Annotated in this window: 101 protein-coding genes, 4 tRNA genes, 1 other RNA gene and 2 pseudogenes (1 of these 108 running past the window's edge); 44 read left to right on the top strand and 64 right to left on the bottom strand. The window is 67.5% G+C overall.

The genetic code is table 11. The features are described 5' to 3' along the window. Positions 1-176: 176 nt before the first annotated feature. Positions 177-1,386, bottom strand: a pseudogene (locus EII42_RS13820) (IS3 family transposase). 130 nt (positions 1,387-1,516) lie between these two features. On the opposite strand from EII42_RS13820, the gene EII42_RS03565 reads away from it, so the two are divergent. Then, positions 1,517-2,422 (top strand): DUF2268 domain-containing protein, encoded by a 906-nt coding sequence (locus tag EII42_RS03565; RefSeq protein WP_125170754.1) that lies wholly within the window; start codon positions 1,517-1,519, stop codon positions 2,420-2,422. A 9-nt stretch (positions 2,423-2,431) separates the two neighbouring features. After that, entirely contained in the window at positions 2,432-3,211 is a 780-nt protein-coding gene (locus tag EII42_RS03570; protein ID WP_125170755.1) for a MerR family transcriptional regulator, read from the top strand. Positions 3,212-3,712: 501 nt separating this feature from the next. Here the strand turns inward: EII42_RS03570 and EII42_RS03575 are convergent. The 5 genes from EII42_RS03575 to dacB form a co-directional block, all read right to left on the bottom strand. Continuing rightward, on the bottom strand, positions 3,713-3,943 hold the full coding sequence (locus tag EII42_RS03575) for a hypothetical protein (RefSeq protein WP_125170756.1): 231 nt from the start codon (positions 3,941-3,943) through the stop codon (positions 3,713-3,715). A 71-nt stretch (positions 3,944-4,014) separates the two neighbouring features. Next, positions 4,015-4,566, bottom strand: coding sequence for a hypoxanthine phosphoribosyltransferase (hpt, locus tag EII42_RS03580; protein ID WP_125170757.1), 552 nt, complete (start codon positions 4,564-4,566; stop codon positions 4,015-4,017). 4 nt (positions 4,567-4,570) lie between these two features. Next, positions 4,571-5,485, bottom strand: a complete 915-nt coding sequence (gene tilS, locus EII42_RS03585) for a tRNA lysidine(34) synthetase TilS (RefSeq protein ID WP_125170758.1) — start codon at positions 5,483-5,485, stop codon at positions 4,571-4,573. Further along, positions 5,478-6,335, bottom strand: coding sequence for a zinc-dependent metalloprotease (locus EII42_RS03590; RefSeq protein ID WP_125170759.1), 858 nt, complete (start codon positions 6,333-6,335; stop codon positions 5,478-5,480). The genes tilS and EII42_RS03590 overlap by 8 nt, the downstream gene beginning before the upstream one ends. Beyond that, a complete protein-coding gene (gene dacB / locus EII42_RS03595; RefSeq protein WP_158676387.1) occupies positions 6,335-7,753 on the bottom strand; it encodes a D-alanyl-D-alanine carboxypeptidase/D-alanyl-D-alanine-endopeptidase in 1,419 nt (472 codons plus the stop codon). Before dacB ends, EII42_RS03590 begins: the two co-directional genes overlap by 1 nt. A gap of 59 nt (positions 7,754-7,812) precedes the next feature. On the opposite strand from dacB, the gene EII42_RS03600 reads away from it, so the two are divergent. Beyond that, positions 7,813-8,361, top strand: a complete 549-nt coding sequence (locus EII42_RS03600) for an inorganic diphosphatase (protein ID WP_370318092.1) — start codon at positions 7,813-7,815, stop codon at positions 8,359-8,361. 194 nt (positions 8,362-8,555) lie between these two features. Here the strand turns inward: EII42_RS03600 and EII42_RS03605 are convergent, their stop codons facing one another. Both EII42_RS03605 and EII42_RS03610 read right to left on the bottom strand, forming a co-directional pair. Then, on the bottom strand, positions 8,556-8,957 hold the full coding sequence (locus EII42_RS03605) for an HsmA family protein (RefSeq protein ID WP_125170762.1): 402 nt from the start codon (positions 8,955-8,957) through the stop codon (positions 8,556-8,558). 1 nt (position 8,958) lies between these two features. Further along, on the bottom strand, positions 8,959-9,381 hold the full coding sequence (locus EII42_RS03610) for a DUF2871 domain-containing protein (protein WP_125170763.1): 423 nt from the start codon (positions 9,379-9,381) through the stop codon (positions 8,959-8,961). A gap of 147 nt (positions 9,382-9,528) precedes the next feature. On the opposite strand from EII42_RS03610, the gene EII42_RS03615 reads away from it, so the two are divergent. The 6 genes from EII42_RS03615 (at position 9,529) to EII42_RS03640 (ending at position 16,694) form a co-directional block, all read left to right on the top strand. Beyond that, positions 9,529-10,719, top strand: a complete 1,191-nt coding sequence (locus EII42_RS03615; protein ID WP_125170764.1) for a sensor histidine kinase — start codon at positions 9,529-9,531, stop codon at positions 10,717-10,719. Next, positions 10,716-11,339, top strand: a complete 624-nt coding sequence (locus tag EII42_RS03620; protein ID WP_125170765.1) for a response regulator transcription factor — start codon at positions 10,716-10,718, stop codon at positions 11,337-11,339. The genes EII42_RS03615 and EII42_RS03620 overlap by 4 nt, the downstream gene beginning before the upstream one ends. 103 nt (positions 11,340-11,442) lie before the next feature. Next, entirely contained in the window at positions 11,443-12,603 is a 1,161-nt protein-coding gene (locus tag EII42_RS03625; RefSeq protein WP_125170766.1) for a sensor histidine kinase, read from the top strand. Continuing rightward, positions 12,600-13,262: a response regulator transcription factor gene (locus EII42_RS03630; protein WP_125170767.1), complete on the top strand. Its 663-nt coding sequence runs from the start codon at positions 12,600-12,602 to the stop codon at positions 13,260-13,262. The genes EII42_RS03625 and EII42_RS03630 overlap by 4 nt, the downstream gene beginning before the upstream one ends. Before the next feature lie 112 nt (positions 13,263-13,374). Then, entirely contained in the window at positions 13,375-14,133 is a 759-nt protein-coding gene (locus EII42_RS03635; protein ID WP_125170768.1) for an ABC transporter ATP-binding protein, read from the top strand. After that, a complete protein-coding gene (locus tag EII42_RS03640; RefSeq protein ID WP_125170769.1) occupies positions 14,133-16,694 on the top strand; it encodes an ABC transporter permease in 2,562 nt (853 codons plus the stop codon). Before EII42_RS03635 ends, EII42_RS03640 begins: the two co-directional genes overlap by 1 nt. A gap of 416 nt (positions 16,695-17,110) precedes the next feature. Here the strand turns inward: EII42_RS03640 and EII42_RS03645 are convergent, their stop codons facing one another. Both EII42_RS03645 and EII42_RS03655 read right to left on the bottom strand, forming a co-directional pair. Continuing rightward, positions 17,111-21,751, bottom strand: coding sequence for a beta-galactosidase (locus EII42_RS03645; protein ID WP_233558264.1), 4,641 nt, complete (start codon positions 21,749-21,751; stop codon positions 17,111-17,113). Positions 21,752-21,879: 128 nt separating this feature from the next. Further along, positions 21,880-22,818 carry an NAD(P)-dependent oxidoreductase gene (locus EII42_RS03655; protein WP_125170771.1) on the bottom strand — a complete coding sequence of 313 codons (939 nt, stop codon included), beginning with the start codon at positions 22,816-22,818 and terminating at the stop codon, positions 21,880-21,882. A gap of 31 nt (positions 22,819-22,849) precedes the next feature. Here EII42_RS03655 and EII42_RS03660 point away from each other — a divergent pair, with 31 nt between their 5' ends. Together EII42_RS03660 and EII42_RS03665 are read left to right on the top strand one after the other, a co-directional pair. Next, positions 22,850-23,809 carry a TRM11 family methyltransferase gene (locus tag EII42_RS03660; protein ID WP_125170772.1) on the top strand — a complete coding sequence of 320 codons (960 nt, stop codon included), beginning with the start codon at positions 22,850-22,852 and terminating at the stop codon, positions 23,807-23,809. Positions 23,810-23,832: 23 nt separating this feature from the next. Then, on the top strand, positions 23,833-24,321 hold the full coding sequence (locus EII42_RS03665) for a histidine phosphatase family protein (RefSeq protein ID WP_125170773.1): 489 nt from the start codon (positions 23,833-23,835) through the stop codon (positions 24,319-24,321). A 43-nt stretch (positions 24,322-24,364) separates the two neighbouring features. Here EII42_RS03665 and EII42_RS03670 read toward each other — a convergent pair whose 3' ends face one another. Both EII42_RS03670 and EII42_RS03675 read right to left on the bottom strand, forming a co-directional pair. Next, positions 24,365-25,435, bottom strand: coding sequence for a winged helix DNA-binding domain-containing protein (locus EII42_RS03670; RefSeq protein WP_158676388.1), 1,071 nt, complete (start codon positions 25,433-25,435; stop codon positions 24,365-24,367). Then, complete coding sequence (locus EII42_RS03675) at positions 25,428-26,774, bottom strand: NAD(P)/FAD-dependent oxidoreductase (RefSeq protein ID WP_125170775.1); 1,347 nt, start codon at positions 26,772-26,774, stop codon at positions 25,428-25,430. The genes EII42_RS03670 and EII42_RS03675 overlap by 8 nt, the downstream gene beginning before the upstream one ends. Before the next feature lie 623 nt (positions 26,775-27,397). On the opposite strand from EII42_RS03675, the pseudogene EII42_RS03680 reads away from it, so the two are divergent. Then, a pseudogene (locus tag EII42_RS03680) lies at positions 27,398-28,113 on the top strand (IS481 family transposase). Here the strand turns inward: EII42_RS03680 and EII42_RS13690 are convergent. The 18 genes from EII42_RS13690 to EII42_RS03765 form a co-directional block, all read right to left on the bottom strand. Continuing rightward, positions 28,110-28,241, bottom strand: a complete 132-nt coding sequence (locus EII42_RS13690) for a hypothetical protein (protein ID WP_255416235.1) — start codon at positions 28,239-28,241, stop codon at positions 28,110-28,112. The pseudogene EII42_RS03680 and the gene EII42_RS13690 sit on opposite strands and share 4 nt — an antisense overlap. Before the next feature lie 191 nt (positions 28,242-28,432). Beyond that, on the bottom strand, positions 28,433-28,813 hold the full coding sequence (locus tag EII42_RS03685; RefSeq protein ID WP_125170776.1) for a DUF3800 domain-containing protein: 381 nt from the start codon (positions 28,811-28,813) through the stop codon (positions 28,433-28,435). Positions 28,814-28,951: 138 nt separating this feature from the next. Further along, positions 28,952-29,024 (bottom strand) — tRNA-Thr (locus EII42_RS03690). Positions 29,025-29,073: 49 nt separating this feature from the next. Beyond that, positions 29,074-30,747 carry an alpha/beta hydrolase gene (locus tag EII42_RS03695; RefSeq protein WP_158676389.1) on the bottom strand — a complete coding sequence of 558 codons (1,674 nt, stop codon included), beginning with the start codon at positions 30,745-30,747 and terminating at the stop codon, positions 29,074-29,076. Between the two features lie 26 nt (positions 30,748-30,773). Further along, positions 30,774-32,633 (bottom strand): DoxX family protein, encoded by a 1,860-nt coding sequence (locus EII42_RS03700; RefSeq protein ID WP_125170778.1) that lies wholly within the window; start codon positions 32,631-32,633, stop codon positions 30,774-30,776. 92 nt (positions 32,634-32,725) lie between these two features. Beyond that, positions 32,726-33,865: a DNA polymerase III subunit delta' gene (locus EII42_RS03705; protein WP_125170779.1), complete on the bottom strand. Its 1,140-nt coding sequence runs from the start codon at positions 33,863-33,865 to the stop codon at positions 32,726-32,728. A 31-nt stretch (positions 33,866-33,896) separates the two neighbouring features. Further along, on the bottom strand, positions 33,897-34,568 hold the full coding sequence (gene tmk / locus EII42_RS03710) for a dTMP kinase (RefSeq protein ID WP_125170780.1): 672 nt from the start codon (positions 34,566-34,568) through the stop codon (positions 33,897-33,899). Beyond that, positions 34,505-35,839 carry a hypothetical protein gene (locus EII42_RS03715; RefSeq protein ID WP_125170781.1) on the bottom strand — a complete coding sequence of 445 codons (1,335 nt, stop codon included), beginning with the start codon at positions 35,837-35,839 and terminating at the stop codon, positions 34,505-34,507. Before EII42_RS03715 ends, tmk begins: the two co-directional genes overlap by 64 nt. Continuing rightward, the gene (topA, locus tag EII42_RS03720; protein WP_125170782.1) at positions 35,839-38,436 is read right to left on the bottom strand and encodes a type I DNA topoisomerase; all 2,598 of its coding nucleotides are present in this window, start codon (positions 38,434-38,436) and stop codon (positions 35,839-35,841) included. Before topA ends, EII42_RS03715 begins: the two co-directional genes overlap by 1 nt. Positions 38,437-38,511: 75 nt before the next feature. Beyond that, a complete protein-coding gene (locus tag EII42_RS03725) occupies positions 38,512-39,951 on the bottom strand; it encodes a methyltransferase (RefSeq protein ID WP_125170783.1) in 1,440 nt (479 codons plus the stop codon). A gap of 45 nt (positions 39,952-39,996) precedes the next feature. Continuing rightward, the gene (locus EII42_RS03730; protein ID WP_125170784.1) at positions 39,997-40,356 is read right to left on the bottom strand and encodes an Rv3654c family TadE-like protein; all 360 of its coding nucleotides are present in this window, start codon (positions 40,354-40,356) and stop codon (positions 39,997-39,999) included. Next, a complete protein-coding gene (locus tag EII42_RS03735; RefSeq protein ID WP_125170785.1) occupies positions 40,349-40,711 on the bottom strand; it encodes a TadE family type IV pilus minor pilin in 363 nt (120 codons plus the stop codon). Before EII42_RS03735 ends, EII42_RS03730 begins: the two co-directional genes overlap by 8 nt. Continuing rightward, positions 40,711-40,920, bottom strand: a complete 210-nt coding sequence (locus EII42_RS03740; RefSeq protein WP_125170786.1) for a DUF4244 domain-containing protein — start codon at positions 40,918-40,920, stop codon at positions 40,711-40,713. Before EII42_RS03740 ends, EII42_RS03735 begins: the two co-directional genes overlap by 1 nt. A gap of 135 nt (positions 40,921-41,055) precedes the next feature. Beyond that, positions 41,056-43,296, bottom strand: a complete 2,241-nt coding sequence (locus EII42_RS03745; protein ID WP_125170787.1) for a DEAD/DEAH box helicase — start codon at positions 43,294-43,296, stop codon at positions 41,056-41,058. Between the two features lie 16 nt (positions 43,297-43,312). Continuing rightward, complete coding sequence (locus EII42_RS03750; protein ID WP_125170788.1) at positions 43,313-44,011, bottom strand: type II secretion system F family protein; 699 nt, start codon at positions 44,009-44,011, stop codon at positions 43,313-43,315. Then, complete coding sequence (locus tag EII42_RS03755) at positions 44,008-44,784, bottom strand: type II secretion system F family protein (protein WP_158676390.1); 777 nt, start codon at positions 44,782-44,784, stop codon at positions 44,008-44,010. Before EII42_RS03755 ends, EII42_RS03750 begins: the two co-directional genes overlap by 4 nt. After that, entirely contained in the window at positions 44,778-45,908 is a 1,131-nt protein-coding gene (locus EII42_RS03760) for a TadA family conjugal transfer-associated ATPase (RefSeq protein WP_125170790.1), read from the bottom strand. The genes EII42_RS03755 and EII42_RS03760 overlap by 7 nt, the downstream gene beginning before the upstream one ends. Then, positions 45,901-46,908, bottom strand: a complete 1,008-nt coding sequence (locus tag EII42_RS03765; protein ID WP_125170791.1) for a hypothetical protein — start codon at positions 46,906-46,908, stop codon at positions 45,901-45,903. Before EII42_RS03765 ends, EII42_RS03760 begins: the two co-directional genes overlap by 8 nt. A gap of 104 nt (positions 46,909-47,012) precedes the next feature. On the opposite strand from EII42_RS03765, the gene EII42_RS03770 reads away from it, so the two are divergent. Both EII42_RS03770 and EII42_RS03775 read left to right on the top strand, forming a co-directional pair. After that, on the top strand, positions 47,013-47,744 hold the full coding sequence (locus EII42_RS03770) for a class I SAM-dependent methyltransferase (protein WP_158676391.1): 732 nt from the start codon (positions 47,013-47,015) through the stop codon (positions 47,742-47,744). Between the two features lie 49 nt (positions 47,745-47,793). Next, the gene (locus EII42_RS03775) at positions 47,794-48,243 is read left to right on the top strand and encodes a phage holin family protein (RefSeq protein ID WP_125170793.1); all 450 of its coding nucleotides are present in this window, start codon (positions 47,794-47,796) and stop codon (positions 48,241-48,243) included. Positions 48,244-48,326: 83 nt separating this feature from the next. On the opposite strand, the gene EII42_RS03780 is transcribed toward EII42_RS03775, so the two are convergent. The 5 genes from EII42_RS03780 to EII42_RS03795 are packed head-to-tail and all read right to left on the bottom strand — an operon-like array spanning position 48,327 to position 50,616. Next, on the bottom strand, positions 48,327-48,917 hold the full coding sequence (locus EII42_RS03780; protein WP_370318093.1) for a CoA pyrophosphatase: 591 nt from the start codon (positions 48,915-48,917) through the stop codon (positions 48,327-48,329). 23 nt (positions 48,918-48,940) lie between these two features. Then, positions 48,941-49,504 carry a TlpA disulfide reductase family protein gene (locus tag EII42_RS03785; protein WP_125170795.1) on the bottom strand — a complete coding sequence of 188 codons (564 nt, stop codon included), beginning with the start codon at positions 49,502-49,504 and terminating at the stop codon, positions 48,941-48,943. After that, entirely contained in the window at positions 49,501-50,154 is a 654-nt protein-coding gene (gene nth / locus EII42_RS03790; protein WP_199729793.1) for an endonuclease III, read from the bottom strand. The genes EII42_RS03785 and nth overlap by 4 nt, the downstream gene beginning before the upstream one ends. A 21-nt stretch (positions 50,155-50,175) precedes the next feature. Further along, a complete protein-coding gene (locus EII42_RS13265; RefSeq protein ID WP_199729788.1) occupies positions 50,176-50,334 on the bottom strand; it encodes a hypothetical protein in 159 nt (52 codons plus the stop codon). Between the two features lie 21 nt (positions 50,335-50,355). Continuing rightward, on the bottom strand, positions 50,356-50,616 hold the full coding sequence (locus EII42_RS03795; protein WP_125170797.1) for a WhiB family transcriptional regulator: 261 nt from the start codon (positions 50,614-50,616) through the stop codon (positions 50,356-50,358). A 122-nt stretch (positions 50,617-50,738) separates the two neighbouring features. Here EII42_RS03795 and EII42_RS03800 point away from each other — a divergent pair, with 122 nt between their 5' ends. The 3 genes from EII42_RS03800 (at position 50,739) to EII42_RS03810 (ending at position 54,141) form a co-directional block, all read left to right on the top strand. After that, complete coding sequence (locus EII42_RS03800; RefSeq protein ID WP_158676392.1) at positions 50,739-53,108, top strand: transglycosylase domain-containing protein; 2,370 nt, start codon at positions 50,739-50,741, stop codon at positions 53,106-53,108. Further along, a complete protein-coding gene (locus EII42_RS03805; protein WP_125170799.1) occupies positions 53,108-54,007 on the top strand; it encodes a metallophosphoesterase in 900 nt (299 codons plus the stop codon). Before EII42_RS03800 ends, EII42_RS03805 begins: the two co-directional genes overlap by 1 nt. A gap of 57 nt (positions 54,008-54,064) precedes the next feature. Next, positions 54,065-54,141: transfer RNA gene (locus tag EII42_RS03810), tRNA-Pro, on the top strand. A 120-nt stretch (positions 54,142-54,261) separates the two neighbouring features. On the opposite strand, the gene EII42_RS13825 is transcribed toward EII42_RS03810, so the two are convergent. The 4 genes from EII42_RS13825 to EII42_RS03825 form a co-directional block, all read right to left on the bottom strand. Next, a complete protein-coding gene (locus EII42_RS13825) occupies positions 54,262-54,483 on the bottom strand; it encodes an integrase core domain-containing protein (RefSeq protein WP_125170893.1) in 222 nt (73 codons plus the stop codon). Positions 54,484-54,501: 18 nt separating this feature from the next. Further along, entirely contained in the window at positions 54,502-54,714 is a 213-nt protein-coding gene (locus EII42_RS12865) for a hypothetical protein (RefSeq protein WP_158676393.1), read from the bottom strand. A gap of 746 nt (positions 54,715-55,460) precedes the next feature. Further along, positions 55,461-59,438 carry a helix-turn-helix domain-containing protein gene (locus EII42_RS03820; protein ID WP_158676394.1) on the bottom strand — a complete coding sequence of 1,326 codons (3,978 nt, stop codon included), beginning with the start codon at positions 59,436-59,438 and terminating at the stop codon, positions 55,461-55,463. Between the two features lie 154 nt (positions 59,439-59,592). Continuing rightward, on the bottom strand, positions 59,593-60,501 hold the full coding sequence (locus EII42_RS03825; protein ID WP_125170801.1) for an aminoglycoside phosphotransferase family protein: 909 nt from the start codon (positions 60,499-60,501) through the stop codon (positions 59,593-59,595). Positions 60,502-61,081: 580 nt separating this feature from the next. On the opposite strand from EII42_RS03825, the gene EII42_RS03830 reads away from it, so the two are divergent. Then, positions 61,082-61,954, top strand: coding sequence for an aminotransferase class IV (locus EII42_RS03830; protein ID WP_125170802.1), 873 nt, complete (start codon positions 61,082-61,084; stop codon positions 61,952-61,954). A gap of 5 nt (positions 61,955-61,959) precedes the next feature. Here the strand turns inward: EII42_RS03830 and EII42_RS03835 are convergent, their stop codons facing one another. The 3 genes from EII42_RS03835 to EII42_RS03845 are packed head-to-tail and all read right to left on the bottom strand — an operon-like array spanning position 61,960 to position 65,231. Continuing rightward, a complete protein-coding gene (locus EII42_RS03835) occupies positions 61,960-62,553 on the bottom strand; it encodes a hypothetical protein (RefSeq protein WP_125170803.1) in 594 nt (197 codons plus the stop codon). Next, positions 62,553-63,830 (bottom strand): thymidine phosphorylase, encoded by a 1,278-nt coding sequence (locus EII42_RS03840; RefSeq protein WP_125170804.1) that lies wholly within the window; start codon positions 63,828-63,830, stop codon positions 62,553-62,555. Before EII42_RS03840 ends, EII42_RS03835 begins: the two co-directional genes overlap by 1 nt. 9 nt (positions 63,831-63,839) lie before the next feature. Further along, positions 63,840-65,231, bottom strand: coding sequence for an amidase (locus EII42_RS03845; RefSeq protein ID WP_125170805.1), 1,392 nt, complete (start codon positions 65,229-65,231; stop codon positions 63,840-63,842). Positions 65,232-65,503: 272 nt separating this feature from the next. Here EII42_RS03845 and EII42_RS03850 point away from each other — a divergent pair, with 272 nt between their 5' ends. Next, entirely contained in the window at positions 65,504-66,676 is a 1,173-nt protein-coding gene (locus tag EII42_RS03850) for an MFS transporter (protein WP_125170806.1), read from the top strand. A 19-nt stretch (positions 66,677-66,695) separates the two neighbouring features. On the opposite strand, the gene EII42_RS03855 is transcribed toward EII42_RS03850, so the two are convergent. Further along, on the bottom strand, positions 66,696-68,282 hold the full coding sequence (locus EII42_RS03855) for a xylulokinase (protein ID WP_125170807.1): 1,587 nt from the start codon (positions 68,280-68,282) through the stop codon (positions 66,696-66,698). 274 nt (positions 68,283-68,556) lie between these two features. On the opposite strand from EII42_RS03855, the gene EII42_RS03860 reads away from it, so the two are divergent. Continuing rightward, positions 68,557-68,844 carry a DUF1540 domain-containing protein gene (locus EII42_RS03860; RefSeq protein ID WP_199729789.1) on the top strand — a complete coding sequence of 96 codons (288 nt, stop codon included), beginning with the start codon at positions 68,557-68,559 and terminating at the stop codon, positions 68,842-68,844. 122 nt (positions 68,845-68,966) lie between these two features. Here the strand turns inward: EII42_RS03860 and EII42_RS03865 are convergent, their stop codons facing one another. The 4 genes from EII42_RS03865 to EII42_RS03880 form a co-directional block, all read right to left on the bottom strand. Further along, complete coding sequence (locus EII42_RS03865) at positions 68,967-69,737, bottom strand: hypothetical protein (RefSeq protein WP_125170809.1); 771 nt, start codon at positions 69,735-69,737, stop codon at positions 68,967-68,969. Positions 69,738-69,838: 101 nt separating this feature from the next. Further along, the gene (locus EII42_RS03870) at positions 69,839-70,624 is read right to left on the bottom strand and encodes an ABC transporter permease (RefSeq protein ID WP_233558265.1); all 786 of its coding nucleotides are present in this window, start codon (positions 70,622-70,624) and stop codon (positions 69,839-69,841) included. Further along, positions 70,621-71,421 (bottom strand): ABC transporter permease, encoded by an 801-nt coding sequence (locus EII42_RS03875; protein ID WP_125170810.1) that lies wholly within the window; start codon positions 71,419-71,421, stop codon positions 70,621-70,623. Before EII42_RS03875 ends, EII42_RS03870 begins: the two co-directional genes overlap by 4 nt. Next, on the bottom strand, positions 71,418-72,338 hold the full coding sequence (locus tag EII42_RS03880; protein ID WP_370318091.1) for an ABC transporter ATP-binding protein: 921 nt from the start codon (positions 72,336-72,338) through the stop codon (positions 71,418-71,420). Before EII42_RS03880 ends, EII42_RS03875 begins: the two co-directional genes overlap by 4 nt. Positions 72,339-72,390: 52 nt before the next feature. Here EII42_RS03880 and EII42_RS03885 point away from each other — a divergent pair, with 52 nt between their 5' ends. Further along, positions 72,391-72,933: a DUF1707 domain-containing protein gene (locus EII42_RS03885; protein WP_125170812.1), complete on the top strand. Its 543-nt coding sequence runs from the start codon at positions 72,391-72,393 to the stop codon at positions 72,931-72,933. Between the two features lie 19 nt (positions 72,934-72,952). On the opposite strand, the gene recR is transcribed toward EII42_RS03885, so the two are convergent. The 5 genes from recR to EII42_RS12870 all read right to left on the bottom strand — a co-directional run bounded on the left by recR (position 72,953) and on the right by EII42_RS12870 (position 76,596). Then, positions 72,953-73,558, bottom strand: coding sequence for a recombination mediator RecR (recR, locus tag EII42_RS03890; protein WP_125170813.1), 606 nt, complete (start codon positions 73,556-73,558; stop codon positions 72,953-72,955). Next, positions 73,559-73,861: a YbaB/EbfC family nucleoid-associated protein gene (locus EII42_RS03895; protein WP_125170814.1), complete on the bottom strand. Its 303-nt coding sequence runs from the start codon at positions 73,859-73,861 to the stop codon at positions 73,559-73,561. A 45-nt stretch (positions 73,862-73,906) separates the two neighbouring features. After that, the gene (locus EII42_RS03900) at positions 73,907-76,258 is read right to left on the bottom strand and encodes a DNA polymerase III subunit gamma and tau (protein WP_370318094.1); all 2,352 of its coding nucleotides are present in this window, start codon (positions 76,256-76,258) and stop codon (positions 73,907-73,909) included. A 51-nt stretch (positions 76,259-76,309) separates the two neighbouring features. After that, positions 76,310-76,406, bottom strand: an RNA gene (gene ffs, locus EII42_RS03905) — signal recognition particle sRNA small type. A gap of 25 nt (positions 76,407-76,431) precedes the next feature. Beyond that, on the bottom strand, positions 76,432-76,596 hold the full coding sequence (locus EII42_RS12870) for a hypothetical protein (protein ID WP_158676395.1): 165 nt from the start codon (positions 76,594-76,596) through the stop codon (positions 76,432-76,434). Positions 76,597-76,656: 60 nt separating this feature from the next. On the opposite strand from EII42_RS12870, the gene EII42_RS03910 reads away from it, so the two are divergent. After that, positions 76,657-76,741: transfer RNA gene (locus EII42_RS03910), tRNA-Ser, on the top strand. 276 nt (positions 76,742-77,017) lie between these two features. Here the strand turns inward: EII42_RS03910 and EII42_RS03915 are convergent. After that, the gene (locus EII42_RS03915) at positions 77,018-77,818 is read right to left on the bottom strand and encodes a bifunctional 2-polyprenyl-6-hydroxyphenol methylase/3-demethylubiquinol 3-O-methyltransferase UbiG (RefSeq protein ID WP_125170815.1); all 801 of its coding nucleotides are present in this window, start codon (positions 77,816-77,818) and stop codon (positions 77,018-77,020) included. A 927-nt stretch (positions 77,819-78,745) separates the two neighbouring features. Here EII42_RS03915 and EII42_RS03920 point away from each other — a divergent pair. From EII42_RS03920 to EII42_RS03940, 5 genes are all read left to right on the top strand, one after another. Beyond that, positions 78,746-79,555, top strand: coding sequence for an alpha/beta fold hydrolase (locus tag EII42_RS03920; protein ID WP_158676396.1), 810 nt, complete (start codon positions 78,746-78,748; stop codon positions 79,553-79,555). Then, the gene (locus EII42_RS03925) at positions 79,539-80,237 is read left to right on the top strand and encodes a triacylglycerol lipase (protein ID WP_125170817.1); all 699 of its coding nucleotides are present in this window, start codon (positions 79,539-79,541) and stop codon (positions 80,235-80,237) included. Before EII42_RS03920 ends, EII42_RS03925 begins: the two co-directional genes overlap by 17 nt. A 62-nt stretch (positions 80,238-80,299) precedes the next feature. Then, positions 80,300-81,976 (top strand): sodium-dependent transporter, encoded by a 1,677-nt coding sequence (locus EII42_RS03930; RefSeq protein ID WP_125170818.1) that lies wholly within the window; start codon positions 80,300-80,302, stop codon positions 81,974-81,976. Position 81,977: 1 nt separating this feature from the next. After that, positions 81,978-82,127 carry a methionine/alanine import family NSS transporter small subunit gene (locus EII42_RS03935; protein ID WP_125170819.1) on the top strand — a complete coding sequence of 50 codons (150 nt, stop codon included), beginning with the start codon at positions 81,978-81,980 and terminating at the stop codon, positions 82,125-82,127. A 231-nt stretch (positions 82,128-82,358) separates the two neighbouring features. After that, on the top strand, positions 82,359-84,257 hold the full coding sequence (locus EII42_RS03940) for an RES family NAD+ phosphorylase (RefSeq protein ID WP_125170820.1): 1,899 nt from the start codon (positions 82,359-82,361) through the stop codon (positions 84,255-84,257). Positions 84,258-84,291: 34 nt separating this feature from the next. Here EII42_RS03940 and EII42_RS03945 read toward each other — a convergent pair whose 3' ends face one another. The 5 genes from EII42_RS03945 to EII42_RS03965 form a co-directional block, all read right to left on the bottom strand. Then, on the bottom strand, positions 84,292-86,376 hold the full coding sequence (locus EII42_RS03945; protein ID WP_125170821.1) for a hypothetical protein: 2,085 nt from the start codon (positions 86,374-86,376) through the stop codon (positions 84,292-84,294). Between the two features lie 237 nt (positions 86,377-86,613). Beyond that, positions 86,614-88,137, bottom strand: coding sequence for a histidine ammonia-lyase (hutH, locus tag EII42_RS03950; protein ID WP_125170822.1), 1,524 nt, complete (start codon positions 88,135-88,137; stop codon positions 86,614-86,616). A 7-nt stretch (positions 88,138-88,144) separates the two neighbouring features. Further along, complete coding sequence (gene hutI, locus EII42_RS03955; RefSeq protein ID WP_125170823.1) at positions 88,145-89,287, bottom strand: imidazolonepropionase; 1,143 nt, start codon at positions 89,285-89,287, stop codon at positions 88,145-88,147. Continuing rightward, positions 89,287-90,957, bottom strand: coding sequence for a urocanate hydratase (gene hutU, locus EII42_RS03960; protein WP_125170824.1), 1,671 nt, complete (start codon positions 90,955-90,957; stop codon positions 89,287-89,289). Before hutU ends, hutI begins: the two co-directional genes overlap by 1 nt. 206 nt (positions 90,958-91,163) lie before the next feature. Next, positions 91,164-91,907: an IclR family transcriptional regulator gene (locus EII42_RS03965; RefSeq protein ID WP_125170825.1), complete on the bottom strand. Its 744-nt coding sequence runs from the start codon at positions 91,905-91,907 to the stop codon at positions 91,164-91,166. A gap of 206 nt (positions 91,908-92,113) precedes the next feature. On the opposite strand from EII42_RS03965, the gene hutG reads away from it, so the two are divergent. Then, positions 92,114-93,040: a formimidoylglutamase gene (gene hutG / locus EII42_RS03970; RefSeq protein ID WP_125170826.1), complete on the top strand. Its 927-nt coding sequence runs from the start codon at positions 92,114-92,116 to the stop codon at positions 93,038-93,040. A 1-nt stretch (position 93,041) separates the two neighbouring features. On the opposite strand, the gene EII42_RS03975 is transcribed toward hutG, so the two are convergent. Both EII42_RS03975 and EII42_RS03980 read right to left on the bottom strand, forming a co-directional pair. Next, entirely contained in the window at positions 93,042-94,364 is a 1,323-nt protein-coding gene (locus EII42_RS03975) for a TPM domain-containing protein (protein ID WP_125170827.1), read from the bottom strand. Further along, positions 94,361-95,392 carry an ATP-binding protein gene (locus EII42_RS03980; protein WP_125170828.1) on the bottom strand — a complete coding sequence of 344 codons (1,032 nt, stop codon included), beginning with the start codon at positions 95,390-95,392 and terminating at the stop codon, positions 94,361-94,363. The genes EII42_RS03975 and EII42_RS03980 overlap by 4 nt, the downstream gene beginning before the upstream one ends. 292 nt (positions 95,393-95,684) lie before the next feature. Here EII42_RS03980 and EII42_RS03985 point away from each other — a divergent pair, with 292 nt between their 5' ends. The 11 genes from EII42_RS03985 to EII42_RS04035 all read left to right on the top strand — a co-directional run bounded on the left by EII42_RS03985 (position 95,685) and on the right by EII42_RS04035 (position 106,259). Beyond that, positions 95,685-96,989: an SPFH domain-containing protein gene (locus EII42_RS03985; RefSeq protein WP_125170829.1), complete on the top strand. Its 1,305-nt coding sequence runs from the start codon at positions 95,685-95,687 to the stop codon at positions 96,987-96,989. 269 nt (positions 96,990-97,258) lie between these two features. After that, positions 97,259-98,236, top strand: a complete 978-nt coding sequence (locus EII42_RS03990; protein ID WP_125170830.1) for a class I SAM-dependent methyltransferase — start codon at positions 97,259-97,261, stop codon at positions 98,234-98,236. A gap of 91 nt (positions 98,237-98,327) precedes the next feature. Then, positions 98,328-99,749 (top strand): S1C family serine protease, encoded by a 1,422-nt coding sequence (locus EII42_RS03995; RefSeq protein WP_125170831.1) that lies wholly within the window; start codon positions 98,328-98,330, stop codon positions 99,747-99,749. Positions 99,750-99,775: 26 nt separating this feature from the next. Beyond that, positions 99,776-100,642 carry a phosphoserine phosphatase SerB gene (gene serB / locus EII42_RS04000; RefSeq protein WP_125170832.1) on the top strand — a complete coding sequence of 289 codons (867 nt, stop codon included), beginning with the start codon at positions 99,776-99,778 and terminating at the stop codon, positions 100,640-100,642. A 44-nt stretch (positions 100,643-100,686) separates the two neighbouring features. After that, positions 100,687-101,853, top strand: coding sequence for a M20 family metallopeptidase (locus tag EII42_RS04005; RefSeq protein WP_125170833.1), 1,167 nt, complete (start codon positions 100,687-100,689; stop codon positions 101,851-101,853). Continuing rightward, positions 101,850-102,413 carry a hypothetical protein gene (locus EII42_RS04010; protein ID WP_125170834.1) on the top strand — a complete coding sequence of 188 codons (564 nt, stop codon included), beginning with the start codon at positions 101,850-101,852 and terminating at the stop codon, positions 102,411-102,413. Before EII42_RS04005 ends, EII42_RS04010 begins: the two co-directional genes overlap by 4 nt. Positions 102,414-102,419: 6 nt before the next feature. After that, a complete protein-coding gene (locus tag EII42_RS04015) occupies positions 102,420-102,953 on the top strand; it encodes a type II toxin-antitoxin system PemK/MazF family toxin (protein WP_125170835.1) in 534 nt (177 codons plus the stop codon). An 86-nt stretch (positions 102,954-103,039) separates the two neighbouring features. Next, positions 103,040-104,041: a methionine ABC transporter ATP-binding protein gene (locus EII42_RS04020; RefSeq protein WP_125170836.1), complete on the top strand. Its 1,002-nt coding sequence runs from the start codon at positions 103,040-103,042 to the stop codon at positions 104,039-104,041. Beyond that, on the top strand, positions 104,034-104,693 hold the full coding sequence (locus EII42_RS04025; RefSeq protein ID WP_233558266.1) for a methionine ABC transporter permease: 660 nt from the start codon (positions 104,034-104,036) through the stop codon (positions 104,691-104,693). The genes EII42_RS04020 and EII42_RS04025 overlap by 8 nt, the downstream gene beginning before the upstream one ends. A gap of 96 nt (positions 104,694-104,789) precedes the next feature. Then, positions 104,790-105,605: a MetQ/NlpA family ABC transporter substrate-binding protein gene (locus EII42_RS04030; RefSeq protein ID WP_125170837.1), complete on the top strand. Its 816-nt coding sequence runs from the start codon at positions 104,790-104,792 to the stop codon at positions 105,603-105,605. A 99-nt stretch (positions 105,606-105,704) separates the two neighbouring features. Further along, positions 105,705-106,259, top strand: coding sequence for a GNAT family N-acetyltransferase (locus EII42_RS04035; RefSeq protein WP_158676398.1), 555 nt, complete (start codon positions 105,705-105,707; stop codon positions 106,257-106,259). Between the two features lie 37 nt (positions 106,260-106,296). On the opposite strand, the gene EII42_RS04040 is transcribed toward EII42_RS04035, so the two are convergent. Then, positions 106,297-106,653 carry an HIT domain-containing protein gene (locus EII42_RS04040; protein WP_125170839.1) on the bottom strand — a complete coding sequence of 119 codons (357 nt, stop codon included), beginning with the start codon at positions 106,651-106,653 and terminating at the stop codon, positions 106,297-106,299. A gap of 177 nt (positions 106,654-106,830) precedes the next feature. Between EII42_RS04040 and EII42_RS04045 the strand changes: the two genes are divergently transcribed. Further along, positions 106,831-107,217, top strand: a complete 387-nt coding sequence (locus EII42_RS04045) for a hypothetical protein (protein ID WP_125170840.1) — start codon at positions 106,831-106,833, stop codon at positions 107,215-107,217. Positions 107,218-107,326: 109 nt separating this feature from the next. Here EII42_RS04045 and EII42_RS04050 read toward each other — a convergent pair whose 3' ends face one another. The 3 genes from EII42_RS04050 to EII42_RS04060 form a co-directional block, all read right to left on the bottom strand. Then, positions 107,327-108,304: a hypothetical protein gene (locus tag EII42_RS04050; protein WP_125170841.1), complete on the bottom strand. Its 978-nt coding sequence runs from the start codon at positions 108,302-108,304 to the stop codon at positions 107,327-107,329. Next, a complete protein-coding gene (locus tag EII42_RS04055; protein WP_125170842.1) occupies positions 108,301-109,293 on the bottom strand; it encodes a hypothetical protein in 993 nt (330 codons plus the stop codon). Before EII42_RS04055 ends, EII42_RS04050 begins: the two co-directional genes overlap by 4 nt. A gap of 131 nt (positions 109,294-109,424) precedes the next feature. Then, a tRNA-Gly gene (locus EII42_RS04060) sits at positions 109,425-109,496 on the bottom strand. Positions 109,497-109,583: 87 nt separating this feature from the next. Here EII42_RS04060 and EII42_RS04065 point away from each other — a divergent pair. The 4 genes in view from EII42_RS04065 to ppgK are tightly spaced (at most 11 nt apart) and all read left to right on the top strand, a layout consistent with a single transcriptional unit that may run on beyond the window. After that, entirely contained in the window at positions 109,584-112,337 is a 2,754-nt protein-coding gene (locus tag EII42_RS04065) for an FAD-binding and (Fe-S)-binding domain-containing protein (RefSeq protein ID WP_125170843.1), read from the top strand. A gap of 11 nt (positions 112,338-112,348) precedes the next feature. Next, positions 112,349-112,849 carry a PH domain-containing protein gene (locus tag EII42_RS04070; protein WP_125170844.1) on the top strand — a complete coding sequence of 167 codons (501 nt, stop codon included), beginning with the start codon at positions 112,349-112,351 and terminating at the stop codon, positions 112,847-112,849. Continuing rightward, positions 112,849-114,240, top strand: coding sequence for a PH domain-containing protein (locus EII42_RS04075; protein ID WP_125170845.1), 1,392 nt, complete (start codon positions 112,849-112,851; stop codon positions 114,238-114,240). The genes EII42_RS04070 and EII42_RS04075 overlap by 1 nt, the downstream gene beginning before the upstream one ends. After that, positions 114,237-114,389 carry the 5' portion of a polyphosphate--glucose phosphotransferase gene (gene ppgK / locus EII42_RS04080; protein WP_125170846.1) on the top strand. The gene runs 594 nt beyond the window's last position, so the window shows 153 of its 747 coding nt (coding positions 1-153); its start codon is at positions 114,237-114,239; the stop codon falls past the right edge of the window. Before EII42_RS04075 ends, ppgK begins: the two co-directional genes overlap by 4 nt.

The raw sequence follows: 114,389 nt of genomic DNA on the forward strand, positions 1-114,389 counted from the left end.
CGTCATCAGCGATGACGTCAGTCGTGTCAGACACGGCCATCTCCTCTCGGATCAGGCCAGACCCTCACACACCGTTTTCCTTACAGTCTCGGGTCGCGAGTCATGGCCTACTACCCGGCCTCGAACCCCTTCGCGGTTTCCCCGTATGATGAAGCGTCCTGAGTTTCGTTCTGTGGTTAGGGCGCAGCGGGTGTTGGGTTCTGGTTGTGGGTGTGGGCGGCTTCGGCTTCTGTGGGGGTGTGGTAGTCCAGGGCTTGGTGCGGGCGGGTCGTGTTCCACCGGTGGACCCAGCCCATCGTGGCCAGTTCGACGGCCTTGATGGACTCCCACACACGTTTGGAGCCGATGAGTTCGGTCTTGTAGAGCCCGTTCACCGGCTGGGGTCAAGGCGTTATGGGAGGCGCCCACGGTGCCCACTGAAGCTGTCACCCCTCGTGGTGATGAGTGCCTGCGAGTAGGCCAGGCTGACGTGCTGGGAGCCTTTGTCGCTGTGGTGGATCAGGCTTGCATGGCCGCGGCTGGCGCCCGTGCACTGTAGGGCGTGTTTGAGAGCCAGCAGCGGTAGTCTGGTGGTGTGCGGGCTTGCTGAGACGGCCCAGCCCACGATGCTGCGGGTGGTAGACGTCGGTGATGAACGCGACGTAACACAATCCCGTCAGGACACGCACGTAGGTGATGTCAGCAACCCACAGCTGGTTCGGGCGTTCAGCAGTGAACCGGCGTTCGACGAGATCGAGGCGGGTATCGGGTTGCCCGGTAGGGCGTGTGGTGCGTGGGTTGCGGCCACGGCGCACGCCCTGGAGGCCGGCGATCCTCATTAGGTGGGCGACCTGGTCACGACCGATCTGCCAGCCGGCACGCAGCATGGCGTGGTACGTCTTCCGTACCCCTGTAGACGCTGTAGTTCTCCTGGTGGATCCGTTCGATCTCAGGCAGCAGGACCTCATCTCGCACCGCCCGTGGCGAAGTGGGGCGGGTCTTGGCGGCGAGGTCACCGCGGGAGGTGATGAACCCACACGTAGTCGCACGCAGAGTACGGCAGGTTGGCTCGACCCCGAAACGGTCACGGTGTTCGTTGATGAACCGGATCATCTCGTCGTGGGGCGGTCGAGTTCCCTGGCGAAAAAAGCCGAAGCGGCCTTGAGGATCTCATTGGCCCGGCGGGCTTCGGCAAGCTCACGCTTGAGGCGCTTGTTTTGCTCCTCCAAGGACTCGGCCACAGGCGTTGGGGCCACCTCGGGGACGTATCGGTCGCACCACAACCGCAAGGCCTCCTCACCCACACCGACGCCGATCTGCGCGGCGATAAGCCCGGATCGCGCGCGAACGAGGACCTCCCTGGGCCGCTTGACGTTCAAGAACCAATCGGACCGCGCGCCCACGCAGCTCCGGGGGTGTACTTCTTGGGCATGTTCCAATTCTCCTTCAGCTGGATCAGAACCAAACCCAGGACGGTTCGCATTAATCCACGGCCGGTGTTGACTTTGACGTAACGTCAAGGTTTACCTTCGAGGGCATGACAGTTACGATGACCGATAGTGCGGCCGGAATGAGGGAGATGCTCGACGCATCTCCTGAGCAATGGCACGAGGCGGCCAGCAGGATGTGGGAGCCGGTGGCGGGGATGTACTTCTTCATCCCAGGCGGCCCGGACCTGGCGGCGGTCCATAGGCAGAACTTCGGCTTCAGTCCTGGCACACCGAAGGACGAGGTACGCAACGCCATCAAGGTACTGGAGCAGGCAGATGCGTGGGGCCGGGTCGAACGAGCCCTGACCGCCGGCCTAGATGATCTCGCCTCGGCGAATCCAGAACTGACCATGCCGGACCTCACGGTGCTGCTCGTGCTCGGGGACCCCTCGAACACGCACTTCATGGACGAGATCCGTGGCCTGTCAGCCCTTGGCGGCATCAGCGGCTACATCGCCATCACGATCTGGCCGACCGACGAGGTTCTGGATCGGCTGGAGGGAATTGCTCTGCACGAGCTGCATCACAACGTGCGCTACTCCCCAGGCGGCATCGTGTGGAACCCGCAGACCGTCGAGGTCGGTGAACACGTAGTCGCCGAAGGTCTCGCAGACCTCTTCGCCGTCGACTCAGTCGGGAGACGAGGATTCACCCACTTCGTCAGCGACCAGACCAGACTGAGCGACGAGGTCTTACGACGTGTCACCGACGGTCTAGACGTGACCGGTATGCAGAACTTCGCAGCTTGGGTGCTCGGCGACGCGAGCGCCCGGCTCTTCGGTTCGACCCCGGTCGGACTTCCTACCGGGGCTGGGTACGCGGCAGGAACACGTCTCGCCAAGGTCTATCTGGAGACCACCGGCCAGACGGCAGCCACGGCGGTGACGACACCTGCCGCTGAGATACTGGCAGTGGCACTGCCACAACTGGGACTAGCATCACCAACGCATTGACAGGAGGTCATGATCGTAGAGTGGACCGTCCAGGAACTCGCTGACCGCGCCGGCATCAGCGCCAGGACGCTGCGCCACTATCACCAGCTCGGCCTGCTGACCCCGGACCGAATCGGCGCGAATGGCTATCGCTACTACGGCCCCACCGCTGTCGCACGCCTGCAACGAGTCCTGCTGCTTCGTGAAGCGGGTCTCAGCCTGGCCGCCATCGGCGACGTGCTGGCGACAGATGCGGATCCAAACGACGAGATCGCCGCGTTAGAAGCGCACCTGACGCGTCTTGAGAATGAGCAGGAAACGCTGGGGCGGCGCATCGCCTCCGTCGAACACACCCTGGCGATGCTCCGCGAGGGACGCCAGCCGCGCATGGACATGATGCTCGAAGGGTTCAACGACCGCTACGAAGCCGAGGTCGTTGAACGGTGGGGGCGCGAGGTCTTCGAGAAGTCCAATCAGTGGTGGCACGCCAAGAGCCTCGGCCAGCAGCGCCAGTTTCAAGCGGATGCCGATCGGCTCCTGGCTCGCTGGGGGGAGCTTCACCGATCTGGCGTCACCCCGTTCAGCGACGCGGCCCAACGGCATGCAGCGGCCCACGCCGCATGGTTCGCCCAGATCCCCGGAACTCCCGGGGACGCCGGCGACACGGACAAGACTCGCGCCATGATCACCGGCATGGCCAACCTTTATGCCACCAACCCCGACTTCCACCCAGGCTTTGGCGGGGCCGAGGCCGCCGACTTTGCGGCCCAAGCGCTGCGCCACTACGCCCAGCACAACCCCCTCGCGTGAGAGCCCTTTCGGGGAAAGTGGCGCACTTCCCGGAAGGGTCATATGACCCACGCCGTTGCCACTTGGTAAGCCGTCACCGTCAGATCGTCGCGGGACTCTTCGTTGGCGAAGGCTCGCGGATCAGCGAGGTCGCGGCGCCATGCTTGGTCTCCTAGCCGGCTGCGAAGCGCTGGGCCGACGGTTACCACGCAGGCACACCCAGGCAGGACGATTTCTACCGGCCGAAGTGGTCATCACAGAAGGTCAACGCTGGCACGACGAAGCGTTGCACCTACCTTCTGCCTGCTTCGCCGAGAAGAATCAATCTAGCTGGCCTGCAAGCTCGGCATCGTCCGGTGGTCGGTCCACCTCGTCTTGACCGACGCCTTTCTCAACCGCCTCTCCACTGTCGACCACGCCACCGGAGAGCACTCAGCCGCTACGAGCAGGACAAGGCTGGCGCCATAGTTTGATAGGCAGGGCCCACGTCCGCACGTCCATTGATGGCCACCCCACCGCTACTCAGAGACCCGCGACGGCGACACCGTCCAGACAGCCTCTGCCGTGACTATCAGGGCTGCAGGATGGTCCGACGCTCGCGACGTGACCTCCGGAGCGGATTCTCACACCGGCAGCGCCGCCCACACCCTGCTCCCTCGCCAGCATGAGCAAACGGTCAGCGAGTTCCTTCTGATCAAGAATCTCCCCAGTCGCGGGGCCAATCGCCTCGTCGTCAACGACGACATCGGTCATCCCCTCACAGATCAGGCCGCGCTCTCAGCCGCCGCTATTCGGAAAACCCCGAGCTGCGGCAATGACACGCCTCAGCTGTACACCGACTGTTTGAGCGTGCCCACGTCGCGCAGGTTGCGGTACTTGTCCGCGTAGTCCAGGCCGTAGCCCACGACGAATTCGTTCGGGATATCGAAGCCCACGTACTTGACCGGCACCTCGATCTTGGCGGCGTCGGGCTTGCGGAACATCGTCATGATCTCCACGCTGGCGGGCCCGCGCGACGCGAGATAGTTCACCAGGTAGCTCAGGGTGAGGCCGGTGTCGATGATGTCCTCGACAACGATGACGTGCCGGTCTTTCAAGTCTTGGGAGAGGTCCTTCAGGATGCGCACCACGCCGCTGGACTGTGTGCCCGCGCCATAGGAGGACACCGCCATCCAATCCATCTGGACGTGACTCTTCATCGCCCGCTGCAGGTCGGCCATCACCATGACCGCACCGTTCAACACCCCCACCAGCAGAATGTCTTTGCCTGCGTAGTCGGCATCGATCTGGGCCGCCACCTCGGCCACCCGTCGCCCGATCTCGTCGGAAGTGAATAGCACTCGCTCCAGGTCTTCAGAAATGTCCCTTGCATCCACGCAATCAGCCTAGCAATTCAAGCCCGGCCCCGCTTCGGCGAACGCGCCCGCCGGGCACATCAATCGGGCCCTGGCCGCGCCACGCGCTCACCAGCCGCGCCACCTCGCTGACGTGCACCTGCGTCGGCCGGCAGCCGTTCGCGCTCAGCCAGGCCTTGATCCGGCGCTCACGCAGGGCGGGATGGCAATCGAGCCGGCTCAACGGCAGGGGCTCGCCCACCGGCGGCGGGCCCGCCAACTCGTCGAGCAGGTCGGCGTCGGCGCGGGCCAGCTGGGCGGTCCGCGCCAGGTTGGCGCGCACGTCGCGGCCGAGGGCGCGCTCGAAGTCGGCCAGCCAGCCACGCACCTGCACGCGCCGGAAGCGCTCGTCGGAGTTCATCGGGTCCTCCCACGCCTGCAACCCCCACTGCGCGACGGCAGCCAGCGTGGTGGCGCGCCGAATGCCGAGCAGCGGACGCAGGAAAACGCCCCGGCGCTCCGGGATGCCCGCCAGCGAACGCAGGCCGGACCCCCGCAACAGCCCGAGGAAAACCTGCTCGGCCTGATCGTCGAGGGTGTGGCCGAGCAGCACCGGCGAGCCGAAACTCTCCAGCGCGGCCAGCCTGGCCCGACGGGCGGCGGCCTCGACGCCGCCCGCACCCGCCACCCGCACGGGCCGCACCGTCGTCGGGATCCCGCGATCCAGCAACTGCTGCGCGACGCGGGCGGACACCTCGTCGGAGCCCGGTTGCAGGCCGTGGTCGACGATCACCGCCAACACCTCGCCGCCCTGGCGGCGCGCGCACCACTCGGCGCCGGCGGCCAGCGCCAGCGAGTCCGCTCCGCCGGAAACCCCGACGACGACCCGCCCGCCCGGCCACATCCGAGCCACGGCGCGCGACACCTGAAGCGCCGCGGCCCCCAGCTCTCGCCTAGCCATTGACCCGCCCCCACCACGCGAGCGGGTCCGCCAGCTCACTGCGGCGCGGCAGATGCCACGGGCTCGCCAGCGCGCGCAGCGGTGCTCGTTCCCCGCCGACGCCGGCCACCGCCTCGCAGAACGCCAGCCCCTGCCGGTACTGCCCGGACTTGCCGATCAGCCCGGCACGGCGGTGGCCGCGCGCGAAGGCCGCCCGCATCCGCGCGACGTCGGGGATCGGGCAGCGGTCCGCCACGAAGTCGGCGTGCCCCTCCAGGAAGGACATGGCCCCCACCAGCCGGTCGACGGTGCCCGGCTCGTCGGCTCGGACGAGGCCCGTGATGTGCCCAGCCAGCCAGTCGGCGTGCGCGAACTGCAGGGCGTGCGTGTGCTCGTGTGCCGCCACCCAGCGGCGGAAATGCTGTGGTTCGAAGCCGTGCGCCCGCTCCAGGCCCACCAGGTTCGGCGCAATCAGATAGAGCGCACGCGAACCCGTGTAGGCGTCGTACTGGCCCAGCAGCCACCGCCCGGCCACCGCCAGGCCACCGCCCAGTAGGCCGCCGAGCAACACCCGGGAGGTGCGCCGCACCGGGCCGTCGGGCCGCTGCGGCCAGCCGAGTCCGGCGAACACGCTCTCCGCGATCCCCGCCGCCGCCCGAGCCCACGTTGCGCGGTCCACGACGCGCACCGTGACCCTGGTCATCGGCAGGCCCACGGCCTCGGCCGCCAGCTCCGCGGCCTCCCGTGCCGCCAGTTTGATGCCCGCCACCGCTTCGGCGGCCTCGCGCCTCGACACCGCCGGCAGCCGCCCCCCACCCAGGTCGGCCACCCTGCCGGCCAGGCCCCAGTCGATGTCGAACGCGTAACGCATCAGCACCCGCAGCCGGTGATGACGCCCACCAGCTGGTCGGCCCACACCTTCGCGCGGTAGCCGTCCACCTGCCCGTTGGCGATGATGCCGAAGGCGACGACGGCGCCGTCGGCGGTGGTGGTGACGCCGCCCAGCGAGGTGACCTGGCTGAGCGTGCCGGTCTTGGCTCGCGCAATCCCCCTGGCCTGCACAGCGGGGCCGTCGCGGAAACGATCGTGCAGCGTGCCGGTGACTCCGGCCACCGGCAGCCCATCAAATACGTTGTTCAGCCGCGCGACGTTCACCAGCCGCGCGTTGGCGGTGGCGAGCATCCGCGCCGAGAAGCGGTTGCTCCTGGAAAGCCCCGACGCGTCGTCCAGGCGGGCCCCTTCCTCCCAGATCCCTTGGGCCACGAGGGACTCGCGGATCGCCTCCGTGGCCCCCGCGAAGGTGGTGGGTTTGCCCAGCTTTCCCGCCAGCTGGCGGCCCAGCACCTCGGTGAACGAGTTGTTGGAGCGCTGCATCGCCTGCTCGGCCAGGACGTGCACCGTCGGTGATTCGACGCGCGCCAGCTCCTGCCCGGTGGCGCGGGCCGCCGCGATCCCCTCCACCGTGACGCCCAGCTCGCCCAGCTGGGCGGCAAACACCTGGGCTGCGGCAAGCGCCGGGTCGGCCTGCCGGACTCCCCCGACCTTGCCCTCGTCGGCCCACAGCGCGCTGATCGGGCTCACCTGGTCGCGGTAGTTGCCCGGCCAGGCGTCGTTCCACGGATCGTCGGCGAAGTGGCTGGTGTCGTAGCCAAGCCGAACCGTCGTCAGGCTCCGCGCGCTCAGCTTCGCCGCCGTCGCCTCCGCCAACGCCCTCAGCGAGGCGGGCGCCGGGTAGCCGGCCACCGGCTCCGCTGTGAGCAGCGGATCACCGCCGCCAACCAGCACCACCGTGCCGTCGGGCTCGACGACGGTGCGGGTCGCGAAACGCTCCGTGCCGTCGAACGCGGTGAACAGCGCCACAATGGTGAGCGTCTTCGTGTTGGAGGCCGGGATCAGGGCCGACGTGGGGTTGCGCGACGCGAGGACCTCGCCCGAGGCAACATCCACCACCTCCCAGGCCAGCACAGCCGGGGCGCCCGCCGGGTCGGCAAGCCCGGAGGCGTCCACGGCCGCCAGCTGGCTGGCCAGGGCGTCAGGGTCCACGGCCTTCGACGGTTTCGGGGGCTGCGCCGACTGGAGGAGGTTCTTCGGCTGCTCCGACGGTGTGGGCGACGGGAAAGCGGTGGGGGCCACCGTCGAGGCGGCGGCGGGGAGATCCAGCCCCGTCGCGGCAAGCAGCGGAGCGCGAAACGCCACCCCGAGCGCAGCGACGGCGCCGAATAGGAGAGTCAGCACTCCGGCGGTCACCAATTGAGCAATTCGCGACTTCAGCGCGCTCACCTCCAACACGGTATTCTTCCTAGGAAAGACCACCGAACATCATAGGAGTCCCGGCCGTGAGCCAAGACATTCACGCCTCCCTGGAGCCCATCGAACCCGGTAAGCAGGTCCTCTTCGACGTTACCGTTGAGATCCCTAAGGGTACCAAGCACAAGTATGAGATGGACCACAACACGGGCCGCATCCGCCTGGACCGCACGCTGTTCACCTCCACGCAGTATCCCTACGACTACGGTTTCGTCGAGTGCACCCTCGGTCAGGACGGCGACCCGCTGGACGCGATGGTCATCGGCGGCGACCCGACCTTCCCCGGTTGCCTCATCGAATGCCGGGCCATCGCGATGTTCCGCATGACCGACGAGATGGGCGGCGACGACAAGGTGCTGTGCGTGCCGACGGCGGACACCCGGCGCCAGCACCTCGTCGACCTGGACTCGGTGCCCGAATACATGCTGCTGGAGATCGAGCACTTCTTCTCGGTCTACAAGGACCTGGAGCCGGGCAAGTCGGTCGAGGGCGCCACCTGGACCGGCCGGGAGGCGGCCGAGGCGGAGATCCTCGCCTCGCTGGAGCGGGCCAAAGGCACCCCGTTCGAGCACCAGCACGGCGCGCACTGAGCAACCGGCCGGGAGGGCGCGCAGCGCGGCGAGCCCTCCCGAGCATCGGCGCGGTCCCGGGCGGTGTTCGCGCGGGGCGTGCGCCGGGCCGGTGCGAGGAGCACGCCTTCTCGTCCGGCGTGTCCAGTGCAGGCGACAGCCACTCGGGGCCGAGTTCGTTGAGGACGGAGGCCCGTACCCCGCCGGTCCCTCTCCTAGTTGATCACGGCGGCGCTCATCCCGGTGAAGTACGGCACCAGCCAGACGAGCCACACGCCCAGCGAGAACCTGTGGAAGACTGCCTTCTCCCGCTCCCTCCCCCGCCACAGCACCGTCAGCGCCCAGGCGAGGTGCAGGGCCATCAGTAGCAGAGCGGCCGCACCGGTGATCGCCATCACCTCCGACAGACCCTGCGCCACCGCTGAGGTGCCGAGCGTCTCCGCCCCAGACCGGGCGATGTCGCTCATGATCCAGGTGCCGGTGGCGTCAAAGAGGAGACCCACGGCGAAGGCCGCAGCATGCCACCACCGCAGCACACGGCCGCGATGCTCCGCCAACACCCCGACGGTGTAGCTCGCCAACGCGAGCGAGATCAGCACGATGGACAGCGCCAGCATCTCACGCCTCCTGCCGGGCCAGCCGAAGCTTGATCGGCGCGGACAGACTGACCATCAGCGCCGCGATCGCCACGGTGAGCAGGATGTGCCCAATGCCCGCGAGACCCGCGATCATCGCGTTTCCGGTGCCGCCCCGAAGTTGGATGATCCCGTGCCAGATCATCACGCCTGCGGTGATGACCAGGCCCGAGCTGTAGGTCCAGAAGAACACCCGAAACGAGCGCGACCCGCTCACCCCGAGCGCGGCGTCGAGCACCAGCACCACCAGCATCACGATCATGCCCAGCGTCAGGAGGTGAGTATGGGTAGTGGACAGCTGGTTTCGCCCGACGTCCGCCATGCCGTGGGTCAAGGCGCGATAGAACAGGCCCGAGGTCAGGCCCAGCGCGGCGTAGGCAATTGCCGCGTACCAGAGTCGTTTCATGGGTTCTCCTTCTGCGTTGCGTCAACTCTCCCGCGTCAGGCCGTTTCGGTCATCGGGCTCCCGGGCGAATCCGGGCCGCCGTTGAGTCGGTTTCTCGATCATCCTTTTGGCTGATGTGCACCCCCAACCGAGACCTAGACTGGGGGCATGCGAGGCTTGGCTGGCGCGACAAGGTGGCTGCTGCTCGGCCTCGACATGCTGTTCCTGCTGCTCATCGCCGTGACCGCGATCACCAGCGCAGCGGCAAGCCACGGCGCGTGGCCGGTGGCCCTGTGCGGCGGCGGCTTCCTCGCGCTGTACGCCGTCGGCCGGTTCCAGCTGGCCCCTCAGCCCCGCCCCCTGGATTCCGGCCGTGCGCGGCTGTGGCCCGACGGGGTGTGGCTGGGCGCGCTCACCGCCTGCTGGGTGTGGCTCCTGACCCTCACCGGCCAGGCGTTGTGGCTCGCTTTTCCGCTGATGCTGCTCGCGCTGCACACGCTGGGCCCCCGGTGGGGGGTGACTGCGGTAGCTGCGCTCAGCATGCTGGCCGTCGCGCCGCAGCTTTCGCGCATCGGAAGTTGGGCGGACCTGGCACCCGTGCTAGGGCCGCTGATCGGGGCGGCAGTGGCGGTCGGCGTCGTGCTCGGCCTAGAGGCGCTGGCACGGGAAGCCCACGAGAAACAGCAGCTGATAAACGAGTTGAGTGCGGCCCACGACTACCTGGCCGAGGCCGAGCGGGAGCGCGCGGTGCTGGGCGAGCGGGAGCGGCTCGCCCGCGAGATTCACGACACGCTCGCCCAAGGCTTCTCCGGGATCGAGCTGCTGCTGCGCGCGGCCCGCGCCCAGCTGCCCGACAGCCCAGCAGCCCAGCTGATCGACACCGCGGCCGAAACCGCGCGCGACAACCTCACCGAGGCTCGCCGCTTCGTGCGGGCGCTGGCGCCGGCGGAGCTTGACGGCGACACGCTCGTCGCGGCGCTTCGCCGGGAGGCTGAGCGGGTGCGGCTACGCGCGCCCCAGCTCGACGTTTCCTTCGAGGTGCTGGGCGAGCCGACAGCGCTGCCGATGCCGGTCGAAGCAGCGCTGCTGCGCATCGCGCAGTCCGCGCTGGGCAACGTGGTGCAGCACGCCGCAGCCACGTCGGCCCGGTTGGTCCTGGACTTTGCCGAGGCCGAGATCCGCCTCAGCATCGCCGACGACGGCGCGGGTTTCGTCGAAGGGGCGCGCTCCCCAGGTGGCGGTTTCGGCATCCCGGGAATGCGCTCCCGGGTGCGGGAACTCTGCGGCACCCTCACCGTAGTCTCCGTTCCCGGTGAGGGCACCACCGTGCAGGTGACGATCCCCAAGGAGCAAGAATGATCGAAGTGGTGATAGCCGACGACCACCCGGTGGTCCGCGCAGGGCTGCGGGCGCTCGTCGAGGCGCAGCCCGACATGACGGTGGTTCGCGACTTTGACCGGGCCGAGGCGCTCGTCGACTTCGTGATTTCCGGCGGGCAGGCGTCGGTGCTGCTGCTCGATCTCCGCTTCGGGGCCGGGCTCTCGGGAGCCGAGGCTACGCGAGCCATCGTCGCGGGCGGCGGGCCACCGGTGCTGATCCTCACCACCTACGACACCGACGGGGACATCTTGTCGGCCATCGAGGCTGGCGCCACCGGCTACCTGCTGAAGGACTCCCCCACCGAGGAGCTGACCGCTGCGATCCGCGCGGCGGCCGCGGGCGAGGTGACGCTCGGGCCGAGCGTGCAACGTCGGCTACTCGGCCGGATGCGCGCCCCGATGCTGGCACTCAGCGCACGCGAGTTGGAGGTGCTGCAGCTGGTGGCGGACGGAGCATCCAACGACGCCATCGCGGCCCGGCTCGTGCTGAGCCGCGCCACCGTGAAGACCCACCTGACGCACATCTACGAGAAGTTGGGCGTGGGTTCACGAACCGAGGCGGTCGCAGTGGCCAGAAGGCGAGGCGTGCTCGCGCCCTGACCCTCGACCGCGCACTCCGGGGCTTGCCCTACGACGCAGGTGGGATGGCGAATCAGCCCGGGGAAGGACGTCGGCACCTGCCCGGGACGCCTAGGCTGATGCCATGCTCGGTAAGTACAGACCGGTAGACGCCTTGCTGGCTATCGTGGCGAGTGCGTTGTTTCCCCTGCTCCTCCTGTTGACCGGAGACAGCGGGGCGTCGTACTCCCCGTTGGCCGTGGCGTTTACGCTGCTGATCCCCCTGCCGCTGGCGGCGCGGCGAACCCACCCGGGGCTGTCAATGTTTGCCATGTTCAGCCTGTTCGCGCTGCAAGCGTTGCTGTACTCCCGTCCACTGCTGGTTGATGTGTTGGCCCTGCCGTCGATCTACAGCGCGGCCGCCCACGGCTCTCGCCAGGTGCGTTTTCTCGCCGGGCTGGCGGGATTCGTCGGCTGCATCGGATTCACGGCACTACTCAGGCCAAACGACACGCGCCAGCTGCTGGGCATCATGGCGGTCGCCCTGCCCGTGGTGCTGCTGGCGTGGGCGCTCGGCTGGGCCAAAGCCAGCTGGCTGAACGCGCAGCGCGCCACCCAGCACAGGCAGCAGGCGGAGGAGCTGGCCCGCGCGCAGGACGCTGAACTTGCGGTCGCCGCCGAGCGTTCCCGGATCGCCCGGGAGATGCACGACATCGTCGCCCACTCGCTGGCGGTCATCATCGCCCAGGCAGACGGCGGGCGCTACGCCGCGCAGGCGGACCCGGCCAAGGCCGCCGCCACGTTGGAGACGATCTCGGATCTGGGCCGGGGAGCGCTCGCGGACATCCGCCGGATCTTGGGCGTGCTGCGCTCCGACGACGTGTCCGCCCCGCTGGTGCAACCACAACCCACGGGCGAGGATCTGGCGGAGATCATCAACCGGGTCAGGGCCACGGGTGTGGAGGTGGCGTTTACGACGATGGGAGCCCCGCGCGCGCTCCTACCCGGGATGGGGCTTACTCTGCAGCGGGTATGTCAGGAGGCGCTGACCAACTCCTTGAAGCACGCTGGCGTCGGCGCGCGGATGGCCGTGATGCTCAAGTGGGAACCCGAGCGGGTGGTGCTGCAGGTTGATGACGACGGTCGCGGCGCCGCCGCGCTCAGCGACGGCCGGGGAGGCGGTATCGTCGGTATGCGCGAGCGCGCGCAGCTGTTCGGCGGCACCCTGTCGGCCGCGCCTCGGCCCACGGGCGGCTACCGGGTCTCGCTGACGCTGCCGCTCACCGCAGACCAACCGGAGGAATGATGATTCGAGTCGCCCTCGTCGACGACCAACAACTGGTTCGTGCTGGCTTCGCGATGGTGATCGACTCCCAGCCCGACCTTCGGGTGGTGGTGCAGGCCGGAGACGGGGAGGAAGCCGTTGATCGAGTAGCTACAGCCGACGTTGACGTCGTCCTGATGGATGTGCGCATGCCGAAGCTGGACGGCATCTCCGCCACCAGCGCGATCACCGCCCGCGAACACCCGCCCAAGGTCATCATCCTCACCACCTTCGACCTCGACGAATACGTGCTGCGCGCGATCAAGGCCGGGGCCTCGGGCTTCCTCTTAAAGGATGCCCCACCCGAGTCGATGCTTCAGGCCATCCGCACGGTGCACTCCGGTGAGGCCGTCATCGCGCCTTCCGCCACCAAGCGGCTCTTCGACCACCTGATGACCACGCTGCCCGACACGCAACGCGCCCGCCCGGAGCAGTTGAACTGCCTCACCGACCGGGAGCGGGAGGTGCTGCAGCTCATCGCGCGCGGCCTGAGCAACACCGAGATCGCGCAGTCCCTCGTCGTGGCCGAAGCGACGGTGAAGACCCACGTCGGACGCATCCTGATGAAACTTGGCGCGCGCGACCGGGTGCAGGCGGTCGTCATCGCCTACGAGACCGGGCTCGTGGCCCCTGGGCAGTAGTCGCGCGTACTACCCGGGGATGAGGCGGGAACCATCCCACAGCCAGACGCCTCGGGCGGTGCTGCGGCACTAGCGTCGGTGTCATGTTCACCCCCACCGAAAGGCAACTGGCATGACCACCCCACCCGACATGAGTTCCTACGCCGCAGCCGCCGTCGATTTGACGAAGGTGTACGGCAGCGGTGCCGCCACCGTGCATGCCCTGGCCGGAGTCGATGTTCGCCTGGCCAAGGGCGAGTTCACGGCCATCATGGGACCATCCGGCTCGGGCAAGTCCACGCTCATGCACCTGCTGGCCGGCCTGGATCGTCCGACGGCGGGCGACGTCTACCTGGCCGGGTCCTGGCTGGGCAAGCTCAGTGATAAGCAGGCCACCTTGCTGCGCCGCGAGCGCGTCGGCTTCATCTTCCAGAACTTCAACCTGCTGCCCATGTACACCGCGAAGCAGAACATTCTGCTGCCGCTCGACCTAGCGGGCCGGAAGCCCGACCCGGAGTGGTTCGACCAGCTAATCCAGCTGCTCGGCCTCGACGATCGGCTCACCCACCTGCCATCCGAGCTCTCCGGCGGCCAGCAGCAGCGGGTGGCGATCGCCCGCGCGCTCATCACCCGCCCCGACGTGATCTTCGCCGACGAGCCCACGGGCAACCTGGACTCGCGCTCGGGCGGTCAGGTGCTGTCCTTTCTGCGCACCTGCGTGCGCGAGCTGAGCCAGACGGTGATCATGGTGACCCACGACGCCGTCGCCGCCTCGCACGCGAGCCGGGTGCTGCTCATCGCCGACGGCCTGCTGGCCGGCGAGATCACCGATCCGACGCCTGAGGCCGTCAACCGCAGCCTCGACCTGCTGCGCACGGAGGAGGTGGCCTGATGCGGCGGTTCGCTTTCGCGCAGTTGCGCTCCTCCTGGTCACGCTACGTCGCTGCGGGCATCGCGATCATCCTGGGGACGGCCTTCCTTGCCGCCGCTCTGCTGACGAGCGATGTGTTCCGCGCAACGGCCTACACCACCGCCTCCAGCGACCTGAAGGGCGCTGGGGTACTGGTCGGGCCGGCGGATCACGAGCGCCACAAGGCGTACGCGGAGGAGGCCGAGAAGATCGGCCAGATTCCCGGGGTCCGGGCGGTGGAGCCTCAGGGCGCCGCTGACCTTCGGATCAATCGCTCGGGCAGCAACTTCTTTCTCACGGTTTCCCCCCTGACTGATGCCGGCACCCGCCCCAAGCTGGATTCGGGGGAATACCCCAGCGGCCCCGGGCAGGTGGCCCTGGAACGGAACATGGCCGAGGCGCTGGGCGCCAAGCCGGGTGATTCGGTATCGGCCAGGATCTTCGACTATTCACCACAGAATGATTCGGCTCCCGATGAAGAAGGCTACACGCTGAAAGAACACTCGATCGACTTCCTCGTCACCGGCGTTTACTTCGAGCCGAAACTTGTGTTCACTGGTACATCGGCCTACGCCACTGCAGCGCAGACTGACCTATGGGCCAAACTCAGCTCCAACGAGGATGAGGCCGAGGACCTGCTCGTCTTCCTGAACGATGGCGCAAACGCCGACGAGGTGGCCGCAGAGATCGGGAAAGTCACGCGGGGCCTCGCCGAGGCACGAACCTCCGACGAGGTTGTGGCAGACCGCGTGGAGGAGTTGCTGGACAGCTCCAGCTTCTTCACGCTGTTCGGGCTGAGTTTCGCGGCGGTGGCCATCATCGTCGCGGGAATGGTGATCGCCAACACCTTCGAGGTGCTGGTGGCTCAGCGTACGAAGCTGCTGGCGCAGCTGCGCTGCAGCGGCGCCACCCGGGGGCAGATCGGCGGCTCGGTCCTGCTGGAAGCGGCCGTGTTCGGGCTGCTCAGCGCGGGCCTCGGCACTCTGGGCGGCATCGGTTTCGGGCTGGGCGCATCCTGGGTGGTGAGCAGGCTGGATCTGGGCTTCGAAGCCGTGGGCATCGCCGACGTGGCCTGGCCGGTGTTCGTGGTTCCGGTGATCGTCGGCGCGGTGGTCACGGTGCTGGCCGCGCTGCGACCGGCCCTGTCCGCCACCGGGGTGAGCCCGGTGGAGGCGCTACGCCCGTCCACCGTCGGCCTCGGCCGCGGCGGCAGCAAGGGCCGTGCTGTTGTCGGCTCCCTGACGTTGCTGCTGGGTGCAGTGCTGCTGCTGGCGCCAGCGGTGACAGTGCTGGTCCTCGCGTCCTCCAACAAGGACGATCTCGACATGATGGTCGGCCTGGCTCTGACAGCGTCCGTGCTGGGTGGGCTCATTCTGGTGGGCGGCTTCCTCGTCTCGGCGGTGTTTCTGGTCCCCCCGACGGTTCGCGCGCTGGGCGGATTCGCGGCTCGGCTGCTGCCCAAGAATCGGGCCGCCACGGTGCGTCTGGCCACGGCGAACGCCGCCCGCAACCCGCGGCGCACCTCTGCGACGGCTTCCGCAGTCGTGCTGGGTGTCGGGCTGGTGACGATGATGGCGACGGGGGCCGCCACGGCTCAGGCCACCGCCGCCAAGTCGCTGGACTCCCTGATCCCCGCCGATGTGTTCGTGAGTTCTCCCGACGGGCCGCTCACCAAATCGCAGCTGGACGCACTGCACAAGGTGGAGGGAGTCGAGGCTTTCGCCCACGCGTGGTTCGCTCAGTCAACCGGCCACGATCTGCGAATATTGATCGCCGACTTCGACCAGTTGCGCACGGCGGTCAATCCGCCGATCACGGCCCCTAAGCCCGACCATATCCGGTTGCTTGACGGTTCCCTGTCAAACAGCCTGCGCACGGGAAAGATGGAGATTCGGTTCTCCGACGGCACTCTGGCGTCCTACTCGACCGAGATTCGACCCGATTCCGAGTTCAAGTCGTTCCTCGACAAGTCGAGCGTGCCGAAGGATACGGATCTCGGCTCCCCGCACCTGTTCGTCGCGAAAGTGCAGGACGTGAAGACGGTGCGGAAGATCCAGGAGGCGGTGTCGAAAGCCGACGGAGGCGCCTTCGCCGAGATCCAGGCCCCGATCGAGCAGCGCGCGATGCTCGATCAGGTCATCAACGCGCTGTTGTCCATCCTGCTGGGCCTGCTCGGGGTGGCTGTGGTGATCGCGCTGGTCGGCGTGGCCAACACGCTGTCTCTGTCGGTGATCGAGCGACGTCGTGAGCTGGGCACGCTACGGGCCGTGGGTGTCACCCGGGGACAGGTGCGCAGCTTGCTCACCGTGGAGGGGGTCCTCATCTCCCTCACTGGCGCGGTGATCGGCATCGCGCTGGGGCTGTTGTGCGGCTTCGCGGGAACGGCGGTACTGCTGGGCATGGCCAACTACGCGTTCGCCGTACATTGGTCGGTGACGCTGGGCGCGATCGGGGTTGCCCTGCTGGCGGGCTTCGTCGCGTCTGTGTTCCCGGCCAGGAGTGCGTTGAGGGTGCCGGTGGTGGCTGCGCTCGCCACGGAGTGAGCCAGGAAGTTGCGGGGAGGGGCGCCAGAGTCGCGTCCCTCCCCTTTTCCTTCTTCTTCCGGTCCCCCGCGGCGGCCTCGCCGCGGGGGCGTCTTCGCCGGGTGGCGTCTAACCGGGCCCTGATCCGGGCGTGCCCGGCTGGCGCTATTGGAGGACGGCCGCCCCGGGATCGGCAAGATGCGCCCGGGGCGATCACCTTCACGTACTGGGCCTACTGGTTGATGGGGTTCGAGGCGCGTTCTCACCCGTTCTGGTGTGCCGTTCGGCGGTGTTTCAGGGCAGGTCCCGGCCAGAGCATGACCCTTCGCCCGGCGGAGTCGTGTCCCCGTCATCCACTGGTCTTCGTCCGCCCCCACACAGCACTCAGGCGGTGGGCTTGATCACAAAGCCCACCGCCTGAACAGCCTTTCGCCGGCTCAGCGGCCCGTCTTGGGCAACCCCGGCCGCTTCGGCGTCGGCTTCACCGACGGAACTGGCGCGGGCTTCGGCTCGCTGGGCCTGGGCTCACTTGGCCTGGGCTCACTTGGCCTGGGCTCACTGGGCTTCGGCTCACTTGGCCTGGGCTCACTCGGCTTCGGCTCACTCGGCTTCGGCTCACTCGGCTTCGGCTCACTGGGCCTGGGCTCGCTCGGCTTCGGCTCACTGGGCCTGGGCTCGCTCGGGTCGGCGGCCACGACGGTCAGCTCACCCAGATCGGCCTCCGCCACCAGCTGACCACGCACGAGAGCGCTGGCCCGCACCCGGTAGCGGCCCGCGACGGCGTAGGTGTGGCTCAGCTCCTCGGAATCGATCGCCTGCGGGGTTCGGCCCAGGGCCGCCGAGTCGCCCCAATCGACCCGGAACCGCACGTCGGCCTCGTCAGCGTCAACGCCCCGCAGCGTGAGCCGAACGCTCACCTTCTCCCCCACCTTCACGCTCCGGCCCTTCAGTTCGGGGGAGGCGCTCAGCGTGGGCGTCGGAGCGGGCGAACCCTCGCCCACCTCGACGGTGCCCAGCTGCGTCGAAGCCAGCAGCTGGCCGGAGACTGCGTCGCGCGCCTCCGCCACCACGTCGAAACGACCCTTACCCGGGTAGATGTGCTTCAGATCGGCCACCGCCGCGCCAGCCTCGCCCCAGTTGACGGTGAGCTTCACCCGCTCGCCCGCCGCCAAGTTCAGCTCGGCGAGCGAGACGTCAGCCGAAACCTCCGCGCCGGGCTGCACCTTCGTCGCGGACAGGCTGCCGGTCAGCTTCCGCTCCGGGTAGGCCGGGGCGTCGAGTTGCTTCGCGATCACCGAGCCCGTGGTGGCAGCGGTCGGCACGACACGCACAGCTTCCGGGCCCATCCCCGGTTCCTTGGCCGCCACCGCCAGGGTCAGGCGGTTCTTGCCGCGCAAATTCAAGAACTGCGTCGGGATGGTGAAGTTCGTCTGCGGGCCGATGTCGCCGATGTAGACGCCCGTATTCCATCCGTTGACAAAGATCGTCACCTGCGAGCCGTCGCGGCCGATGCCGCCGCGCGGGGTGATCTGCACCTGGTAGGCCTGGTCCTGGCCCTCCGGCACCGCCAACTCGAAGTCGGTGGCGTACCAGTTGACGCCAGCCGCCTCCGCAGCAAAGCCCGTTGCTGGAGCCCAGTCGGAGATCGGATACTCGGGCAGGTACCAGCCGGCGCGCTCGCCGTAGAGGCCGCCGGAGTTGTACATGCCGCGTTCCTTGTCGGCCGGGCTCGTCTTGCCCTGAGCGCCCTGGATCCGCCACACCACGTCACCGCGGGCGCTCAGCCGCGCGTCATACAGGCCCCGGTTCTGCCGGGACAGCCCGTCGTCCGACCAGTCGAGATTCTGGCCCAGGTTGTGCACCAGCACCGCCAGCTCAACCTGCTCCCCGGCCGCCACCGGGAGCTGCATCGGCACCGGACGCCCCTTGGCGGCGAAGGAGCCAACATATTTGCCGTTCGCCCACACCTGCCCGAAAGCCGGGTCCTTGCCGTGGCCGGGCACCCCGGAGCCACCGTTGCCGGTCAGCACGATGGTGTTGCTCTCAGCGACGTAGGAGGCCCGGTACCAGACATCGCCCTCATAGAAGCCGTAGTGGTTCGAGTCGAGCACCACACCGGCCGACGGACCCGGGCCCTGGCGGTGATTCTCCGCGCTCTTCGAGTCGGCCACGCGCCAGCCACTGACGTCGAAGCCCGGCATCGCCTCCGGGGCCCCGACGGTGGTGCGCCAGGACAGTTCGGGCGCGGTTTGCGCCACCGGGCCTGGCACCGCGCCCGTGGTCCCGACGCCGTTCCAGGTCCACTCCGCGAGGCGTGAGAGCACCTTGAGGTTGCCGGGCGCGGACATCGACCCGGTCAGGTGCAGCTTGCCATCGGCTACCCGGGCACCCCGCACCAGGGTGGCGCCCTCGACGCTGACCACGTCGCCGTCGGCGTCGGTCTGCCAGACGTTGGCGGCGTAGCCGCGGCTGATCGCGCGGAACGTGGTGCGCTGCCCGCCCACGTTCACCGTGATGTCCTGCGGCTCGGCGCCGGTGGTCCAGCCGATGAGCAGCTGGTCCTTGGCCGCGTTCCAGCGGTGTCTGACCCCCGACGGCAGCTCCAGCCGCGTCTCGCTCTCCTTGGCGTAGAGCACGATCTCCGCCGGGTCGCCCTCCACGCCCATCAGGTACTGCACGAGGCCGTCGGAGACGGGCTGCGGCTCGCCGAAGAGCTGGGCGGTGGTGTACCCCACCCGCTGCTTGCCCACGGGGAAGTTTGCGGCCAGGGCTAGTGCGTCGCGGCCGTGCAGGCGCAGCTTGGTGTCCTCAAACTGTGGCACGCGTCCCCAGCCGGTGCGTCCCCCGCCAGCGTTCGGCAGCGAAGCCGCGGTCGGGTACACGCGCACCGCGTCGAGCGAGACGTAGGAGCCGCTGGAACCCGGGAACCGCTCCCCCGTGACGACAACCCGCACCTTATGCTGGCCGGGAGACAGATCGTGCTTGCTGAACACCACCTGCTGCGGAGTGGCGGAACCCGTCACCCGCTCCTCGGTCCGGCCGACCGGCGCATCAGAGTCGTCGATGTAGACCTCTGCCGGGCCGTGGTTGCCGGAGAAGGGACCGATCAGGTCGAAACCGACGCCGTCGAAAGTGAACTCGTAGGAGTCACCCCGGTTGGGGCTGTAAGTCTCGTCCCCGCCGATATCACCGCGGGTCCAGCTCTGGCCCTGGCCAACCTGCCAGCTGCCCTTGAATGTCACGAAGCCGCTCGTGTCATTGTGCACCTGCGGCGCGTCCGGGTTCGGGGCGCCGACCACCTCGAAGGCGTCCACGGAGATGCGGGTCCCCGTGCCACCTTCCGCGGCCTCACCTAGGGCTCGGACCGTGATGGTGTGCTGGCCGGGCGTCAGCCCGGAGCGCTGGAACAGCACCTGCTGGGCGGGCTTGTTCTGGTCGGAGTCGACGTGGCCCGTCACCACCTCAGGGGTGCCCTCATCCACCCGCACCTCGGCCTTGCCGAAATCGGTGCCCGTCGCGGACAGGTAGCGGATGCCGGTGCCGGTAAAAGTGAAAGTGGCGGTGGCGCCCGCCGCCGAGGCCAGCTTCAGCGTGCCCTCCGCGGCCGTGGAGTCCTCGGCCTCCTCCCAGTCGCCGGCGTAGTCGATACCTGCGGCGCGGTCGTCCACCAGCAGGTTCACCGTGGCGGGCGGCTCCCCGTCAAGCCACAGCGAGGAGGTAAAAGTGGTGTCCTGGGTGGCGTTGCTGTCCGCCAACCGGTAGGCGACGAACCGCGGCGCACTGGCCGAGTCGCCGTCGGCCGCGAGCCGCATGTACGATTTGACGTTCCCGCCGACGACGTCCGCCACCGGCGGGGCCGCGACCGGATCCATCGCGGCCAGCGAGGGCAGCGCCTTGTGGAAATAGCCCGCCTCCTTCTGCGCGGCCAGCTTCGGCGTGATGGTGCGGGCCTCGTTGAGCGCCGCGCCGTAGTCGTAGCTGGTGAAACCCGACGCGGGCGCACCCGTCCAGCCCCAGTTCGTGCCGCCGTGGGTCATGTAGTAGCTGAACGCGGTGACGCCGTTGGCCATCCCCATGACGCTCCACTGCCGGGTGAACGCCTCATCGGCGAACACTGCGCACTGCTCGGTGTTGAAGTTGGCGCCCCACGGTGTGAAGGCCCCGCCCTGGGTCTCCGCGATGAAGTGCGGCGAATTGGCGGCAAAACCACGGAACGCGCGCTCGTTGTCGGGCAGCTGTCCCCGCCCCGCACCGCAGTTGAAGTGCAGCGGGTAGATATCGGAGGCATAGAAGTCGGTGCCGTAGCGCTCCGTGTCCTTGAATCGGCCGCCGTAGCCCCAGTCGTTGTGGAAGAGCGGCACGTTGATCCCGTCGGCCTTGACGCTCTTCACCAGCTCGGCAAGGAAGTCGCCGTAGCGCTTCGCGTCGTTCGGCAGCTCGTTCTCCACCTGGTAGAGGAAGATCGATCCACCCCCGTCGGTGAGTTGGTGTTTGCTCGCGATCTTGTTGAACTCGCTGAGCCACCGTTTGGAGGCCTCCACCACCTGCGGGTGCTCCAGCGTGCGCAGCGAACCGCCCCCCACATTGGACATGTAGGCGGGCAGTCCACCCATCGACACCTCGGCGTTGATGTACGGGCCGGGGCGAGCGATGACGTAGAGCCCTTCCTCCTCGCAGATGCGCAGCAGCAAATCGATGTCGCGGATGCCGGTGAAATCGAACGGGCCGTTCTCCTCACTCTGGTGCAGCCCCCAGAAGAAGTACAGTGACACGGCGTTGAAACCGGCACCCTTGATCTTCTGCAGTACGTCGCGCCAAGCCTCGGGGGATGGGAGCCGCCAGTAGTGGAACTCGCCCGAGTAGACGTTGATTCGTTCCCCATCAATCTTGAAGCTGTACTTGTCGAATTCGATGCGATGCTGTTTCCCGTCTGCAAGCGAGGCTCGCGCGGGCAGGGGAAGCGGCGCGGCATCGGCCGCGACCGGCCCAACCACCGCCATCCCGGTCAGGGCAAGCGCTGTGGTCATCGTGGTCGCTACGGCGCGACGCCACCCGCCTGCCAAGGAGACCTTGGACATCTTCGTCCTTCCGTTTATCCAACTTGAGCTCTGCACACGATGGTGCAAGGTATGTCGTACACGCTTCGCGCGGCTGCGTGAAGCTTTTGGCCCAAGATGATTGATGAGACTGAGCGTTTACGTTGCGCTCAGCGCACGACGTTGCGCAGCGGCCTCCCCTCGGCCAGGGCGCGCACCTGCTCGCTGATCAGCCGGGCAGCTCCGATCGGTCGGCCCCCCGCCGAGTGGGGCGAGACGAGCAGCCCCGGCGCCCGCCACAGCGGGGAGTCCGCGGGCAACGGCTCCTGCCGGAACACGTCGAGCGCGGCACCGGCCAGCCTTCCCGCCTCCAGCGCCGCCACCAGCGCGTCCTCGTCCACCGTCCGGCCGCGGCCCACATTGACGAGGTAGGCGTGCTCGGGCAGCTGCGCCAACCTCCGCGCGTCGAGCGCCCCGGTGGTCTCGGGGGTATCCGGCAGGATCATGACCAACAGATCAGTGTCGGCAAGCGCCGCGTCCAACCCGTCGGGGCCGAGCACCTCGAACCCGCCACGCTCGCCCGCCGAGCGCGCCGCACCCCGCACGCGCGCGCCGAACGCGCTCAGTAGCCGCGCGAGCGCGCAGCCGATCGACCCGAAGCCCCAGATCAACACCCGGGCCTCCAGCAGCGTGGTAATCGGCTTTGTGTGCAGCTCCTGCCGCCCGCTCATCTCCCACAGCCACTGACCCGACCGTTGCGCCGCCACCAGCTGCGGCACCTTGCGCAGCAGCGCCAGGATCAGGGCCATCGCGTGCTCCGCCACCGGGCCGTCGTGCAGGCCGACGCCGTTGGCGAGCACCACGTCGTCGGCGAAGCCGGCGCCCAGCAGCGCATCGGCGCCCGCCATCACCGTCTGCGCCAGCCGCAGCCCGCGAAGCTGCTCGGCCGCCCCCGCAAGCTGGGCGCGACCGTTGCCCCACACCACGAGCACCTCCGCATCCCGATGCTCCTCAGGGATGTCCGCCCGCACGTCGTAGCAGACCACCTCACCCGCCACATCCAGCTCGGCGGGCAGCGTGGGCAGGGTGTTCGGTACCAGGATCTTCATGCCCCCAGCCTAGGGGCGGTAGCGTTTGACCATGCCCGATTACCTGATGCTGCTTTCCCCATCCGCCAACCGGGTCTACGCCGGCACGGCCCCCGAGCTGGCGGCGGCCGAGCTCGGTGCCTGCTGGGCCGCCGCCCGGGATGTGATCCCGAAACGGCTCGCGGGCGTCGACTACCTCTCCTTCAGCGCCGAACCGGCCGCGCTGCCCATCCTCGCCCGCCAGTCCGCCTGCTTCGCGCTGTTCGAGGCTGAGGAGGACCTGCTGCGCCCCGTGCCACTGCCCGACGTCTACAAGCTCGACGACGACCTCGTCACCATCCCCAAATACCAGGGGAAAACCAACGAGCAGTTCACCCAGCTGCTGCTCAACGTCACCCTGGCCGCCGTCACCCGCGCGCCCGACGGGCCGCGCCAAATACTGGATCCCCTCGCCGGGCGCGGCACCACGATCTCGACGGCGCTGCGGCTCGGCCACGACGGCTACGGCATCGAGCTCGACGAGAAAGCGTTCGAGGCGATGGCGTCATTCTACAAGACCTACCTGCGACGCAAGCGGATCAAACACAGCGCCGAGATCTCGCCAGTTCGCCGAAACGGGCGCGCCGTCGGACGCCGATTCGACGTCGAGGTCCCCGGCAACAAGGCGAGCGTGTTCACCGGCGACGCCCGCCAGTCGGCGGAGCTGTTCGGGAAGAAACGCTTCGACGCGATCGTCACCGACGCGCCCTACGGCGTAGCGCATGGCTCGTTGGCGAGCAGCGGCAAGGACCGCTCGCCGCGGCAGCTGTTGTCCGAGGCGATCCCGATCTGGGCAAATCAGCTGAAACGCGGCGGTGCCCTCGGCATTTCGTGGAATACTTTTGGTGTCACGCGTGAGGATCTGGCAGGCATCGTCGCAAAGGCAGGCCTTGAGCCTCTTGAATGGGGGTTTGCCCACCGAGTCGATTCCGCGATCAAGCGCGACATAGTCGTCGCCCACAAACCACTATGACGCTCCAATGAGGTGAGCCTCCGATGAGAATTGTTTTTCTCCGCCACGCCCAGGCAACGAGCCATCATCCCGGCGGCGACTTCACGCGCCCCCTCACCGCCCGCGGCCGCAGACAGGCAGCCTCCGCAGGCAGGGCGCTAGCTGAACTGGGGCTGGAGCACGCCTTCGTCTCAGGCGCCACCCGCACGCGGCAAACCTTCGCCGGACTCGGCCTCGACATCCCGGCCACCTACACCGACGACCTGTACTCCGCCTACGACGATGAGATCTTCGACGTTTTGAACAGCGCCGACGGCGTCTCCGCCCGGGCGGTGCTCGTCGTCGGGCATGCACCCAGCATTCACAGCTGCTCGATCGCCTTCGCGCGGGCGGCCGCCGACGACGAGGCTTTCGACGCGCTGACCAGGCGTTTCCCCACGGGCACCTTTGCCGCCTTCGACATCGCCGAGGAACTCGGGAACATCGATGCCAACCCCACCGGCTGCCGGGTGGTTACCTACAGCTTCGGCTAACTCCTGTTTCGCAAGCGCCGATAGGTGGGGCCTAGGACCCGGTTCACTCGCCCACGAACGGATACTGCTCGAAGCGGCGCCGCAGGCCGGGGCCGGCGGACTTCGGCAGTGTGGCCAACTCCTCCAGTTCCAGGCGACGCCTGCCCGCCGCGCCGGCGCGCGTCCAGGTGCCCCGCACCTGGCCATCAACCACCACCGACTTCTTGAACACGCCGTTGTTGCCCGGCACCAGCCGGGTGTGGGTGTGCTCATCCATCGCGAACAGGCGATCCCGGTAGCCCAGGACGAACTCGTCGAATCCGGGCAACAGCAACCCAGATCGGGCCTCCTTAGCACACGCCGCCAGCTCATCCGGCAGGCTCGCCCGGGCGAAGGTCTCCTCGCCGAGGTGCGCCACGTCGGGCGAGAACAGGCCGACGGCGCGCCGAGCCTTCGTGAGCGGCAGCTTGGACCACCACACGAAATCGCGCAGGGTGGCCGGCCCATGGGTCAGGAAGTAGCGGCTGGCCAGCTCCGCGACTGCGGCGATCTCGTCGCCACCGAAGCGTTCAGCGAGCCCAGGACCGAGCAACTCGTCGGCGAGCATGATCTGCTGTTCCCGGCCGCTCCAGCGGCCGTAGCACAGGCGGCATTCGGCGATCAGGGTGTACAGCGTGTGGTAGCTGCGTCCCCCGCTCGGCTCCACACCCACTTCCGCCATGATCTCCTGATACTCGGCCCGGCTGATTCCCACCCCGGCGGCGCGCTCCCGAACCGCCGCGTAGATGCGGTCAATGTCGTCGGCGGTGAAATCGTAGTTGCGTTCCCGACGCATTCGGGCGTTCCTGAGCGCCGCCGTCCCGCACAGCTCGCTCAGCCAGCGCAGATCCGCCGCAGGCGTCAGGAAGACCGTGCCCCGCATCGGGTATCCGCGCACGATGAGGCCCGCGTCCAGCGCGGCGAGCACATCGTCGATACGCCCCGTGGATCTGAGCGCCGCCGAGGCCAGCGCCCCCGGCAGATCCTGACCCTGCATGGCGCCGAAGGCCACGACGGCGGCCGTCGGAGTCGGGTGGCGTTCACCCACCAGACGTTGCGCGACGAGGCGCGAGCGGGCCAGCTGCCGGTCAACCATGCGCGAGCACCTGGGCAGCCGTCGCCTGGCCAGAACGGATTGCGCCTTCCATGTACCCATTGAACTTGGTTGCGTATTCGGCTCCCGCCCAGTAGAGGGGCCCGACCGGCTCGGCAAGCGTCGGCCCCACCACCGACCAGATGCCCGGCGAGAAATGCGCGCCGTGGCAGCCCTTGGAATACGGTTCGGCTGCCCAAAGACGCTCGGCGTAGCCCACGGGTTTCGGCACCTCACCGAACGCCGCCCGCAGGCTCTCTAGAAACGCGCGTTGGCGAATCTGCGGCGTCCGTTTCGCCAACGACTGCGCCTCGCCGCCCGCGAAGAAGCCCATCATGTGGCCCTGAGTCGCATCCGCCAGTGTGGTATCGAACGTGACCCTGACCGCGCCCTCGTCGGCGCTGGACTGCCCGGACAGGCCGCGTTCTCGCCAGAATGGCTGCTCGAACAGCAGGTAGGCCTTGATGATGTTTCCGGGGCTCATCTTGTCGTTCTCGTCGATGCGCCACTGGGGCAGCGGTGGATCGTAGTCGAGCGCTGCCGCGAGCCGGGGAGGCATGGTGTTGATCACCGTCCTGGCGGCGATCTCTTCCCCTGAAGACAGCACGACGGTGGCTTGCGACTCGTCGTAGCGCACCCCGACGACGGCGCAGCCCAGCCGCACCGAGTCACCGAGCTCGTCGGCCAGCACCCTGGCCAGCTGCCAGGCTCCGCCTTTGATGCGCTCCTGCATCAGCTTCCCGTCGGTGGCAAGCATCGACTCCAGGTCGGGCCCGGTCAGCACCCGCCCGAGGCCCTCCAGCAGAGTGGTCTCGTCGCTCAGATCGAGAAAAGCGGACGTGTACACCTCTCCGAAACGCACGCAGGCAGCCTTGGTACGGAAGTTGGTCTGCGCCCAGCGACGCATCCCCTGCCGGAGCCAGGCATCGTTGGCCTTGCGCCAAACCTCGTCGTCGCGGTAGCGCCTGGCCAGCCTGCGCAGGCGCAGCAGCCCCTGTCCCAGGTCGGCCATCTCGAAGGGGTTCAGCTCGGGAGCGTCCTCGTCGGTGCTCGCCTCGATGGCCTCGCCACGGATCCGAACGATGAACTTACCCCCGGGCGAGGGAACCCCGATGGTCTCCAACCCATACTTACGAATCAGCTCCTGCATCACGTCGAAGCCCGGGCCCACCCATTGGCCCCCCATCTCCAGGTAACTGCCGTCCGGCAGGTCGATGTTCTCCACGCGGCCGCCGACGCGATCCCGCGCCTCCAGCACAACAACACTCTTCCCCCGGGATTTCAGCTCCTGTGCCGCAACGAGACCCGCATAGCCAGCACCAATGACGGCGCAGTCGAACATGCCAGCCCTCCAAAGTTTCAGGAATCTCTTTGAACGGACACCACACTACAAAAGGCCCCGCCGCCGCCTGAACGAGGCCCCGGGTAGCACCCCACGGGAAAATCGGCAGCCTCCTAGCGGCATTGTGTCTGGGTGGTCCCCGATCCGGTGGGCCCCGCCCGAGGTCCGATCAGCTCCCGAGGGACCGAGACGTTCGGGCATTGCCAGTTTCAAATCACGAAGCGAAATATGTTGCGCTCCGACCGTTGACTGGCTTCCCAATTCGGATACACAACACCGCCTCAACCAAACGCGGATAACGGATTCGTCGAGGAGCCCGACGGTTCCCGCAGCCCGCGAATCGGGGCGCACCACAACCGCCCCACCCCGGCGACGATGGACGGATGCCCGGTGCGGGGCAGCGCCCGAGATCTGGGCAACATTCAGGCCCCTGATCGGCCGTTGAGCCTAGCCAGGGGCCTGAACTTGCCGAGCCACCCACGAGACTCGAACCCGTGAACTACGTGTACTGACCGGACAGGTTGGCTGAAGGGGGCGTGACGACGCGGTCTGACCGGTACGCGCATGGGAGGACTTTCCCCTGAGCGGAACTGCCAGGGACCCGCTCAGGGGAAAGTCCTCCCATGTCCCGCAAGAATGCAGCCCTACCCCGGAAGCAGCGGCTGATTTAGTGCTCAACTCGTGGTCGACAACGGTATCCCAACCAGCGAGGTCGCTGCTAGGTTCTGGTGCTCGTGGCCCGCCGTGAAACGTTGGGCTAAGCCGGCACCGGGCTGGCGAATCAACGCAGAAACGGTCCGCACGGCCACACCACAGCCCAAACGCCCCCGCCTCGCGTGATCAACCGCTGCGTGAGCCTGCGACTGCGCTTGCGTGAAGGGCCGATCCAACTCGCGGCCAAGACCAGGCTACCGGCGAACCCGTCCGCCGTTACGAGCATGATCATTCTAGCTCCCTGATCCATATCGACGTGAAGAAACTTGACAGCATCCCTCATGGCGGTGGCTGGCGATATGTCGGCCGAGCTTAAAGTGATCGGAGCCGGGCCGCGCCGCCTCACAAGCTGCGCAGCCCGTGACACGACCCCACGATGGGCCATACGCTCATGCACACTGTCATCGACGATCACTCCCGCGTCGCTTACGCCGAGACGCACAGGCAAAATCGAACGATTCCACAAGGCACTCACCGACGGCTGGGTCTACACCCGCCGCCATACCACCGACACCCAACGACGCGACGCCCTGCCCGGCTGGGCCCACCTCTACAACCCCCACACAGCGGTCAAGAACAAGCCGCCCGCACACGCTTAACCGACCTCCCCGACCAGTACACCTAGAGGAGCCGTCGGTCGAGCCAGATGATGCGGTGACGATGATTGATGAACCCCACCAGATCGTCGGACAGCAACGCCCAGCGTAGTTCCAGTCGGTATGCTCTCGGAGCAACCACCGGAAGGCTATCCACGAAGATTTACCAACACAAGGCCCCGCAACCGGAGGTTAGCTCCGGCCACGGGGCAGGTATGTGGGCGTGACCTTTTTGCACGCAACGGCTCGCGGTGTCCCGCAACCGATCAGCCGGGTGCTGGGAACGGAACCCAAAACCGCCTGACAGCCCCATCATGCCACAGTAGGCGGGCCAGCACTAGGATGGGTCTAGATTCGGTTCATCGTCAGGATGTTCACCTTGCCGATACGCACGTCCCTGAAGTCATGCGACCCGAACGCACGCTTCAGTCTTCCGGAGACCCGCGCTTTCGGGGCAGTCTCCGAGCCCGGCGCGTCGAGAACCTCTCCGCGCCATTGTCTCCGCTCGTATGCGATGGCGCCTGCGACGACATCAGCAACCTGAAGGAGGATGGTGGATCTCGAGTCAAGGTCGTAGCACCCAAGGACGCTCCTGGCGCCGAGGGCTCGGTTCGCTGACTCTTTAACTTCGGAAGCGAGCTCTCTACCCTTTGGCGTTTGGACGAGGTCCAGGAATACGTTCACAAGCTCGCCGCGATTCACGTTCGCCACAACCAGCCGCTTGGCCATTAGTGCTTGCGTTTCCCAGGTTGGCCGTTTACCGAAATCCCCGCAAAGCCCCACTTTCCGCGGTGGAAAAGCCCCCGCATCAAGAAGAAAAGCGGCTTCGCCAGGAGAAACACCTAGCGAAGGCCGCTTTTGTTGCCGAGCCACCCACGGGACTCGAACCCGTGACCTACGCTTTACGAGAGCGTCGCTCTACCACCTGAGCTAGGGTGGCAACGAGACGAAACTATAGCGCAACCGCACCCTCGTTGAAAAGCCGCCGGTCAAGAGCAGGTTTTCCCGTCCTCGGGCAGCGCGCCACTTTCGAAGTAGGCGTTAACCACCTCGTCCACGCAGGAGTTCCCGCCCGTCGTGATGCCGTGCCCCGGGCCGTCGTAGGTGAGCAGCTTCGCGCCCTCCAACTGCCCGGCCATCCGCACGGCCTGCTGGTAGGGGGTCGCGGAGTCGCCGGTGCTGCCCACGACGAGGATGGGAGCCGCGCCCTTCGCGTCGAGCTTGTAGGTAGGAAGCGGGCGCGCGCCCCAGTACTCGCACGTGTACTCGATGCCCATATGCTTGCCGAGCATCGGAGCCTTCGCCTCGGCCTCGCTCCGGTAATCGCCGACGTAATCCGCGCCACGGTCGGGGCCGTCAACGCAACGCATCGCCGGAAACGCGAAGGCCAACGTGTCCCACCCGCGACCGCTACGGCCGTTGAGCTGATCCGCTGCATCGAGCAGCCCGCTCCCCTCACCTGCCATCGCATCGGAGATCATCTGGGCGAGCACGGAGTACATTCCGGCGTCCGCGTACAGGAAGAAGGCGATGCCGATTGCTGCGTGCGTCTGGGTTAGCTTGCGCTCCCCGACGTTCACCGGATGCTGGTCGAGAGTCTCCAGCCAGTCGCTGATCTCGCGCTGCACACTCTCAGCGGTGCCATCGCCCAGCTGGCATCCCTCCTCCTTGGCGCACCACTCGCTCCAGTTTCTAAAGGCCAACTCGAACCCCTCGACCTGCAGAACCGGTTCAGCGTTCGTGATCTCGACGGCCGCGTCGAGCACCAGCCGGCCGGCGGTATCGGGGAACAGCGTCGCGTACATTGCACCGATATAGGTGCCGTAGGACACGCCCAGGAAGTTGAACTTCTTCGCCCCCATCAGGTGGCGCAACAGGTCCATGTCGCGCACCACGTCGACGCTCGTGACATGGTCCAGCAGCTTGCCGGAGTGCTCGCGACACTGTGCCGCGAAGTCGCGGGCCCCCTGACGCAGCGCCTCCAGTTCGGTATCGTCATCGGGGGTGCCGTCCAGATCCTTGATGGCATCGGTCTGCTCGGTGCTGCCGCACACGACGTGCGTCGACTGCCCGGTTCCGCGCGGATCCCAGCCGATGATGTCGTGGTTTGGGAGCTTCGTGGGGCCGAAGGCAAACAGGAACTCAGTCCCGGGCGCCCCCGGCCCACCGGGGTTGATGAAGATCGGGTCGTGCTTCGGCTCACGCGCAGGGCGACGCATCACGTTGAGCCGGACCGCAGCCTCTGCCGGGTTGTCCCAGTCCAGCGGGGCCAGCACCGTCGCGCATAGCCGGCCGCCGCAGTCCTTCCACTGAATCTCCTGAGCGGCGTAGGCACCCAGGTCACCCAGCGGGGCCTCGAACTCGACGCTCTTTCCCTCGCCCTCGCCCAGATCCAGCTGCCGATCCTCGCTGGAGTACTCGGGATCCTCGAACAGCGTCAGGTCGGTGAGCGGGCGCGCCAACTCGCCGGGCAGCCGGCCTACCGTATTCTTCGCGTCAGGCGTGCTCACCTCTACCTGCTTGGGCTGCAGATCAATCGGTACCGGCTCAGGGCTCGGCGCGGAGCTATCCTGACCACGCAGCGTCGCGAAAAGCCCGAATCCGAGAAGGCTCGCGCACAGCAGCAGGACTATGACGATGGTGAGTACTCTGCGTCGGTTCATGCCCGACATCCTAGCGTCGCCGAGGGCTACCCCCTCTTCGCCGCCTTGGCCTCCTGACGAGCGGAGTAGATCGCCCCATCGATGCTGAACCGCCCAGCACCGAACGTGAGGATCACCAGGGCCGCCGCCGCGGTAAGCAGCGTGCGATCACCCAGGAATCCCTCCATACCGGGCTGGAAGATGCTGAACTGCCCCCAGCGGATCACGGACAGCGACGCGATCGACACGACAAGCAGCAGGAAGGCCGCGATTCGCGCACCGAAGCCGAGCACCAGCATCGCCGCCATCGCCGCCAGCCCGAAGCCGAGGATCCACGCCACGAGTTGTGGCTCGGGCACCACGGTGCGCGCCAGGAACCGCGTCGCGCCATCGATGTCCTGCAGCGTCTGGTAGGCCAGCACGCCGATGATGCCCGCCGCCACGACGCGCAGCACGAACAGCGAGAACGCCCCGAAGAAGCGATCAGCCTGCCGCTTCACGGGCTTCCCCACCTCGCGCACACCGCCCTCGGCGGCCGCGGGTAGCACCCCGAGCATGGCGTCGCGGGCCTCGCGCTGCTCCTGCAGCCGCTCCGCGGCCTCCCGCTCGGCGGCCTCCTCCGCAGCCAGCCTCTGCTGCTCGATCACCTGGGTCTGCTGCGGGTCGATCTGCTCGGTGGGCTCCGCCTCCTCACGGAACAGCCCCACCGGGGCGGCCAGCCCGCCGGGCACGACGCTAGGTCGGGGTCGCACCTGGGTCTCGTCCGCGTCGGGCACCACCGCCATCAGCTCCGTATCATCGCCCACTTGCTCGGGCACCGGCTCTGGCTGCATCTCGACGATGGGCGACGGTGCGGCCTGGGGTGCCTCCTCCGACTCCGGCTGCGCCATCAGCTGGGGCTCCGGCTGCTCCACTGGCTCCGGCGGCGCCGTCACCTGAAGCGCCGCTTCCAGCTCCGGCTCGGGCCGGGCGGCCGTGACCGGATCCGGCAACACCTCAACGGGGGGAGCCCCAGCAGATTCCACCGCCTCGACGACCGGCTCCGACTGCGTAGCCGGCGCGTCCTCGACGAGGCCCTCGGGTTCCGCCGCGACGACAGAGACCTCGGGCATCGCGGCCTCCGACGCAGCATGAGCCCCACCCCACCCGGACGCCGTCTGCCGTGCCGGCTCCAGTATCTCCTCGACAGCCGCCGGCTCGACCCTCGCCGATTCCTCGACCTCCGGCTTCCGGGTCGGCTGCGGCTCCAACTCGCCGCTGCCATCAGCGATCTGCTCCCCGACGGCGGGTTCCGGCACGTCGGAAACCTCCGGCTGGTCCTCGACCGGCTGATAGTCCCCCCGCTCCTCCTGCGCCATCCCCGCCCAGGAACCGGCCTGCACGGCTTCCTCCGCCGGGGCGGCTGAGCCCTCAGCCGGTTCCTCCCTCGCGGGCTCGCCCTCGTGGGCGGGCGCCTCCTGCGCCGCGAACCACTCGGACTCCGCCGGACTCAGCGGCTGCGGCTCCGGCGCGAAGAAGCCCTCCTCGACATGGGGCTGGCCCTGGCCGTCAACCGCCCGGGCCGAGGCGTCGTCGGGCTGCTCCTGGCCACCCGACGGCCCCTCGTCCGCGCCCACATTCTCTTCCCAGAAGTTTGAGTCCTCCTCCGCAAGTCGAGCCGGGACTGCGACGGGGTGGTCGCCCTCAGCCTCGGGGGATTCCTCCCCTCCCCCTACGCCCTCCGCAGTCAAGCTCCTGGCCCTGTGGTAGTCCCGCGCCGCCGCCGGCGTCGGTACGGGTACTGCTTGCTCGGCCGAGTCGTCGTTCCACTGAGCAGGGTCGACTTCAACCCCGTAGTCCGTAGTGGCATCCCAGTCTTCCTTGGGGGTGCCTTCAGAAACCCAGTTGTCGGAATTGTTGGTCGTCATGGCAGACCTCGCTTCTATGAATTCGTCCGTACCATTCTGGCAGCCGCGAGCCGGATTTTTATCGGGACACACGCCGAAAACCCGCGTTTGGGTTAACCGCGGGTCACGCCGATGAGAAGCGCCTCGAAGGCCAATTGGGGCGAAACATTACCCTCAAGCTTGCGCCTGGTGTCCAGAATCACATCCAGCGCACGAACGGTTTGCTCCGGAGTTCTTCGGCTTGCAATGGGCTCTATCACGTCGCGCAGGTCGGCATTGATCAGCTTCGCATCCGCGCCGCATTGGATCGCCAACACGTCACGATAGAAAGAGGTCAACTCCGTGAGGGTCCGATCCAAGCAGTCGCGCACCATCCGCTTGCGGCGCGTCTTCTGCTCCTCCTCCAGGTCCTTGATCGCTCCAGCCGTGTTCCGGGGCCGCGCGCCGCGCGTGCCCACACCCAACGACTGCTGCAACGCAGCCATCTCCCGCTGGTCCAGGGGTTCGCAGATCCCGTCGGCTTCCTCCTTGGCCGCCGCCACCAGATTCTCCGCCGCCACCAGGCAGTCCGTGAGCGAACGCAGCCTGCCCGGCAGCGAAAGCACCTCGAAACGACGCCGCCAGGCATCCTCGTTGCGAGCCAGCGCACGCGCCCGCCCCACATGCCCCTGGGCCGCGCGTGCCGCGTGCCAGGCCATGGCCTCGTCGACTCCGTCACGCGCCATCAGCAGCTGGGCCACCGCCGCGTCGGAGGGCGTGAGCAGCTGCACCACCCGGCAGCGCGACCGAATTGTGATGATCACGTCATCCGGATTCGGCGCACACAGCAGCCAGACCGTGCGCGGGGCAGGCTCCTCCAGCCCCTTCAGCAGCGCATCCGCGCCCCGCTCCGTCACCCGGTCGGCGTCCTCCACGACGACGACCTGATACCGTCCCTGCACCGGGGAGACGTTGGCGCGCGACACCATCTCTCGGGTCTCCTTCACCCCGATAGACAGCTGCTCCGTGCGGACCAGGGTCACGTCGGGGTGTGCCCCGGCCAGCGAGGTTCGGCACTGCTCGCACCGACCACACCCGCCCTCGGGACACTGCAGCGCGGCAGCGAACGCCCGGGCGGCGTTGGAACGGCCGCTACCGGGCGGCCCGACGAACAGCCAGGCATGCGTCATGGCGTGCCGGGCACCCGCCACCGCACGCCGCAGGGTGTCCACCACCCGTTCCTGCCCCACCAACTCAGAGAAAACGTCCGCCATGAACCCAATCCTTGCACGCTCCGCAGACGATTCATCGCCCGAGCAGGCCGCGGACCTTACTCTCCACCCGGTCCGCTATCTCGCCGCACGGCTCCCGGCCGTTGATTATCAGGTACTCGCCCGGACGCTCCGCCGCCAGATCCAGGAAATGCTGGCGGGCGCGCTCATGGAAGTCCGCGCCTGCAGCCTCCAACCGGTCCTTGGCCGCGATCCGTTCCACCGCATCCCCCGGTGCAACGTCCAGCAGCACCGTCAGGTGCGGCCGCAAACCCCCGACGGCCCACCACCCGACGCGGCTGACCTCCCCCATATCCAGCGCCCGCCCCGCGCCCTGGTACGCGATCATCGAGTCGACGTAGCGGTCGCACACCACCACCTCGCCCCGGCTAAGGGCCGGGCGGACCACTTCATGAACGTGTTGCGCCTTGTCAGCGGCGTACATCAAGGCCTCGGCACGCGGGTCAACGTCCCGCTCCGGATCCAGCACGAGGCCGCGCAGCGTCGCGCCCAGGCCGGTGCCCCCGGGCTGGCGGGTGACGATGTGCGCGATGCCTGCCCGCGCCAGCCGCTGCGCCAGTTCGGTGACCTGCGTCGTCTTGCCGACGCCGTCGCCACCCTCGAACACCACGAATAGGCCGGTCACAGCAGCTTCTTCCGGATCTTGCCCAGTTGCTTCCGCCCGCTCTCCACATGGCCGGGCCATTCGCCGACGAACTCGTAGCGCGCAGACGTGACCGTCCACTGCGCATGTTCCATATCCCGGCCCAGCTGAAACGCCTCGGCGACGCTCAACCCCACCAACTCGATGTCCTCCGGCGGGCGCAGCGACGACCGCAACGCGTCGAGCAGCCCGAGGTGTTCCTTCCGCAACCGGCCGAAGCCCTTGGGCCACAGCGGCTCTAAGACCTGCGTCGTGGCATCAAGCTGCTCCGCAGAGCGCAGTGCCGCAGACCAGGACTCCTCCGGCCCGTTGACCGCCAAACCACGGCACCTGTCAAACAGGATCAGCAGCTGCTGCTCCAACCGGGAGTAGAGCACCTCACCCACCGGCCGACGCGCGAGGTCACCCAGCTTCGGAGCCCGAACGGCGCTCACCAGGGACGCCATGAGCTTGGGCAAGACGCTGTGGCGATCAACCTCCGACCCGGCCCGGTCCAGGCGTGCCTCACACTCCGTCCGCCAGGTCGGTTCCAGCACGGAGGACAGGCCGCGCAGCGTCACCCGGATGGCTGCCAACTCCGAGCATCGCCCGCTACCGGTCAGCTCGGCCGCCATCAGGCGATTCAGGTGGCCGAGGAACCGCTCCGCGACGAACTCCTCCAAGGTCATGTCCCGCTTCACCGGCAGCGGCTGCCGGTAAGGCGTCGGCCCCGTTGCCGGCGGACCGATCCGGCAGGCGAGCGTGGGTTCCTCGTCAAGCTGGACCGCCTCCGCTGCCGTCATCGCTGCGGTGAGGAACGCCCGCTGCTGGGCGGTGAGCGTGACCAGAGGGGTCATCTTTATCTCGCGGACCCGGTTTACCAGCTCGCCACCGCGGAAAATGCTGAAACGGTCCTCGACGATGTCGATCAGGTCCTCGGCCGCCCCGCGCAGCGTGAACTCGCGCCGGTCGTGCTCGATGGTCGCGAACGGAGCCAGCTCGTGGGTGCGCAGGAACAGTTGCAGCTTCCGCCGAATATCGCCCGGCAGGTCACCACTAGCGTCGATCGGATAGACGGCCTCGTCGGGCAGCCCCGGCCACCCCGGCGCCGCCACGTACCAGTGGCCGGGTTCGTCGCCGCGAAGCCGGTGCGCGACAGTGATGCCGGCGCGCAGCAGGCGCGCTAACGGCGAGTCCAGCACACTCACCCGCGTCCTGCGCTCCCCAGTGCCGTGGGCCACCAGCCGCTCGAAGCCCACCGTCGGAGAGACCAGCGGGGGCGGCCCGGAGTCCACCGGCAGATGGAACCACAAGGGAGCCCTCCGCTTGCTCATCAGGACTTCTTCCGCGTCACGCGCTTGGCGGGCGTCTTCGTCGCCTTCGGCTTGGCTCGCTTCTCGGCCAGCAGATCAAAGGCCCGCGCCGCAGTCAGCGTCGCTGGGTCCTCGCCACGCGGGACCGTCACGTTCGTCTCGCCATCGGTGATGTACGGACCGAACCGGCCGCTCTTCACCACCACCGGCTTGCCATTGGCCGGGTCGGCACCCAGCTCCAGAAGCGGAGCAGCGGCGGCCTGCCGACCGCGTGTCTTGGGAGCCGCGTAGATCGCCTCGGCAGCCTCCAACGTGATCGTGAAAATCTCGTCCTCGCTGCCCAGCGAACGCGAGTCAGTGCCCTTCTTGAGGTAGGGGCCGTAGCGGCCGTTCTGGGCGGTGATTTCCACCCCGTCCGCGGCGGTGCCCACCACCCGCGGCAGGCTCATCAACTGCAACGCCGTAGCCAGGTCGATGGCGTCGAGCGACATCGACTTGAACAGCGAGCCGGTTCGGGCCTTTAGTGTCTTGGGCGCGTCCTCCGGCAGCACCTCCGTCACGTAAGGCCCAAACCTGCCGTTCTTCGCGACGATCATCCGGCCCGTTGCCTCATCCACGCCGAGTTCGCGCTCCGCGTCCAGCGGCTGAGCCAGCAGCTCCTCGGCCAGGTGGACCGTCAGCTGGTCCGGGGGCAGATCGTCAGGCACGTTGGCCCTACGCCCCTGAGCATCCTCGACATAGGTGCCGTAGCGCCCGACCCGCACGTCGATGCCGGAGTCGGCCAGTGGGAAGGTGGACAACCCGCGAGCATCGATGTCGCCGAGTTCGCTCACCAGGGTCTCCAACCCCTGGCCGCTCTCCCCCTCCGGGCCGAAGTAGAAGTCCTGCAGCACCTTCAGCCGCTCGGCCTTACCACCGGCGATCTCGTCCAGCTGGTCCTCCAGCTGCGCGGTGAACTCGTAGTCAACCAGCTCTGTGAAGTGCTCCTCCAGCAGGCGCGTCACCGCGAACGCCAGCCAGGTAGGCACGAGCGCTGAACCCTTCTTGAACACGTAGTCGCGGGCGGTGATGGTGCGGATGATCGACGCGTAGGTGGACGGGCGCCCGATCTCCAACTCCTCCAGCTTCGCCACGAGGGAGGGCTCCGTGTAGCGCGCCGGCGGCCGCGTCTCGTGCCCCGTGGCCGCCACCGCGTGCGCCGTCACCCGCTCACCTTGGCCGAGCTGCGGCAGCCGCGACTGCTGATCGTCGGCGGTGCCCTCGTCGACGCTGACCACGTAGGCCTTCAGAAAGCCGGGGAAGGTGATGGTGCGCCCCGAAGCCGCCAGCTCCAGGCTCTCCTCGGCCTGCGCGGAGAGCTGGATGGATACCTGCTCGCCCAACGCGTCGGCCATCTGCGACGCGATCGTGCGCATCCAGATCAGGCGATACAGCTTCTCGTGATCGCCGCTCAGCCCGGTGCGATCCGGGTGCACGAACTCGTCGCCCGCCGGGCGGATGGCCTCGTGCGCCTCTTGCGCGTTCTTCACCTTCGACGTGTAGACGCGCGGCCTGGGCGAAAGGTAACGCTCCCCGAACAGTTCCTTCACGTGTGCCCTAGCCGCGCTGACCGCCTCCGTGGACAGCGCGATCGAATCGGTACGCATGTAGGTGATGAAGCCCTGCTCATACAGATCCTGCGCGACGCTCATCGCGCGCTGCGCCGAGAAACCCAGCTTCCGGCCGGCCTCCTGCTGCATCGTCGTGGTACGGAACGGTTCGTAGGGGCGCCGGGTGTAGGGCTTAGCCTCCACCGCGTCGACCGTCACCTGAGCCGAACGCAACTGATCCGCCACCCGCTTCGCGCCCACCTCGTCAAGCACCAGAAGGCTCTCGTCCTTGAGCGCGCCCACGGAATTGAAATCGCGCCCGAGAGCCACCCGGCGGCCCGAGACCCCCACCAGGCGACCGGGGAAGAGTTGCGGTTCCTTGCCCGGCCCCGCATCGAGGGTGATGTCCAGATCCCAGTAGCTGGCAGGCACAAATGCCATGCGCTCCCGCTCCCGGGCAACGACGAGCCGGGTCGCCACCGACTGTACCCGACCAGCGGACAGCTTCGGCATCACCTTCTTCCACAGCACCGGGGACACCTCGTAGCCGTAGAGCCGATCAAGTATGCGCCTGGTTTCCTGCGCATCCACCAGGTCCTCGTCGATGTCGCGCGGATTCTCCACCGCCTCAAGGATGGCCTGCTTCGTGATCTCGTGGAACACCATGCGCTTGACCGGAACCTTCGGCTTCAACTCCTCACGCAGATGCCAGGCGATCGCCTCGCCCTCCCGGTCACCATCAGTGGCGAGCAGGAGTTCGTCGGCGGCCTTCAACATCTCCTTGAGTTCGCGGATCGTCGCCTTCTTGTCCGCCGCCACCACATAGATGGGCTGGAAGCCACCCTCGACGTTGACGCCCGTGCGCGCCCACTTCTCGCCCTTATATTTCGCGGGAACCTCCGCCGCCTTCGTCGGCAAGTCGCGGACGTGTCCACGGCTGGAGGTGACTACATAGTCCTTTCCTAGGAAACCAGCGATCTTGCTGGCCTTTGTCGGGGACTCGACGATGACGAGACGCTGTGGGCTCATGTGCTCTTCCTGATCAGTTGGGGCTCCTCGACAATAGCGAAGATTCGCCGGCTATCCGCAGTGCAGTTCGCGCTCTCAGCGAATTATCAGGTACTGCTCCTCCAGCGCGCCACGGATTTCCGGCAGCACCTGGCGCGCCACGCTGGCCGGTTCCCGGCCCAGCAGTTGAGCCACCGCCGAGCACACCTGCCCCACCGTCAGCTCCCCATCCAGCGCGCCCAGTACCGCCGCGACGACGGTGTCAGCCCGCATGCCCCGCAGCAGGCCCGTTGTCTGCCGGAAAACGATGTACTCCGGGTCCTCCGCGCCGGGCACACCCATCGTCTCTTGGCGCACGTTGACTAGCTCCGGCCGGGACGCCCACAACTCCTCGTCGCTCAGCAGCGCCGCGTCGACGGCGGCGCGGTGCCGCGCGAACACCTCGCCCACCGGTTGCTGCACGGCGTGCGGCCAGGACTCGATCCGAATGTGTGCCTCGGCTCGCCCGGCCTTGGTGAGCAGGATCCACCCCATGCCCACCTCGACGATGCCCAGCTCCTCGAAGTAGTCGAGCCACTGCTCGTACGCGGGACGCCACTGGGGTGTTCCGGCCAGCCCTGCGTCGGCGAGCCATAGCTCGATGTAGCTGAACTTGTCCATTCGCTCGCGTTCGATTACCCACGCGTCGCAGCCGGTGTCCGCCAGCCACGGTCGGAGACGCTCGGCCCAGTCCATCCCTTCGACGATGGCCCAGTTCGTGAGCAGTTGCAGGCTTCCACCGGGCGCAAGGTGTCGGGGCGCGTCGCGCAAGATCGCCTGCAGCAGACCGTCGCCGGCGAAGTTGGTTTCCCGGTAGGAGAGGGTGTCGCCGTCGCGCGTCGGAGGGCTCATCACGTAGGGCGGGTTAGAGATGATCAGATCGAATTGCTCGCCGGCCACGGGCTCGAACAGCGACCCCAGCCGAAACTCCACCCGGGCGTCGGACAGCTCCGCCGAGGCCTGCGCCAACGTCAGCGCCCGCTCATTGATGTCCGTTGCGACGACGCGGCGCGCGTGTCGGGCCAGGTGCAGCGACTGCACCCCGCAGCCGGTGCCCAGATCCAGGGCCGCGCCCACTTCCCGGCGGATCACGAGTTGGGCAAGGGTGGTCGACGCGGGCGAAGCCCCCAGCACGTAGTCGGCGCGGGTGGGCGTCGTCGCGTGGTCGAGCCCTGGGGTGAGGTCGGAGACCAGCCAGCCCGTGGCGCCGTCGTCGTCGGAGCCGTAGGGGCGCACATCGACGACGGCCCGCGCTCGGCCCTGTTCGTGCGTGAGGAACGGGCTCGCGCCGAGGAAGGCTGCGTCCTCACTGGGCACCTCCTGCTGCAAGATAAACAGCCGGATCAGCGTTGCCAACTCGTCGCTGTCCCCGGCGAGAGCCCGGCTGGCGGGCACGGTCACGTTGCGACCCAGCCCCGCCTGCCCGGATTCCCCGATCCGGCCGAGCACCCCGTCGGCGGTGTAGCCGCACGCCGTGAACGTTGCACGCAGAGACATTTCTTCTCCTCCTGATCAGCCCCTACCGTATCCCGTACCGCGCTGTCACATGGTGCCGGCGCTGGCCAGCCGCAAGATCCTGTCCGGGACGATGCCGAGCGTGTAGTGCAGGTGGGCATCGACCCCCACCTCCACCACCACGTCCGGCCCCGAGCCGCGCACCAGGCACCGCGCGACCACCGCCCGGTTGCGTGCCGCGGCGTCGCGCACGGCAGCACACACGTCCGCGGACCGGGTGGCCGCGCCGGCACCCGCCAGCGCCGCCAGCTCCGCCACCTGTTCGGCCCGCCGGATGGCCGCGAACCAGCCGACGACGATGCACGCCATCGTGGCCACTCCGATCAGCGTCAGCGACACCGCCGCAGTCAGGACGGTGCCGGCGCCGCGTTCGCCCCGCCTAAGCATGTTGGCCCGGCTCGTATGCGGCCCAGGCGGTGGCGGTCACCGGCACCTTGCCGATGCCCAACACCGGGGCCTCGGCCACGACAGTCACCGAGACCCCGCCCGAGCGTTGCTCGACCCGCACCGAGCCGGGTGCCCGCTCAGAGGCTTGCCGGGCTGCCTGCTGATCCCCGCGGGCCAGCTGCCGGGCGATCTGTGCCGAGGACTCGGCCACTCCCGCCTGCGCCACCCCCAGCATGGTCAAGGTGATGAGCAACGCGGCAAGCACCGTCACGGTAACCAACCCCACCGCCAGCTCGACGGTGGACATGCCACGGGCGCCGGGCGCCATGCGCAAGCTCGAAATGCTGCTGCTCATCAGCCTGTGATCCGGGGCAGGCCAGAGGAGCCGGCGACGTTGTTGAAGATGTTCGACACCCAGTCGAAGAGCATCTTGAAAAAGGAGCTGTCGTTGAAGATCCTCAATAGGACGAGGGCCACGGTGGCGGCGGCCAGCAGACCGATCGCGTATTCGACGGTGGTGAGGCCCCGCTCCCACAGCTGGCTTCGCGAAGCGTCGGGTTCCATTCTTCCTCCTGCGGTGCTTTCGCCCGGGACTGTCCCGGGGCATCCTCACTAGAGGTCACGGATCACCGATGGTCGCCACTTTTGCACGGCCGAGATTCTCCCGGCCCGAGCCGCGCATGGCACCGCGGCAAGGAGTCAGGGAAGCAACGCGGCCAGCAGTTGGGCGGCGTCGGCCTTATTCAGCACCTGGTTCGCGTTGCCGCATTTCGGGGAGACGACGCAGGCGGGGCAACCGTCTGGGCAGGGGCAATGGGTGAGGCGCGCGAGCACCGCGGTCAGCCAGTCTTGGATCACTTCGAAGGCGCGGTGGGCGAACCCGGCCCCGCCGGGCAGCGAGTCGTGGATGAAGATGGTGGCCCGGCCGGTGTCTTCGTGATGGGCCGTCGAGACGCCGCCGATGTCCCAGCGGTCGCAGGGAGCAAACGCCGGCAACAGACCGATTGCGGTGTGCTCCATCGCGTGCACCGCCGCCGCAGTGCGTGACGGCTGCCAGCCGAGCCCGGCGAGCGTCCGCTCGGGCACCGTCCACCAGATCGCCTGGGTGGCCAAGGTTCGAGAGGGCATCTCCAGCTCAGTCTGGTCCCACACCTCGTGCGTCACATCGTCGCGACGCAGGTAGCCCAGAACCCGGCGGGTGAGCCGCACGTCGCCGCGATGGATCTGGGTTGTACCAAGGTCGCGCTGCTCTTTGTCGGCCAACACCCGGATTGCGGAGGAGGTGACCGGCTGGGTGTAGTAGCGGGGGCGGGCCGCCACGACGCTGGCGCGCAGGTCGGCTCGGTCCAGCTCATCCACGACGAAGGTCTCCCCCTGGTGCAGGTAGACCGCGCCGGGATGCACCGCCACATCGGCCCGATTCTCGTCGACGGTGCCGACCACCCGTCCCGTTTCCCGCTCGATGATGTCGTATTCTCGGCTGCCGGCAGTGCGCAGCGAAATGAAGTCGACGGCCCGGTCGGGGCGGGTCCAGAACCATCGGCCGCCTCTGTCGCGCAGCACGCCTTGCTCCGCGAGTGTCCGGGCGAGCCCGGCGACGCTGGGACCGAACCAGCGCTCATCATCCTGCGTGATCGGCAGCTCCTGTGCTGCCGCAGCCAGGTGCGGGCCGAAAACATGGGGGTTGCCGGGAAAGAGCACCGCGTTCTCCACGGGGGCGCTGAAGATTGCCTCCGGGTGGTCCAGCAGGAAACCGTCTAGCGGGTCCTCCCTCGCGACGAGCACCACCAGCGCGTCGGCGCCGCGACGGCCCGCCCGCCCCGCCTGCTGCCACAGGGAACTCAACTTCCCCGGGTAACCCGCGATCACTACCGCGTCCATGCCGGAGATGTCCATCCCCAGTTCGAGCGCGTTGGTCGAGGCCACGCCGCGCAACCGACCGCTGTGCAGTTCGCGCTCCAACGCGCGCCGCTCCTGGGGCAGATGACCGCCCCGGTAGCTGGCCAGCGGCTGAGCGGTGACCTCCCGCGCCTCACGAGCCACCAATTCCACACCGCTGCGAGAACCGACGAAGGCGATGGTCTGCGCGCCGCCCTCGACGAGTCCGCCGAGCAGGAGGGAAGTTTCGCGGTAGAGACTGTTCTTCGGCCTCCACAGCACCACGGTGCGCCGCGGCTTGGGTGCGCTGTCCGCCGCCACGACCTCGACCGTTGGCTCGCCAACCAGCCTACCGCCGAACTCCGCCGCGTTCGGGGAGGTCGCGGAGGTGAGCAGCATCGTCGGGGCGGAGCCGTGGTGTGCTGCGAGCCGACGTAGCCGCCGTAGCACGTGCGCCACGTGCGCGCCGAATACTCCCTGGTAGCGGTGCGCCTCGTCGACAACGACATAGCGCAGGTTCGCGAGCAGCCTCGACCAACGCCGGTGGCCGGGCAGCAGCGCGTAGTGCAGCATGTCCGGGTTGGTGAACAGACAGGATGCGTGCTCCCGCGCGAAGCGGCGCTCATCCGGGGAGGAGTCGCCGTCCAGCACGCAGGCACGCCACCCCTTCGGGCCCAGTTCCTTCGCCGCACGGAGTTGGTCGTGGGCGAGGGCCTTGGTCGGAGACAGGTACAAGGCGGTGTGCTCGGGCTTGCGAACCCGAGGAAGGCTGACTTCCACTCCCAGCCGGCCCTCCGCGGTTGCGGCGAGCACCGGCAGCAGGTAGGCCAGCGACTTGCCCGACCCGGTGGCGGTCGTCAGGGCTGCGTGGCGGCCGGAGTAGGCCAGCTCGGCGAATTCGCGCTGGTGCTTCCACGGCCGATGCACCCCGAGGTCCGCGGCCCGCGCGCGCACCTCGTCGGAGACCCACTCGGGCCACTCGACAGTTTCCCCGGGACTCGCGGGGCGCTCGTCGGAGGCGCACACCTCCTCCGCATTCAGGAACCGAGACCAAGCAACCATGGCCGAACTGTAACCGCTAACCGAGGAATCCCCTGAGCAGGCCAGCGATGATCGGCACGATTCCGACGGCGATGAAAGCGGGCAGGAAGCAAACCATGAGCGGCCCCACGGCCTTCACTCCGGCGGTTCGTGCCCTGCGCAGCTGCTCCTCCCTCGCGTCGTGGCGAGCCTCAGCGGCCAGGCCCCGCAACGCCTCCGCCAGGCTGCAGCCCGACCTGGCGCTGCGAACGAACTCGCGGGCTGCGCCGGCCCACGCCGGGTGGCTGCGAAGCTCCGCCCAAGCCCGGCCCGCGCCGCAGCCGACCTCCAGGTGAGCAAGCACCCGCTGCAGCAGCTCACGGGTGGCCGGAGGAGATGCTTCCGCCACTGCCCGAACCGCGGCGACGGTCGGGGCGCCAGACTCCAGACAAACGGCCAGGAGGTCGAGCGTCAGGGGCAGCTGGGCCAGGCACGGGTCCGCGCCACGCGGCAGCTTCACCCGAGGCGCGATGAACCAGCCCGCGACCGCTGCCGCCAGCGGCGCGAGCGGCCAATCCGGCAGGAAAAGGGCCGCCAGCAGGGTGCATGCGCACGTCACGGCCAGGCGCTGGACCAGCGCTGTCCCAGCCAGCCGCCTACGTGGGCTCGGCGCCCGGGATAGTCGCTCCAGCGGTGCGGGCGGCCAGGCCAGGAGACAGCCTAGGCCGCCGAGTACCGCCAGGAACAGCGCATTCATCGCGCCAACCTTTCGATCCAGAGGACGCCGAGTGACGTACACCCGAGTGCGAAGGCGACCAGCCACTGGCCCAGCTGGTCCAACAGCAAGAACTCCATCGGGTTGGCACCGGCGAAGGAACCGACGGCGACAGCCCCGAACGGCAGCAGCGCCATGATGTGGCCCGAGGCGCGAGCGGCCGACAGCTCCGTTTCGACGCTCTGCGCAACCCGCCGCTGGTCGCGCAGACCCTCCGCCACCGATTTCAGTACGCCGGCTATGGGGGCGCCGGAACGTTCCGCAACCTGCCAGGCAGCAGCGAGCGCGGCCATCCCCTCCGCTCCGGCTTCGGTAGATTTCGTCGCGAGAGCAGCGGTCACGTCGCCGCCGAGCGCACCGACGGCTGCGGATTCCGCCAGAATCGGATGCTCGTTCGCGGCCTCGCGCAGCGCCGTCGCCGGGATGGCCCCGGAGCGCAGGAGCTGCGCCAGCAGTTGCGCGGCCGCCGCGACCTCTCCTTCCCGGGCACGGACCCGACCGCGCCGCGCCCGGTCCCGCGCCAGCCACGCCCCGGAGCCGACGACGGTGCCGATGGCCAGTGCCCAGCCCAGCCCGGCGTTTCCCGTGATGAGATAGCTGCCCCCGGCAGCTGCAACTGCCCCGGCGAGCGGAACCGGCAGGCGCCGCCGGCCTGCGCGTCGAGCAGGACGAGCAGTCACACGGGCCAGCTTCGCGGCCGAGCTGATGGGTAGGGCAAACCAGACGGCGAGCGCGCCAAGGACCGCCGCTAGCACAGCAACTCCTCGACGAGGTGCGCGCCGGGCAGTCGCGCCCAGCCCGTCGGCGCCCACCCGAGCCCCGGCTCGATGCGCACGAAGTTTCCGTCGCGCACCACGGCCCCGATCTCCTCCACCCGCCGCTTTCCCGACGGGCCGCGCCCGACGTGGATCACCAGGCGCAACGCGGCGGCCACCTGGCTGTGGCAGGCCTCTCTGCCCAACCCGCCCAACGCAGCCAGCGCCTCCAATCGCGCGGGCACGTCAGCCACAGAATTGGCGTGAATGGTGGCGCACCCGCCCTCGTGGCCGGTGTTCAGCGCGCGCAGGAGGTCGGTGATCTCGCCACCGCGCACCTCACCCAGCACCACCCGATCAGGCCGCATCCGCAGCGCCTGCCGGATCAGGTCCGTCATCGTTATCGCGCCCGCACCCTCCGCGTTGGCCGCACGGCCTTCCAGCCGGACGCAGTGCGGATGGTCCGGGGTGAGTTCGCGGGCGTCCTCCACCACCAGTAGCCGCTCGGAGTGCGGCACCTCCGCCAGCAGCGCTGCCAGCAAAGTGGTCTTGCCTGAGCCAGTACCACCCGAGATCAGGAAGGGCGCCTTCCTGAGCATCAGCCGCCGCAGCAACTCCGCCCCCTGGGCGCTGACCGAGCCTGCGTTCACCAGGCCGACGAGCGAGAAATTGCGCCGCGCCGGCACCCTGAGCGACAGACAGGTCCCGGGCTCCGCGATCGGCGCCAGCACCGCATGCAGGCGGGTGCCATCGGCCAGTTTTCCGTCAACGAAGGGCTGGGCGTCGTCCAGCCGACGCCCAGCTGCGGCAGCCAGGCGGATGGCCAGGCGACGCACCTGCTCGTCGTCGACGAAGGTAACCGGGGCCCGCTCCAGCCCCCTACCCCGATCGACGAAGACGTTCCGCGGGCCGTTGACCACCACGTCCGTCACGTTCGGGCTGCGCAGCAGCTCCTCCAGCGGGCCCGCACCCGTGGAATTGCGCCTGAGGCGCTCCATCGTCTGCAGCATGGCGGCGTCGGTGACCACCTCGTCCATCTCGCGCAGAACCTGCGCCACGTCGGCCGTGGTATAGGGCCTGCCCAGCGCACCCAGCCTGGCCTGGACCTCGCTCAGTTCAGCCATCCTTCAGCCCCGCCCAAACCCGCCGGCAGTCCTTGACGTGCTTGCGGCTGTGCGGCCCGAATGGCGGCTCGCCCAGTTCTGCGGCGCGCGCTACCGCTCGGTCGTCGCGCACCACCCCCAAGGGGCGCAGCCCCAGCGCGGAGCCGACGGCGCTGGCCGACAGCCGCCGCCCAAGGCCCCTGCGCACAAGCAGCCCGCCCGGGACCAGCCCCGACGATGCGGCCAGGGCGCGCGCGGCCGCCACCGAGCGCACGTCGGCCCCGACCACGAGGAGTTGGGTGTCGGCGTCCGGGAAGGGCTGGCATCCCGCGTCCACGAGGACCACGTCGAAGTCACGTCTCAGCGAACCGAACACTGCGGACACTGCGGGGGGCTCCGGCAGGCCGGGTCGCTCGCGACTGAGTGGCAGGATGCGCGCCCCACCGACGGCCAACAGGGCACCGTCGAGCGCCCCGAGTTCACCAGAGGCCCCGCTGAGGTCAGCCCAGCGAAGGCCGCGCGTCGCTTCCAACCCCAGAAGTAGGTCGAGGCCCGCCCCGTTCCTCGCTAGTTCCACGATGCCCACCCGCTTGGCGTCCCGGGCGGCGCACAACCCGAGGCTGACTGCGAGCGTCGAGACGCCGAGCCCACCGGAGGCCCCGACGAGGGCCACCACCCGCGCGCCACGCCCGACCCCACCTGCACCGTTCAGCAGGCCGGCCAGGCGTCGAGAGCCGCCGGGCAGCAGCACCACCGGGTAACCCAACTCCGCGGAGGCCGCCGCCAGCTCCACCGGGTCTCGGCCGACGACAAAGGAGTTGGGCTGCGTACCCAGCAGCGCAGCCGCGGGCGACAAGTCCGGCTCCAGCAGACGCATCGACGCGCCCAGCCAGACGCGCGTCATCTGCTGCGCGTCGCGCACCACGAGCAGCTCAACTCCCAACGTCAACGCCAGCGCCTCGACTGCCTCGATCAGGGCAGGGTCGCGGGCGGCGAGCACAACCACACGTTCCTCAGACATGCCCAACTATCGGACTGGGCGGGGCGGAGTTTGCATCTCGCCTGCCCCCTGTGGATAAGTAGGTTCCCCGCGGAGTAGGTAAGGTGGTCCCGAAGGAGGCAGCAGTGAGTTCATTCCCACCGGAGGCTTTGGATTGGCTCGCGGTTTGGGGCGAGGTGCGGGGACTCGTCGTGGGTACGGATCCGTCGCTGCCCCAGCGGCTCAGCCGTCGGGGGCACCACATTTTTGCGCTGACCCCCGACGAGGACCTCCTAGCCCGCTTCCAGGAGGCCTGCGTCGTGGCCTTGAACGCCCGACCCGAAGCCATTCCTCTCGACCCATTCCAGTTCGAGGTGGTGTTCACACACCAGAGCTTCCACACCCTGCCGGAGGGCGCGCTGTCCCAGATCGTTCGGGTGCTGCGCCCCGGCGGGTGCCTGTCGGCGTCGTATCTGATCCGCGACGATTCGGTGCCGTGGGTGCGTCGGCTCGCCGCGCTGCTGCGCCGTTACGACCCCACGGCGATGCGTGGCGACTACGGACATCAGTCACTGGAGCGGCTGCGCGAGTCCAACTACTTCCCCGAGGTGGAGCAGCGGGCTTTCCGCATCTGGCAGCGTCTGCCCCGGGAGGCGATGGCGGACATGGTCCGCAGGCAGCCGCTGGCCCGGAGCCTCGACGACGCCCAACTGAATCGGCTGGTCGCCTCTGTCCTGGAGCTCTACGACTCGGCCGCTCGGCCCGGCGACGACCTGCGGCTGCCGTTCCAGCTCATCTGCTGGCGCGCCTGGGTGGACCACGCGGAGCTGACCAACCCGGTGCGGCTCCCGGACGACGCGCTCAAGATCAATCTCTAGCCCCCGGCCCGAGCGGTGACGCAATAGGCTAGGGGCAGAAAGGATCGACATGGCTGACAATGTGACTGACATCAAGGACCTGTTGAGCGACTTCGCCACGAAGGAGGCCGAGCTCGCCAAGGCTGAACTCGTGCCCGCAGCAAAGAATGCCGGCGTCGGCACCGGATTCCTCGCCGTGTCCCTCGCCTTCGTCCTGCACGCGGTTTGGATGCTGGTGATCGCACTGTCGGCTCTGTTCACCTGGCTGGTCAGCCTGACCGGGCTCAGCGTGCCACTGTCGATCGTGCTGGGCTTCCTGATCGCATTCGTGCTGGCTCTCGCCTTCGGCGGGTTGTTCGGGCTGCTGGGCTGGCACCGGTTCAAGCGAGTCCGCGCACCAAAGGCCACCATCGCGGAGGCGAAGAGCCTAGTGGACGCGATTTTCGCCGGCTGGGGACGGAAGGAACCCGAGATCATGCTGCGCTCCTCCGCCTCCGAGCTGGAGCAGGACGGATCCTAGGCCCTGCTACGAGGGTGCTGTCGGGACGGGGAAGCCCCGCGCGGGTGAGCTGGGCGGCAAACGTCTGCCTTCTGAGGCTGGCGCTAGTCGCGCAGATATTCGTCGGGGATCGGCAGCACACGCCCCTGCTCCCAGGGGCGGGCCCACCCGCCCAGGTCCAGTAGCCAGTCAATGAGGTGCGCCGTCAGGCCCCAGATGAAGGCACCGCGCAGCACGAATGCCGGCCCGGTGAAGCCCAGCGGGTGGCGCGCGGTGACGCGCGTCGAGTCGTCAGCGAGTTCGGAGACGGGGCAGTGCAGCACGCTCGCGGTCTCGGCCGGGTCCATCGCCTGCAGCCTTCCACCCGGCCAGTTGGCCACCACAGGAGTCACATCGTAGTCAGATTTGGGCACCCACAGCGGCGGCAGTTGACCAAGCACCTCGACGACTCGCCCGGTCAGGCCGACCTCTTCTTCGGCCTCCCTGAGCGCAGCTTCGACGACGCTCTCGCCGGGCTCGATTCGCCCGCCCGGCAGCGCGTACTGCCCCGCGTGTCGGCGCATCGTGTGCGCGCGCTCACACAGCACCAGCTCGGGGTCAGGTTCGTCGCTGAGCAGCATCAGCACAGCCGCGCTCCGCTTCCCGCGGGGGCTGCGATCGAAGTCGAATGTCCGCCGGGGACGCGGATCGAGCATGGCCAGACGCAGGGTGCTCAGTGTCACAGGTGCTCCTCGATCAATGATGCCAGCTCCTGCGCACTGTGCAGCTCCCCCGCGTGCCGGTGGGCGATCCGCCCGTCGGCGGTGACGAGCAGAGTCAGCGGAAGCCCTGGCACGTTGAGGGGTCCCGCCAGCTGTTTATCCAGGTCCTGAATGTGCGAGTACCGCCAGCCAACGAGGGCGGCGAACTCCAGTGCCCAGTCCGGCTTGGGATCGTTGTAATTGATGCCATAGAAGTCGACGCCTTGTTCGTCGCTCACTGCCTTTAGGATGGCGGCCTCGGCTCGGCAGGGGGCGCACCATTGGGCCCAGAGGTTGACCACCATCGGGCGGCGCGGCAGCCCGGCCAGGTTAACCTGCCTGGTGGAACCCAAACAGGGCAGGCTCGTCTTCGGCAGCCCGCCTGGCACGGCTCCGGCGTCGGGGTCGGTCTCCGGGCAGTCAGGCACGCCGAACCGTTCACGCAGGGCGCTGAGCGAGGCCACCTCCGCCGGGTCGGATGCTGTGCTTGCGCAGGCCGCCAGCGCGATGGCTGCCGCAGTCGCCAGCGCCAGGGCTCTCATGCCCGGGGCTCCCGAATCAGTTTGGCGGCGGCCGCCGGATCCTGCTCGCCCTCGCTGGAGCTCGGGCACAGCCCCCGGACTACGCAGGCGCCGCAGGCCGGGCGTCGCGCGTGGCAGACTCGTCGTCCGTGCCAGATCACCTCGTGACACAGCTGCGTCCACCGCTGCGGAGGGAAGAGTTGCATGACAGCGCGCTCCACGTCGTCGGGCTTCGTGGACGTCACCCAGCCAAACCGGTTTGCGAGCCGGATCAGGTGCGTGTCCGGGGTCACTCCCGGCACGCCGAACGCGTTGCCGAGCACGACGTTCGCCGTTTTCCGACCAACGCCGGGCAGTTTGGTAAGTTCCTCCAGGGTTTCCGGCACCCGCCCGTCGTGGTCGTCAACGATGGCGCGGGACAGGCCGGTGATCGCGGCGGCCTTGTTGCGGAAGAACCCCACCGGCCGGATGATTTCCTCCACCTCGGCAACGTCCGCCTCCGCCAGGTCAACGGGATCGGGGTAACGCGCGAAGAGCAGTTTGGTGACTTCGTTGACGCGGCGATCCGTGGACTGAGCGGAGAGCACGGTGGCAACCAGCAACTCGAACGGGTTGCGGAAGTCTAGCTCGCACTCGGCTTCCGGGTAAGCTGCGGCCAGCGCCTTAGCCAGAGTTTCGACCCGGGTCAAGCGTTAGCCCTTCAGCGGCCGCTTGAAGTATCCGACGAGGGTGTCCGGGTTGGGGCCCGGCGCGAGCGTCACCAACTCCCAGCCGTCGGCACCAAAGTTGTTCAGAATCTGCTGCGCCACATGCGACAGAATCGGCGCCACGAAGTATTCCCACTTAGTCATGGCATCAGCCTAGCTCTCGTTTCAGCAGCCCAGTACCTTGCTCCAGTTCTTGATGTCAGGACGGGCCCTGAGCAGTGCGCGCCGCTCGCGTTCAGTCATTCCTCCCCAAACCCCCCACTCGATGCGGTTATCGAGCGCCTCAGCTAGGCACTGCGAACGCACGGGGCAATCCCGGCACACCACACGAGCGCGTTTCTGATCCTTCCCCTCCGGGAAGAGGGCGTCTGCCATGTTGCGGCAGTTGGCTCGGAGCGTCCATTCGCTGACTCCCGCGAGAGACATATCTGCCCTCCTTTGCGCAGTATCTGTCCGACCAACCCCAACCTATCGCATGGCCCGCTCACTCCGGAAGCCCCATAAGCGCTAGAAATTGGGGTGCTGCGGCTTCACGTAGAATGTCAGGCATGAAGTCAGCGAAACTGAGCCAGAAGGCCTATGCGGCCTTCATGTTTTTGCTGGTCAGCCTCCTGAGCGGAGTCCTGCTGGCTGGTGTCGCCGTGCCCTTTGTGGCCATGGCCAGCGGGCTGGCGAGGGAGGCCGCGAGTTCGATCGACCGGATTCCCACCGACTTCCGGCCCCCGCCGCAGTCGCAGCGCTCGCGGATCCTGATGGCCAACGACGAGGTGCTCGCCACTTTCTTCGATGAGAACCGCATCTACGTCAAGCTGCCACAGATATCGCAGCACATGCGCGACGCGCAGGTCGCCATCGAGGATCACCGCTTCTACCGGCACGGTGCGATCGACCCGGAAGGTTTCGCGCGCGCCTTCGTGCGCAACCTGGCCGGCGACACGCAGGGTGCTTCGACGCTGACTCAGCAGTACGTGAAGCTGGTTCGGCTGGAGCAGGCTAGAGCGGCCGGCGACAAGGAGGCCGAGCGGGCCGCCGTCGAGGTCACCATCGAACGCAAGATCATTGAGGCTCGGGCTGCGTTCGCCGTCGAGGAGCGGATGTCGAAGGACGAGATCCTTGAGGGTTACCTGAACATCGCCTACTACGGCAACGGTGCCTACGGTGTCGAGGCCGCCGCCCTGACCTACTTCGGGGTGCACGCCGCCGATCTGACTCTCGACCAGGCGGCGCTGCTGGCCGGCATCGTGCAGAACCCGGTGGCCTATGACCCGGTGCGGCAGACGGAGCGTGCGCTCAAACGCCGCAGCCAGGTTTTGCTGCGCATGCAGGAGGAGAACTACATCACCAAGGAGCAGGCTGACGCGGCCCGCGAGGCCCCCTTCGACGTGTCCAAGGTGGCTCGAACCCCCAACGGCTGCACCACCGCCCGCTACCCGTTCCTGTGCGACTACGTGGTGCGGGCGATCGCGAAGGGCGAGGTCCCTGCGTTGGGTGACACGCCGGAGGAGCGGGTCAACCGGCTGCGCCGCGGCGGCCTGACGATCAAGACGCTGATCGACCCGGCCACCCAAGACGCGGCCGAGGCGGCTGTCGCCGAGTTGGTCGCGCCCACCGACCCGGTGATCGCCAACGCGGTCCTCCTGCAGCCCAGCTCAGGCCTGATCGTCGCGATGGCCCAGTCGCGGCCAAAGATGGGCGACCAGCCCGGCGAGACCTGGTTCAACTACAACGTGCAGGGTGGCAAGAACGGCTGGGGCGGCGCCGAGGGCTACCAGTCGGGTTCGACGATGAAGGTCTTTGCGGCAGCGGCCGCTCTGGAGGCCGGGCTGCCCGTGAGCCATACGATCGACGCCCCCGGCAAGCTGACCGATCTGGCAGGCAAGACGATGAAGGGCTGCGGCGGCACAGATCGGATCCCGCGAAACTACAAACCGGGCAACCTGGGCGGCAGGGGCTACGGTCCAATCAACATGGTGGAAGCCACGAAGAAGTCCGTGAACACCTACTTCCTGCGTCTCACGCACGCGATGGGCAACTGCCCAGCCGTGGAGATGGCGCTGAAGACGGGGGTCGTGCTCGCCAACGGCGAGGACATGCGAACCAGGGACTCCTTCAACGCCTCGTGGGTGCTGGGCACCAGCTACGTCACCCCGCTGTCCATGGCTGAGGGCTACGCGACGTTCGCCAACCGAGGCACGCACTGCAAGCCGCGCATCCTGCAGTCCATCACCACCGACAGCGGAAACGAGATTCCGGTGCCGTCCGATAACTGCAAGCAGGTTGTTGACCCGGAGGTGGCCGATGGCGTCAGTCACTTGCTGAGCGCGGTCATGGGCCCTGGCGGCACCGGCAACGTGGCTGCCATCCGCGACGGCCGCCCGCAGGCAGGCAAGACCGGCACCACCAACGGCAGCCAGGCCGTGTGGTTCGCGGGATACACCCCGGAGATGGCCGGCGTGGCCATGATCGCCGTCGACACCGCGGCCAAGGAGAATCGCCCGAAGTCCCTGGACGGGTTCCGGCTGCAGACCGGCGAACGGCTGCAGGGCACCGGTGGCGGTGACGCGGGCCGGATCTGGCGGGCCGCGATGACTTCTTCCGTGCGCGACTTGCCGAAGACCCCGTTCACGAAGATTGGTTCCCGGGTGCAGGAGGGCAAGAAGGTCCCGGTGCCGAGCGTGGCTGGCCTGTCTTACAACCAGGCGAAAGAAGTGCTGGAAAACGCGGGCTTCAACACGCGCCACATGCAGGTCTATTCCTCGCGCGCCCCGGGCACTTTCCTGGGCATCACGCCTTCGGTGGAGGCGCCGATGCATTCAACGATCTCGCTTCGGGTTTCGGGCGGCCCACGTCCGCAGCCTAAGCCTGAGGAGCAGGCGCCCGCCAACCCGCCAGACGGCGGCTCCGAGGGCGATAACTAGTGCCCCGCCTGCTTGGCGCCGTCGGCGCGGTTGCCGCGCTCGGCGCGTCCTGTTTCGCCTGGGGCCTGGTTGAGGCGCACTGGTTCAAGCTGCGCCACGCTCAGCTCCCCGTGCTGCCGCCGGGCGGGCCGACGGTGCGGGTCCTGCACATCGCGGACCTGCACCTGATGCCCGGCCAGCGCGACAAGCTGCGCTTCGTCGAGTCCCTGGCGCATCTGAGCCCGGACCTGGTGATCAACACCGGGGACAACATTTCGTCCCCCGAGGCCATCGGCGCCCTGCACGACGCGCTGTCGGCTCTGTCCGATGTTCCCGGCGGGTTCGTTTTCGGCTCTAACGACTTCGTCGCCCCCCGGTTCAAAAATCCGCTCAACTATCTGCTGCACGGCCGGAGCACTCCCGACGAGCATCCGGTCGAACTGCCCACACCCGCGCTCAGGGCGATGCTCGTCTCGCACGGCTGGGCCGATCTGAACGAACAGCGCACGCTGCTGGAGGTTTGCGGCTATCGGTTCGAGTTGCGCGGCACGGGAGATGCCCACCACGACCGCGCCGACTACTCGTCGGTGGCGGGGCCACCCCGGCCGGATGCCGACGTGGCGCTGGGGGTCACGCACGCGCCCTACCTGCGGATCCTCGACGCCATGACCGCCGACGGCGTGGACGCGATCTTCGCGGGCCACACACACGGCGGCCAGGTCTGCGTGCCCGGCTACGGAGCATTGATCACGAACTGCGACATCGAGCCTGCCCGCGTCAAGGGCCCCAGCACCCACTCGTTCCGGGGTAGAACCGCGCAGCTGCACATCTCCGCCGGGCTGGGCACCTCCCCCTACGCCCCGTACCGGTTCTTCTGCCGCCCGGAGGCCACCTTGGTGACCCTGACTAGCCGACATTGAGCCGATTGGCGCTGGGTCGAGGTTCTACGCTAAGCTGAGCGTCGGCTCACCGGCCACCGGGGTGTGGCGCAGCTTGGTAGCGCGCGTCGTTCGGGACGACGAGGCCGCAGGTTCAAATCCTGTCACCCCGACCAAAAGTGAAACGTTAAAACCTCCGTCCGCAGGGCGGAGGTTTTTCGTGCCTTCAGGAGTTGGGCTGGTCCAGTTCTGAAACTCCCGCTTCAGGACGGGACTGTCCTAGGTAGGATGCCTAGTCAGGTTGTCAGTCTCGTGATCGGTGGTTGCTTTCCGATCGCGGAGTGGGGTCTGTAGTGATTGTAGGGGCAGACCCAGCCCGGTAGTGCGGCGAGGCGGTCTGCTTCTGCAGGGTAGAACTTCTTGAAGGCCCAGCCCTCGGCCAGCGTGCGGTGGAAACGTTCGATCTTCCCGCTGGTCTGAGGCAGATACCGCCTGGCGCGGTTGTGAGTGATACCCAGTTCGACGCAGGCGTCACGTCAGAGGCGGGGACCGGTAGCAGCCGCCGCTATCGGTTGACCGTGATGCTGCGGGCAGCGAATCAGGCGAGCGCGCGAACGAGCACGGCGGTCGCGGTGCGGACGGTCTCGCCCGTGGGCCTCGACGTAAGCGACCAGCGAGTAGCCGTCAATGACGGTGTGCAGGTAGCACCTCTCGACCAGCAGCCGGCAGCAGACACTCCTTGGCCGCACCCGTCCGAGCCGACATGGCTACACGGCTACGGAGGCCCCTTGCCCGCACCCGACGTAGCGCCAGCCACCACCATCGGGAATTCTGCCGAGCTCCCTCACATCCACGCGGAACAACCCGCCGGTCACGCTCGTAATGGCAGATCAGTTCGCCCGTAACACCCTCAACGTGAGTGAAGCGGCTCACAACCGGCAACAAACCAGCACCGCCTGACCAGTGGAGCCGGCCATACCCAGCCGGTAGACCATCGCGACTGGCCCCAACCGCAGCCTGACCTCAACTCCACGATCCTCTTCACCAGACGGGTCAGGGGTCTCGCCGAGACTGACGCAGGGGCCGCGATGACCTGCCAAACACGCCCGCCGCGTCCTGGCCACGCTAACGTCTCGACCACTTCTCCGCAGACTTACAGGACACGTCATAACGCCCAGCCACCCGGCTATTGACCAGCCCCCGCTCGACCACGACCCGGGCCAGCCCAGTCGGGTTCGTGATATCAAAACAGCCTTCGAACGGACAGTGTGAGACACGAAGGCCTCCCCGACGGTGGCGCTGGCTTCTATACAGCCCCAACTCCACCACAGGAGGCCCTCACCTCACATGCCCACACCACACGAACCACACCAACCCGACCGGACATCACAACTAGCCCTTCCCGATCCGCACAGAGTCCGCAAGGATCTAGAGTGACGAGTTCGATCCAGCCGTTCGGAGGACCGGTTTCGGACCCCGAGTGCTGCCAACGGTTTCAGTCCAGATCTTGGTCCAGTTGGGCTTGTTCGTCCTCACGGATGGCATAGCGTTCGTAGGACTCTGCAATGGCGCGCAGAATTCGCGCAGTTCGGGGCCAATGCACCTGGACCGCCAGACCCCACTGCTTGTACTGCTCAGCCAGCGTTCGCTCCTGGCTGCCGCCGTCGTATACACCACGCCAGGTGACACCGCGGCTGTTCAGTCGGCCGATCATTGCGCCGTTCTCTAGCTGGCGACTACCGATCGACTCGATGAGTTCTCGAACTGGAACGGGTGGCCAGATTCCGTCGGCGTCAACTGGAGCGTGAGCAAAGGTTTGGCCAATCAGTTCGTCACCGATGTCTGCTCGGTCAAGGTCGGATAGTTGCAGACGAGCCTGCCTAACCCACTCCTGCATCGTAGCTTGATCAAGTGTGCCGTCCTCTTGTCGTCCCGGGAAGCCGTGCCAGCCGTTAAGGACACGCCAAGCGTGCTCGGCTAGCTGATCCACTCTCTTGCTCTGACGGTGAGATTCGTTTGCACTCCGGAACGCGCGCTTAACGAGATCAACGAACAGGGCAGGGTTCGAGGAGAGAGCCTGGTTAAGGGCACGTGGTTCGCGGTCGTGCTGGAGGAGCCCGAAATAGTAGAACTCCAGAGATGCGAGGTCGGCGACTGGCACGTCGGCTGCGGCTAGGTAGTCCAGCAATGTCCCGACGTAGTAGCCGGTCATCTGTGATTTCCTCGCCCGCCCTAGGTCCTGGGTGATCGCCGCGCGCAAGACGGATAGGAGCAGCGCTGCGCTCGGGAGACGCTTCTTCTGGTCCACTGTCGGCTCGAAGATGCCGTGGCTCGCGATCGCAATCGCCGACCAAGCTCGTGCTCGTTCGAGGAGCGCCTCGATAGCACTGACAAGATCTTCATAGGGAACTACATCGAAAGGCGCCTCGGACCAGAAGAGCTCTTCAGCGGCTGGGAACTCGCGGAGAACCTCCCAGAACCGGCTTTCCGTCGGGACATTAAGCACCAACCTTCTCAGGGCCTCGCCCCCTAGGTTGCCCCGTTCGAGCGCTCGCCTGAGATCCGCTGGTCCATTGACAGCGAGATGGCTACGGGCCCAGGTTGTCGCGGCTTCCTGAAGCGCTGTGTTATTCGATGACAGCCAGTCCAGCATGGTGTCGAGAGCATCAATCGGCTCATAGGTTGACAGAGTCCGGCCGACTTCTGCCGGAGCCTCGGCACGGGCCGTTAGCGCGCCGAGCTGTTCCCACGCGTCATGGCGGGCGAAGAGAAGGTCAAATGTTTCGCGCCGTTTGGCTTCCAGCGCTGTCTGGTAGCGCTCGTAGTCATTCGAGTCTGCACCCGACAGGTACGAGCGCCAATCAAAGAGATATGCGAACCGGCGGAGGTCATCAGCAGGTTGGAGAAATTCGGCTAGTTTGTGTAAGCGGACGCATCGCTCCGCCGGCATTGCCCAGTCCGCGTCCTGAAAACGCTCGTGCCGCGCCGCGGTCTCTCGGGCCTGTTCGAACAGAGCCAGCCGAACGTCATCATCCAAGTCGCCGCGCGATGCCTCGCCCTCGAGGAACTCGATGATCCGATTCGCTTCATCCGGGCCAACCGTGGACAGTGCTTCCGCAAGCCACGGCAAGGCCGTGCGATCATCTGTGCCCCATTCGATAGCTCGGTCGACCATACTTTTCACGAAAGCAACCCATTCGTTGATCGACATCTGGTCATTTGAGGACTTCCAGAGGCGATAACGCGGCTCATGGGGTGGCGAAACCGAGGTGTTCCTGTCAGGCCACAAGGCCTTGAGTAATGCCCACCCTATCGTCTCGCTCACGGCCCGGCAGGCATCGATCGCTCCGAGTCGGGTCTCAAGATCTGCTCCGGTGTTCCGAATCCATCCGCAGAGGACGGTGGACATGCTCACGAAGGGCGTGTTACCCGAGTTCTTCGGCAGTTCGTAACGGCAAAGTCTGGCCAGGATCTGTGTTGCGCGAACGAGGTGGTCGGGCGACCAGCAGAGCCCTTCCAAGGCCCACAACAGGTGATGCTGTTGACCCGAAGGCCACAGCGTCAGCGCGTTGTCAATGGCTTGGAACAAGCGGCCGACGGTCGGATCGCTGGTTGCAAGGTCATCCTCCAGTGCAGAAAGGAAGGTGTCCGGAGCGGCCTCGGCAAGAAGCGGAAGCACGTCAGCGATCGCTCCCCAAGTGTGGCCCTCGGAGCCGGTCGTGACCTGACGCAGCACGTCGCGCACAACCCGTTCGGCCACTGAGGACAGGAGATTAGTGTCGCCGGGGCATGACTCGATCGATCCCGCCAGGGCGAGGCTCTCGGCGATACCGCGCCGCAGCTCAGGCGAGTAGGTTCTTCGCTCCCCCTTCGATTGGGCGACGATCTGCTCGTGCGAACTGAGGCCTTCATATGGATCCGGGTCCAGGAGAACGCTGGTTGCGATCTCCGCCCACCGCGATGCCAGTTCTGTTGACGTCAGGTTGCCAAGCTCCAGGAACGCCTCCTCCAGGGACGTGAATACGAAGACATTCCGCACGCTCCGGATCGCCGGATCTGATCCGCGACTGGCATCGGCGATGGCGCACTGTAGGTCGGCTAAGGAGATGGCAGCCAGTTCACTCAGGACTCGCAGGTCCTCGGGTTGATCGGTCCACCGACTGGCCAGCATCAGTGCGGCGAGCGTACCGGCCAACGGTGTCCGAGACCACGTTGGCTGCTGCACGCGAGGTGAGCGCGAAAGCCGTCGGACCAATGCGGGCATGCTCCGACGAGCAAGTACCGCGAGGTGATCGGCTTGGCACCAATCGACGTCGTCTGCTCTGAATGCCTCGGCCGCCTCATTCCGGCCAACCCTCGGCAGTCGGATGTCGACACTGCGGCGCATGGCAGAGTCACTATCGACGATAGATACGACATGCCTACCACTAGCGAGGGCGCGGGCTACATCTGCATTGTCGAATTCGGGCACCAAGATCCCAGGCCCTGGGAGTGTCACTATTCGGTCCCAGACGTCTGCCGAGCGGACGATTGTGACGGCGCCGGGTTCGCTCGACTCATCGTCGTCTGGTGTGAGGCACGCGTGCAGGAACCCTAAGGCGTCGTTGATCCACTCGGTCTGGATCGACGTAATTCTCGGCTCGCCACTAAGCAGAGAGCGTAGTTGCTGCGTCTCCTTAGTTCTCCCTGCGACGAAAAGATTCAGCGGAAGAGCCGGTTCGGTTGCAGCGGAGAAGCGGTCCCACCATGTCTCCAGGGTCAGCGCGTCCCGAGGCCGAAGACCGAGAGTTTCCGAGATCCACAGGTGTGCGGCGGGCGCAACCTGCAGCCAAGCTTCGAGGTCATCCGCATCAAGAACGAGGACATCCCTGAAGAATTTCTCGGCTCGTCGCTCGGCGGCCCACGAGTCTTTGCCCTGCCATCGACGGACTGTCACGAAGACGAAGGTGACATCTTGCGATGCCTCGCCCTTTCTTCCGTCGTAGTCCTTGGTGGCTTTGCCCTTGGAATCCTTGTCGGTGCCGAGCTCGAACCAGATTTGTCCGGCGGGCAGCAAGAGCGTTTGCCTCTCAAGGGTCGCGACCCCGTCCTTGCCGGCCAGAGCAACTCCGTCACCTGTCCGAAACGAGATCTGGCCAGCACCGGGAGTCTCGAACAACAGCCTACGCACCAACTCTGGAAGCCGATCCTGAGCTTCTCGAGCGTTGATCTGTGGCCACAGCGCGAGCCGGCTCGCAGTCGCATACTCGGGACTGGCGGTTCGTCGTTCGGCAGACAGGCTCACGGCCGGCGCTCCGCGCTGCGCTTTGAGACGCTCCACGTCGCTCGCACGGAACCTGTAAAACGACGTCCCCGGCAACCGCGCATCCGGTAGTAATCCTTTCTTTGCATACGCCCGCACGGTGTTCTCGTGCACGGCCAGTCGCCTGGCTGTCTCACGCACACTCAGGAACTCAGAAGCAGCATCATCCATACCAACAGCATACCTGATTGTAGACTTTGTGCACTTGAAGGCGACGGGCTTGGTGTAGAAAAGCAGAGGCTGAGGAGCAGACATGGATCCGGTGAGCGACGCGATCAACCCGCTGTGCTGTGCTGCTGATGTCGGTTGAGGTCAAGCAGCTTGATCATTGATCTATGAACATCGCCCCCGCAATGTCCCAAGAAACTTCCGCTTGAGTCTCGTAGCCGTTCTCGTGACACCACATCGCGTCATCCACGCTGCGCACGAGACACCACCAGCGCACGGTTGATGGCTCCAGCTCGGCCTTCTCGGCGAAGCGTTCCAGCCGATGCAGTACCGTGGCATTCGTGTCGTCACCGCCCCGGAATTCGCTCCAGCGGTTGCGCAGCAGTGGAACCACCTCAAACGCGGCATCGCCTTTCAGCGGCTTCGGGTCGATGACTGCCCACGCATCCTCACCGCGGCCGAGGATGTTGGCGTAATGGAAATCGCCGTGCAGCAGCGAGGGCTCCGACGGTAGGGCGGCCAGCTCTGCGCACAAATCGATGGCCGCGGAGACGAGCTTCTCGGGGCACGGTTTGCCGAGCCGCCGCCAGTCCTCGCGGAACTCCACACCCCACCGAGCAGCGATGTCGCCGACGCTGCGCAGCCCAGCGGGCGCAGGGACGCGCAGCTCACGAAGGAGATTGGCGGCAACGTCGAGCGCTTCCTGAATCGGGGCGTCCAGCAGGACCCGCCGTTCATCCAGCCGCTCCAGCAGCATGGCGCCGGCCCCTTCGTCGGCGCGCAGCACCGAGACTGCCCCATGACCGCCCCACTCGCGTAACGCAACGGGTTCGAGCCGAGTCTCATCATCGAGCCAACTCACCTTCAAAGCGCTGCGCTGCCCGTCTTCGCAACGGACAGGCAGAACCACGGCGCACATCCCGTACATCGGCGGCCCCTCCCGACGAAGGCACCACCTGTCGAGCAAGCTCTCCACAGTGCAAGGCAACGCCTCCAACCATTCTCGGGCGGCCTCCCCCTCCCTGCCCAGGATCGTGGCAGAAAAGTCAGCTGATACGTGAACCACTTCTACTCTCACATTCTGGTGCGGTTGAGGGCAATGCTACCGCTCAGGAGATCAGCAAAGCGGTCGATAGTGAATTGGCTAGGGGTTTTGTCTGCCAGGAGACGTTGTCAGTGGGATGAAGTGGGCTGGGTAGCGCGTCAGTGATCAGCTGTGCTCTAGGTCTAGCCGCTTCCCCAAGATGGCAGGATTCTGGAGCCTGTTAGGTAGCCTGGCAGAGCTAGTTTGGATGCAGGACAGCAAAGGGCCGGAAGAAGGCTCCCTGCGCAGACAGTAACCGATTATGTTTTTGGAGGGGCACCCTGACAGCTATCCGCATCAGCGACGATCGGGCGCGCAGGCCCCGGACAAGTTTGCCTTCCCACTGGTCGATAGCTACCACCGTTGCAGACACCAGTCAATCGCTGGGCGGGTGTTCGGGTCCACGATCCGCCCGTGCTCGAATCGCCGGCTGATGAACTGGCCGACGAAGGTCCGGCTCGCACCGTCGGCTCCAGCGCCCCGCGAGCCGGCGCTCCCGGCCCACTGGAGCCCATCCCTGAGCAACGCCCCGCCCTCAGCGGATGTCGGCTAGGCTCGGCCAATGGACATTGTTGTCATGCTCTCCCCCAGCCACCCCGACGGGGTGCTCACCGACGCACACCAGCCGCAGCTCAGCGCGCTCGCCCAAGGGCTGAGCCGCGGCGACGGCATCTTCGAAACCCTGCTGTTTGACGGCAGTCGGGTGAAGAAGGTGTCCGAGCACCTGTGGCGGCTTCAACATTCGGCCCGGATCACCGGCATCTCGCTGCCGGCGGAAGAGGCGTGGCATCGGGCGATCCGCACCGCCGTCGCCGCCTGGCGCCCGGAGGATCTGCCCGGCGTCCAGCCCGGCCAGGCGCTCGTGAAGCTGATCGTCGTGCGCGGTTACGCGCCGGAGAACCCCGCAGGCTACGCCTGGGTCAGCGTCACCCCGATGCCCGCCGCGCTGCGCCCCACCCGCCCCATCCGCGTCGCGCTCCTGGAACGCGCCTTCGACTCCGGCGCCGCCAAGCGGGCCCCCTGGCTGCTCCTGGGCGCGAAGACGCTCAGCTACGCCAGCAACATGGCCGCGCTGCGGGAGGCCGCGCGTCGCGGGGCCGACGATGTGCTGTTCACCACGACCGACGGGCTGGTGCTGGAGGGGCCCACCTCCACCGTCGTCGCGCTGGCGGGTGGCAGGCTGCTGACCCCGCCGACGGAGATCGGGGTACTGCCCGGCACCACCCAGCGGGTGCTGTTCCGCGCGGCGGAGCAGGCGGGTTGGGCCACCGGCGTCGCGCGCCTCACCCCGCAGGACCTGCGCGAGGCGGACGCGGTGTGGCTCACCTCCAGCGGCCGGCTAATGAGCCAGGTGCGGTTCCTCGACGACGCGGAACTCCGGATGGACGACGAGGCCCACCGGCAGCTGATGGCGCTCCTGCTCGCCACCGAGTAGGCGCCTCAGTAGGAGGTGAGGCCGCTTTCCCCGACGCACGCCAGGCCGTCGGGGAGCATCCGCGTCTTCGGCACCCCCGTGGGTATGTTGGCTGCGCTCAGCGAGGCGCAGTCCGAGGCCGTGGTGAACTCCACCAGCTGATCGATCGCGTCGCCGCTCGGCCCGTAGACGAACAGCCCGGCCCCGTCGCAACTGCCCTGCTCCTCCGCCAGCAGGAAGCCATCGGAGTGTGCGGCGAAGAGCTTGAACGACAGCTCGCACGGCTCCTGCAACCTGCTCGCCAGATAGGCCGCGAGGCTCTCGTGCAGACCCAGCGATTCCACCTCGGCGCGCTCCCGCACCTCAAGGTCCACGGCGCGCCACTCGGCTGGGCTGGCGCTCGTCCCGGCGTCAACCCCCGACGATGCCCCGCCCGGGGCGGGACTGGCCGGGCTGGGCGTGCTGGTGGTGGCGGCGTCGGCGGGCTCCACCGTCGCGGGTGAGGCGGATGGGCTGGGGCCGGCGGAGGACGTCCCGGCCGGCGCCGGCGACACCTCTGCCAGCGGGGCGGGTGCGCAGCCTGCCGCCAGCAGGGCCACCGCCCAGGCCGCGCGCCGCATCAGTCGACCCGGCCGAGCACGATGCCACCCAGCTCCGGGGCTTGGTCGGCGTACTCGACGGCACCGGCCAGCGCCTCCTGGGCGCGCGCGAACCGCTCCGGGGTGTCGGTGTGCAGGGTCAGCAGCGGCTGGCCGGCCTCGACGCGGTCGCCTGGCTTTGCGTGCAGTTCGACGCCCGCCACGGCCTGCACCTCGTCCTCCTTGCGCGCGCGTCCCGCCCCCAGCCGCCAGGCCGCGACACCCACGGCGAGGGCGTCCAGGCGGGTGATGTAGCCGGAGCGCTCGGCGCGCACCTGCTCCTGGTGTTTCGCCTCGGGCAGCTGCGCGTCCGGGTCGCCGCCCTGCGCGGCGATCATCCGCCGCCACACATCCATCGCGCGCCCGTCGGCGAGGGCCGCCTCGACGTCCACGTCGGTCTTCCCCACCGCCGCCAGCATTTCGCGCGCGAGGGTGCAGGTGAGCTGCACCACGTCGGCCGGTCCACCGCCGGCGAGCACCTCGACGGATTCGCGCACCTCAAGCGCGTTGCCCGCGGTGCGCCCCAGCGGGGTGTCCATATTGGTCAGCAGCGCCACGGTCTTCACCCCGGCGTCGGTGCCGAGGTCCACCATGGTGCGCGCAAGCTGCTGGGCGTCGTCGAGCGACTTCATGAACGCGCCGCTACCCACCTTCACGTCGAGCACCAGCGCGCTGGTGCCTTCCGCGATCTTCTTGCTCATGATGGAGCTGGCGATCAGCGGGATGGCCTCCACGGTGCCGGTAGTGTCGCGCAGCGCGTAGAGCTTCTTGTCGGCGGGTGCCAGGCCGGAGCCGGCGGCGCAGATCACGGCGCCCACCTCGTCGAGTTGGCGCAGCAGTTCATCGTTGCTGAGCGCGGCCCGCCAGCCCGGGATGGATTCCAGCTTGTCGAGGGTGCCGCCCGTGTGGCCCAGCCCCCGGCCGGAGAGCTGCGGAACCGCGACGTCGAACACCGCCACGAGCGGCGCCAGCGGCAGGGTGATCTTGTCGCCGACGCCCCCCGTCGAGTGTTTGTCGGCAGTGGGCTTGCTGAGGGTCGAGAAGTCCATGCGTTCGCCGGAGTCGATCATCGCCCGGGTCCAGCGCGCGATCTCGGCCCGGTCCATGCCGCGCAGCAGGATCGCCATCGCCAGCGCGGACATCTGCTCGTCGGCGACGTGGCCGCGCGTGTAGGCGTCGATCACCCAGTCGATTTCCGCCGGCGACAAGGTGCCGCCGTCGCGCTTGGTACGGATCAGGTCCACTACATCGAATTGCATCCCCCCAGCCTACAAGGCACCGGGTGGGCTGGGCGGGGTTCCCGGGCGACAGACGCGCTCCAGTTCGGCGCCCAACTGCAGCAGCGCATCCTCCCCGCCCGGGCGGCCGATCAACTGCACGCTCATGCTGAGCCCGCCCCGCCACCACGTGGGCAGGCTGAGCGCGGGCAGGCCGGCCACGTTGACGAACGAGGTGTGCGGGGCGTAGCGGCACTGGGCCAGGAAGTTCTCCCAGGGGTCTTCGGGATACCAGTCGATCGGGCGCGGCGGCAGCGCCGTCGTGGGGGTGAGCACGGCGTCGAGACCCTCGAACGCCCCGACGATGGCCTCCTCGTGCGCGAACAGGGCACGCAGCGCAGCCACGATCCGTCCCGCCGTGAGTTCGCGGCCCCGGTCCACCAGGTGGCGGGTGAGGGGTTCCAGCAGCTCGTGCTGCGCGGGCGTCATCGGGATCGCGGCGGCGTTGGCCCGCCAAATGGTAAGGAAGGCGTCCGCGTAGCCGGGCAGCTCGGGGACCGCCACCTCCGCCACCACATGCCCCTCCGCCGCGAGCGCCGCCGCGGCTGCCTCGACCGCGCCGCGCGCCTCGGCCCCGATGGGCGTGTCGACGATCTCCCGCCACGGTGCGAAGCCGCCGAGCACCCCCACCCGACGGCGGCTCGGGCGCTGCGGCACGCGCAGCTGGGCGGGCGGGCAGCCGAGGGTGCTGAGCCTGCGCGGGCTGCCCGCGATCATCGCCTCGACGAGCAGCGCGGCGTCGGCGACGGTTCGCGCCAGCGCCCCGGGGACGGCCAGCATGCCGAGCATGCCCAGCCCGGACTGCGCGGGGACGCGCCCTCTCGTCGGTTTGAGCCCGACGATGCCGCAGGCTGCGGCGGGGATCCGCACCGATCCGCCCGCGTCGGAGCCGGGCGCGAAGGGCAGCATGCCTGCTGCGACGGCGGCGGCTGCTCCCCCGCTGGAGCCGCCCGCGCCCAGCTCGGGGTAGCCGGGGATGGTGGTGTGGCCGTGGGCCAGGCTGGAGGTGTGGGCAGCGAAGCCGAACTCGGGCGTGGCTGTCTTGCCGATCGAGACTGCGCCGGCGGCGTCGAGCGCGGCCACCAGGCGATCGGAGTTCGTGGGCTGCTCGGCCCAGCCGCGCGAACCGTGGGTGGTGCGCGTGCCGGCACGCAGCTGCAGGTCCTTGTCCGCCAGCGGCGCCCCGTGGATGAGCCCGGCGGGCGGGATTCGGTCAAGTTCGCGGGCTCGGGCGAGGGCCAACTCGGGGGTCAGTTCGACGAAGGCGCCGCAGATGTCGTGCTCGGCGCGTGCGAGGTAGTGCCGCGTCACCTCCACGCTGCTCAGCTGCCTGCTGCGCAGCGCGGAGCACAGCTCCACGGCGGTGAGCTCACCGATATCCATGCCCAGCAGGCTAGCGCCCGACTGCCCCGACGCGCGGGTTGCCCTCGATGGCCGAGGCGGCTCGTCCAGCCCAGAAGGCCCCGGCCCCGACGCGCGGGTTGCCCTCTGGGTGCCCGTGGCGACGGGCCCGAAGTGACCTCTGGCCAGCCCGCGCCCACCCTGCGCCTGGAGCGCTCAGGCGTTCGAGCGCGCCACCCGCGTTCTCGGGGACTCCTGGGTGTTTCCGGACTGGTGGCTGCTGCATCGCCCGGCGTCGGGGGCAGAATGGGTCCATGAGTGTCGAACTTCGTCGGGCTCGGCGCGGGGTGACCATCGTCTTCTGGCTGAACGCGGTCGCCTGGGCTTCGGTGCTGCCGCGTTTCCCGGAGATCAAGCGTGAACTCGTGATCGCCGACCTGCCGTGGGGCGTCTACCTTTCGCTGGCCAGCATCGTCGGGATGCTGTCGGGGATGCTGAGTGCCCGGCTGCTGCGCCGCTTCCGTTCCGCGCAGGTGGTGAGCGTGACGCAGACGTGCGCCATGGCGTCGCTACTGCTGTTCGCCGTCGTGGACTCGCCTGTGCTGTTCGTGCTGGCGCTCACCACGATGTCCGCCTTCGACTCGGTGTGCGACATCGCCATGAACCATCACGGGATGCGTGTCCAGGTGGGTTATGGCCGCTCGATCCTGAACGGTTTCCACGCCTGGTGGAGCGTGGGCGCGGTCTCCGGCGGGCTCATCGGCGCGGGCCTGGCGCAGGCTGGGGTCCCGCTGATGTGGCAGTGCGTCGCCCTGACTGCCGTCTTCGTGGCGCTCACCCGCTACGCGCGCACGCTGCTCCTCGCCGGCGACGACCCGCGGCCCGTCGGCGGCGACGATGGCGCGGCCCCGCGCCGCATCCGGCCACAGGCGGTGGCGCGCCTGCTGGCGTTGGGCACGCTCGGGGCGGCCGCGATGCTGCTGGAGGATTCCGGCGCGTCGTGGGGCGCGGTTTACCTGGACGCGCGCTTCCAGGCTGCGCCGATCGTCGCGGGCCTGGCCTTCGTCGCGTTGCAGGGGGCGCAGATGGTGGGTCGGTTCACGGGCGACCGGATCGTTGACGCGCTGGGCCCTCGGCTGACGGTACTGTCGGGGTTGGGTGTCGCCGCTGTCGGCACCACGCTGGCGCTGGTGTGGCCGTCGCCGGCTCTCACCATCGTCGGGTTCGCGGCCGCCGGCTGGGGCATCGCGACGGTGATCCCGCAGGCGATGCACGCGGGCGCGAACATCCCAGGGCTGCCGCACGGCACGGGCCTGACCACCGTGACCAGTTTCCTGCGGCTGGGCGCGCTGGTGGGGCCGCCGCTGATCGGCGCCACGATCGAGACCGTGGGCCTGGAGTGGGGCCTGTTCGTGCTGCCGGTGGCGGCGCTCGTCGGCCTGGCCACGGCCCCGGCGCTGCCCCACGGCCGCGCGGCGCGGCGGTGACCCGGCCCGCGCGCGGGAGCTACTCCGCTAGCGCGCCCGCCGCGGCCCTAGCCAGGGGCAGCGCGGCCTCGTATCGTCTCAGGTAGGCGTCGAATCCTGCCGTCTCCTCGGGCCGGGCGACGATGGTGCACGTCTCCTCCTCGGCGAACACCTCCCGCGCGAGCCACTCGGAGAGACTGCCGCTGGGCTGGGTCGCGTAGCGCGCGAGGAGGGCCATCCCCCAGGCGCCGCCCTCGCTGGCGGTGTCGCGGACGGTCACGGGTACCCGCAGCGCGGCCGCAAGGTGGCGCTGGGCCACCTGCGGCGTGCGGAATAGCCCGCCGTGGGCGTACAGGTTTTCGAGCTCCACCCGTTCCGCCGCCAGCACGTCGAAGCCGATCCTGAGGCTGGCGAGCGCCCCGAAGAGCTGTGCTCGCATGAAGTTGGCGAGGTTCAGCTCGCTGTCGGGCAGCCGCACGAACAGCGGCCGTCCTTCGGCCACATCGACGGTGGGTTCGCCCGCGCGGAAGTTGTAGGCAACGAGCCCGCCCGCGTCGGGCGCGCCGTCGAACGCCCTCCGGTACAGGCTGCCATAGAGCTGGTCGTCGTCGAACTCAGCGCCGAGGGCGCGCGCGGCCTGGCCGAACAGTTGCACCCAGTGCTGCAGGTCCGCTGCGCCGTTATTGCAGTGCACCATCACCACGTCGTCGCCGGCCGGGGTGGCTACGACGTCGAGCTCCGGGTAGGGCCGGCTGAGCGGACGCTCCAGCACCACCATCGCGAAGATGCTCGTGCCCGCGGACAGGTTGGCGGTGCGGGGCGCGACGGCGCCCGTGGCCACCATGCCCGTGCCCGCGTCGCCCTCGGGCGGGGCGAACAGCGCACCCGGCTGGAGGGAGCCGCTGGGGTCCAGCAGGCGCGCGCCGTGGGCGGTCAACTCGCCCGCGGGCTGCCCGGCGACGAGCACCTTGGGCAGCACATCGCGCAGCCGCCAGGGCAGAGCGCGTTCCTCGACGTGGCGGGTGTAGCGCTCAAGGAGTCGCTCGTCGTAGTCGCCGGTGGCGGCGTCGGTGGGGAACATGCCGCTGGCGTCGCCGATGCCGAGCACGCGCTGGCCGGTGAGCCGCCAGTGCACGTAGCCCGCGAGCGTGGTCAGGTGGGCGAGCCGCGCCACATGTGGTTCGGCGTCGAGGATGGCCTGGTGCACGTGCGAGATGCTCCACCGTAGTGGGATGTTGACGCCGAGAACTTCGCTCAGTTCCTGCGCGGCCCGCTTGGTCGTCGTGTCCTGCCAGGTGCGCAGCGGCACGAGCTGGTGGCCTTCGTCGTCGAGCGCGAGATAGCCGTGCATCATGCCGGAGATACCGATGGCGGCGACGGTGCGCAGCTCGACGGCGTACTCGGCCAGTACCTGCGCCGCGAGTTCGCGATATGCGGCCTGTACGCCCAGCCACACGTCGGCGAGCGCGTAGGTCCAGTGGCCGTCTTCGAGTCGGGCGCTCCACTGGTGGCTGCCGGTGGCGATTGGCCGGTTGCGGCGGTCAATCAGCACCGCCTTGATACGGGTGGAGCCGAACTCGATCCCGAGCGCCGCGTGGCCGCCCAGCAGTTCTGCGCGTGTGGACATCGTCGCACCTTCCTCCGTCGTCCTCGACGGGCACCGGTCGGGGTCCTCAGGCTAGCGCACCTGAGGCTCCGCTGGTTTCGCCGACGTCTGAGGATTTGCCCGGCGACGGCCTGCACCTTTTCCCAACCTTCATATTTACGATACTTAGACCAAGCCAAAAACATCGCAAAAATAGGCCGCCCAAGTGGCAAATGTGCTTGTTAAGTAAGGTTTCCCTTTCTTGCGCACCCTTTCCAATTGAAGTAACGTAATTCATGTCCCAAGGCGAACGAGCATGAGAGGAACCGCCATGAGCACCATCACCGAAGTCAAGTCCTGCGCCACCACTTCCTGCACCTACAACAACAACGGCTGCGCCGCCTACGCCGTCACCGTTGGAGACGGCAACGGCACCTGCACCACGTTCGTCAAGCTCGACGTGCGCGGCGGCCTGCCCACCCTGAACAGCAAGGTTGGCGCCTGCCAGCTGCTTGAGTGCGTGCACAACTCAGACCTGATGTGCACCGCGAAGGCCGTCGAGTTCGACGCTAACGCGAAGTGCCTGTCTTACGAAGCTCGCTGATTCCGGCGTAGCTCGTAGCGCCTGAGCCAGGAACGGGTCCCCGACCAAGCAGCGGGGACCCGTTCCTGTTTCGACGTCGACCAAGCGGTGCAGGTGGAGAGAGCAATGGCGACGTCGGGTTTCTAATTCAGACGAGCAATCTGGGCGCGAAAGGCCTCCTGGGTGGTCACTTGCTCGTCGAATTGCACGAAGACTGTCGCGATCTCGCGCGTCCCCGTGGTAATCAGCGTGACGCCGATCAGGTCGACATCGACGCAGAAGACTTTGTTCGCCAGGCCGCCGCAGATTTGGCCGTCCACCTGGGTGAAGGAGACGGCCCCCGCCTGCGAGCCCGTCATCACGCGCCAGCAGAGATCCCGCAGGCGCCCCTCGCCCAGCGCCAGCACGTCGTCGCACGCCGTAATCGCATCCGGCTGCGGTGCCGCGTTGGGCAGCCGACGCCCCAGCGGGAGCGCGGAGACCCCGGAGAAGTCGTGCACCACCAGCCGATCCCCGCTCAGCATTCCGATCCGGCCACCCGCCACCTCCAGCGGGATGCGCAGCAGCTCCGGCAGCCGCGAGTAGCAGGCCCCGACCTCCTCGTCCGAGAGCCACACGAGGTCGGCGAGCATGTGCGCTGAAGCCACCTCGATGGACGGGAAGGCGAAAGGTGCCTGCTTGTTCAGATCGAGCCGCACCGCGACGGCCTCACCTGCCGGGAGCCCGGCCAGCCGCCCTTCCGTGACGACGCAAGCCACCAGCAACTGCCCGTCGACGATGGCGTGCGCCGCGCACGAAAACTCCTCACCCAGCCGATAGGCCCGCACCCGCGCCGCCGCCCCGCCGTCGAGCATCCGCAGCCCGAGAGCTTCTACGCGCTCGCTCATCATCGGCTCGTGCTGGGTCAGGGTCATCTTCGGCTCCTAGCTGGTCAACAACCCCAACCATATACGGGATGCACTCGTTTTGAAAATAGCCAATTTTTCAATCTCGCCGCGCCGGCCGCGACGGACCCCTACCGGAGGAACAACCGCTTCAGACGAGCCGGCGCCCACAAGCAGCCGATCAGCGACATCACCGCGAAATACGCCACGTGCCACAGCACGGAAAAGTCGACGACGCCCGTGGTCAGCTGACGAATCATGTCGGTGCCGTGCCACAGCGGCAGCGCCTGGACCGCCCACTGCAGAGCCGGCGGGTACACGTCGAGCGGGAAAAACGTGCCCGACAGCAGGAACATCGGCAGCAGCACCACCGAGATGATGCCCAGCTGCTGATACGTGCTGAAGTAGCTGGTCACCGACAACCCAATCGAGGCGAAGCCGAAAGCGATCAGCAGGGCCGCCGGGACGGCCAGCACCGCCCACCAGGACAGATTCAGTCCGAGAACCGTGGTCACCACCATGAAACCCGCCGCGTACAGCAGCCCCCTAAACATCGCCAGCGCGATCTCCCCCAGCGCCACATCCAGCGGGCCCAACGACGTCGCCAGCATCTGCTCGTAGAGCTTCGTGTGCTTCAGCTTCGCGAAGACGTTCATCGTCGAGTCGTAGACCGCGCCGTTCATCGCCGACACCGCCATGAGCGCCGGGGCGATGTAGGCGGCATACGGCACCGCCCGGCCCCGAAACTCCACCTCGCCCACGAGCGTGCCCAGCCCCAGACCCATCGACAGCAAGTACAGCACGGGCTCGAAGAACCCGGCCAAGATCACCACCCACGCGCTCTGCCTGATCGCTTTGATGCCCCGCTCCAGCACCGCCACGACGTTGCCGGAATACATCCCCGTCAACCGAGTCACTGCCCAAGCCTCCCGACGAACGCCCGCGCGGTCAGCCAGCCCGCCACCGCCGCCACCAGCAGCAGATAGCCGACGTGCACCAGCACCATCCAGCCGCCGATCGGCGACCCATACATGACCAACCTGCCCAACTCGCACGCGTGCCACAGCGGCGAAACCCAGCCGATCCACTGCAGGTAGCCGGGCAGCACCGAAAGCGGGTAGAACGTGCCGGAGAACAGCGCGAGCGGGTTCACCACGAACCGCTCCACGAAGCTGAGCTGACCGTACTCCTCCCGCTGCCGGGCCACCCAGGCCGCCACGCCGAATCCGACGCTCAGCGCGAGCAGCGCGGCCACCGGCAGAACGGCCACGGCCCGCCACCACTCGACGACGCCGAACAGCGCCAGCACCAGCACGTACCCTGCGGCGACGACCAGCGACCGGATCAGCGCGCCCACCTGAAAGCCCAGCGCCATCTGCCTGGGCGTCAGCGGCGTCGCGCTCTGCGCCACGAAACTGCGATCCCATTTGAAGCCGCCGTACAGGCCCCAGGTGTTGTCCTCGGACGCGTGCGCCAACACCGCGCTCAACACGAGAGCGGGCGACACGAACAGCAGGTACGGCACCCCGTCGACGCCCGCCGCCCCCTGGCTTCGGTCGACCAACACGCCCAGGCCCGCGCCCAGGCCGAACAGGTACAGCAGCGGGGAGCCGAGGGTGGTCAGCAGATCCGTCAGCCAGTAGCTGCGCATCTGCCGAACCCGCTGCTCGGCCACATACCACCAGCCCAGCCAACGCACACGCGTCGCGCTCATTCGATCAGACTCCGTCCGGTGAGCCGCAGGAAAACGTCCTCCAGCGACGACCGCCGGATCAGCGACGACACCGGGTTCAGCCCGCGCGCGACGACACGTTCCAGCGTGGCCTCACCGTCGTCGGAGTACATGAGCAGCCGGTCGGCCAGCACATCCAGGCGGTCGTACAGCCCCCTAAGCTCGTCGGCCACCGCCTCGTTGCGCCCGCTGCCGAACCGCAGTTCCAGCACCTCCCGCGACGAGTGGCTGCGGATCAGCTCTGCGGGCGAGCCCTCCGCGACGATCCTGCCGTGGTCGACCACCACGAGGCGGTCGCACAGCTGCTCCGCCTCGTCCATGAAGTGGGTGGTCAACACGATCGTGGTGCCGCGCTCCTTCAGCCGGAACAGCTGATCCCACAGGATGTGCCGCGCCTGCGGATCCAGGCCCGTGGTGGGCTCGTCGAGCAGCAGCACCTGCGGTTCGTTCATCAGGCCCCGCGCGATGGTCAGGCGCCGTTTCATGCCCCCGGAAAGCTCGTCGATGTGGCTCTTGCGTTTGTCCACCAGCTGGGCGAACTCCAGCAGCTCCTCCGCCCGCGCCCGGCAGTGGGCACGCCCAAAACCGAAATACCTGCCGTAGACCACCAGGTTTTCGAACACGTTGAGGCTCTCGTCGAGGTAGTCCTGCTGCGGCACGACCCCAAGCCGCGCGCGAATCGCGGGCCCGTTCTCCCGCACCGGCTTTCCTAGGACCGTCAGCTCGCCCGACGTCGGCGTCGACTGCGCCGAGACCATCCGCATCACGGTGGATTTGCCCGCGCCGTTCGGCCCGAGGAAGCCGAAGGCCTCGCCGGCACGGATCGCGAAGTCGATACCGTCCACGGCCGCCAAGTCGCCAAACTGCTTTCGTAGCCCGCTCGCCTCGATCACGTTCACCCGCAAACCCTACCACCAAGTTTCCGCACCGGCGCGTGGCAAAATTGTGGGCATGCCCATTGGCTTCTCCGCAGACCCGTTCGTAGTACGAAACGCCAGCATCCGCGCCGGCAACGCCGACCGCGAGGAGGTGGCGCGCATCCTCGGCGACGCCTACGCCGACGGCAAGCTCTCCGACGACGAGTACCACGAGCGGCTGGAGTCCGCGTTCGCGATCAAGCTGCTGGGCGAAGTGCGTCCGCTGGTGATCGACCTCGGAACGCCCCGGGAGCTGCTCAGCGGGAAGCCTGACGCCGCCGAGCACCACCAGCTCAGCCCCCGGTCGCGCCTCAAGGGCGTGGCCAAGACCGCCCGATCGGGCGGCGCTGTGAAATGGGGCGAGAACTGGAGCACCTGGCTGATCCTGTTCGGGCTGCTCAACGTGCTCTGGGGTATCCAGGCTCTTTCCGCGTGGCAGCTGGTCTACTACTGGCCCATCTGGCTGATCGCACCCACCGGATTCCTCCTGCTGCCCGGAACATTCTTCGGCGGGCGGAACAGCGAGCGCCGCCGTCGATCAGACGAGTTGGAGCCGCCCCGAGGCCGAGGCCGCTAGGCGGACGGCCTGCCCGGGCTCAGGCGTCGGCGAACATCGAGCGCCGCCCGGAGAACGCCCGCCCGAGCGTCACCTGGTCGGCGAACTCGATGTCCCCGCCGACGGGCAGCCCGCTCGCCGGGCGCGTCACCCGCACCCCGAAGTCCTTCAGCATGCGGCTCAGGTAGGCCGCCGTCGCCTCGCCCTGCGTGTCTGGGTCGGTGGCGAGGATGACTTCCTGCACCTCCCCGTCGGCGAGGCGCTGGAACAGCTCACGGGTGTGCAGGTCGCCCGGGCCGCGCCCCTCAATGGGGGAAATGGATCCCCCCAGCACGTGGTAGAGGCCGCGAAACTCGTTAGTGCGCTCGATCGCGACGACATCCTTGGACTCCTCGACGACGCACAGCACGCTGCGGTCCCGCCGCGGGTCGCGGCAGACGCGACAGCGTTCCTCCTGCGACACGTTGAAGCACACCTCGCAGAACCGGGCGTGCACCTTCACCTGCCTCAGCGTGTCCGCGAGCCGGAACACGTCCTCCTCGGGCGCGTCCAACAGGTGAAAGGCGATCCGCTGCGCGCCGCGCGGCCCGACGCCGGGCAGACGGCTCAACTCGTCGATCAGGTCTTGTACCGGACCTTCGTACAACTACATCCCCAACCCGGGAACGCTGGGCATGGACTCGCTCACGACCTTCTCCAGCTGGCTCTTGGCGTCGCGGTAGGCGGCGATGATCAGGTCCTGCAGCGTCTCGACGTCCTCGACCGCCTCCGGCTTGATGCTGACCGAAAGCAGTTCGGCTTGGCCACTCAGCTTGAGCGACACCAGGCCTCCGCCTGCGGCGCCGGTGAACTCGCGCGCGGCAAGCTGCTCCTGCATCCGGGACATGTCCTCCTGCATCTTCTGCGCCTGCGCCATGAGCGTGTTCAGGTCGAAACCGTCACCAAACATTCGGTCTTCCTTCCTAACGGTGCGTCACCCAAGTGTACGCGGATGTCACTCTTCCTCGACCACAGAGATGATCTCGGCCCCCAGCTCGCGGCCCAGCAGCTCCTCGGCGCTCTGCGCGCCGTCGAACACCTCGTCGTCCGCCGAGACCTCTGCTTCCTCGTAGTCCGTCTCCGGTTCCGGGCGCGGGGTGGGTTCGGGTGGCGGTGTCGGCGACGACGCGGCCGGGTCGGGCGTCGGGTATGCGGGCGCGGGATTGGTGTGCGGCTGACGCTCGGCTGACGAGGAGCCCGCCACCACGGCCTGGATGCGCAGCTCAATGCCCAACACCTCGATCAGCGCCTCGGACAAAATGGCGTCGGAGCCGCGGCTGCCGAAGTTGTCCCGGGCGCCGGCGTTCGCGAAACCCAGCACCAGCACGCCATCGGTCACCTCGACCACCTGGCTGTTCTGGCTGAGCAGCATGTAGGTGAAGCGGCGGCGCCCCTTCACGTTCTCCAGCACCGCTGGCCATGCCCTGCGCAACTCGTCGGTGGTGAGCTGCCCGGGGCGGGCGGGCTGGTTGGAGCGGCCCTGCGAGGCGGGCGTCGACGGCGTGGTTGGCCCGTCCGACGGCGGGGCACCGGCCGGGCGCTGCCTGGGGGGTGCGCCCGCGGGGCGCTGGCCGCTCGGGGAGGGCGCACCCGCGGCCGTGGGCGTCTCCCACGGGTCGGCGGGGGGCTGGGCGTGCGGATGCGGCGGCGCGGGTGGCGCCTCCTGCGGGCGCGTGGGCGCCGGGCCGGGCGCTGGCCGCTCGGCCCTCGCTGCCGGAGCCTCCTGGGCCACCTGCGCGTTCCCCCACTCGGCGGGCGCCGTGTCTCGCTGCGGCCGCGCGGGGGCCGGCCCGGGGTGGCGCTCCGCGGCACGGGGCGCGGCGGCCGGGTGGGCCGAGCCGTCGTCGGGGATGCCCATCATCCCGACGCGCCGCTCCAGCCGGTCCATGCGCGCGTTGAGGCCGCGCTCGTCGAGATCCGCGCCGGGCAGCAGCACCCGGGCGCACATCAGCTCCAGGTGGAGCCGGGGCGCGGTAGTGCCGCGCATCTCGGTGAGCCCGACGGCGATCACCTCGGCGGCCCGAGTCAGCTCCCCGGCGCCCAGGCCCGCAGCCTGCGTCTTCAGCCGCTCGGCCTGGTCGCCCGCAACCTCCAGGATGCCGTCATCGATTGCGGAGGGCACTGCGGAGAGAATCACCAGGTCACGCAGGCGCCGCAGCAGATCCTCCGCGAAGCGACGCGGGTCCTGCCCCACCTCGATCACGCGGTCGATCGTGCGGAACACCCCGGAGGCGTCCCCCGCCGCGAACGCGTCAACGATACTGTCCAGCAGGGACTCGGGCGTGTAGCCCAGCAGCGACGCCGCCTGCTCGTAGGCGACGCCGTCCTCCGCCGCGCCGCCGAGCAGCTGGTCGAGCACGGAGAGCGAGTCGCGCACCGAGCCGGCCCCGGCCCGCACGACCAGCGGCAGCGCCGCCGGGTCCACCCGCACGCCTTCCGCCGCGCAGATCTCCTGCAGATAACCGGTGAGCACGCGCGGCGGCACGAGCCGGAACGGGTAGTGGTGGGTGCGCGAGCGGATGGTGCCGATGACCTTCTCCGGCTCCGTGGTTGCGAAGATGAACTTGGCGTGCGGCGGCGGCTCCTCCACCAGCTTCAGCAGCGCGTTGAAGCCGGCGGCGGTCACCATGTGTGCCTCATCCACGATGTAGATCTTGTAGCGGCTCGACACGGGTGCGAAGAAGGCGCGCTCCCGCAGGTCGCGGGCGTCGTCGACGCCGCCGTGGCTGGCCGCGTCGATCTCGATCACGTCGATGGAGCCGGGGCCGCCGCGGGCGAGGTCGATGCACGACTGGCACTCGCCGCAGGGGGTGGCGGTGGGGCCCTGCTCGCAGTTCAGGCAGCGCGCGAGGATGCGCGCGGAGGTGGTCTTGCCGCAGCCGCGCGGCCCGGAGAAGAGGTACGCATGGCCGACGCGGTTGTTGTCGAGGGCACGCTGCAACGGCACGGTGACGTGCTCCTGGCCGATGACGTCCCCGAAGGTGTCGGGCCGGTAGCGCCGGTAGAGGGCCAGCGGGGCGTCGGGGATGTCCGGGCGCTTCCCGCCGAGCTTCGACGGCGGGGGCGCCAGCTCCGGTTCGGGCCGCGCCGCCGTCGATGCCTCGGGCTCAGCCGCCCCACGCGCTACCGGCTCGGCCGCAGCCTGCTCGGGCTCGCTGGGCGCGACCGGCTCGGGCTGCGGCTGCTCCGGCACGAACTCGTTGCCGAACAGATCCGGCCCGTCCTGGATCATCGGCTCATCGTCGATGAAGCTCAACCCATCCGACGTCGGGTCGTCGAAGAGCGAGTACTCGTCGGGATCGTCCATCACGGGGCCCAGCCTATTCCACAGCCCCGACAGCTTCGAATCCCAGGAAAAGAAAAGGGCCCCCCGCGCACCCGGAAGAGCTCACTTACCCTTGCTGCCTTCCGACCCTGGGGGAGTTGGGCGAGATACCGCCGCGCGAGGAACCGGACACCATGCTAGCCCATCCGCGCCGCTCACCCAACCCGCTGCTGCGGCGCCCAGCCCCTGGGGCTCTGCTCGGTGGGCGGTTGGGCGTCGAGCAGGGTGCAGTCATCGGGCACGCCTCGGGCCGGCCGCGCGTCGCGCACCGGCTCGGCCCACGTCGCCGGGGATCCGCGCCTGCCCCGCTGCCCTACCACCAACCGGCGTGCTCCCTGCCGCTTTGCGACGGTGCGGCGTCCTCAGGTAGAGTCTCCCACGGAGGATTCGCCTAGAGGCCTATGGCGCTCGCTTGGAAAGCGGGTTGGGTTCACGCCCTCACGAGTTCGAATCTCGTATCCTCCGCGCGAACTGGGCCCCGGATGATGCCGGGGCCCGCTGCTTTGTTTTTTGTTTTGTCTCCGGTCGGCCGATGCCCCGCCTCCTCTTCGCTCGCAGCCGCGCTCAGGCCTCCGGCGCTACTCGACGACGCCCAGCCAGCAACTGCACGGGGCTCTTGTCGTACGGGTTCATGGCCCAATATTCCCACCCCGAGGGTGTTCCCGACCCAGCCGTGGTCGGGGTTCGCGGTCAGGCCAGGATGCGTGAAGCCTCGGCGCATGGGAGATCGCCCGCCCGTCATCAGCCGCGTTTCTCCGCCACGCACAGCGCCGCGCTGCACGGAAAAACAAGCCTGCCGCCCGGGGCCTCGTAGGCGGATAGGCGATCCCGCACCTGCTCCGCCACCCGACGTCTGGTCTCCGCGCCGTGCGCGAGGTAACGCTCGCCGGTGCTGCCGATGCCACCGGACATTCCCGCCCAATAGTCCTCCCAGGTGGTCGCCCAGTCCCAGGTCACGGTCTGCGCCGAGATCACCACGAGCCCCGCCTGCTCGTTTGCGGCCGCAAGCCCCGCCACGGAGCGCTCGAAGCCCCCAGGGGGCGGCGCGGCTCGGGATGCTCCCTGGCCCGCGCCGACAGCGTCGAGGGCACCCACGACCGCGTCGCGATGCGGCAAGAAGTCTGCGGTCCAGGTCGTTGTGATGATCCGCCCGCCGCCGACGGTGATCCTGCCCAGGCCCCGGAGGCAAGCCTTCGCGTCCGGGACGTGGTTAATGACGAAGTTAGCGACGGCCGAGTCGACGGACGCATCGTCGAACCCGGCGAGCGCGGGGAGCGAGTCGACGAAAACCCGCCCCACCCGCCCGGCGAGCGCACTCCGGGCGATCTCAACCATCGCGGGCTCGGCGTCGCACGCCAGCACCTCGTAGCCGGCCGCCGCCGCATGGCGCGCGAAGTCACCGCAGCCGCAGCCGACGTCGGCTACCCGTCGCCCCACCAGCCACTTCACGACAGCTGGGCCGGTGCCGGCGCAGGCGCCGGAAAACGACCTTCGGTAAATCTCAGCCTTGTGGCCGTTCCAGCGCGTCATTGGCTTTCCCACCCCGCCAGTCTAGGGCCGCCGGGCCCCAGAGAACGGCTCGCGACGGCTTCAGGGGCCGACCGGCCGGTAGCCCTGCTACTCGTTCAGCCAGGCGCGCCCCGCCCCGGTCGCCGATTCTCCGAAGCAGCCTAGGCATGGATACTCACGGCGCTCCCCACGCAGCAACCGGCGCAGACCGTCCCTGACAAGGCGTTTCGCCGGCCGTAGGGTCTGCGCGACGGTGGAGCGGGCAGCAGTCCCCCGTCGACCAAGTCTCCTGGCGTTCCGGCGGTACTCAGCGAAGATGAGCCATTCGACTCAGGATTTCCGCACCCCCGGAAACCTACCCTTGTTACACAGCGACCGAATCAAAGGAGCACACCATGACCACGAAATATGACCCCCGTTTCAATCCGTAGCTGCCAATCCTGAGATTGGTAAATGCCCGCCCTGACGCGAAGAAGCCAGGCCGCGGGCAGACAACGCAAGGTGGCCAGCCAGCCCATTTCTCCGACATCCAGCGTACCGGGAACCCATCGAAAAGCCGACGCCGCACTTGGCGCTCATCCAGGGGCGTCGGAGAAATGGGCTCGGCTTTCCCCCGCCCAAAGACGAACCACGTCCACGATCAGTCCTGCCGAGACCATCCGCAGCCGCCACGACTCAGCGATCATCGCCGCACGCGACTGGGTGCGGAAGGAAAAGCCCGGTGCTGAAGGGAACCGTTCACCCGGTTCCGGACGGCTACGTCCGGTCGTCTCAGCCCGACGGACGCGCCACCACCGCATGTCGACTTAGCTCCGTGCGGCCAAACCCGCGACCGGCGCCCATCCAGGAGAATCTCGACAATACCCTCCCCTCTCCGGCCCGACAGCCCGGCGAGAGGTGCCACCACCGCATTCGCGCACACAGCCCCCGACTAGCATGGGCCGAAAAGGAGGGCCAAGGATGCACAAACACTGGCGCAGCGTCGAGGTGGCCGACACTACCATCCAGGTCGCGTGCTACTCCCCCACGGGGCGGGCCGCGCAGCGCCCGACTGCGGTCCTCGTGCACGGACTCGGCGTCTCCTCCCTCTACTTCGACCCCCTGATCGAGAAACTCGCCGAGCACGCGCCGGTCGTCGTCTTCGACCTGCCCGGCGCCGGCCGCTCCGCAGAGACCGACGGCGTGGTCACCATCGCAGGCTTCGCGCGGGTGCTGCGGCACATCCTCGCCGAGCTAGACCTCGGCGAGACGGTGCTGCTGGGCCACTCAATGGGCACCCAGGTGGTGGTGGAGACGCTCGCCCAGGAGCCGACCGTCGCGCGCTCCGCCGCGCTACTGGCGCCCGTCGTGGCTCCGGAGTTGCGTTCGGCGCCGTACCTGCTCGCGGCCTTCGCCCGTACCTCCCTGCACGAGCCGCTGGGCGCGGTGTGGCGCGCGGGCGTCGGATACCTGCAGATGAAGCCGTCCTGGCTGCTGCAGCAGGTGAACGCGATGCTCGCCTACCCCATGGAGGAACGCATCGCGGGCGTCGCAGCCGACCTGGTGCTGCTGCGCGCCGACAACGACCGCGTCTGCCCCCGCTCCTTCCTGGACGACCTGCAGCGCCGCGCAGCCGGGAAGCGGGTAATCGTCCGGGAACTGAGCAACGCGGCCCACCACATGATGGCCACCCATGCCGACATCATCGTCGCGGCCCTGCTGCGCATCAGCGGCGTAGCCGACGCGGAGGCCGAGGCCGAAGCCGAGCGCAATCGTGCCGAGAACGCTTAACGCGCTGAACGAACTGCGCGACTGGCTGCACGGGCTGCGGCGCCAGGCAGGGGCACTGCTTCCCGCGCGCCGCATCCGTCCGGCGGCCAACCCGGGTTGTGCAGCCCCCGTGCTGCTTCTGCCCGGCATCGCCGAGCCCGGCGGATTCCTGCGCCCCCTGAGCCGCTACCTGGCCGGCCACGGCCACCCCGTCCACTTCGTCCCCCGCCTGGGGCTGAACCTCTCCCGCCTGGACGAGTCCGCCCGGATCGTGGCCGCGACGATCGCCCGCCTGGGCCTGGACCGCGTCGTCCTGGTCGCGCACTCCAAGGGTGGCCTCGTCGGCAAGGCGACGATGACCCGCCCCGACTGCGCCGCCGTCGCGGGTCTGGTGGCCGTGGGTTCCCCCTTCGCGGGCGCGGACTTCCTGGGGCCGCTGCATCGAATTATCCCCCTCGGGCGACCGGTCGCGGAGTTGACCCGCGGGCACGCCGCCCTCGCCCGGCTGGCCGCCAATCAGGACGCGAACGCCCGGATCGCCTCGCTCGCGCCAGCGTGGGACCAGGTGGTGGCGCCGGAGTCGACGGTGTTGCCGGGCGCCACCAACATCGCCCTCAGCGCCGGGGGACATTTCGGCGCCCTCGACGATCCCAGTACCCGTCGGCACATTCACCAACAGATTCACCGCCTGCTGTCCATTTAGCGGGCACAGACCGTTGGGGAAGGAGTAGGCAGTAGGTTCAGCCTGTAGTCACCGGAGGGAACATGAGCACATCACCTGACACAACACGCGCCAACCGCGGTGCTTTCTCGGGGCGCACCGCGTTCATCCTCGCTGCGATCGGCTCCGCCGTCGGGCTGGGCAACATTTGGCGCTTCCCCTACGTCGCCTACTCCAACGGCGGCGGCGCGTTCGTCATCCCGTACATCATCGCCCTGCTTACAGCGGGGATTCCGCTGCTGTTCCTCGACTACGCGATCGGCCACCGCTACCGGGCCTCGGCTCCCCTCTCGTTCCGCCGCCTGCATCGGCTCACCGAGCCCATCGGCTGGTGGCAGGTGCTGATCTGCGTGGTGATCGGCACCTACTACGCGGTGATCCTGGCCTGGGCCGCACAGTATTTCGTCTTCTCCTTCACGAAAGCCTGGGGAGACAAGCCCGCGGAGTTCTTCATCGGCGAGTACACACAGTCGATTGGGGCAGCCGACGCACACTTCGGCGTGGACTTCGTGCCCGGGGTGCTGGTGCCGCTGCTGCTGGTCTGGGTGGCTGTGGTGGCAGTGCTGACGCTGGGCGTGCAGAAGGGCATCGCCCGCACCTCGCTGTTCTTCATGCCGGTCCTGCTGGTGATGTTCCTGGTGCTGGTGGTGATCGGCCTCCGGCTGCCGGGCGCGGCCGCCGGCCTGGACACCCTGTTCACTCCCAACTGGTCGGCCTTGACCGATTCGAGCGTGTGGGTGGCCGCCTATGGCCAGATCTTCTTCTCGCTGTCGGTGGCGTTCGGCATCATGCTCACCTACGCCTCCTACCTGAAGAAAACCACCGACCTGACCGGCTCGGGGCTCGTCGTCGGCTTCGCGAACTCCTCCTTCGAAATCCTCGCGGGCATCGGCGTCTTCTCCGCTCTGGGCTTCATGGCGCAGGTGGCGGACAAGCCGGTGTCCGAGGTGGCCGGCGGCGGCATCGGGCTAGCCTTCATCGCTTTCCCGACGATCATCAACGAGGCCGGCTGGCTGGGCCCGCTGATCGGGGTGCTGTTCTTCGGCTCGCTGGTGTTTGCGGCATTCACGTCGATGGTGTCGATCGTCGAGGTGATCATCTCCGCCGTCCAAGACAAGCTGGGGCTGGCCCGTATCCCCTCCGTGCTGGTGGTCGGCCTGCCGATGGCGCTCATCTCGCTGTTCCTGTTCCCGACGACGACCGGCCTCAACCTGCTCGACGTGATGGACGCCTTCGTGAACAACTTCGGCATCGTCGCGGCCGCGCTCGTCGCGTCGATCACCCTGACAGCCGGCTTCAGCGCGCTACCCACGCTGCGCAACCACCTCAATAGGTCGAGTTCGCTGAAGGTTGGCCGCGGCTGGCAGCTGCTGGTTGGTGGCGTGGTGCCGGTGGTGCTGGGTTACATCCTGATCGGCGAGACCCAGAAGCTGATCTCCGAAACCTACGGCGGCATGCCCAGCTGGTTCGTCAACGTGTTCGGGTGGGGCATGGCCGCGCTGCTGGTGGTGCTGGCCGTCGGGATGAGCCTGGTGCCATGGTCCACCACCTCGAACGCCGCCAAGGTGGATTCCGACGGCGACCTGATCCCGCCGCCGATCCTCGACCGCCTCGTCGATGCGGGGCGCGTCGAGGAGGCGCGCGCCAACCCAATCATCGACAACTATTCGCTGCCGCCGGAGCCGCCCGCCCGGCCCGGCGCCGCCGTGGAGGAGAAGTGAAATGAGCGTTTCGGCCATCATCATGCTCATCGCCGCGATCGTGATCGTCTGGGGCGGCCTGGCCTTCGCGATCATCTTCCTCCTGAAACACCCGGAGGGCTCCGTACCGTTGCGCGACGATCACGGCCGCCCCGTCCCGCACCCGGAATAAGCCGCCGGCCCCGGCCGGTTCGCTGCGCGTCGGGGCGGCGCGTCTTGGGAGTCGACTAACGCCGCCCGCCTGCCCCGATGTTCGCGTTTTCCTTTCCAGCGGAAAGCAACGAAACCAGACGGGTAGACGCGAAGCGCGCACTTTGATTGAACGCTCGGAGAAAACCCCTGCAGCCGCCTTCCACGCATGCTATTCATGGGGAAGTAAATTTCGGGATTGTCGGGGGAGCAGATGAGCGAGCAACAGCGTCATGAGGATCAGAAGCAGGATGCTCACCAGCTGCTGAGGGTGGTCTTGGAGCTCCTTGCGCGCTGCGCGGAAAGGCTTGGCTCTGACCAGCAAGGCGGCGACGCGGGACAGGGCGAGCCGAGCCACGCCGCATCACGCGGCGAACAGCTCGGGGAGCTCAGAAAGACATTTCTGCAGGCCATCACATCGTTCGCAAAAGCGGCCCAGCAGTGGAAGAACATGGATGACGATGCTCACCGGCGGGCGCTCCGGGCGGGACGGACGCTGATCAGGCTCGCGCTCTGCCTGGATACCGCACTCAAGATCCTGCCCGACGAAGTGGGCATCGCCCAAGGCGAAGAACTCCTAGAAGGCGATAGCTTTGAAGAATCGCTCGGTTCCGAGGGCGTGAACGTGAAGGAGATCCTCGGGGAAGAATACCTGCAGAAGTGCCAGGTGCTCCAGCGAGTGACCGACAGCCTCGGCCAGCGTATCCTGGCTCACCCGGTCTACAGCGACCTCTATGCTGCGCTGAAGGCCATGCAGGGACTGGGGCTGGATTGGTTTCCGGCGGCTGCCAATCAGGCGTCCCCCAACACGCTGGGGGTCGTGGACAAGCTCTACGCGGCGCTGCTCGCCCGGCTGCGGCCAGGCGATGGAGCCCCCGAGGAAACTCCCCTCGAGCCCAGATACGAGCTTGACCTTCTCGAAGAAGAAGAAGTGCTCCGTCAAAACTACCGCCTTAGCAACGGGCAGCCACTCGACAAGGCCGAGCTTGAGAAGATGCGCGCCGAGCAGCACATCATCTTCGTCCATGACTGGGACGGGGTGGTGCGCTACCCGACGTTTCAGTTTGCCACCCTAACGCAAAGGAAAAGGAAGAGGTCGGCCTCCGGTCGCTGGCCCTTCCTCCGCCACGACGTGTACGAGGTCATCAGGAATACCCCCCACTCCTTCAACGGCTGGACGGCCGCCTTCTGGTTCACTCACGTGCTCAGGGAAAGAATCAAGCCAAATAATCTTCCTCCAGCCAAGGTCCCGCCACCGGGCCGGTTGCCCGCCAAAGATCACACGGTCACCTTCCGCGACCTCCTCACCCAGAAGAACCTCTGGGTGAAGCGCTGGCAAGAAGACGGCACGTTCGTCTTCGACACCGATAACCTCGTGCTGGCAATGGAGGAACTGCCCACGACTCTCTACCGCGTAACGAAAGAACGGTACTGCTTCCCGTACTGGTATACAGCCCAGAAAAAGCTACACAACAATCGCTACCCTCTCTGGCAGCTCCGCGGCGAGAAACCGCAGGGTAGGTTCGACACCTGGTGCAGAAGAGGTAAAAACAGAACCCGCGGAACCCTGTACCTGGCCACCACCGCCCGGGGCTGCTTCCTGGAGGTGTTCGACAGGGAACCGATACTGTTGCTGCAGCACGTCATGAAAAAGCTATGGATTCTGAAAGTGAACCCTGCCGAAAAGTTTACGGTGACCGACCTCACGCGGCTCTCCAGCTACCTCTCTTCCACCCCGGTGCGATCCGCCACTCAGGTCCTAGCAGACGCGCTGGCGTACTCGAACAACCCTACCCACCACGCCGCGGTCTACCGCCTGCGCTCCACCTCGGGGAGCCAAGACCTGGGCGTCCTCCTCTTCGACGCAGTGAAGACATGTGACGAGGGAAACGAGCCCAAGTGCTGCGCTCCCAAGGCCAGCGCCCAGGAGATCGCTGAATCGAACAACCACGACCCCTCGCTGGGCGGCAAGAACCCATTCGGCACGCCCATCAGTATCTCCTACGGGAGCTGCGAAGATCTGTGGCAGGCCCTGAACGAGATGAAGGAGTCCAACTGGTGCAGAGACACCCTCCTGCTGCTGCGCAGAATCCCGCCGCAGCCGAAGCTCTGAGGGCAGCAAAGCCTCGGAGGCGGCGGGTCAGCCTCTAGACGAGGCAGTCGCCCTTCCGCAGCTGGGCGGAACCCACTCGCCGGCCCTTTCCACGGCCCGGATTCCTAGCGTCGAGTTCCCAACGCACCGGTTCCGAGCTACCCTCCCGGTAGATGAAAGACGTGCTGCTCGCGGACAACTTGCCCCCGGAAAGCGCGACGTGCTCCGGGAAGGCGGTCAACTCGCCCGTGCGGAAGCACCGGTGCACGACGACGACCTCCTTCAACCGATCCGCGTGCCTGAGGCGAGAGGCGAGTCTCTCCAGACGATCAAACACCCGGATCGCGACGGAATCCTTCCTCTCCCCCGAAACGGTGACGGTCTGCTGATCAGGGACCAGCATTCCCCAGTCCGTCAGCAGATCCAGAGCCAGCGACACCCGCCACTCCCCGAGCGGCCAGACGCGCGCCCGACCGGACTCGCTAAGCACCTTCTCCAGCCGCTCCCGATCCCGACGTTGCGCCGCTACGAGGTCAAGCAACGACAACCGGAGGTAGTCCAGTTGATCCTCGACCTTCTCGCGCATCTCCTTCGTGTACTTGGCGACGTAGCGCTCTATCGCCTCTACCCCGTCGTCGCCGAGGACGGCCCCGAAGAAACCTTCCTTGCCCGCCACCGCCTCCTGGTAGGGCTTCACATCCGGCGGGAGATACACAGCGGACCTGAGCTTCTCGTCCGCTACACGGCCTTCCCACTCGCCCAGCCTGTTGTAGAGGGTTTCTCCCAAGACGAGCCGGGCGTTTTCCTCGTCCAGCCCGATTTCTTCTACCCCGGTCTCCTGCCAAAGCTTCTCCAGCAGAGCTGTCAGTACCTGCTTCGCGCAGGCGTACTCGATCAGCCCGAATAGCTGGTTAAGCTGGTGGACGGTGGCCTCCGAACTGTCGAGGTTAACGGCGCCAACCTCAACAGCCCACTCCAGCATCTCCCGAGCCTTGAGCTCGGCGAGCATCGGCTTGACCAGCAGACGAAGGGCAAACCTCCGCCGCCCAGCAACACCGGTGTCGCGGCAGAAGAGCCGGACCTTAACCACAGTGCTCAGCTGGGTGACACTGTGGAACCTGCCGTCGCCCTCCAACTTATGCGACGCGTCGAACGTGAACTGCCTGCTGCCGTCAGGGTAGCTTGCCGCGTTGGATACCTCAACCCACGGTCCCAAATAGTTAAAAATGGCATCCAATTCAGGAGCCGAGCAAAAGAACGCCTTACTGGTCGGAAAGTCCGTGAAATACGGCACGTCATTGCGCGCAAACAGCCTGCTGAATCCCCGATACAGCTCGGTGCCATCGCGCGCATCGCAGGCGAAGCGCCGAGCTCCTTCCACGTCCTTGTTCTGCCACTCCTTTTTTATCCATGCCAACTGCCTGACGTCCTCGACCACCAAGGCGGAACTCTGCTGGCCAGCCCCGTTCCTCGGCTCGGCCCGAGCATCCACCAGCGGAACACACACAACCTGCACCCCATCCACGTGGCTTTTCAGGTTGAGGCTTCTGCGGTCCATGAGATGCCCGCCCTGGGCCAGGTCGTCAACCAGGACCGTAACCTCGTCCCGGAGTCCTTGCATATCGGTCAGGTAGATGAACCGGTCGGTGAAGATCCGCTCCCTCAACTCCGCGGGCAACTCCAACCCCGCCGCGAGCATGGCTTGGTAGACGCACACGGTGCGCCTCGCCATCAACAGGATGGACGCTTTTCGCGCCCCCCGAGCGCGGTCTCCACCGTCGGCAATGGATCTGTTGTGCCTCAACACCCGCTCGAAGATCGCCCACAGGGAGCACAATATGCGCAGCGGAAAGAAATCCGACGGGAAAGTGTCCATTGCGAAGAAGACCTTCGCAGGAATCCTTATTTCCGCGCGACCCAATCCGTCGCGTCCCCGAAACATGGCGGAGCCCCAGTCGCGCAGCTGCTCATGCGACATACGCTCCGACGGCCCCCCGGCCAGCTCCGGCGGCCGCCAGCCCTCGGGGCCTTCCAGCGCGAAAGTGTCGCGCTCCGTGCCCCACTCCGGCCCGAGCGCCAGTTGAATCCAATCGTCAACCGTTCCCGGGCGCTCCCCCATCGACTTTTCCCCCGAACTCACCGGGAATCACCGACCTGCATGATCGGCACCTCGCTCACACTCACGCAACCATCCGAGAGCGACCGGCCCTCGCCTGCGCCCCCCACGAAAAGCCAATTAATCTTCCTCTAGGACCCCACCAGCCTAGCAGGCCAGGGGGTCAGAAGGAATACCGCGTCACAAACTTCATCAAAAGCGATTCTTGCCCCGCATTTGTTAGCGTTCACTCCGAATTACATTATTGTAACTACGATGTCGTCAGGCCAGCTCTCCCGCCTCGGCCAGCAGCTCCCCGCTCTCCAGCAGACGCACCGCGGCCTCGATGTCGGGCGCGAGGAAGCGATCCGGCCCAGGGCCGCCGACGTGCTCGCGCAGTTTGGCGATCACCCGGCTCGCGGGTTCGGAGGGCTGGAGCGGGGCGCGCAGGTCGATGGCGCGGGCCGCGGCCAGCAGCTCGATGGCGAGCACCCGTCGGAGCGCATCGACGCTGGTGCGCAGCTTCCGGGCCGCATGCCAGCCGAGCGAAACGTGGTCCTCTTGCATCGCCGAACTCGGGATGGAGTCGGCCGACGCGGGCACCGCTAGGCGTTTCATCTCCGCGACGAGCCCCGCCTGGGTGTATTGCGCGATCATGAAACCAGAATCGACGCCCGGATCGTCGGCGAGGAAGGGCGGCAGGCCGTGCGAGCGGTTCTTGTCGAGCATCCGGTCGGTGCGCCGCTCCGCGATGCTCGCCAGGTCGGCCGCGACGACGGCCAGGAAGTCCAGCACATAGGCCACCGGCGCGCCGTGAAAGTTGCCGTTCGAGGTGATGGTGCCGTCGCGCAGCACCACGGGGTTGTCGATCGCCGCGGCCAGCTCCCGCTCCGCCACCGAACGGGCGTGCCCGATGGTGTCGCGCACGCCGCCCGCCACCTGCGGCGCGCACCTGAGCGAGTAGGCGTCCTGCACCCGCGAGCCCTCGCGCGCCACGTCGGCGATGATCTCGCTGCCCGCGAGCAGCCGGTAGATGTTCGCCGCCGACGCTGCCTGCCCGGGATGCGGCCTGAGCGGCAGGTGCAGCTGGGGTGCGAAGACGGTGTCGCGGCCGCGCAGGCCCTGAACGGTGAGCGAGCAGGTGAGGTCGGCGACGCGCACCAGCTCATCGAGATCCGCCAGCGCCAGCACCAGCATGCCGAGCATCCCGTCGGTGCCGTTGATCAGCGCCAGCCCCTCCTTCTCCGCCAGCTCGACGGGAGCGATGTCCGCCTCGGCGAGCAACTCCGGCACGGGGCGTTCAACGCCGGCTGCGTCCCGGGCGCGCCCCTCACCCATCAGCACCAGCGCGCAGTGGCTGAGCGGCGCGAGGTCGCCCGAGCAGCCCAGCGAGCCGTACTCGTGCACGATCGGGGTGATGCCTGCGTTCAGCAGGCCCAGGTAAGACTCCACCACCTCCACGCGCACCCCCGTGTAGCCGCTGGCCAGGGTGCGGGCACGCAGGAACATCAACGCCCGCACCACCTCGCGCTCCACCTCCGGCCCGGTGCCTGCGGCATGGCTGCGGATTAGCGAGCGCTGCAGCTGGGCGCGCATCTCTGCGGGGATGGCGGTATCGGCAAGCGCGCCGAAACCCGTCGATACCCCGTACACGGGAGTTGCCCCGTGAGCCAGGGCGTCGACGTGGGAGCGCACCCGTTCGATCTCCGCGCGCGCCTCGGCGGACAGCTCGACGCGCTCGCCGTGCCGGGCGACAGCCAGCACGTCAGAGCAGGTGACGGGGTGCGGGGAAAGGGTGACGGTCATTGGGTTCCTAAACAATTCGGTTTCCGGCGCGCCACACCTGGTGGGTGAGGGGCATTCCCGGACGGTATGCGAGATGGATAGCGGCGGGCGCGTCGAGGACGTGCAGGTCGGCGCGCGCCCCCACCCCCAGGTGCCCGACGTCGGTTCGGCTGAGCGCCCTGGCCCCGCCGAGCGTCGCGGCGGTGAGGGCCTCCGCAAGCGTCAGGTGCTGCTGCAAGACGGCGGTGCCGACGCAGAAGCTCATGCTGGAGGTGTAGCTGGTGCCGGGGTTACAGTTCGAGGCGATAGCGACGGTGGCCCCCGCATCCAGCAGCCGCCGCGCGGGCGCGAACCGGACCCGCGTCGACAGGTCACAGGCGGGGAGAACCGTCGCCACGGTCTCGGACGCGGCCAGGGCCTCGATGTCGTCGTCCGTGAGGTAGTTCACGTGGTCAACGCTCGCCGCGCCCAGTTCGACGGCGAGCGCCACCCCGCCGGAATGGCCCAGCTGATTGCCGTGCACGCGCAGCCCGAGCCCCGCCGCCCGACCCGCCTCCAGCACCCGGCGCGACTGCTCCGGAGTGAACGCACCCTGTTCGCAGAACACGTCCAGCCAGCGCACGTGCGGGCGCGCCGCCGCGAGCATCTCGCCCGCCACCAGCTCGGTGTACTCGTCGGCGTCCCAACCTGCGGGCACCAGGTGCGCGCCCAGGAAAGTCACTTCGTCCACCAGCCCAGCCGCGATGCGCGCTGCACGGGCCTCGTCGACCACGGTCAGCCCGTAGCCGGTCTTCGTCTCCAGGCAGGTGGTGCCGCCGCGCGCGGCCTCCGCCACCCGCCCGGCCACCAGCCGGGTGAGCCGCTCGTCGGACGCCTCCCGGGTGGCCGCCGTGGTGAGAGCGATACCGCCCGCGGCGTAGGACTGGCCCGCCATGCGCGCCTCGAACTCGGCTGAGCGGTCGCCGTCGAACACCAGGTGGGTGTGGGAATCGACCCAGCCGGGCAGCACCGCGCGGCCCCCGACATCCACCAGCTCGTCCGCGACGGGGGCGTCGGCTGCGCGCCCAACCCACGCCACCGTCGGGCCCTCGACGACGAGCGCGGCGTCGCGCACCGGTTCCCCCGCCATCGTCCACAGCTCGGAGATGCCGGTGATGAGTGTCGCGCGCATCAGTCGCGCAGCCTCGGGCTCATGGGCACGCGCAGCCCCCGCTCGGCCGCTACCTCGGCCGCGCGCGAGTACCCAGCGTCGACGTGCCGGAACACACCGAGCGCCGGGTCGTTGGTAAGGAGGGCCTTAAGCTTCGCGGCCGCCAGCTCGGTGCCGTCCGCCACCCCCACCTGGCCGGCGTGGATGGACCGGCCGATGCCGACGCCGCCACCGTGGTGGATCGACACCCAGGTGGCGCCCGAGCTGACCGCCGTCATGGCGTTCAGCAGCGGCCAGTCGGCCACCGCGTCGGTGCCGTCGAGCATGCCCTCGGTCTCGCGGTAGGGCGAGGCCACCGAGCCGGAATCCAGGTGATCGCGGCCGATGACGATGGGGGCTTTGACTCGCCCGGAGGCCACCAGTTCGTTGAACAGCAGGCCCGCCTTGTGCCGCTCGCCGTAGCCGAGCCAGCAGATGCGCGCGGGCAGGCCCTCGAACTCGACGTACTCGCCGGCCGCGTCGAGCCAGCGGTGCAGGTGCTCGTTCTCCGGGAACAGCTCCTTCAGCGCCTCGTCGGTGACGCGGATGTCCTCCGGATCCCCGGAGAGCGCCACCCATCGGAACGGGCCCAGGCCCTCGCAGAACAGCGGTCGGATGTAGGCGGGCACGAAGCCGGGGAACTCGAACGCGCGCTCGTAGCCGGCCTTGCGGGCCTCGTCACGGATGGAGTTGCCGTAGTCGAACACCTCGGCGCCCTCGTCGCGGAACTCCACCATCGCCGCCACGTGCCTGGCCATCGACTGCCGCGCGGCCTCGGTGAAGGCCGCCGGATCGCGCTCGGCTTCGGCGCGCCAGTCGGCGACAGAGATGCCGACGGGCAGGTAGCTGAGCGGATCGTGGGCGGAGGTCTGGTCGGTCACCACGTCGATGCGGAGTTCGCCTGCGCGCTGGCGGCGCAGGATCTCCGGGAACACCTCGGCGGCATTGCCGACGACGCCCACGCTCAGCGCGCGGCGGGCGGCCTTGGCTTCCTGGGCGCGGGCGAGGGCGTCGTCGAGCGAGTCCGCCACCTCGTCGAGGTAGCGCTTGGAACGGCGGCGTTCTAGGCGGCTGCGGTCCACGTCGACGATGATGACCACCCCGCCGTTCAGGGTGACGGCCAGGGGCTGGGCGCCGCCCATGCCTCCGCAGCCTGCGGTGAGCGTGATGGTGCCGGCGAGGGTGCCGGCGAAGCGCTTGCGGGCGACGGCGGCGAAGGTTTCGAAGGTGCCCTGCAGGATGCCCTGGGTGGCGATGTAGATCCACGAGCCCGCAGTCATCTGCCCGTACATCATGAGCCCTTCAGCTTCAAGCGTGCGGAAGTGCTCCCAGGTGGCCCAGTCGCCGACGAGATTGGAGTTGGCGATGAGGACGCGCGGCGCCCACGTGTTGGTGCGTACCACGCCCACTGGTTTGCCCGACTGCACGAGCAGCGTCTCGTCCTCTTCGAGGGTCTTCAGGGTCTCGATGATGGCGTCGAAGGCCTCCCAGCTGCGCGCGGCGCGCCCGGTGCCACCGTAGACGACAAGGTCTTCGGGGCGTTCGGCCACCTCGGGGTCAAGGTTGTTCATCAACATGCGCATGGGCGCCTCGGTGGCCCAGGACTTCGCGGTCAGTTCGGCGCCCCTCGGCGCGCGGATGGTGCGGGACATCGTCGCCTCCTGTCGGTCGTTGGAGGATATGCCACCACAGCACGGGGTGGGTTGTCGCCGTGGGAACGGCTTTGTCTCGCCGAACGCCCCGAACTCCGTCCGGTATACCGGACATGCCCCGAAATCTGCGGCGGCAACCCTGTCGGCTGCGGCACACTGACCGACGGAAGAGGTCCTCGCCCCGGCAGCTCTCCCGAAGCGGCTTCTCAAGCGAGCGCTTTGCGCAGCTTCGCGGCGGCCGCCCGGAGCGGGCCGATGTCGAGGGCGAGCCCTGTGGGGAAGGTCACCGCCACGGCCACGAGCGGCCACCCCGACCGGCCCAACACCGGCACCGCAACCGAGCTCAGCCCTGGAGTCACCTCGCCGTCCTCGACGGCGTGACCCCGCTCGCGGGTCAGGCGCGCCTCCGCCAGCACCCGCGACGTCGAATAGCCCAGCGCGGCCGCCCACCCCGGGCGCACCTCCAGTTCCGTGACGCCCGCGTAGAGTGCCCGGAGCTGTGCGGTGGGCAGCGCGCCGAGCAGCGCCCGGCCCGTCGCAGTCAGGTGGGCGGGCAGTCGCACGCCCACGTCGGTGACCAGCGACGGCCGGTCGGGCGCGCGACACTCGACGACGTAGAGAACGTCCCGGCCGTGCAGCACGGCCAGGTGCGCAGACTCCCCCACCTGCGCGACGAGCTCGGCTGCCACCCGACGCCCGATGACGGCCAGCGGGCTCTGCCGCTGGTAGGCCAGGCTCAGTTCGTAGGCGGCGGGGCCCAGGCCGTAGGCCTGCTCCGACCGGTAGTGGATCGCGAACCCGTGCTCAACGAGCGTGGCCAGCAGATCGTAGGTGCTCGACCTCGCCAGCCCCACCTCCGCCGCGATCCGGCTGGCCGCCACCGGGCGGGTCTGCGCGGCGAGGAAGGTGAGCAGCGCCAGCGTGGCGTCCGCCGCGGGCACCTTGCCCATCCCGTTCCTCCCTTCCGTGGTGTGCCTTCGCCCAGGCCGTGTCGTGCAAGCGCTTCCCGAGCGGGGAGGCTCCCCGCTCGACGCGACGAGCCTTCGGCCGATCTCTCCCGCGCCGAGGCGCCAGACAGGGTGGCGCGGGCTCCTCACCCCCGCTCAGGAGCGGCCTTGCGGCACACCCTGGAGCCTAGTCGTGCGACGATGGTTGCATGAGTTGGACCGGAAGATTCGACGGAGAGGGCGCGCAGCACGCGCGCTGGCATCAGCTGATCCGCGCCGAGGTGCCCAACGGGGAACACGTCTCGCTGCTGGGTTTCGCCTCGGACGAGGGGGTGCGACGAAACGGGGGCCGCGTCGGCGCCGCGGCCGCCCCGGACGCGCTACGCGGCGCGCTGGGCTCGATGGCCCTGCACGGCCGCTGGGCGGGCGGCGAGCGAGCGCTGGTGGATTTGGGCACCGTGACGGTGGCGGGCGCGGAGCTCGAAGCAGGCCAGGAAAGCTGCGGTCAGCTGGTGGCGCGTTCGCTGGCCGCGCCCGGAAACCTGCTCACGGTGGTGTTGGGTGGTGGGCACGAGACGGCGTGGGCGTCGTACCTGGGGCTCATCGGCTCCGGCCGCATGACCTCCCGACGCTTCGGTGTGCTGAACCTCGACGCCCACTTCGATCTGCGCGACGCGCCTGAACCCACGTCGGGCACCCCTTTCCTTCAGATGGCCCGCGCCGAGGAGGCTGCCGGGCGCAAGCTGCACTACGGGGTGCTGGGCATTTCCGAGGCCGCAAACACCGGGGCGCTGTTCGCCGAGGCGGATCGTCGCGACGTCGATTTCCTCCTGGATCTCGACTGCACGCCCGAGCGCGCGCTGAGTTTCGCGGAGAACTTCGTGGCCGGCGTCGACGACGTGTACCTCACCGTGGACCTCGACGTCCTGCCGGCCTGGGCGGCACCCGGGGTGTCCGCGCCGGCGGCTCTCGGCGTCGAGGCGCGATCCGTCCTGCAGGTGGTGCGGGCGGTGGCTCGCTCAGGGAAGCTCCGGCTGCTGGACGTCGTGGAGCTGAACCCCCGCTTCGACGTGGATGGCCGCACCGCGCGCGCGGCCGCCCGGATCGTCTCGGAGGCGGTCCACGCGCTCGGCTGAGTCAGAACTTCCCGGAGAAGCTCCCGGAGCTTGAGCTGGAGGAGCCGCTCGACGAGTTGCTGTTGCCGACGTAGCGGCTGGTCTGCGTCGAGTGGGAGAACTGGTCGCTATGGCTCTTGAGCTGGAAGGTGTCGTCGACGACGTAGTCGTTCGCACTCACCAGCTGGCGGGCGGACTTGTGCCGCTTCGTGACGACCACGGTCACGATCAACGCGACAATCGCGGCCAGCGCCAGCGAGATAGCGGCGGCAAGTCCGTAGTCCTTGCCCTGCCAGATTCTTTTACCATTTTCGTCGAACCTGGCCAACCTGGCGTCGGCGTTTTCCAGATAGACCTGAGAACCGGCCATCCATTGATTATCCTTCAGCGGGACTTTCACTTCATGGTAGAGCTCTTCCAGGCCATCTTCACCGCCGACGGATTTGAATGCCTGGCCGGTGGCTGCGAAAGTCAGGTCACGTGAGTCGACGACGATAACCATTATTATCGCGGAGTTTGTTTTGCGGCGCTGACTGAGCAATTCCTCCGCTTCCTGGCGCGGGGAGGAACCCAGCAGGCTGGGGCGCATGTGGATGAGCACCTCCGACTTGTTCCGCTCGGAGATCTCCTTCGCGCGCCGCTCCAGTTCGGCCACCTGCTCGCCGGTGAGCAGGCCCGCCTCATCCACGACGTGCTGCCCGGCGGCGGGCGCTGGTGGCTGAGGAGTCGCTGCGGTCTCGCTGGGCACGGGCGCCTGGCTGGCAGGCGAGGACGCCTCGCTGGGCGAAGCGGCCGGGGTCTCACCGCCCGGCGGGGCTGGGGCTAGCGGACTCGCGACGTTGGCCAGGTGGGCCAGCACGGTGGCGGCGGCCTGCTGCGAGAACGAGTCGAGCCCCTCCCCGGCCCAGCCGCTCGCGCTGTCGATCAACTGACCCATGAACTCCTCGGTGAAGTACTTGGTCTCGTTTTTCTCCGGGTAGAACCGAACCGCCGCGGGCTCTTTTGCTTCGTCGGAGACGACGAGGATCAAGTCCTCAGTGGTGTTGAGGGTCATCAGCGGCCCGGATTTCGCCCATTCGCTGGCTGCCGATTCGACCTTGTCGTAGTCGCCCTCGGCATAGATGAGGATTGAGAAGCTGACTCCGTAGCTCGTCGGCAGCGAGTCGAGCAGTTGGTTCACCTGCCCCTCGGCGACGTCGGAGACCAGGTTGGCAAAGTCGTGCACCCATTGGCCCGCGGCCTTCGCGGTCGGCACGAGCGAGGATGCCACCAGCAGGACCCCGGCCAGCAGCAGCGCAGCCAGCCGCGCCCAGGATCGCTTCGCGTCCATCAACAGTTTGCTCACAGCACTGCTCCCATCACCAAGAGAGTCGGATAGAAGAGGATCGCCCCGAGAATTATCGTGACCAGGAGAAAGCACAGGGCCTGCTTCCAGAAGACCACGGGGAACTCCCCAGCCACCCGGCCCGTCTGGCCGTTGATGGCGAAAGGAAACCGCCGGTCGTGGTAGGCCAGGTTGAGCAGATAGACCGGCAGAAAGACGTACTCCACCACCGCCTTGGAAAACCGCACGTCGGAGTCATCGACCTGCACGGTCACGTACCCGTGGATAGTGTCCTCCAGCAGCTCAAGCATCGACTGCCGGATGCGCTCGTTGGCTCGGCCATTGGCCTCTTCGTGGCCGATATTGTAGGTGTTGGTGGCGTACCCTGCCAGGTAGGCGGTGGCGAACGGTTTGGTGCCGGAGTAGTCGAAGGGCTCGATGGCCTCCGTTCGGGTGGGGTGGACGTCCTTCGTTCCGGAAACTGGCACGTCCTCGAAGTCCGCCCCGCCCCGGCGGTGCACGTTGTAGTAGTCGGTGCGGGTGTATTCGTAGTCGCCGGAGCGCCAACTGGTGGTTTTGGTGGCCGTGCAGTTGATGTAGCCCTCCGAGGAGCAGTCGTACAGCCAGTAGGGCAGGTACACGCCGCGGGCGTCGAGCAGCTTGTGCGCCTTGCGGAAGTCGCCGGGCAGGAACCACAGCCCCTTCGTCTCCGCCTGGAACAGCTCGACCATCTGCTGCGGCGAGATCTGGAACGGGATCATCCGGTCGGGCACTCGGGTTCGTTCCAACTGGGAGGGCGCGATGAAGTTGTTGCCGCAGTACGGGCACGCCGACGAGACCAGTTCTGGCGAACCAACCACGTCGCCGCCACACGAGTTGCAGGTGAACTTGGCCATCGGCTCGTTGGTGACCTCGTCCAGGTATACGTGCGGCTTTTCCTTCGGCTGCAGCGCCGACGACGGCGCATGCTGCCCGGCCGGTTCACCTTGTGCGGGAGTCTGTTGTGCCTGCTGCTGGAACTGCTTGTTGTACTTTTCAACAGTGGCCACGTCGAAAGTAGACGAGCAATAGCCGCAGGCCATCGCACCAGAGGAGGGGTCAAAACTGATCGGCGCCCCACACGCTGGGCACTTGTATTGCAGATCGCTCACACGGCTCACCCCTACAGAAGTTTGCAGTCAGTAGAGCGATTGTAGTTCTCCCCCCGCCCGCAGCAGGCACTTTGAGAAGAACTACCAACGGCTGAGATAAGTTACCGACTTCCCACCTGTTAGACCCCGGCGTGAGATAATCGGCGTGATTCGACCGTTGACAGCGGCCGACTTCACAAAGGAGCAAAGTATGGGACTCATCCGCGCCGCCTTCGACAGCGTAACTGGCAACTTGGCGGACCAGTGGCTAGAAGTTGTGGAGCCCAAGGATATGGGCGACGGCGTTGTCTTCACCAAGGGCGGCCCCGTCCGAACCGACGGCCGAGGATCCAACCGCAAGGGATCCAGCGACCTCATCTCAGACGGTTCCGTCGTGCATGTCTACGATCGGCAGGCCATGTTCATCGTTGACGGCGGCCGCGTCCGGGACATGACGGCGGAGCCGGGCATGTACACGATCACTTCCGCAGAGCCGTCCATCTTCACCGGAGGCCTGAAGAAGTCGGTCTACAACACCTGGGAACGGTTCAAGTTCGGCGGCGCCCCGTCGGGCAAGCAGCAAGTGTTCTATGTGAACCTGCAGGAGATCAAGGGCATCAAGTTCGGCACCCCCAACGCCCTGAACTACTTCGACAACTTCTACAACGCGGAGTTGTTCCTCCGCTGCCACGGCCACTACTCGATCCGCATCGTCGATCCGCTGCTGTTCTACCAGGAGGTGGTACCCCGCAACGCGGAGCATCTGCACATCAACGATGTGAAGGAGCAGTACCAGTCCGAGTTCCTGGAGGCGCTGCAGGCGTCAATCAACCAGATGAGCGTCGATGGCATCCGCATCTCGCAGATCACCTCGAAGATCACTGAGGTCTCGAAGTACATGCGCGACGCCCTCGACGAGGACTGGATGGCGCGTCGTGGCATGGAGATCGAGTCGGTCTCGGTGGCTTCAGTGTCCTACGACGAAGAGTCGCGCAAGCTGATCGACATGCGCAACGCAGGCGCGATGTTGTCCGACCCGACGGTGCGCGACGGCTACGTGCAGGGGGCCGTGGCACGCGGGCTGGAGGCTGCGGGCTCAAACCCAGGCGGCGCAGGCATGGCGTTCATGGGTATGGGCATGGGCATGAACGCCGGCGGCGGCTTCATGCAGTCCGCGATGGACGCCAACCAGCAGCAGCGCATGGCGCAGCAGGGCTACCCGCAGCAGGGCTACCCCCAGCAGCCCCAGCAGGGATACCCGCCGCAGGGCTATCCGCAGCAGGGTTACCCCCAGCAGCCCCAGCAGGGTTACCCCCAGCAGCCCCAGCAGGGATATCCCCAGCAGGCTCAGCAGGCGGCGCAATGGCAGTGCCCGCAGTGTCAGGCCGCGAACTCCGGCAAGTTCTGCATGCAGTGCGGGACGCCGGCCCCGTCAGCCGCCGCCTGCAAGCAATGCGGCAACCAGTTCCAGGGCCCGGTGCCCAAGTTCTGCCCGGAGTGCGGGCAGTCGCAGTAGCGCTACACATTCAGTGAGGTGGCCCCCGAAGAAATCGGGGGCCACCCTCGTTGTGTCCCAACGCACGGACTACCGTGGCGGCGAAGCCGCTCGCGCCCCGCGTCGTCGAGCACGCCGGCCTGGCCGATTAGGGGCGCTCCCCCTGCGACGACGCAGATCCCGGCCCCGCCCTGAACCGCCCAGCGCTCGTCAGCTCCGCACGCGTAAGCGGCCTGGCAGGTACTACTACCGGTAGGCTCGGGGCAAAGCCTTTTGTTCGGAGGACCGCAATGCCCCACCTCGACCCCGTCGATGCCCTGCTTCTCGACGAGTGTCCCACCAGCGCCGAATCCGTCGCCGTGTTCGACGCGCCGGCGCTCGTCGAGCCGCTCGGCGAACGCTTCGGCGATGTCCGCGTGTTCTGCGACGACCTGCGCGACGCGCGCCTTGTCGACGAGAAACTGCTGGTGGATCACCCCGACGAGATGGGCGGGGCCCAACTGGCCGTCGCGCGGCTGCCGAAGTCACTGGCCGCGCTGGACGAGATAGCTGTCTCTTCGCTTGGCCGCGACGACGTGCTACTGCTCGCCGGCGGCCGGGTCAAGCACATGAGCCATTCGATGAACAGTGTGCTGGCCAAGTACTTCACCGCCGTGAACGCGAGCCGTGGGCGGCAGAAGTCACGTGTGCTGCGCGCCTGGGGTCCGCTGGCCGACGTGACCGGAGACTGGCCGAAGATTAGGAAGCACCCCGACTATCAACTCACGCTGGCTGCGCACGGCGCCACGTTCTCGGGAACCAAGATCGACCCGGGTACCAAGCTTCTGCTCGATCAACTGCGGCTCTCCGGTTCCGACGTGCTGGACTTCGGTTGCGGAAACGGCAGCATTGCGTTGTGGCTCGCGAGACGCAGCAACCGGGTGAGCGCTGTCGATGTCAGCTGGGCAGCGGTGGCTGCCACGCAGATCGGCGCCGCCGAGATGAACGTTACCGTGGACACGATATGGGCGGACGGCACGGCGGGATTCGCGGACGGCAGCTTCGACGCCATCGTCACCAACCCGCCCTTCCACCGCGGCACCGCGAAGGATTCGGCCGCAACGCTGGCCCTCTTCGATGATGCCCGCCGCCTGCTGCGTCCCGGTGGGGAGCTGTGGTGCGTATACAACTCCCACCTGCCCTGGCGCAAGGAATTGAACGTGCGGCTGGGGCGCACGCGCGTCGTCGCGCAGAATCTGCACTACACCGTCGCGGTCTCGGTGCGCTGAAGGGCGATGCGCAGATGAGACACAGGGAGCACACAGTTTTCTCACAGCTTCGCTGGGCAAGCTCGGATTCGGAAAGGCAGAAGGAGAACCGATGACCGACAACAACAGTTGGCTTCTACCCCCTGCGCGCGGCCCTCTCGGCCCGGCAAAGCCCCTGGACCCCGGCTGGCAGATCCCGGGCACGCAGCCGCCCACGGGCCCGGTCTTCCCCGAGTCGTCACGCATGGAGGCGCCCGCGGCAGGGGCCAACAGCCTGGGCGACGCGGTCCCGCCCCCCGCTCCCGCCCAGCTGGCGGCCTCCCGCACCGCGAAGCAGGCCCGCCAGTGGGCCACGTTCCAGCAGGCTCCGCAGGGCCAGCCCATGCTCAATCAACCCCTGCAACCGCAGCCGAGGCTGCTCGCGCCACCGCCGAGGCGGGGCAACGCGTCGAAGGTGGCCGCCGCCGTGGTCGGCGTGATCCTGCTGGCAGCGGGCGCGGGCGCTGGCTCCGCCGCGCTCACCACCAGATACCTGATGCCGGGCAGCGCATCCTCGGGAACGACCATCTCCGCGGAGGGTCAGCCCGCTGGCCAGTCCAACCCCAGCGATCCAGACTGGACAGCGGTGGCCGACTCCACGTCGAAATCGGTAGTGGCGATCCAAGCCGTCGGCCCGAGCGGCGGCGGCTCCGGATCTGGAGTGGTGCTCGACGCCGAGGGCAATATCGTCACCAACAATCACGTCGTGAACGGTGCGACGGCGCTGCTCGTCTCGCTGGGCGAGCAAAACTACGAGGCGCGGCTGGTGGGCACCGATCCAACGACTGACCTGGCCGTGATCCGCATCGTCAACCCGCCGAACGAGTTGCAGCCCATCACGTGGGGCGACGGGAACGCGCTGCGCGTCGGGGATCCCGTGATGGCCATCGGCAACCCCCTTGGCCTATCCGACACGGTGACCACCGGGATCGTCTCCGCCCTGGACCGCCCCGTGACCACAGAGCTGGTCGACTCGGGCCGGCGCTCCACCACCAGTACAGGGGAGGTGGTGGTCACCGCTGCCATCCAGACCAGCGCAGCCATCAACCCGGGCAACAGCGGCGGCGCGCTGCTGAACGCCTCCGGCCAGCTGGTGGGCATCACCAGCTCCATCGCCTCGGTCTCCAGCGACGGCCAGCAGTCCGGCAACATCGGCATCGGTTTCGCTATCGGGTCACAGCAGACGCGCAACGTCGTTGATCAGTTGCTCATTGACGGCGATGCGGAACACCCGTTGCTAGGCGTCAAAGCCACTGACACACGCGTCATCGGGCCCCAGGGGGCGAAGTTGGATCTTGTGCTGCCCAACTCGCCTGCGGGCCGTGCGGGCCTGCAGCCCGGCGACGTGATCACCTCCGTGGCAGGCAGGAAGGTTTCGTCCAGGGATCAGCTGATTGGACTAGTGCGCGCTCAGAAGATTGGCGAAACGATCCCATTGACCTACCGGCGCGGCGACACAGAGCAGCAGGCGCAGGTAGAGATGCACGCGGGCTGAGGTGCGAGACAGCTAGGCTGAACCCCATGCAGATCCGCGTGACGCTCGTCTCACCGAACCCGATTGACGACCGGCTGCTTGACGGCGTCCCAGCCCACTCGGTGACAGCCAGCGAAGAGCCATTCGGGCATGTGCTGCACGCTTTCGCCAAGTCGGATGACCCGGAGCGGTTGCGCCGCGAACTCACGGCCCACCCGCTCGCGGTGGCCGTCGTTGACGGCCCGCTGGCTCAGCAGGATGCTCAGTTGATTCTGTGCGACGTGGACTCAACCCTGACCACGACCGAGGCAATCGACCTGATCGCGGAACACGCGGGCCGGGGCGCCGAGGTGGCGGAAATCACCGAGGCTGCGATGCGCGGCGAACTGGATTTCGAACCGTCGCTGCGCGCCCGAGTAGCGACGCTGAAGGGCCTGCCCACTCGGATCCTCGACGAGGTCTACCCACGGATGACGCTCTCCCCTGGCGCCCGCGAACTCGTCACTGCAGCGCACGAGCGGGGTGCGCGGTTCGGCGTGACCTCCGGCGGTTTCTCCCAATTGGTCGGTCCCCTCGCCGACGAACTGGGGCTCGATTTCTTCTCCGCGAATGAGCTGGGCGTCGCCGTCCGCGACGGCGTGCCTACCCTGACCGGCGAAGTAGTGGGAGCCGTCGTCGACAGGCGCCGCAAGGCCCGGGATCTGCGCGATTTCGCCCGAGCGTCGGGGGTTCGACTAGAACGGTGCGTCGCCGTCGGGGACGGGGCGAACGATGTGGGTATGCTCGCGGCTGCCGGGCTCGGCATCGCCTACTGCGCGAAACCGATGGCTGCCCTGCAAGCGGACGTGAGCATCGATTTCCCGCGGCTCGATGCGGTGACGGCCTTCGCTTTCCCCACCGGGGCCGGCCGGTAGGCTCGTGGGCGACGAATAGACGAATAACGGAGGCGAGGAGGAGCATGTCCGAGTTGGTGGCACTCAGACGTCGGCTGCACCAGATCCCCGAGGTGGGTTTGCTGTTGCCCGAGACCCAGGCCGTGGTGCTGGCCGAGCTGGCTGGGCTGCCACTGGAGCTGACGCGGGGGCGTGAGCTGAGCAGCATCACCGCCGTGCTCCGTGGCATGAAACCGGCAGTCGGCCCGCGACGGGTGGTGCTGCTGCGTGCCGACATGGACGCCCTGCCCATCGAGGAGGCCACCGGCCTCGACTACGCCGCCACGAACGGCGCGATGCACGCCTGCGGCCACGACCTGCACATGGCGATGCTGATCGGCGCGGCCCGCGAGCTGTGCGCCCGGCGCGCCGAACTCGCCGGAGACGTGGTTTTCATGTTCCAGCCCGGCGAGGAATCGGTGGATGGCGCCTCCCATATGCTGGCCGAGGGCGTGCTCGACGCGGCGGGCACCCGCCCGTGCGCGGCCTACGCCATCCACGTGTGGGCGGGGATGGAGTCGCACGGCGTGTTCACCACAAAACCCGGCACGACGATGGCTTCCCACGACGTGGTGCGCGTCCGGCTGGTGGGACAAGGCGGGCACGGGTCCGCTCCTCACAGGGCAGCGGACCCGGTGCCTGCGCTGGCGGAGCTGATCACCGCGACGCACACGATGGTCACGCGGCAGTTCGATGCCTTCGACCCGGTAGTAGTCACCGTTGGCAAGATTGCCGCAGGCGAAGCCTGCAACGTCATCCCGGAGTCCGCCGAGCTGGAGGCGTCAGTGCGCACCTTCTCCCCGGAGACCCGCGAGCGAGCAATCGAGCGCATCAGCCGGCTCGCACACGGCATCGCAGCCGCGCACGGGCTGGTAGCCGAGGTGGCGAACACCCAGTCCTACCCACCGACGGTGAATGATGCCGCTGAGGCGGATTTCGTCGCCGATACGATCTGCGACGTGCTGGGCCCCGAGCGGCACAGGCGCTGGGAGAACTCCCTCACCAGCTCCGAGGACTTCTCGCGGGTACTGCAGGAGATTCCCGGCTGTTTCTTCGGGTTGAGCGCCTGCCCGCCCGAGCTGGATCCCGCCACCGCACCCTTCAACCACTCCGCCCATGCCCTCTTCGACGACGCGGTGCTCGCCGACGGCGTGGCGGTCTTCACCGAACTCACGCTACGGAAACTGCGATGAAAGAGATCCTCACCTTCCCCCCGATCGAGCAGCGCCCCGACGGCCCACCGCTCAGCCCGCGCACGGGCGAGCCCCGGCGTCCGGCGACGATGGTGATCGCGGTGGTGCTCGCCATCGTCGGGGTGGCCGTCGTCGGCTGGGTCTACGGCTGGCACTGGTTTCGGGCTGCTTTCCCGGAGACCTACCCGGGCTCGGCCCACCTCACCCGGTGGGTGGAGCCCGAACCCGGCGCGTGGGTGTCGCTGACCTTCGAGGTGGTCTACGCGGCGCTAGTGGTGCTCGCGGCAGGAGCCATCGGCATCATCGGCTACAACGCGTGGCATGGCCGACGATGGGTCTCGCTGGGCGCGCTCGCCGCGGTCGCGCTCAATGCGGCGCTGCTGCTGGTCAGCTGGCACGCGCTGATTCCGCTGGGGGTGGCGCTGGGGCTGGTGCTGATGGTGTGGTTGCCTGCGACGCGACGCTACTTCGATCTGTGGGACGTGGTGCGTGCGCGGCGCCCCGAGCCCTATCGTCGACCCGAGAGGGTGTTTTACGGACGTCTTCCCCGTTATCAGTGAGGTGTGATGAGTTGGCGTGGTCTGCTGAAGAAGGTTGTCGATTTCGGGCTTAGGGAGCTGTTCAAGCCGAGCCCGCAGCGTCGGCGGGCGCGCGGCGACGAGCGCCCCACCCCCGCTTCCCAGCCAGCCGCCGGCGACGGCTACCCGGGGGATTACCGCGGCAGGCTGCGCCCGATGTACGAGCCGCACCCTGACGGGCTGCCCGACCCCGGCGAGGTGGTGTGGACGTGGGTTCCGTTCGAGGAGGACCATTCGCGCGGCAAGGATCGGCCGGTGCTGCTGGTGGGCCGCGACGGCCCCTGGCTACTCGCGCTGCAGCTCACCAGCCGCGACCACGACCGGGATGCCGCTCAGGAGGCCCGGCGGGGCCGCTATTGGGTGGAGATCGGCGTTGGAAAGTGGGACCGACACGGCCGGGTCAGCGAGGTCCGCGTCAACCGGATCATCCGGGTGGCTCCCGACGCGGTGCGGCGTATCGGGGCGGTGCTGGATCGCGCGACGTTTGAGCGGGTAGCGCGGGCCGTAGCAGAGCACTCCTGAATCCGCCCGCCCGGGAACTCGGACGTGAAATCGGTTTGGCCGGACCGACTGGCTGCTGCTTGAATAGCCGCCAAGGAGGGCAGACGTTGATCACGGTAACAGAGCTCGTCAAGGAGTTTCGCACGAAGGCGCGCGCCATTCGCGCGCTGGACGGTGTCTCCTTGTCGGTTCCCGGCGGGTCGATCCACGGCATCATCGGGCACTCGGGCGCGGGAAAGTCGACGCTGGTCAGATGCCTGGCGATGCTGGAGGCCCCCACCAGCGGCACTATCGAGGTCAACGGCAGGGCGTTGACAGAGGCGAAGGCGATCGACCTGCGCCGTGCCCGCCGCCGCATAGGGTTGGTCTTCCAGCAGGCCAACCTGTTCGATTCCCGCACGGTGCTCAGCAACGTCGCCTATCCCTTGGAGATAGCGGGTATGCCGCGCGAGCAGCGCGAGAAGCGGGCCCGGGAACTGTTGCGGCTCGTCGGCCTCGGGGATGCCTGCGACGTTCACCCGGCTCAGCTGTCGGGCGGCATGAAGCAGCGGGTGGGGATCGCTCGCGCGCTGGCCGTGAAGCCTGACGTGCTGCTGTGCGACGAGCCTACCTCTGCGCTCGATCCGCGAACCACGGACGAGATCCTGGACCTGATCACGAGTCTACGTCGGCCCGACTTGTGTGTCATCGTCATCACCCACGAGATGCACGTGGTGAAACGCATCTGCGACTCGGTTTCGCTGCTGGAGGCGGGCCGCATCGTCGAGTCCGGTCCACTCACGGAGGTGGTGTCCTCATTGCGGGGCAGATTGAGCCAGCTGCTGCTAGGTATCCCGCCAGGCGGTCCCACGGCGGGTACGCTGGTGGATGTGCTGAGCCGCGGGTCGCGCGCGGCGGAACCGGTCGTCGCGCACACCTCGAACCTGGTTGGGGCGGAGTTGGCGATCATCGCGGGCAGCGTCGAGCACCTGGCGGGTACCACGTTCTCGCACCTGCGCATCAGCGTGCCGAAAGGCACGGATCCGCATCTGGTGATCGCAAAGTTCGTGGAGCAGGGCGCCGACGCGTGCCTCACCTCCGAGCTGTTGACGGGAGAGCCCAGTGTTTGAGCAGATCACGCCCCAAATGTGGGCCGCCATCTGGCAGGGGCTCGGTGAGACGGCCATCATGGTGGGGTTGTCTGGTTTCTTCACGGTGTTGTTCGGTCTGCCGCTGGGCGTGTTGCTGTTCAGCTTCGACTCGTTGGTGCCCGCCCGTGGGTTCAAGGCGGTGCTGGGCTTCGTCGTGAACGTGGTGCGTTCCTTCCCGTACGCCATCTTGATGGTTTCGCTGATCCCGCTGACCCGCCTGCTCGTGGGTACGTCGGTGGGCCCGATTGCAGCGAGCGTTTCGCTCACCATCGCGGCCGTCCCGTTCTTCGCACGCCTAGTGGAGACTGCGCTCAGGGATGTGCCGTCAGGCAAGACAGATGCCGCGCTGGCGATGGGGTCGTCAGGCATCCAGGTGGTGTGGAAGGTTTGGCTGCCTGAGGCGCTGCCGACGATCGTCTCCGCGGTGACGACCACCGTGGTCACTTTGGTGGGCTACTCCGCGATGGCTGGCTTGATCGGCGGCGGCGGGCTTGGCAGGCTAGCCTACAACTTCGGCTACCAGCGATTCATGCCCGGGGTGATGCTGATCACCGTGGTGCTGCTCATCGTCCTGGTTCAGCTGATCCAGTGGCTGGGCGACCTGCTCGCGCGCTCCGTCGACCACCGCTGACCCTAGTTTTCCCGTGCCACCGGGTACGGGATGCCGGTTGTCCCGGCTAATAAACCCGGCCAACTTGTTGTTGGCCCCGAGCAAAGGAACACTCCTATGCGCAAGCTTCTCGCAGTCGCCGCTTCCGTCGCGGCATCGCTCGCGCTGGCCGCCTGCTCCGGCACCGCCCAGCAGACCCAGGGGCGCGGCCTCGCCAAGGTCACCGTCGGTGCCAGCCCTGTGCCGCACGCCAAGGTCCTTGAGTTCGTCGACAACGAACTGGCCGAGAAGGCGGGCATCGACCTGGATATCAAACAGTTCGACGACTACGTCCTGCCCAATCAGGCCCTGAACGACGGCGAGCTGGACGCGAACTTCTTCCAGCACCTGCCCTACCTCGAATCCGAGATGAAGGAGAAGGGCTACGCGTTCGAGCACGGCGCGGGTGTGCATATCGAGCCGCTCAGGCTCTTCTCCGCGAAGGTGGGTTCGCCCAGCGAGGTGGCCGAAGGCGCCACCGTCGCAATCACCAACGACGTCTCCAACCAGGCCCGCGGCCTTCTGCTGCTGCAGTCGGCGGGGTTGCTGAACGACATCACCCTGGAGTCCTCCGTGCTGAGCCTCACCCCGCAGCAGAACCCGAAGGGGCTCAGGTTTGAAGAGACGCAGCCGGAGATCGTGGTGCAGTTGGTGAACGACCCCAAGGTGGATCTGGCGGTAGTGAACGCCAACTTCGTGCTGAGTGCAGGCCTGGATCCCAGCCAGTCGGTGGCCACTGAGGAGGTGGCGAACAGCCCGTATTCCAACGTGCTCGTGTGGCGCAAGGACAACAAGAACGAGGGCGTGCGCAAGCTTGAGGAGCTGCTGCACTCGCCCGAGGTACAAAAGTTCTACAAGGACAACTGGCCCAGCGGCGACGTGCTTCCGGGCTGAGTTAGGCCGCCGACGGGTCGGGGCGGGTTGGGCGCGGGGCAGCGCTCGGCCCGCCCCGCCGTTTCCTCGATATCGGCCCGGCGTTGTATGTTGCCCCGCATGAGCAACGACTGGGTGATTCGCAACGTGGAACCTGCCGATGCGGCGGGGGTGTTGGCCGCCTTTTCGAGTTGCCCGGAGATGTCTCGCCAGGGCAGAGTGACGAATCTGGCCGAGGCCCGCGCCTACATCGACTGGCTGCTCGCTGAGGACCGAGAGGCGAGGGTGGCCGCCCAGCCGGTGGGCGGGGCGGTGTTCTCCCTCGTGGCGGCCACCCTGGACCGCGCAAACCGCTCAGCCTGGGTGTTCTACTGGGCTCACCGGGAGGCCCGGGGGCAAGGCATCACGTCCCGGCTGGTCCGTGAGTTCGCCGACGAGCTGCTCGGCACTGGGGTGGAGCGCCTGGAGTTGGGCTACCGGCTGAACAATCCGGCATCCGCGCGGGTAGCCGAAGCGGCCGGGTTCATCGTCGAGGGGATCGAGCGGGGAAAGTTCCTGATTGATGGGGTGCGCGTCGACGCCGCCGTCGCGGCTCGGCTGACCAGCGACCCGTGGCCGGGTGACCAGGAGTCACCACAAAGGCCTTGCGCGAGCGCGACGCACCGGTTCACGTGAAAAGGGCCCATCCCCGGAGTGGGCTCCGCCGAGTCTGTCAAACTAAGCCCTCACGGGTGCGCTCGCCGGAGTAGACGTGGATGTGTAGGTGTTTTGAGTCCTGGTAACGGCCGAGGTTGGTGAGCACCCGCGCGGCCCCCAGCGTCTGCTCGACGCGACTCGCCACCCGCTGCACCACCGCCAGCAGCTCGCGAACATCGTCCTCGTCGTCGGAGCAGACGCTGGTGAGCGAGCCAAGATGCTTCTTGGGGACCACGACGATGTGCGTGGCCCAGCTGGGCCGGGTGTGATGGAAGGCCAGGACGCGCTCGGTCTCTTCGACGACGCGCAGACGGTCGACGTTGGGCAGCGCCACGTCGCAGTAGAAATCGGTTCCCTCGTATTCGGGCTTCATCACTTCTCTTCCGGTTCTGGAGCCAGCGGGCGCTGACTAGGGCAAATTAGTTGACGCAAGCCCGGCGATTGTGACCCCCTGGGGTGGTAGCTTCAACTCGTCGGGCGGTCCGACCAACGTTGTTTCGGCGGTCGCCCAGTGAAATCCTATGTTCCATCTCTGTAAGGAGCTTTTCACATGAACGCACATCTCAAGCGGATGGCCGCCTTCGCAGCAGCCGCCCTGCTCGCAGGCACGACGCTTACCGGTTGCGGTTCCGGCGGCAGCGCCAAGGCATTCTGCGACACCATGAACAAGAACCGCGAGTCCATCGAGAAGAACATGGACACCTCCCCCGAATCGTTCGGGAAGTCCTTGGAAGAGGGGAAGAAGGTCTGGGAGGAGCTGCTGGCGGTGGCACCGGACGAGATCCGCTCGGATGTGCAGAAGGTGAGCAATCTCTGGCAGGAGCTCGAAACTGGCATGCAAAACATGGACCCAGAGAAGCTGATGAACATCGGGAAAGGGACCGAAGAGAGCCTCAAGAAGATCGGCGACTTCTACAACAAGAACTGCTCCAAGTAGGGACAGCGGGCTGCTCAGGCACCGGCCGGGTTGGCCGGTGCCGCTGTCTTTTCTGGGGACGTGGTTCGCCCGAGTTCACCGACACCCCACCCGCGCCAGCCAGGCCAGGCTAGCGCAGTTCGGACGGTTTTCGACGTGGTCCTCTGTCGATTGCGAGTTGTTCCACCCGGATGGGCAGGTAGTGGAGAGCCAGCGAGTCCAGAATCCTCTGCAGCCGTGCCAGCGCAGCTGCACGCTCACCGTCCGACGACGCCCCCGCTGCCAGCCGGGCCACCTTGGCCGCCTTGGCCACCTCATCGCGCGCTCCTCGCGCGACGTGCCGCAGCCCCATCCGCTCAGCGTTGTCCCGGGCCACCTGAAACCGGATCTCCACGCGATCAGCGGCCGCCCTCGATGGGCAGGTCTCGAACTCCACCAGCGCCTCCTCGAAGGCGGCGGTCGTCGGCACTTCAGGATCGAACAGCGCAGGGTTCTCCAGCCGGTAAAGCAAATCCGAGCGCAGCTGAGCATATTCTCTTCTGATCCGCGCCACCTGAACGCCTGGGGAGACTTCGGAGGCAGCGGGCAGCACGCCATTCCATAGCTCGCCCCGCTCCACCGCTAGCGCGTAGGAGTGCACATTCCCCAGGGTCACCCCCACCTTCTTCTGACCGAGGATTTCCCGCCGAGCCCAGCCAACTGACCAGTTAGCCAGCCCGAGGATCGTCAACAGGCAGCCCGCGACGAGGATCCAGCCAGCTTGTAGCCAGATCGCCAACCCGATGCTCGCCGCAGCAACAATCACGTTCACGTAGGCCCGTGAACCGGCGCTCTCCTTGGCCACCACGTTTGGCAGGAGCATGAAACGCGCGTCAGCCAGCCGCTCCCCCCAGGACGTTTTCAGTCCGCTGAGGGTAGTGCTGCCCGCCAAATCGGAGATGCTCAGGCCGAATCCGAGAGTTCTGCTCCTGACCGAGAACCCGCCTCCCCTCTCTCGCTTGACCGCGAACAGATAGTGGCTGTCGTCGGTGAACACTAGCAGCCCGCACGGCGCGATGGCCCGGATCTTCGTCTCCTCGTCCAGCAGACCCCAGGGAACTGGCTTCATGCTCGTCTCCTGCCCGGCAGCTGTTTCAGGCGCCGCCCGCCCAGCGCGTTCGAAACCTCGGCCCTGCTGGGCAGATAGTAGAGTGCAAGCCCCGACAGGAGTTGTCGCGCCAACCCAGCCGCAGCTTTTCGCTCGGCCGGAGTGGTGCTCTCATCCAGCGCAAGCCGGATCGCTTTCAGCGCACGTCGAGCATCATCGCGCGCGGTCTCAGGCAGGTGCCGCATGCCGACGCGCTCAGCGTGTCGTCGGGCCGCGCGAAAGGAACTGACCACTTGGGCGGCCAACGCCACCCGATCTTCGGTTTCAAGGCGTGGCCATTCTGAGTCCCACCTGAATAGGGCGAGCGTCAGGGCCTCCGTCTCCGGCACAGCGGCGTCAAACAGCGCTGGATTGTCGACCCGGTAGGCCAAGTCCGAGAGCAGTCGACCATACTCCTCCTTCACCTCATCCACCTGCCGCGCGGCTGCTTCGGATCGGTCTTCTTCCAGCACAAGCTCCCGGAGCCGCCAGTGCTGCCCATTGATGGCGTAGCCCCACCCCGAGCGGCCGATCAGCATGAGAGCGAACACCAAGAACCCGAAGAAACACACGACGAACACGGCAATAAGCCCCAGGGGGTTGATGACGTCGAAGGGGAGGGCTCCGCTTAGAATCGCCCAGAGGAATGCCACGCAGCAGACGAGTTGAACCATGGGCAGCCTTTTGCGACGCAGGTAGTTCTTCCAGGAACTGATCCTGACTGCTTCCCCTTCCGGCAGTCTGAAACACCGCAGCGGCTCAAGCCCGATCTCTGCAGCCACCACATCACCGATGCCCCGGCCGAGTGGAGCCGATCTGATCACCCGGACCTCGCCCTCGGACATGTTCAGCCTGACGTCTGACTCCCGCCGCTGTGCCAGCGCGCACTGGTCAGGGAAAACCAGCAGAAGATTCCACTTGATCCAACGTATCGGGGTGCTGAGCGGGATTTCGATTGCCTCGGGCTTCACACGCCTCAGGATAGGATGCCTGCCACGCACCGCAGCTCGGGCCGACGTCTGCGTGGTTCTTAACTCACGAAACTGTCCCGAGAAAAGCGGCCCCGGCAAGCACTTTGCCTGCCGGGGCCGCTCCCGCGTCGAGCGGACGACGGGATTCGAACCCGCAACATTCAGCTTGGGAAGCTGACGCTCTACCATTGAACTACGTCCGCATCGGCCTGAGCCACGCCCCATACTAGCAGCGCTTGGCGTTCACGCACATCCCGGCCCTGCACGTAAACGCGGGTAACATTCATTCCGTGAAAACCGGGATGCAACGCAGCGCCGACGTGTTGACGCGCCTTGCGCACTCGCACGACGCTTCGCGCTTCCTGGAAATCCCGCAGGAGGTGGCGGTCGCCAGCTCGATCGAGGATGTTCGCGCGCTCTTCCTGGAGGCGGCCGAAGGCCGTCGGCACCTTACACTACGCGGCGGCGGCACCAGCCTGAGCGGCCAGGCAATCTCCGACGATCTACTGGTGGATGTCCGTCGAAGATTCCGCACCATCGAGGTGCTTGACGACGGCCTCCGCGTGCGAGCCGGTGCGGGGGCGTCAGTGGCGGCCATCAACGCCCGCCTCCTTCGCCACGGACGCCGGATCGGCCCCGACCCGGCCTCCGCGCAGACCGCGACAATCGGCGGGGTCATCGCCAACAACTCCACCGGCCGTGGCGCCGTCTGCGCCCACGATGCCTTCGCCACCATCGAATCCCTGGTGGTGGTGCTGCCCAACGGTCGGGTGGTGGACACGAGTCAGCCGGACGTCGACATCGCGCTCACCTGGGACGAGCCCACCTTGGCTGGCGGCCTGAACCTGCTTCGCCGCCGGCTACGCGAGGACGAAGCATCGCTCGCCGAGATCGACCGGCTGTGGTCGATGCGCAACTCCATGGGCTACGACCTGCGAGCACTCACCCGCTATTCCTCCCCTTCGGACATGATCCGCCAGTTGATGGTGGGCAGTGAAGGAACCCTGGGTTTCATCGCGGAGGTCACGCTGAGCACCGTCGCCCTGAAGCCTGCCCGGCGCGTGGACATCGTCGTCTTTGACTGCCCGGAGGAAGCCTTGGCAACCGCTCATGGCCTGACCACCGAGCCCTTCGACGTGGTGCAGCTGTTCGACGTGGACGCGCTGCGCGTCGTGCAAGAGCTACCGGAGGTGCACGAGGCTATCCGGGGACTGAAACTGGATCGCCACGCCGCGCTGCTGTTGGAGATCCACGCCGAGAACGAGGCAGAGCTGGCGGAGAAGGAGCGGCAATTTGCGCCAATCCTCGACGTGCTGCCCGACGTGCATTCCATCGACACAAGCGTGACATCGGCCCCACTGTGGCGGGTCCACCACGGGGTGTTCACCGCGATGGCGAAGGCCCGCCGCCCCGGCACCACCCTGCTGATGGAGGATTTCAGCGTTCCGCTGCCGCACGTCGGCCCGGTGATGACGAAACTCGATCGACTGTTCGATCAGTACGGCTTCCACCGTTCCCCGATCACCGCTGACCTCGTCACCGGCACCCTGCACTTCATGCTCACCGAGAACTTCGACGATGCCGCTCGGCTGCGCAAGTTCAAACGCTTTGTCAAGGCCTTCGTGCGTGCGGTGCTGGACTGCGGCGGCGTGCTGCGCTCGCACTACGGCACCGGCCGGGTGATGGCTCCCTTCCTAGAGGAGCAGGTGGGCACCGAGCTCTACGAGGTAATGCGCGGTATCAAGCACCTGTTCGACCCGCTCAGCATTCTGTCTCCGCGCTCGATGTTCAACGAGAACCCGGAGGCGCATGTCTCCGGCATCAAGCTCATGCCCACCATCGAGGATCCGGCCGACCGCTGCGTCGAGTGCGGCCTGTGCGAGAGCGTTTGTCCATCGGCCGACCTCACCCTAACCCCCAGACAGCGCGTCGTGCTGCGTCGGGAGATCGCCGCGCGCAGCGCCGACGTCAAGTTGCTCGAAGCGCTCAACCACAACTATCAATACGCCGCCATCGACACCTGCTCGACGGCCAGCATCTGCCAGCTAGCCTGCCCTCTGGACATCGACATCGGCGAGCTGGTGCGCCAGCTCAAAGCCGACAACAACACGGAGCGCGAGGAGCGGGCCTGGGACCGCGCGGCCCGAAACTGGGGCGCCAGCACCCGGCTGGGTGCCGCCGCCATGTCTACCGCGAAGCACCTCCAGCCGCTTGCGAAGTTCGCCACTCGGTTGGGGCGGGCGCACTTCGGGGGGGATTCCGTTTGGGGATACTCCGACGACTTCCCACCGGGCGCGGGTCTGCGTCGTCGACCCGCGAAGGAGCTGTCCGCACCGGACTCCGTGGCCGCGTACTTCCCCGGCTGCCAGCAAACTTTCCTCGGCGCCGAGGGGCAAGGGGTCTTCGCGGCGTTCAACGAGCTGTGCAGCCGCGCAGGCACCCCGGTTTCCCTGATCAATGCCGCGAAACTGTGCTGCGGTATTCCTTGGAAGACCCGGGGGCTCCGGCTCGGCTACCAGACGATGACCGGGCACACGCGACGCGCCCTGGCCAAGCGCTGGCAGGAGGTCGTGGTGATCGACTCCTCCGCCTGTGCACTCAACCTGCGGGAGATGCTGCAGCCCTACCAGAGCCGAAAGCCGCAGATCATGGATGTGCTCGACTTCGTTGCACAGACGCTCCTGCCCAAACTTGAGGTCGTTGCTCCGGTCGAATCGCTGCTGCTCTACCCGTCGTGCGCGAACAGCCACCTCGGCAACCGGGAGGCGGCGTTGCGGATCGCGCAGGCGGCCGCGTCCCAGGTTTACCTGCCCGACGAGTGGGCCTGCTGCGGCGCCCACGGCGACCGCGGCCTGCTCCACCCGGAGCTGCCGCGCGCGGCCACGCGTCTGTCGGCTGCGGAGATTGCCGAGCGCGAGTTCGCGGCCTACGCTTCCACCACGCGTTCCTGCGAGGTGGCGATGAGCATTGTGACGAGGCGGCCATTCGTTCATCTGATCGAGGTGCTGGCTCAGGCAACCAGGAAGACGCAAGATACCCGGTAGGCTTCCGAGGTATGTCGGATTTGTTCAGACCTCCTGCCCTGGACTGGCAGCGGCTCTCGCCGAAGTACCTGAAGGTTCGCGTGCTCGCCACGCTCCTCGGCCATGGGGTGTGGGTTCCGGCCAGCACCTTCGGGTTGTGGTATCTGCTGTCCGACACCCAATTCGGGTTCGTGGTCTGGGCCTGGCTCGGGCTGTTCGCTACCCTCTTCATCTGGAACCTGGTCCGCGCCCCCCGCTGGGTGCGCTCCTGGGGTTATGCGGAACACAACGACAACATCTACGTCACCCATGGTCTACTCTTTCGCACCCTCACCTGCGTCCCCTACGGGCGGATGCAACTCGTGGAGGTAGATTCTGGCCCGATCGACAGGTTGTTCGACTTGGCCGACGTCAAGATGGTCACAGCCTCCTCAAGCGGTTCTGTGGAGATCCCCGGCCTCGACCGCGCAGCGGCCGAGGCAGTCCGTGACCGATTCATCGCTCGCGGCAATGAACTTCAAGAGTCCATCTGATGCAGCCTGATCCTCTAGTCGACGCCGAAGGCCCATCGCCGCACCGGGTCGAGCGTCCGTCTCCGTTGACCGGGGTCGCCAATGCCTCCGTTTTCCTACTCGGTGCCGCGTTATTCGTGGCCAGAGAGGCGTTCGAGGGCAACTTCGATCTCTTTGATCTGCACGATCTGCGCTCGATAGGGCTTTTCCTCGCCGGTGCCCTTGCTGCAGTGGCACTTCTTGGTTTCCTCGTCGGGATCATCCAATGGCGATCGACGACGTTCATCGTCGACGACGAGTTCCGAATCGAACGCAAGCTGTTTCGGAAGTCCACCACCCAGATAGCCTTCCACAAGGTGCAATCCGTCGACATCACGCGCCCCTTCGCGGCCAGAGTGCTGAGGCTGGCCGCAGTCACCATCGACGTGGGCTCGGAGGGCAGCCAGAAACTGCGATTCCTCACGACGAAACGCGCGAACGAGTTGCGTGACCATCTGCTAGAGCGGATGCACCAGGGGCAGCAGGTGTCAGCTGCCGCGATGGCCCAGGGGGATCCCGGAACCGTGGTGTATCGGACGCGCCTGCCTCGAATGCTGCTGGGTTCGGTGCTGAAGAACGGTTGGTTGGGCTCGCTGCTGGCGTTCATCGCGCTGCCGATGTTCTTCCTGTCGCTCGCCCTGCCAGGTCTGAGCACAGTGGTGGGATTTGCTTCCTCTGGTGCACTGCTGTTTGCGGTTCTCGCGACGACTGCGGGGCGCGTCGCGCGCATGTGGGGTTTCACCATCACACGAAACGACATCGGCCTACGGTTCCAGAGGGGGTTGTTCACCCGTGTGCAGACGACGCTGCACATCGATCGGATCCAGACCGTCACCCTGAACCAGCCACTCCTCCTGCGGCTCGCCGGCCTGGTGGAGATCCGGATCTCCGTGTTGGGCAAGGAAACCACTGACGAGAACTCCGAGGACATCGACGTGGTGCTGCCCTACGGCACCGTGGAGGAGGCCCGCCTGGTGCTCGGTTTGCTGCTGCCAGGCATTGATCCGTTCTCCCTGCCCTGGATCAGGCAGTCGCACAAGGGGCGGTACCTCAACTGGTTCTGTGAACGCTCATTCGCCATTGACGATGCGGTTGTCGCTTCACAGACCCGGATGCTGGGGGCTCGGGTCGTCCTCGCTCCACATGCCCGAGTACAGGGCCTCGGCATCGCCCAAGGACCGCTGCAGCGAATGCTCGGGCTTGGATCGGTGTACATCCACAACATCGACGCCTCGCCGGATCTCTGCATCGAGCACCTGGAACCGGACATGATCGACTGGGTCTTCGCTTCTATCCAGTACAGAGGCAGTCTCGCCCGCCAAGCGAGGACTCGCCACCGCGAGGTGCAGGGAAAGAGTAAGATTCTCCCATGACCATCTACCTCGGCATTGATGTTGGCGGCTCCGGGATCAAGGGTGCCCCGGTTGATCTTGAGACTGGCGAGTTTGTTTCCGACCGGTTGCGTATTCCCACACCCAGCAAATCGACGCCAAAGAACGTCGCGGAGGTTGTGGCGCAGATC

The sequence above is a fragment of the Tessaracoccus sp. OH4464_COT-324 genome (assembly GCF_003932855.1).
Lineage (GTDB): Bacteria > Actinomycetota > Actinomycetes > Propionibacteriales > Propionibacteriaceae > Arachnia.

Excerpts from the sequence above, each read along its gene's own strand:
- EII42_RS03565 (WP_125170754.1), top strand. The coding sequence starts at position 1,517 with ATGACAGTTACGATGACCGATAGTGCGGCCGGAATGAGGGAGATGCTC.
- EII42_RS03570 (WP_125170755.1), top strand. The coding sequence starts at position 2,432 with ATGATCGTAGAGTGGACCGTCCAGGAACTCGCTGACCGCGCCGGCATC.
- EII42_RS03575 (WP_125170756.1), bottom strand. The coding sequence starts at position 3,943 with ATGACCGATGTCGTCGTTGACGACGAGGCGATTGGCCCCGCGACTGGG.
- tilS (WP_125170758.1), bottom strand. The coding sequence starts at position 5,485 with ATGGCTAGGCGAGAGCTGGGGGCCGCGGCGCTTCAGGTGTCGCGCGCC.
- EII42_RS03590 (WP_125170759.1), bottom strand. The coding sequence starts at position 6,335 with ATGCGTTACGCGTTCGACATCGACTGGGGCCTGGCCGGCAGGGTGGCC.
- EII42_RS03605 (WP_125170762.1), bottom strand. The coding sequence starts at position 8,957 with ATGCTGGCGCTGTCCATCGTGCTGATCTCGCTCGCGTTGGCGAGCTAC.
- EII42_RS03610 (WP_125170763.1), bottom strand. The coding sequence starts at position 9,381 with ATGAAACGACTCTGGTACGCGGCAATTGCCTACGCCGCGCTGGGCCTG.
- EII42_RS03615 (WP_125170764.1), top strand. The coding sequence starts at position 9,529 with ATGCGAGGCTTGGCTGGCGCGACAAGGTGGCTGCTGCTCGGCCTCGAC.
- EII42_RS03620 (WP_125170765.1), top strand. The coding sequence starts at position 10,716 with ATGATCGAAGTGGTGATAGCCGACGACCACCCGGTGGTCCGCGCAGGG.
- EII42_RS03625 (WP_125170766.1), top strand. The coding sequence starts at position 11,443 with ATGCTCGGTAAGTACAGACCGGTAGACGCCTTGCTGGCTATCGTGGCG.
- EII42_RS03630 (WP_125170767.1), top strand. The coding sequence starts at position 12,600 with ATGATGATTCGAGTCGCCCTCGTCGACGACCAACAACTGGTTCGTGCT.
- EII42_RS03635 (WP_125170768.1), top strand. The coding sequence starts at position 13,375 with ATGACCACCCCACCCGACATGAGTTCCTACGCCGCAGCCGCCGTCGAT.
- EII42_RS03640 (WP_125170769.1), top strand. The coding sequence starts at position 14,133 with ATGCGGCGGTTCGCTTTCGCGCAGTTGCGCTCCTCCTGGTCACGCTAC.
- EII42_RS03645 (WP_233558264.1), bottom strand. The coding sequence starts at position 21,751 with ATGTCCAAGGTCTCCTTGGCAGGCGGGTGGCGTCGCGCCGTAGCGACC.
- EII42_RS03655 (WP_125170771.1), bottom strand. The coding sequence starts at position 22,818 with ATGAAGATCCTGGTACCGAACACCCTGCCCACGCTGCCCGCCGAGCTG.
- EII42_RS03660 (WP_125170772.1), top strand. The coding sequence starts at position 22,850 with ATGCCCGATTACCTGATGCTGCTTTCCCCATCCGCCAACCGGGTCTAC.
- EII42_RS03665 (WP_125170773.1), top strand. The coding sequence starts at position 23,833 with ATGAGAATTGTTTTTCTCCGCCACGCCCAGGCAACGAGCCATCATCCC.
- EII42_RS03670 (WP_158676388.1), bottom strand. The coding sequence starts at position 25,435 with ATGGTTGACCGGCAGCTGGCCCGCTCGCGCCTCGTCGCGCAACGTCTG.
- EII42_RS03675 (WP_125170775.1), bottom strand. The coding sequence starts at position 26,774 with ATGTTCGACTGCGCCGTCATTGGTGCTGGCTATGCGGGTCTCGTTGCG.
- EII42_RS03685 (WP_125170776.1), bottom strand. The coding sequence starts at position 28,813 with ATGGCCAAGCGGCTGGTTGTGGCGAACGTGAATCGCGGCGAGCTTGTG.
- EII42_RS03695 (WP_158676389.1), bottom strand. The coding sequence starts at position 30,747 with ATGAACCGACGCAGAGTACTCACCATCGTCATAGTCCTGCTGCTGTGC.
- EII42_RS03700 (WP_125170778.1), bottom strand. The coding sequence starts at position 32,633 with ATGACGACCAACAATTCCGACAACTGGGTTTCTGAAGGCACCCCCAAG.
- EII42_RS03705 (WP_125170779.1), bottom strand. The coding sequence starts at position 33,865 with ATGGCGGACGTTTTCTCTGAGTTGGTGGGGCAGGAACGGGTGGTGGAC.
- tmk (WP_125170780.1), bottom strand. The coding sequence starts at position 34,568 with ATGGCCCGGCCATGTGGAGAGCGGGCGGAAGCAACTGGGCAAGATCCG.
- EII42_RS03715 (WP_125170781.1), bottom strand. The coding sequence starts at position 35,839 with ATGAGCAAGCGGAGGGCTCCCTTGTGGTTCCATCTGCCGGTGGACTCC.
- topA (WP_125170782.1), bottom strand. The coding sequence starts at position 38,436 with ATGAGCCCACAGCGTCTCGTCATCGTCGAGTCCCCGACAAAGGCCAGC.
- EII42_RS03725 (WP_125170783.1), bottom strand. The coding sequence starts at position 39,951 with ATGTCTCTGCGTGCAACGTTCACGGCGTGCGGCTACACCGCCGACGGG.
- EII42_RS03730 (WP_125170784.1), bottom strand. The coding sequence starts at position 40,356 with ATGCTTAGGCGGGGCGAACGCGGCGCCGGCACCGTCCTGACTGCGGCG.
- EII42_RS03735 (WP_125170785.1), bottom strand. The coding sequence starts at position 40,711 with ATGAGCAGCAGCATTTCGAGCTTGCGCATGGCGCCCGGCGCCCGTGGC.
- EII42_RS03740 (WP_125170786.1), bottom strand. The coding sequence starts at position 40,920 with ATGGAACCCGACGCTTCGCGAAGCCAGCTGTGGGAGCGGGGCCTCACC.
- EII42_RS03745 (WP_125170787.1), bottom strand. The coding sequence starts at position 43,296 with ATGGTTGCTTGGTCTCGGTTCCTGAATGCGGAGGAGGTGTGCGCCTCC.
- EII42_RS03750 (WP_125170788.1), bottom strand. The coding sequence starts at position 44,011 with ATGAATGCGCTGTTCCTGGCGGTACTCGGCGGCCTAGGCTGTCTCCTG.
- EII42_RS03760 (WP_125170790.1), bottom strand. The coding sequence starts at position 45,908 with ATGGCTGAACTGAGCGAGGTCCAGGCCAGGCTGGGTGCGCTGGGCAGG.
- EII42_RS03765 (WP_125170791.1), bottom strand. The coding sequence starts at position 46,908 with ATGTCTGAGGAACGTGTGGTTGTGCTCGCCGCCCGCGACCCTGCCCTG.
- EII42_RS03775 (WP_125170793.1), top strand. The coding sequence starts at position 47,794 with ATGGCTGACAATGTGACTGACATCAAGGACCTGTTGAGCGACTTCGCC.
- EII42_RS03780 (WP_370318093.1), bottom strand. The coding sequence starts at position 48,917 with ATGCTCGATCCGCGTCCCCGGCGGACATTCGACTTCGATCGCAGCCCC.
- EII42_RS03785 (WP_125170795.1), bottom strand. The coding sequence starts at position 49,504 with ATGAGAGCCCTGGCGCTGGCGACTGCGGCAGCCATCGCGCTGGCGGCC.
- EII42_RS13265 (WP_199729788.1), bottom strand. The coding sequence starts at position 50,334 with ATGACTAAGTGGGAATACTTCGTGGCGCCGATTCTGTCGCATGTGGCG.
- EII42_RS03795 (WP_125170797.1), bottom strand. The coding sequence starts at position 50,616 with ATGTCTCTCGCGGGAGTCAGCGAATGGACGCTCCGAGCCAACTGCCGC.
- EII42_RS03800 (WP_158676392.1), top strand. The coding sequence starts at position 50,739 with ATGAAGTCAGCGAAACTGAGCCAGAAGGCCTATGCGGCCTTCATGTTT.
- EII42_RS03820 (WP_158676394.1), bottom strand. The coding sequence starts at position 59,438 with ATGGATGATGCTGCTTCTGAGTTCCTGAGTGTGCGTGAGACAGCCAGG.
- EII42_RS03830 (WP_125170802.1), top strand. The coding sequence starts at position 61,082 with ATGGACATTGTTGTCATGCTCTCCCCCAGCCACCCCGACGGGGTGCTC.
- EII42_RS03835 (WP_125170803.1), bottom strand. The coding sequence starts at position 62,553 with ATGCGGCGCGCGGCCTGGGCGGTGGCCCTGCTGGCGGCAGGCTGCGCA.
- EII42_RS03840 (WP_125170804.1), bottom strand. The coding sequence starts at position 63,830 with ATGCAATTCGATGTAGTGGACCTGATCCGTACCAAGCGCGACGGCGGC.
- EII42_RS03845 (WP_125170805.1), bottom strand. The coding sequence starts at position 65,231 with ATGGATATCGGTGAGCTCACCGCCGTGGAGCTGTGCTCCGCGCTGCGC.
- EII42_RS03850 (WP_125170806.1), top strand. The coding sequence starts at position 65,504 with ATGAGTGTCGAACTTCGTCGGGCTCGGCGCGGGGTGACCATCGTCTTC.
- EII42_RS03855 (WP_125170807.1), bottom strand. The coding sequence starts at position 68,282 with ATGTCCACACGCGCAGAACTGCTGGGCGGCCACGCGGCGCTCGGGATC.
- EII42_RS03860 (WP_199729789.1), top strand. The coding sequence starts at position 68,557 with ATGAGAGGAACCGCCATGAGCACCATCACCGAAGTCAAGTCCTGCGCC.
- EII42_RS03865 (WP_125170809.1), bottom strand. The coding sequence starts at position 69,737 with ATGACCCTGACCCAGCACGAGCCGATGATGAGCGAGCGCGTAGAAGCT.
- EII42_RS03875 (WP_125170810.1), bottom strand. The coding sequence starts at position 71,421 with ATGAGCGCGACGCGTGTGCGTTGGCTGGGCTGGTGGTATGTGGCCGAG.
- EII42_RS03885 (WP_125170812.1), top strand. The coding sequence starts at position 72,391 with ATGCCCATTGGCTTCTCCGCAGACCCGTTCGTAGTACGAAACGCCAGC.
- EII42_RS03895 (WP_125170814.1), bottom strand. The coding sequence starts at position 73,861 with ATGTTTGGTGACGGTTTCGACCTGAACACGCTCATGGCGCAGGCGCAG.
- EII42_RS03900 (WP_370318094.1), bottom strand. The coding sequence starts at position 76,258 with ATGGACGATCCCGACGAGTACTCGCTCTTCGACGACCCGACGTCGGAT.
- EII42_RS03920 (WP_158676396.1), top strand. The coding sequence starts at position 78,746 with ATGCACAAACACTGGCGCAGCGTCGAGGTGGCCGACACTACCATCCAG.
- EII42_RS03930 (WP_125170818.1), top strand. The coding sequence starts at position 80,300 with ATGAGCACATCACCTGACACAACACGCGCCAACCGCGGTGCTTTCTCG.
- EII42_RS03935 (WP_125170819.1), top strand. The coding sequence starts at position 81,978 with ATGAGCGTTTCGGCCATCATCATGCTCATCGCCGCGATCGTGATCGTC.
- EII42_RS03940 (WP_125170820.1), top strand. The coding sequence starts at position 82,359 with ATGAGCGAGCAACAGCGTCATGAGGATCAGAAGCAGGATGCTCACCAG.
- hutH (WP_125170822.1), bottom strand. The coding sequence starts at position 88,137 with ATGACCGTCACCCTTTCCCCGCACCCCGTCACCTGCTCTGACGTGCTG.
- hutI (WP_125170823.1), bottom strand. The coding sequence starts at position 89,287 with ATGCGCGCGACACTCATCACCGGCATCTCCGAGCTGTGGACGATGGCG.
- hutU (WP_125170824.1), bottom strand. The coding sequence starts at position 90,957 with ATGTCCCGCACCATCCGCGCGCCGAGGGGCGCCGAACTGACCGCGAAG.
- EII42_RS03965 (WP_125170825.1), bottom strand. The coding sequence starts at position 91,907 with ATGGGCAAGGTGCCCGCGGCGGACGCCACGCTGGCGCTGCTCACCTTC.
- hutG (WP_125170826.1), top strand. The coding sequence starts at position 92,114 with ATGAGTTGGACCGGAAGATTCGACGGAGAGGGCGCGCAGCACGCGCGC.
- EII42_RS03985 (WP_125170829.1), top strand. The coding sequence starts at position 95,685 with ATGGGACTCATCCGCGCCGCCTTCGACAGCGTAACTGGCAACTTGGCG.
- EII42_RS03990 (WP_125170830.1), top strand. The coding sequence starts at position 97,259 with ATGCCCCACCTCGACCCCGTCGATGCCCTGCTTCTCGACGAGTGTCCC.
- EII42_RS03995 (WP_125170831.1), top strand. The coding sequence starts at position 98,328 with ATGACCGACAACAACAGTTGGCTTCTACCCCCTGCGCGCGGCCCTCTC.
- serB (WP_125170832.1), top strand. The coding sequence starts at position 99,776 with ATGCAGATCCGCGTGACGCTCGTCTCACCGAACCCGATTGACGACCGG.
- EII42_RS04005 (WP_125170833.1), top strand. The coding sequence starts at position 100,687 with ATGTCCGAGTTGGTGGCACTCAGACGTCGGCTGCACCAGATCCCCGAG.
- EII42_RS04010 (WP_125170834.1), top strand. The coding sequence starts at position 101,850 with ATGAAAGAGATCCTCACCTTCCCCCCGATCGAGCAGCGCCCCGACGGC.
- EII42_RS04015 (WP_125170835.1), top strand. The coding sequence starts at position 102,420 with ATGAGTTGGCGTGGTCTGCTGAAGAAGGTTGTCGATTTCGGGCTTAGG.
- EII42_RS04030 (WP_125170837.1), top strand. The coding sequence starts at position 104,790 with ATGCGCAAGCTTCTCGCAGTCGCCGCTTCCGTCGCGGCATCGCTCGCG.
- EII42_RS04035 (WP_158676398.1), top strand. The coding sequence starts at position 105,705 with ATGAGCAACGACTGGGTGATTCGCAACGTGGAACCTGCCGATGCGGCG.
- EII42_RS04040 (WP_125170839.1), bottom strand. The coding sequence starts at position 106,653 with ATGAAGCCCGAATACGAGGGAACCGATTTCTACTGCGACGTGGCGCTG.
- EII42_RS04045 (WP_125170840.1), top strand. The coding sequence starts at position 106,831 with ATGAACGCACATCTCAAGCGGATGGCCGCCTTCGCAGCAGCCGCCCTG.
- EII42_RS04050 (WP_125170841.1), bottom strand. The coding sequence starts at position 108,304 with ATGAAGCCAGTTCCCTGGGGTCTGCTGGACGAGGAGACGAAGATCCGG.
- EII42_RS04070 (WP_125170844.1), top strand. The coding sequence starts at position 112,349 with ATGTCGGATTTGTTCAGACCTCCTGCCCTGGACTGGCAGCGGCTCTCG.
- EII42_RS04075 (WP_125170845.1), top strand. The coding sequence starts at position 112,849 with ATGCAGCCTGATCCTCTAGTCGACGCCGAAGGCCCATCGCCGCACCGG.